The 113750-nt window shown below is 70.3% G+C and carries 101 protein-coding genes (2 of these 101 cut by a window edge); 55 read left to right on the top strand and 46 right to left on the bottom strand.

Features of this window, described 5'->3' with window-relative positions:
• The 3 genes in view from ACWDRB_RS13425 to cysS are tightly spaced (at most 50 nt apart) and all read left to right on the top strand, a layout consistent with a single transcriptional unit that may run on beyond the window.
• On the top strand, positions 1–1129 hold the 3' portion of the coding sequence (locus tag ACWDRB_RS13425) for a UvrD-helicase domain-containing protein (protein WP_449893552.1). The gene continues 689 nt to the left of window position 1, outside the view; only the last 1129 of its 1818 coding nucleotides appear in the window; the start codon falls outside the window, past its left edge; it ends in the stop codon at positions 1127–1129.
• A gap of 50 nt (positions 1130–1179) precedes the next feature.
• Positions 1180–3024 carry a sigma factor-like helix-turn-helix DNA-binding protein gene (locus ACWDRB_RS13420; RefSeq protein WP_355197212.1) on the top strand — a complete coding sequence of 615 codons (1845 nt, stop codon included), beginning with the start codon at positions 1180–1182 and terminating at the stop codon, positions 3022–3024.
• A 49-nt stretch (positions 3025–3073) separates the two neighbouring features.
• Positions 3074–4429, top strand: coding sequence for a cysteine--tRNA ligase (gene cysS / locus ACWDRB_RS13415; protein WP_449893549.1), 1356 nt, complete (start codon positions 3074–3076; stop codon positions 4427–4429).
• A 73-nt stretch (positions 4430–4502) separates the two neighbouring features.
• Here the strand turns inward: cysS and ACWDRB_RS13410 are convergent, their stop codons facing one another.
• Entirely contained in the window at positions 4503–5735 is a 1233-nt protein-coding gene (locus tag ACWDRB_RS13410) for a serine hydrolase domain-containing protein (protein WP_449893547.1), read from the bottom strand.
• Between the two features lie 313 nt (positions 5736–6048).
• Here ACWDRB_RS13410 and ACWDRB_RS13405 point away from each other — a divergent pair, with 313 nt between their 5' ends.
• Positions 6049–8535 (top strand): penicillin acylase family protein, encoded by a 2487-nt coding sequence (locus tag ACWDRB_RS13405; RefSeq protein ID WP_449893735.1) that lies wholly within the window; start codon positions 6049–6051, stop codon positions 8533–8535.
• An 87-nt stretch (positions 8536–8622) separates the two neighbouring features.
• Positions 8623–9474, top strand: coding sequence for a hypothetical protein (locus ACWDRB_RS13400; RefSeq protein WP_449893545.1), 852 nt, complete (start codon positions 8623–8625; stop codon positions 9472–9474).
• A gap of 71 nt (positions 9475–9545) precedes the next feature.
• Here ACWDRB_RS13400 and ACWDRB_RS13395 read toward each other — a convergent pair whose 3' ends face one another.
• A complete protein-coding gene (locus ACWDRB_RS13395) occupies positions 9546–9968 on the bottom strand; it encodes a hypothetical protein (RefSeq protein ID WP_364242060.1) in 423 nt (140 codons plus the stop codon).
• 75 nt (positions 9969–10043) lie between these two features.
• Here ACWDRB_RS13395 and ACWDRB_RS13390 point away from each other — a divergent pair, with 75 nt between their 5' ends.
• Positions 10044–10997: a hypothetical protein gene (locus tag ACWDRB_RS13390; protein WP_449893542.1), complete on the top strand. Its 954-nt coding sequence runs from the start codon at positions 10044–10046 to the stop codon at positions 10995–10997.
• Between the two features lie 51 nt (positions 10998–11048).
• On the opposite strand, the gene ACWDRB_RS13385 is transcribed toward ACWDRB_RS13390, so the two are convergent.
• The 3 genes from ACWDRB_RS13385 to mshB are packed head-to-tail and all read right to left on the bottom strand — an operon-like array spanning position 11049 to position 12904.
• Positions 11049–11552, bottom strand: coding sequence for a flavin reductase family protein (locus tag ACWDRB_RS13385; RefSeq protein WP_449893540.1), 504 nt, complete (start codon positions 11550–11552; stop codon positions 11049–11051).
• A gap of 18 nt (positions 11553–11570) precedes the next feature.
• On the bottom strand, positions 11571–11987 hold the full coding sequence (locus ACWDRB_RS13380; protein WP_449893538.1) for a DUF6113 family protein: 417 nt from the start codon (positions 11985–11987) through the stop codon (positions 11571–11573).
• An 11-nt stretch (positions 11988–11998) separates the two neighbouring features.
• Positions 11999–12904: an N-acetyl-1-D-myo-inositol-2-amino-2-deoxy-alpha-D-glucopyranoside deacetylase gene (gene mshB, locus ACWDRB_RS13375; RefSeq protein WP_449893536.1), complete on the bottom strand. Its 906-nt coding sequence runs from the start codon at positions 12902–12904 to the stop codon at positions 11999–12001.
• A gap of 72 nt (positions 12905–12976) precedes the next feature.
• On the opposite strand from mshB, the gene ACWDRB_RS13370 reads away from it, so the two are divergent.
• Positions 12977–15040 carry a prolyl oligopeptidase family serine peptidase gene (locus tag ACWDRB_RS13370; protein ID WP_449893534.1) on the top strand — a complete coding sequence of 688 codons (2064 nt, stop codon included), beginning with the start codon at positions 12977–12979 and terminating at the stop codon, positions 15038–15040.
• A gap of 157 nt (positions 15041–15197) precedes the next feature.
• Here ACWDRB_RS13370 and ACWDRB_RS13365 read toward each other — a convergent pair whose 3' ends face one another.
• Complete coding sequence (locus ACWDRB_RS13365) at positions 15198–16112, bottom strand: ABC transporter permease subunit (RefSeq protein ID WP_449893532.1); 915 nt, start codon at positions 16110–16112, stop codon at positions 15198–15200.
• A 345-nt stretch (positions 16113–16457) separates the two neighbouring features.
• On the opposite strand from ACWDRB_RS13365, the gene ACWDRB_RS13360 reads away from it, so the two are divergent.
• The gene (locus tag ACWDRB_RS13360; RefSeq protein WP_449893530.1) at positions 16458–17858 is read left to right on the top strand and encodes an alpha/beta fold hydrolase; all 1401 of its coding nucleotides are present in this window, start codon (positions 16458–16460) and stop codon (positions 17856–17858) included.
• A gap of 111 nt (positions 17859–17969) precedes the next feature.
• On the opposite strand, the gene ACWDRB_RS13355 is transcribed toward ACWDRB_RS13360, so the two are convergent.
• Entirely contained in the window at positions 17970–18623 is a 654-nt protein-coding gene (locus ACWDRB_RS13355) for a MarR family winged helix-turn-helix transcriptional regulator (RefSeq protein ID WP_449893528.1), read from the bottom strand.
• Positions 18624–18689: 66 nt separating this feature from the next.
• Here ACWDRB_RS13355 and ACWDRB_RS13350 point away from each other — a divergent pair, with 66 nt between their 5' ends.
• The 5 genes from ACWDRB_RS13350 to ACWDRB_RS13330 all read left to right on the top strand — a co-directional run bounded on the left by ACWDRB_RS13350 (position 18690) and on the right by ACWDRB_RS13330 (position 24206).
• Positions 18690–19574 (top strand): MBL fold metallo-hydrolase, encoded by an 885-nt coding sequence (locus ACWDRB_RS13350; protein ID WP_449893526.1) that lies wholly within the window; start codon positions 18690–18692, stop codon positions 19572–19574.
• 1282 nt (positions 19575–20856) lie between these two features.
• Complete coding sequence (locus ACWDRB_RS13345) at positions 20857–21483, top strand: ATP-binding protein (RefSeq protein ID WP_449893523.1); 627 nt, start codon at positions 20857–20859, stop codon at positions 21481–21483.
• Positions 21429–22193, top strand: a complete 765-nt coding sequence (locus tag ACWDRB_RS13340; RefSeq protein ID WP_449893521.1) for an alpha/beta fold hydrolase — start codon at positions 21429–21431, stop codon at positions 22191–22193. The genes ACWDRB_RS13345 and ACWDRB_RS13340 overlap by 55 nt, the downstream gene beginning before the upstream one ends.
• Before the next feature lie 31 nt (positions 22194–22224).
• Positions 22225–23490 carry a cytochrome P450 gene (locus tag ACWDRB_RS13335; protein ID WP_449893733.1) on the top strand — a complete coding sequence of 422 codons (1266 nt, stop codon included), beginning with the start codon at positions 22225–22227 and terminating at the stop codon, positions 23488–23490.
• On the top strand, positions 23487–24206 hold the full coding sequence (locus ACWDRB_RS13330) for an IclR family transcriptional regulator (protein ID WP_449893519.1): 720 nt from the start codon (positions 23487–23489) through the stop codon (positions 24204–24206). Before ACWDRB_RS13335 ends, ACWDRB_RS13330 begins: the two co-directional genes overlap by 4 nt.
• Before the next feature lie 50 nt (positions 24207–24256).
• On the opposite strand, the gene ACWDRB_RS13325 is transcribed toward ACWDRB_RS13330, so the two are convergent.
• The 3 genes from ACWDRB_RS13325 to ACWDRB_RS13315 all read right to left on the bottom strand — a co-directional run bounded on the left by ACWDRB_RS13325 (position 24257) and on the right by ACWDRB_RS13315 (position 29122).
• Entirely contained in the window at positions 24257–26014 is a 1758-nt protein-coding gene (locus ACWDRB_RS13325; protein ID WP_449893516.1) for an ABC transporter ATP-binding protein, read from the bottom strand.
• 139 nt (positions 26015–26153) lie between these two features.
• Positions 26154–27842: an ABC transporter transmembrane domain-containing protein gene (locus ACWDRB_RS13320; protein WP_449893514.1), complete on the bottom strand. Its 1689-nt coding sequence runs from the start codon at positions 27840–27842 to the stop codon at positions 26154–26156.
• Between the two features lie 77 nt (positions 27843–27919).
• The gene (locus ACWDRB_RS13315) at positions 27920–29122 is read right to left on the bottom strand and encodes an MFS transporter (protein ID WP_449893512.1); all 1203 of its coding nucleotides are present in this window, start codon (positions 29120–29122) and stop codon (positions 27920–27922) included.
• A 45-nt stretch (positions 29123–29167) separates the two neighbouring features.
• On the opposite strand from ACWDRB_RS13315, the gene ACWDRB_RS13310 reads away from it, so the two are divergent.
• From ACWDRB_RS13310 to ACWDRB_RS13290, 5 genes are read left to right on the top strand one after another with little or no spacing between them, the layout of a single operon-like run.
• Complete coding sequence (locus ACWDRB_RS13310; protein ID WP_449893510.1) at positions 29168–32662, top strand: nitrate reductase subunit alpha; 3495 nt, start codon at positions 29168–29170, stop codon at positions 32660–32662.
• Positions 32662–34269: a nitrate reductase subunit beta gene (narH, locus tag ACWDRB_RS13305; protein ID WP_449893508.1), complete on the top strand. Its 1608-nt coding sequence runs from the start codon at positions 32662–32664 to the stop codon at positions 34267–34269. Before ACWDRB_RS13310 ends, narH begins: the two co-directional genes overlap by 1 nt.
• Positions 34266–34832 carry a nitrate reductase molybdenum cofactor assembly chaperone gene (gene narJ, locus ACWDRB_RS13300; RefSeq protein ID WP_397373222.1) on the top strand — a complete coding sequence of 189 codons (567 nt, stop codon included), beginning with the start codon at positions 34266–34268 and terminating at the stop codon, positions 34830–34832. Before narH ends, narJ begins: the two co-directional genes overlap by 4 nt.
• Positions 34829–35509 carry a respiratory nitrate reductase subunit gamma gene (narI, locus tag ACWDRB_RS13295; protein ID WP_449893505.1) on the top strand — a complete coding sequence of 227 codons (681 nt, stop codon included), beginning with the start codon at positions 34829–34831 and terminating at the stop codon, positions 35507–35509. The genes narJ and narI overlap by 4 nt, the downstream gene beginning before the upstream one ends.
• Positions 35510–35557: 48 nt before the next feature.
• Positions 35558–36178 carry a phosphotransferase gene (locus ACWDRB_RS13290; protein WP_449893503.1) on the top strand — a complete coding sequence of 207 codons (621 nt, stop codon included), beginning with the start codon at positions 35558–35560 and terminating at the stop codon, positions 36176–36178.
• 7 nt (positions 36179–36185) lie between these two features.
• On the opposite strand, the gene ACWDRB_RS13285 is transcribed toward ACWDRB_RS13290, so the two are convergent.
• Both ACWDRB_RS13285 and ACWDRB_RS13280 read right to left on the bottom strand, forming a co-directional pair.
• A complete protein-coding gene (locus ACWDRB_RS13285; protein WP_449893501.1) occupies positions 36186–36851 on the bottom strand; it encodes a phosphotransferase in 666 nt (221 codons plus the stop codon).
• 10 nt (positions 36852–36861) lie between these two features.
• On the bottom strand, positions 36862–37362 hold the full coding sequence (locus tag ACWDRB_RS13280) for a GNAT family N-acetyltransferase (protein ID WP_350725569.1): 501 nt from the start codon (positions 37360–37362) through the stop codon (positions 36862–36864).
• 61 nt (positions 37363–37423) lie between these two features.
• Here ACWDRB_RS13280 and ACWDRB_RS13275 point away from each other — a divergent pair, with 61 nt between their 5' ends.
• Complete coding sequence (locus ACWDRB_RS13275; RefSeq protein WP_397373226.1) at positions 37424–38503, top strand: serine hydrolase domain-containing protein; 1080 nt, start codon at positions 37424–37426, stop codon at positions 38501–38503.
• 86 nt (positions 38504–38589) lie between these two features.
• Entirely contained in the window at positions 38590–38805 is a 216-nt protein-coding gene (locus tag ACWDRB_RS13270; protein WP_449893499.1) for a hypothetical protein, read from the top strand.
• Positions 38806–38868: 63 nt separating this feature from the next.
• Here ACWDRB_RS13270 and ACWDRB_RS13265 read toward each other — a convergent pair whose 3' ends face one another.
• From ACWDRB_RS13265 to ACWDRB_RS13255, 3 genes are read right to left on the bottom strand one after another with little or no spacing between them, the layout of a single operon-like run.
• Complete coding sequence (locus ACWDRB_RS13265; RefSeq protein ID WP_449893497.1) at positions 38869–39276, bottom strand: hypothetical protein; 408 nt, start codon at positions 39274–39276, stop codon at positions 38869–38871.
• A complete protein-coding gene (locus ACWDRB_RS13260; protein ID WP_185068507.1) occupies positions 39273–39521 on the bottom strand; it encodes a hypothetical protein in 249 nt (82 codons plus the stop codon). Before ACWDRB_RS13260 ends, ACWDRB_RS13265 begins: the two co-directional genes overlap by 4 nt.
• Positions 39522–39575: 54 nt before the next feature.
• Positions 39576–40199, bottom strand: coding sequence for a TetR/AcrR family transcriptional regulator (locus ACWDRB_RS13255; RefSeq protein WP_449893494.1), 624 nt, complete (start codon positions 40197–40199; stop codon positions 39576–39578).
• An 80-nt stretch (positions 40200–40279) separates the two neighbouring features.
• On the opposite strand from ACWDRB_RS13255, the gene ACWDRB_RS13250 reads away from it, so the two are divergent.
• Complete coding sequence (locus ACWDRB_RS13250; RefSeq protein ID WP_449893492.1) at positions 40280–41704, top strand: DHA2 family efflux MFS transporter permease subunit; 1425 nt, start codon at positions 40280–40282, stop codon at positions 41702–41704.
• Entirely contained in the window at positions 41701–42495 is a 795-nt protein-coding gene (locus tag ACWDRB_RS13245; protein WP_363970860.1) for an SDR family NAD(P)-dependent oxidoreductase, read from the top strand. Before ACWDRB_RS13250 ends, ACWDRB_RS13245 begins: the two co-directional genes overlap by 4 nt.
• On the opposite strand, the gene ACWDRB_RS13240 is transcribed toward ACWDRB_RS13245, so the two are convergent.
• Together ACWDRB_RS13240 and ACWDRB_RS13235 are read right to left on the bottom strand one after the other, a co-directional pair.
• Positions 42483–43637 (bottom strand): RtcB family protein, encoded by a 1155-nt coding sequence (locus tag ACWDRB_RS13240; RefSeq protein ID WP_449893490.1) that lies wholly within the window; start codon positions 43635–43637, stop codon positions 42483–42485. The genes ACWDRB_RS13245 and ACWDRB_RS13240 overlap by 13 nt on opposite strands.
• 96 nt (positions 43638–43733) lie before the next feature.
• Positions 43734–45203, bottom strand: coding sequence for an AAA family ATPase (locus ACWDRB_RS13235; RefSeq protein WP_449893488.1), 1470 nt, complete (start codon positions 45201–45203; stop codon positions 43734–43736).
• Positions 45204–45685: 482 nt separating this feature from the next.
• On the opposite strand from ACWDRB_RS13235, the gene ACWDRB_RS13230 reads away from it, so the two are divergent.
• From ACWDRB_RS13230 to ACWDRB_RS13220, 3 genes are read left to right on the top strand one after another with little or no spacing between them, the layout of a single operon-like run.
• Entirely contained in the window at positions 45686–46780 is a 1095-nt protein-coding gene (locus tag ACWDRB_RS13230) for a helix-turn-helix domain-containing protein (RefSeq protein WP_449893486.1), read from the top strand.
• Positions 46781–46826: 46 nt separating this feature from the next.
• The gene (locus ACWDRB_RS13225) at positions 46827–47324 is read left to right on the top strand and encodes a hypothetical protein (protein ID WP_449893484.1); all 498 of its coding nucleotides are present in this window, start codon (positions 46827–46829) and stop codon (positions 47322–47324) included.
• Between the two features lie 44 nt (positions 47325–47368).
• Complete coding sequence (locus ACWDRB_RS13220) at positions 47369–47632, top strand: hypothetical protein (protein ID WP_449893482.1); 264 nt, start codon at positions 47369–47371, stop codon at positions 47630–47632.
• Positions 47633–48000: 368 nt separating this feature from the next.
• On the opposite strand, the gene ACWDRB_RS13215 is transcribed toward ACWDRB_RS13220, so the two are convergent.
• Genes ACWDRB_RS13215 through ACWDRB_RS13205 form a run of 3 tightly spaced genes read right to left on the bottom strand, consistent with a single transcriptional unit; the run spans position 48001 to position 51409 of the window.
• A complete protein-coding gene (locus ACWDRB_RS13215; RefSeq protein ID WP_350725586.1) occupies positions 48001–48741 on the bottom strand; it encodes a succinate dehydrogenase/fumarate reductase iron-sulfur subunit in 741 nt (246 codons plus the stop codon).
• On the bottom strand, positions 48738–50660 hold the full coding sequence (locus tag ACWDRB_RS13210; RefSeq protein ID WP_350725588.1) for a fumarate reductase/succinate dehydrogenase flavoprotein subunit: 1923 nt from the start codon (positions 50658–50660) through the stop codon (positions 48738–48740). Before ACWDRB_RS13210 ends, ACWDRB_RS13215 begins: the two co-directional genes overlap by 4 nt.
• A complete protein-coding gene (locus tag ACWDRB_RS13205; protein ID WP_350725590.1) occupies positions 50660–51409 on the bottom strand; it encodes a succinate dehydrogenase cytochrome b subunit in 750 nt (249 codons plus the stop codon). The genes ACWDRB_RS13210 and ACWDRB_RS13205 overlap by 1 nt, the downstream gene beginning before the upstream one ends.
• A 134-nt stretch (positions 51410–51543) precedes the next feature.
• On the opposite strand from ACWDRB_RS13205, the gene ACWDRB_RS13200 reads away from it, so the two are divergent.
• The 7 genes from ACWDRB_RS13200 (at position 51544) to ACWDRB_RS13170 (ending at position 58864) form a co-directional block, all read left to right on the top strand.
• Positions 51544–52473 carry a LysR family transcriptional regulator gene (locus tag ACWDRB_RS13200; RefSeq protein WP_449893479.1) on the top strand — a complete coding sequence of 310 codons (930 nt, stop codon included), beginning with the start codon at positions 51544–51546 and terminating at the stop codon, positions 52471–52473.
• A 32-nt stretch (positions 52474–52505) separates the two neighbouring features.
• The gene (locus ACWDRB_RS13195; protein WP_449893476.1) at positions 52506–53639 is read left to right on the top strand and encodes a PP2C family protein-serine/threonine phosphatase; all 1134 of its coding nucleotides are present in this window, start codon (positions 52506–52508) and stop codon (positions 53637–53639) included.
• Positions 53636–54781 carry a sensor histidine kinase gene (locus tag ACWDRB_RS13190; protein WP_449893473.1) on the top strand — a complete coding sequence of 382 codons (1146 nt, stop codon included), beginning with the start codon at positions 53636–53638 and terminating at the stop codon, positions 54779–54781. Before ACWDRB_RS13195 ends, ACWDRB_RS13190 begins: the two co-directional genes overlap by 4 nt.
• A complete protein-coding gene (locus tag ACWDRB_RS13185) occupies positions 54774–55223 on the top strand; it encodes a response regulator (RefSeq protein WP_350725597.1) in 450 nt (149 codons plus the stop codon). The genes ACWDRB_RS13190 and ACWDRB_RS13185 overlap by 8 nt, the downstream gene beginning before the upstream one ends.
• Positions 55224–55418: 195 nt before the next feature.
• Complete coding sequence (locus ACWDRB_RS13180; protein ID WP_350725598.1) at positions 55419–56204, top strand: hypothetical protein; 786 nt, start codon at positions 55419–55421, stop codon at positions 56202–56204.
• A 12-nt stretch (positions 56205–56216) separates the two neighbouring features.
• Positions 56217–58115: a fumarate reductase/succinate dehydrogenase flavoprotein subunit gene (locus ACWDRB_RS13175; protein WP_449893469.1), complete on the top strand. Its 1899-nt coding sequence runs from the start codon at positions 56217–56219 to the stop codon at positions 58113–58115.
• Positions 58112–58864 (top strand): succinate dehydrogenase/fumarate reductase iron-sulfur subunit, encoded by a 753-nt coding sequence (locus ACWDRB_RS13170; RefSeq protein WP_449893467.1) that lies wholly within the window; start codon positions 58112–58114, stop codon positions 58862–58864. The genes ACWDRB_RS13175 and ACWDRB_RS13170 overlap by 4 nt, the downstream gene beginning before the upstream one ends.
• 54 nt (positions 58865–58918) lie before the next feature.
• Here the strand turns inward: ACWDRB_RS13170 and ACWDRB_RS13165 are convergent, their stop codons facing one another.
• The 12 genes from ACWDRB_RS13165 to ychF all read right to left on the bottom strand — a co-directional run bounded on the left by ACWDRB_RS13165 (position 58919) and on the right by ychF (position 75329).
• The gene (locus ACWDRB_RS13165; protein ID WP_449893465.1) at positions 58919–60220 is read right to left on the bottom strand and encodes a hypothetical protein; all 1302 of its coding nucleotides are present in this window, start codon (positions 60218–60220) and stop codon (positions 58919–58921) included.
• A 78-nt stretch (positions 60221–60298) separates the two neighbouring features.
• A complete protein-coding gene (locus ACWDRB_RS13160) occupies positions 60299–61759 on the bottom strand; it encodes a hypothetical protein (protein WP_449893463.1) in 1461 nt (486 codons plus the stop codon).
• 112 nt (positions 61760–61871) lie between these two features.
• Complete coding sequence (locus tag ACWDRB_RS13155) at positions 61872–62276, bottom strand: (deoxy)nucleoside triphosphate pyrophosphohydrolase (RefSeq protein WP_449893461.1); 405 nt, start codon at positions 62274–62276, stop codon at positions 61872–61874.
• Positions 62273–63367 (bottom strand): C40 family peptidase, encoded by a 1095-nt coding sequence (locus tag ACWDRB_RS13150; RefSeq protein ID WP_449893459.1) that lies wholly within the window; start codon positions 63365–63367, stop codon positions 62273–62275. The genes ACWDRB_RS13155 and ACWDRB_RS13150 overlap by 4 nt, the downstream gene beginning before the upstream one ends.
• A complete protein-coding gene (locus ACWDRB_RS13145; protein ID WP_363970838.1) occupies positions 63364–63990 on the bottom strand; it encodes a hypothetical protein in 627 nt (208 codons plus the stop codon). The genes ACWDRB_RS13150 and ACWDRB_RS13145 overlap by 4 nt, the downstream gene beginning before the upstream one ends.
• Positions 63991–63996: 6 nt before the next feature.
• Positions 63997–66312, bottom strand: a complete 2316-nt coding sequence (locus ACWDRB_RS13140) for a type IV secretion system protein (RefSeq protein ID WP_449893456.1) — start codon at positions 66310–66312, stop codon at positions 63997–63999.
• Positions 66309–68786 (bottom strand): ATP-binding protein, encoded by a 2478-nt coding sequence (locus ACWDRB_RS13135; RefSeq protein ID WP_449893453.1) that lies wholly within the window; start codon positions 68784–68786, stop codon positions 66309–66311. The genes ACWDRB_RS13140 and ACWDRB_RS13135 overlap by 4 nt, the downstream gene beginning before the upstream one ends.
• A 47-nt stretch (positions 68787–68833) precedes the next feature.
• Complete coding sequence (locus ACWDRB_RS13130) at positions 68834–71980, bottom strand: TcpE family conjugal transfer membrane protein (RefSeq protein WP_449893451.1); 3147 nt, start codon at positions 71978–71980, stop codon at positions 68834–68836.
• A gap of 56 nt (positions 71981–72036) precedes the next feature.
• Positions 72037–72318 carry a hypothetical protein gene (locus ACWDRB_RS13125; protein WP_185068535.1) on the bottom strand — a complete coding sequence of 94 codons (282 nt, stop codon included), beginning with the start codon at positions 72316–72318 and terminating at the stop codon, positions 72037–72039.
• Between the two features lie 46 nt (positions 72319–72364).
• Positions 72365–73084 carry a conjugal transfer protein gene (locus ACWDRB_RS13120; RefSeq protein ID WP_246554195.1) on the bottom strand — a complete coding sequence of 240 codons (720 nt, stop codon included), beginning with the start codon at positions 73082–73084 and terminating at the stop codon, positions 72365–72367.
• 623 nt (positions 73085–73707) lie between these two features.
• Positions 73708–74040, bottom strand: a complete 333-nt coding sequence (locus ACWDRB_RS13115) for a hypothetical protein (protein ID WP_350725620.1) — start codon at positions 74038–74040, stop codon at positions 73708–73710.
• 212 nt (positions 74041–74252) lie between these two features.
• Complete coding sequence (ychF, locus tag ACWDRB_RS13110) at positions 74253–75329, bottom strand: redox-regulated ATPase YchF (RefSeq protein WP_350725621.1); 1077 nt, start codon at positions 75327–75329, stop codon at positions 74253–74255.
• 149 nt (positions 75330–75478) lie between these two features.
• Here ychF and rmuC point away from each other — a divergent pair, with 149 nt between their 5' ends.
• Both rmuC and ACWDRB_RS13100 read left to right on the top strand, forming a co-directional pair.
• Entirely contained in the window at positions 75479–76735 is a 1257-nt protein-coding gene (gene rmuC / locus ACWDRB_RS13105; protein WP_397373922.1) for a DNA recombination protein RmuC, read from the top strand.
• A 15-nt stretch (positions 76736–76750) separates the two neighbouring features.
• On the top strand, positions 76751–77257 hold the full coding sequence (locus ACWDRB_RS13100) for a DUF6542 domain-containing protein (protein WP_449893446.1): 507 nt from the start codon (positions 76751–76753) through the stop codon (positions 77255–77257).
• On the opposite strand, the gene ACWDRB_RS13095 is transcribed toward ACWDRB_RS13100, so the two are convergent.
• Entirely contained in the window at positions 77254–78219 is a 966-nt protein-coding gene (locus ACWDRB_RS13095; protein ID WP_350725625.1) for a 4-hydroxy-3-methylbut-2-enyl diphosphate reductase, read from the bottom strand. The two genes, ACWDRB_RS13100 and ACWDRB_RS13095, sit on opposite strands and share 4 nt — an antisense overlap.
• A 100-nt stretch (positions 78220–78319) precedes the next feature.
• Between ACWDRB_RS13095 and ACWDRB_RS13090 the strand changes: the two genes are divergently transcribed.
• From ACWDRB_RS13090 to ACWDRB_RS13075, 4 genes are read left to right on the top strand one after another with little or no spacing between them, the layout of a single operon-like run.
• Complete coding sequence (locus ACWDRB_RS13090) at positions 78320–79405, top strand: hypothetical protein (protein WP_449893444.1); 1086 nt, start codon at positions 78320–78322, stop codon at positions 79403–79405.
• Between the two features lie 27 nt (positions 79406–79432).
• Entirely contained in the window at positions 79433–80656 is a 1224-nt protein-coding gene (xseA, locus tag ACWDRB_RS13085; protein ID WP_449893442.1) for an exodeoxyribonuclease VII large subunit, read from the top strand.
• A 25-nt stretch (positions 80657–80681) separates the two neighbouring features.
• Positions 80682–81038, top strand: a complete 357-nt coding sequence (locus tag ACWDRB_RS13080; RefSeq protein WP_350725630.1) for a VOC family protein — start codon at positions 80682–80684, stop codon at positions 81036–81038.
• A gap of 10 nt (positions 81039–81048) precedes the next feature.
• Complete coding sequence (locus ACWDRB_RS13075) at positions 81049–81645, top strand: MBL fold metallo-hydrolase (protein ID WP_397373917.1); 597 nt, start codon at positions 81049–81051, stop codon at positions 81643–81645.
• A gap of 14 nt (positions 81646–81659) precedes the next feature.
• Here the strand turns inward: ACWDRB_RS13075 and ACWDRB_RS13070 are convergent, their stop codons facing one another.
• The 3 genes from ACWDRB_RS13070 to ACWDRB_RS13060 are packed head-to-tail and all read right to left on the bottom strand — an operon-like array spanning position 81660 to position 83097.
• Positions 81660–81929 (bottom strand): exodeoxyribonuclease VII small subunit, encoded by a 270-nt coding sequence (locus ACWDRB_RS13070; protein ID WP_350725634.1) that lies wholly within the window; start codon positions 81927–81929, stop codon positions 81660–81662.
• Between the two features lie 20 nt (positions 81930–81949).
• Positions 81950–82477: a DUF4245 domain-containing protein gene (locus ACWDRB_RS13065; RefSeq protein WP_350725635.1), complete on the bottom strand. Its 528-nt coding sequence runs from the start codon at positions 82475–82477 to the stop codon at positions 81950–81952.
• A gap of 11 nt (positions 82478–82488) precedes the next feature.
• Positions 82489–83097 (bottom strand): TetR/AcrR family transcriptional regulator, encoded by a 609-nt coding sequence (locus tag ACWDRB_RS13060; RefSeq protein WP_350725637.1) that lies wholly within the window; start codon positions 83095–83097, stop codon positions 82489–82491.
• 240 nt (positions 83098–83337) lie between these two features.
• On the opposite strand from ACWDRB_RS13060, the gene glpX reads away from it, so the two are divergent.
• Positions 83338–84372 (top strand): class II fructose-bisphosphatase, encoded by a 1035-nt coding sequence (gene glpX, locus ACWDRB_RS13055; RefSeq protein WP_355197306.1) that lies wholly within the window; start codon positions 83338–83340, stop codon positions 84370–84372.
• Between the two features lie 4 nt (positions 84373–84376).
• On the opposite strand, the gene ACWDRB_RS13050 is transcribed toward glpX, so the two are convergent.
• Positions 84377–85027, bottom strand: a complete 651-nt coding sequence (locus ACWDRB_RS13050) for a DUF1707 SHOCT-like domain-containing protein (RefSeq protein WP_449893438.1) — start codon at positions 85025–85027, stop codon at positions 84377–84379.
• A 74-nt stretch (positions 85028–85101) separates the two neighbouring features.
• Positions 85102–85653: a TetR/AcrR family transcriptional regulator gene (locus tag ACWDRB_RS13045; protein ID WP_449893436.1), complete on the bottom strand. Its 552-nt coding sequence runs from the start codon at positions 85651–85653 to the stop codon at positions 85102–85104.
• A 74-nt stretch (positions 85654–85727) separates the two neighbouring features.
• Between ACWDRB_RS13045 and ACWDRB_RS13040 the strand changes: the two genes are divergently transcribed.
• From ACWDRB_RS13040 to ACWDRB_RS13030, 3 genes are read left to right on the top strand one after another with little or no spacing between them, the layout of a single operon-like run.
• The gene (locus ACWDRB_RS13040; RefSeq protein WP_397373914.1) at positions 85728–86447 is read left to right on the top strand and encodes an SDR family oxidoreductase; all 720 of its coding nucleotides are present in this window, start codon (positions 85728–85730) and stop codon (positions 86445–86447) included.
• Positions 86448–86499: 52 nt separating this feature from the next.
• Positions 86500–87207 (top strand): DUF998 domain-containing protein, encoded by a 708-nt coding sequence (locus ACWDRB_RS13035; protein WP_449893433.1) that lies wholly within the window; start codon positions 86500–86502, stop codon positions 87205–87207.
• Positions 87208–87246: 39 nt separating this feature from the next.
• On the top strand, positions 87247–88419 hold the full coding sequence (locus ACWDRB_RS13030) for an MFS transporter (RefSeq protein WP_350725648.1): 1173 nt from the start codon (positions 87247–87249) through the stop codon (positions 88417–88419).
• 6 nt (positions 88420–88425) lie between these two features.
• On the opposite strand, the gene ACWDRB_RS13025 is transcribed toward ACWDRB_RS13030, so the two are convergent.
• A complete protein-coding gene (locus ACWDRB_RS13025; protein ID WP_449893431.1) occupies positions 88426–89364 on the bottom strand; it encodes a Gfo/Idh/MocA family protein in 939 nt (312 codons plus the stop codon).
• 49 nt (positions 89365–89413) lie between these two features.
• On the bottom strand, positions 89414–90820 hold the full coding sequence (pdxR, locus tag ACWDRB_RS13020; protein WP_449893429.1) for a MocR-like pyridoxine biosynthesis transcription factor PdxR: 1407 nt from the start codon (positions 90818–90820) through the stop codon (positions 89414–89416).
• Between the two features lie 68 nt (positions 90821–90888).
• On the opposite strand from pdxR, the gene ACWDRB_RS13015 reads away from it, so the two are divergent.
• A complete protein-coding gene (locus tag ACWDRB_RS13015; protein WP_350725654.1) occupies positions 90889–91767 on the top strand; it encodes a DMT family transporter in 879 nt (292 codons plus the stop codon).
• Positions 91768–91793: 26 nt separating this feature from the next.
• Complete coding sequence (locus ACWDRB_RS13010) at positions 91794–93446, top strand: fumarate hydratase (RefSeq protein ID WP_350725656.1); 1653 nt, start codon at positions 91794–91796, stop codon at positions 93444–93446.
• Positions 93447–93647: 201 nt separating this feature from the next.
• On the opposite strand, the gene ACWDRB_RS13005 is transcribed toward ACWDRB_RS13010, so the two are convergent.
• On the bottom strand, positions 93648–93836 hold the full coding sequence (locus ACWDRB_RS13005; protein WP_350725658.1) for a DUF5999 family protein: 189 nt from the start codon (positions 93834–93836) through the stop codon (positions 93648–93650).
• 747 nt (positions 93837–94583) lie between these two features.
• On the opposite strand from ACWDRB_RS13005, the gene ACWDRB_RS13000 reads away from it, so the two are divergent.
• Genes ACWDRB_RS13000 through ACWDRB_RS12990 form a run of 3 tightly spaced genes read left to right on the top strand, consistent with a single transcriptional unit; the run spans position 94584 to position 98877 of the window.
• The gene (locus ACWDRB_RS13000) at positions 94584–95693 is read left to right on the top strand and encodes a serine/threonine-protein kinase (RefSeq protein WP_350725660.1); all 1110 of its coding nucleotides are present in this window, start codon (positions 94584–94586) and stop codon (positions 95691–95693) included.
• A gap of 35 nt (positions 95694–95728) precedes the next feature.
• On the top strand, positions 95729–97444 hold the full coding sequence (locus tag ACWDRB_RS12995; protein ID WP_449893425.1) for a protein kinase domain-containing protein: 1716 nt from the start codon (positions 95729–95731) through the stop codon (positions 97442–97444).
• Between the two features lie 44 nt (positions 97445–97488).
• The gene (locus ACWDRB_RS12990; protein ID WP_449893422.1) at positions 97489–98877 is read left to right on the top strand and encodes a class II fumarate hydratase; all 1389 of its coding nucleotides are present in this window, start codon (positions 97489–97491) and stop codon (positions 98875–98877) included.
• A 6-nt stretch (positions 98878–98883) separates the two neighbouring features.
• Here the strand turns inward: ACWDRB_RS12990 and trpD are convergent, their stop codons facing one another.
• A complete protein-coding gene (trpD, locus tag ACWDRB_RS12985; RefSeq protein ID WP_350725665.1) occupies positions 98884–99936 on the bottom strand; it encodes an anthranilate phosphoribosyltransferase in 1053 nt (350 codons plus the stop codon).
• 236 nt (positions 99937–100172) lie between these two features.
• Here trpD and ACWDRB_RS12980 point away from each other — a divergent pair, with 236 nt between their 5' ends.
• The 5 genes from ACWDRB_RS12980 to ACWDRB_RS12960 all read left to right on the top strand — a co-directional run bounded on the left by ACWDRB_RS12980 (position 100173) and on the right by ACWDRB_RS12960 (position 106420).
• Positions 100173–100925: a 3-hydroxybutyrate dehydrogenase gene (locus ACWDRB_RS12980; protein ID WP_350725667.1), complete on the top strand. Its 753-nt coding sequence runs from the start codon at positions 100173–100175 to the stop codon at positions 100923–100925.
• A gap of 111 nt (positions 100926–101036) precedes the next feature.
• Positions 101037–102947, top strand: coding sequence for a helix-turn-helix domain-containing protein (locus ACWDRB_RS12975; protein ID WP_449893419.1), 1911 nt, complete (start codon positions 101037–101039; stop codon positions 102945–102947).
• 55 nt (positions 102948–103002) lie between these two features.
• Positions 103003–104277 (top strand): MFS transporter, encoded by a 1275-nt coding sequence (locus tag ACWDRB_RS12970; protein ID WP_355197325.1) that lies wholly within the window; start codon positions 103003–103005, stop codon positions 104275–104277.
• On the top strand, positions 104274–105275 hold the full coding sequence (locus tag ACWDRB_RS12965; RefSeq protein WP_449893416.1) for an alpha/beta fold hydrolase: 1002 nt from the start codon (positions 104274–104276) through the stop codon (positions 105273–105275). The genes ACWDRB_RS12970 and ACWDRB_RS12965 overlap by 4 nt, the downstream gene beginning before the upstream one ends.
• Entirely contained in the window at positions 105275–106420 is a 1146-nt protein-coding gene (locus ACWDRB_RS12960) for an alpha/beta hydrolase family protein (protein WP_449893414.1), read from the top strand. Before ACWDRB_RS12965 ends, ACWDRB_RS12960 begins: the two co-directional genes overlap by 1 nt.
• On the opposite strand, the gene ACWDRB_RS12955 is transcribed toward ACWDRB_RS12960, so the two are convergent.
• Both ACWDRB_RS12955 and ACWDRB_RS12950 read right to left on the bottom strand, forming a co-directional pair.
• Entirely contained in the window at positions 106410–108407 is a 1998-nt protein-coding gene (locus ACWDRB_RS12955; RefSeq protein WP_449893412.1) for a glycosyltransferase family 2 protein, read from the bottom strand. The genes ACWDRB_RS12960 and ACWDRB_RS12955 overlap by 11 nt on opposite strands.
• Before the next feature lie 70 nt (positions 108408–108477).
• Positions 108478–109116 carry an aggregation-promoting factor C-terminal-like domain-containing protein gene (locus ACWDRB_RS12950; RefSeq protein ID WP_449893410.1) on the bottom strand — a complete coding sequence of 213 codons (639 nt, stop codon included), beginning with the start codon at positions 109114–109116 and terminating at the stop codon, positions 108478–108480.
• Between the two features lie 347 nt (positions 109117–109463).
• Here ACWDRB_RS12950 and ACWDRB_RS12945 point away from each other — a divergent pair, with 347 nt between their 5' ends.
• Genes ACWDRB_RS12945 through ACWDRB_RS12935 form a run of 3 tightly spaced genes read left to right on the top strand, consistent with a single transcriptional unit; the run spans position 109464 to position 112044 of the window.
• Entirely contained in the window at positions 109464–110138 is a 675-nt protein-coding gene (locus ACWDRB_RS12945) for a response regulator (RefSeq protein ID WP_449893408.1), read from the top strand.
• A complete protein-coding gene (locus tag ACWDRB_RS12940) occupies positions 110135–111547 on the top strand; it encodes a HAMP domain-containing sensor histidine kinase (RefSeq protein ID WP_363970779.1) in 1413 nt (470 codons plus the stop codon). The genes ACWDRB_RS12945 and ACWDRB_RS12940 overlap by 4 nt, the downstream gene beginning before the upstream one ends.
• Complete coding sequence (locus ACWDRB_RS12935; protein WP_350725685.1) at positions 111544–112044, top strand: hypothetical protein; 501 nt, start codon at positions 111544–111546, stop codon at positions 112042–112044. Before ACWDRB_RS12940 ends, ACWDRB_RS12935 begins: the two co-directional genes overlap by 4 nt.
• On the opposite strand, the gene ACWDRB_RS12930 is transcribed toward ACWDRB_RS12935, so the two are convergent.
• The gene (locus tag ACWDRB_RS12930) at positions 112045–113313 is read right to left on the bottom strand and encodes a PhoH family protein (protein ID WP_394496445.1); all 1269 of its coding nucleotides are present in this window, start codon (positions 113311–113313) and stop codon (positions 112045–112047) included. It lies immediately after the preceding gene.
• A 258-nt stretch (positions 113314–113571) separates the two neighbouring features.
• A protein-coding gene (locus ACWDRB_RS12925) for an isoprenyl transferase (RefSeq protein WP_350725689.1) crosses the window boundary here: on the bottom strand, positions 113572–113750 show its final stretch. The gene runs 583 nt beyond the window's last position; only the last 179 of its 762 coding nucleotides appear in the window; its start codon lies off the right edge, out of view; its stop codon occupies positions 113572–113574.

The raw sequence follows: 113750 nt of genomic DNA, 5'->3' as shown, positions 1-113750 counted from the left end.
CGGGCTGCCTGCCTGGTGCACATTTCTCGACCCGCCGCAGCACCGGCTGGCCAGGGCCGCCCGTTTCGAGCAGCCGGTGCTGGTCGTGGGCGGGGCGGGCACCGGCAAGACGGTCGTCGCCCTGCAGCGGGCCGCTCACCTGGCCGCGCACGGGTCGGGGCCCGTGCTGCTCGTGACGTTCTCCCAGGCGCTGGCCGAGGACCTGTCGGCGAAGCTGGACCTGCTGATAGAGGACGAGGTCGTCCGCAAGCGGGTCGAGGTCGGCAACACCGAACGCCTGGCCCTGCGCATCGTGGCCGACGCCGAGGGCCGCCGCCCCGCGCTGGTCGGCCCGGGGGCGCGGACGCTGGCCCAGCTCACGGACGAGGCGCTCCGGCTGCTCTCCCTGGCGACGGGCGACCTGCTCGACGACGTGGACCCGGGGCGCAAGCCGTACCGTCACATCGTCGTGGACGAGGCGCAGGACATCAGCCCGTCGCAGTGGCGGCTGCTGCGCGCGGCGGTGCCGCGGGCTCGCAACGACCTGTTCGTGGTCGGCGACCCGCACCAGCGGATCACCGACACGCGGGTGGCGCTCGGCGCGGTCGGCATCCCCGCCGTCCAGCACACGCTGCGGCTCTCCTACCGGATGTCCCAGGAGCTGCTGTCCTTCGTGGTACGGCTGCGCGGCGGCCCGGCCAGCGGCCTGGTCAAGGGCACGACCAACATGTACGGCTTCCACTCGACGCGTAACGGCGACCGGCCCATCGTGAGGGCGTACGAGACGCCGGAGTCGGAGCTGGCCGGACTGCGGAGCACGGTCGAGTCGTGGCTGGCGGACGGCGTGCCCGCGGACGAGATCGCCGTCGGCGCGCGCAATTCGCGACTCATGCGGGATGCCAGGCGGGCGCTGGACGGGCTGGACGTACGGGCCTCGACGTTCCAACATCTCAAGGGGCTGGAATTCGAGCGGGTGGCGCTCATCGGCGTGGCGGAGGGTGTGGTGCCCGAGCCGCCGCCCGAGGAACCCGACGCTCGGGCTCGTGCCCTGCAACGTGAACGGAGCATACTGTTCGTCGCCTGCACGCGGGCTCGTGCGATGCTCTATATCTCCCATTCCGGAAGAGGCAGCCCGTTTTTGTCACTCTAATCACATAGTCTGAACTGCGGATATATCTTCCCTTTGCCGGTTGGACGTCAATGAACCTCAGCCTGAGCGACCTCGCGCCACCCCTGCGATGGACCTCCCCTGGTCAGATCGCGCCGATCGTGGAGGAGCCACAGCTGCCGGAGGCCTGGTGGCAGGCGATCCCCCTCGATCGCGCGTGCGCCATGGTCGGGACGCAGGCCGTGGCCGGCCGCCTGGCCGACCTCGCCGTGGCCTGCTGGGGTCATCTGATGGTCGGCGACATCCTCCCGTTGCTGCGTTTCTCCGACCCCGCCGAGGCCGAGCGGACGCCGGAGACGCTGGGCAAGGACGTGGTGCAGAAGCTGTTCACCGGCGTGTTCGAGCGGCTGCTCGAACCGGCGCCCGAGGCCGCGCCCGCGCCGTCCAGGCCGGACAGGCCGCTGCCCGAGCTGATCGACGACCTGTTCGGGGCGCTGGACGACCGGCAGCGGGCCATCGCCCGCGACCGGCTCTACGCCGCGCAGCGGGCCACGCTGGACGAGCTGGCCCAGCGTTTCTCGGTCACGCGGGAGCGGATCCGGCAGATCGAACGTGACCTGCGCGACCACGTGGAGGCCTGGCTCGGCAAGCCGGACGCGTCGGCCCTCGTCGCGCACGTCTCCTGGCTGCGCGGCCGGCTCGGCTCCGCGGTCCCGGCCGACGACCTGCAGGCCGCCGTGCCGTGGCACCGGGCCGAGCTGCGCTCGCTGGGGATCCCGGCGTGGCGGTTCGTGCGTACGCTGCTGACCGGCTACGAGCAGTCCGACGGGTGGCTCGTGGCGGGCGGGGCCGACGAGCTCCGGGAGAAGACGCGGCAGCTGTTCGCCGACGGGCCGCGGCCGCTCGGCGAGGCGGTGGCCATGGTCACCCAGCTCGGCGTGCGCGAGGACGTGGCCGAGCGGTGGATCCTGGCGGTGCCGCAGCTGCGCGTGCTGGGCCAGCACGTCGTGCCGTGGCCGCGCAGCATCAACGAGAAGGCCGAGGCGGTGCTGGCGGTGGCGGGCGCGCCGCTGTCACCCGAGGAGATCCAGGAGCGCATCGGCGAGGACTACAGCCTGGTCGGCATCCGCAACCAGCTCACCGCCGACGAACGCTTCCGCCGGGTCGACCGCAACAAGTACGGCCTGACGCGATGGGGCGGCGACGAGTATCTGGGGATCAGGGAGATGATCGCCAGGGAGATCGAGCGGGCCGGGGGCGAGGCCTCGGTGAGCACGATCGTCACCAACCTGACCGCCAAGTACGAGGTCAGCGAGAGCTCGGTGCGGGCGTACTCGGGCGGGCCGGGCTTCGAGCGGACGCAGCGGGGCTGGATCCGGGTGGCCGGCACCTCGCCGACCGGGGAGGCGGAGCCGTACCAGCCGCGCAAGGACGTCTCGGAGACGCGGCGCAGCTTCCGCTCCCGCGACGGCCGCTGGTGGCACCGGGTGGACGTCAACGCCGAGCACCTGCGCGGGTCCGGTTCGCCGCTGCCCACAGGTTTCGCGGCGTACCTGGGGATGGCGCCGGGCGGGCAGCTCACCGCCTCGACCCCATCCGGGGACGTGGTGATCAGCTGGCACAACCAGCCGACCATGGGGTCGATCCGCAACGTGCTGGCCGACTTCAAGGCGAGCGAGGGCGACCACGTGTTCCTGACCGTGTCGGACGGGGGCGAGCTGCTGACCCGCTACCTGCCGGCCGCGCCCGTCGGGATGCCGCCCGTGAACCGCGCCCTCTACCTCATCGGCTACACCGCCCCCGTCAGCTCGGAGCTGGAGGGGCTGCGGCTGATCGGGGCCAGGATGGGGATGCCCGACACGGCCGCGCGCGAGGACGTGCTAGGCAGGCTGCGCGAGCGCGGCGACCGGGACATCCTCGGCTTCCTGGGGGGCTGACGCGGCTGGGCTCGGCTTGCGGGGATTCTGACGCGGCTAGGCTCGGAGAATGCTCCGGATCTACGACACGCGTGCCCGGCAGGTCGAGGAGATCGCCGCGGGGCGGGCGGTGCGCATGTACACGTGCGGGCCGACCGTCTACCGCCACGCGCATGTGGGCAACCTCCGTACGTACCTGCTGTCCGACCTGATCAGGCGGGTGCTCGAACGGCGGCGGGTACGCGTGCTGGCCTGCCAGAACATCACCGACGTGGGCCACCTGACCGACGCCGGCTCCGACAAGGTGCTGGAGCAGGCGCGGGCGGAGGGGCGCTCGGTGGGCGAGCTCGCCCGCTTCTACGAGGACGCCTTCAGGAACGACACCTCGACGCTCAACCTCCGCCCGCCGGAGCACACGCCCCGGGCGAGCGAGACCGTCGACCTGATGATCGAGCTGATCGCCAAGCTGATCGAGCGGGGGCACGCGTACGAGGTGCCGGACGGGTCGGTGTTCTTCGACGTCCAGACCTTCCCCACTTACGGCGAAATTTCGGGAAATCGCCTGGACTCGCTCAAGCCCGCCCACCGCATCGACGCCGTCGACCCGCGCAAGCGCTTCCACGCCGACTGGGCCCTGTGGAAGCCCTCTTCGGGAGACCTCACGTGGGACTCACCCTGGGGCCGCGGCTTCCCCGGGTGGCACGTGGAATGCTCGGCCATGTCGCTCCGCTTCCTCGGCTCCAGCTTCGAGATCCACGTCGGCGGGATCGACCTTCGTTTCCCGCACCACGAGGACGAGCGGGCCCAGTCCAACTCGGCGACCGGGCACGAGGTGGTGCGGCACTGGGTGCACGGGGAGCACCTGCTGTTCGACGGCCGCAAGATGGCCAAGTCCACGGGGAACGTGGTGCTGCTGTCGGACGTGGCCGCGGCCGGGCTCGACCCGCTCGCCGTACGCATGGCGTTCCTGGAGCACCGCTACCGGCAGCAGCTGAACCTGACCTGGGACACCCTGCGAGCCGCCGACCGCACGGTGCGGCGGTGGCGCGCCCGGGTGGCCGAATGGTCGGAGTCGCCCAGCGCGCCGATGGCCGCGGACTACGCGGAACGGGTGGAGGCCGCCTTCTCCGACGACCTGGACACGCCGTCCGCGCTGCGGATCCTCCGGGACCTGGAACGCGACGAGTCCGTCGCGCCCGGGGCCAAGTTCGAGACGTTCCTGCATCTGGACCAGGTGCTGGGGCTCGACCTCTCGACGGAGATCGGCAAGGCGCGGGTGCTGCCTCCCGGGGCCGGGGAGCTCCTGGAGGCGCGGGACCGGGCGCGGGAGGCCCGGGACTGGGAGGAGGCGGATCGGCTGCGGGAGGAGCTGGCGGAGATGGGGGTACGCGTCGCGGACACCCCGGACGGCCAAACCTGGACCTGACCCCCACCCAACGCCGCCCCGCCGGCCACCGCCGCGGATCCCGCTCGGGCGCGATGCGCCATGCACCGGCGGCTCATCGGGAGAAGGCGGCCAGGGCGATGCGCAGCGTTCTGTCGTTCTGGCCCGATGCCTTGGCGTCGGTGGAGTTGACCGAGTAGACGAGAACCCGGCTCAGGTCACGGGTCGCGCCGACGCCGGCGGCGTAGCCGTACCGCGCGCCGGTCTTGCCGTAGGCGACGATCCCGCCCGGCAGCACGAGCCGCGTCATGCCCGAGGTGTAGACGGCCGGCTGGTTGCCGCATTCGTCGTACATCGTCACGTCCGGGACCGTGAACATCGGCTCCAGTTGCGCGGCCGGCACGACCTTCCCCGAGAACAGCGCCTTGACGAACTTCTCCAGGTCCGCGGCGGTGGAGATGAGATCGCCCGAGGCCCAGGTCGAGGTGACGCTGGTCTCGGTCATGTCGACCACGTGGCCCGCTCCGTAGGCGATGGCGCCGTCGAAGCCCGCGGGCACGGACTGGTAGCCCTTGTGGTGCGGGCCGCGGATGCGGGGCGAGGCGCCGGGCAGGTAGCTGTCCCGCATGCCGAGCGGGCGCAGGATCCTGGACGTGACCTCGTGCTCGTACGAGCGTCCGCTGATCTTCTCGATCAGCATGCCCGCCACGAACGTGTTGGTGTTGAGGTAGTGCTGCCTGGTGCCGGGCGCGAACTCGATCGGGTTGCGCACGGCCAGCCCGACGTACTCCTCCGGCGTCCAGGTCTTGAACCGGGTCCGGTAGACCCAGTCGAACGTGCCGGGCAGCTCGGGCGCGGGCAGCCCGCTGGTGTGGTTGAGCAGCTGACCGACGCGGACCTCGGGATAGGAGTCGGGCAGCAGGCCGGGCAGGTAGTCCTGGACGGTTCCGTCGAGTGAGACCTTGCCCTCGGCCACGAGCTGCAGCACGACCGCGGTGGTGAACATCTTGGTCACGCTGCCCGCCCGGAAGCGTACGTGCGCGGAGGCCTTGCGCCGGGTGGTGATGTCGGCCACGCCGGTCACGCCCCGCCATGAGCCCTTCGTACCGCTCACCCGGACGATCGCGGCGGTGGCGTCGGCCGCGGGCAGGTCCTTGATGGACTGCTCCAGCGCGGTGGCGTTGACGGGAGGGACCGGCGCGGCCGGATCGGGCCGGACCACGGCCGGTGGCGGGCAGGCACTCGTCGAGGGGGCCGGGGTGGTGGGGGCCGGGGTGGTGGCGGCCGCTTGAGCGGGCGTCGCCATGAGGAGGGTGGCGAGGGCGAGACCGGCGGCTGACAGCTTCATCGGAGCATCTCCAAGTGAGAGGGGTGCAGGTGGAATGCGCCCATCCTGTCGATCAGCGCTGCCGCCGCGGATCGCCGGTGCGACCGATTTCTCACTCACTCTCACGAGGGAGCGCCGGGGTCGCCCACGCAACGCCCCCGCGCCGTCCTCCGCTCGGCGGACGCGGCGAGTGAGGGAGAGGTGATCGCCCGTAATCAGGCCCCTCAAGTCCTCCTCCCAGGGTTGTGGAAGGCGGCCGGAGTAGTGATCTCGGGCTGACAGACTTAGTGCCAGTTCGGCGGAGATGGAGGTGTCGGTGAGGCCCTACGCGTGGATGCCGCGGCCGTTGCGGTGGTTCGCTCGGGTGCTGTCCATAGTGCTCGCGCTGGTCCTGGTGCTGGCAGGGGTCCTCGTCTACACGGTGCGGAAGTCGTTCCCGCAGGTGGACGGATCGCTGCGGCTGCCGGGCCTAAACGGGAATGTGGAGATTTATCGGGATAAATATGGAATCCCGCACATCTACGCCGACACCGCAGCGGACCTGTTCACGGCTCAGGGGTTCGTCCACGCCCAGGACCGCTTCTACGAGATGGACTTCCGCCGCCACCTGACCTCCGGCCGCCTCTCGGAGCTCTACGGCAAGGCCACCGTCGAGAACGACAAGGCCATCAGGACCATGGGCTGGCGCAAGGTCGCCGAGGAGGAGCTCCCCGACCTGGCCCAGGAAACCCGGGACTACCTGGACGCGTACGCGAGAGGCGTGAACGCCTGGCTCAGCGCCAACCCGAACGCCTCCGACCGCAGCCTCGAATACTCCATCCTGAAGATCCAGAACGGCGGTTACCAGCCGGAGAAGTGGACCGCGGCCGACTCCGTGGCCTGGCTGAAGGCCATGGCCTGGGACCTGCGCTCCAACATGGAGGACGAGATCGACCGGGCGCTGGCGCTCACCAAGCTGCCCAAGGAGCGCGTCGAGCAGCTCTACCCCGGCTACCCGTACGACCGCCACAGCCCGATCGTCACCGAAGGCACCATCGACCAGGGGCGCTTCAACCAGCACGCCGAGCCCCAGCAGCGCGCCGACCGCGCGATCGCCCAGGCCGCCAAGACCCTGGACGCCGTACCGAGCACGATGGGCACGGAGGACCGCGAGGGCATCGGGTCCAACTCGTGGGTGGTCTCCGGCGAGTACACCAAGAGCGGCAAGCCGCTGCTGGCCAACGACCCGCACCTGTCGCCGCAGATGCCCTCCGTCTGGTACCAGGCGGGGCTGCACTGCAGGAAGATCACGGAGGCGTGCCCGTACGACGTGACCGGGTTCACGTTCTCGGGCGTGCCGGGTGTGGTCATCGGGCGCACCGACAAGATCGCGTGGGGCTTCACCAACCTGGGCCCCGACGTGGCCGACCTCTTCCTGGAGCAGGTGCAGGGCGACACGTACCTGTACAAGGGCCAGCAGGTGAAGCTGGAGACCAGGAAGGAACAGATCAAGGTCGCGGGCGGCGCCCCGGTCACGATCACGGTCAGGAGCACCCGGCACGGGCCGCTGATCAACGACGTCATCGGCAGCGCCAAACCCAGCGGCGAGGCCAACGCGGTGGCGCTGCAGTGGACGGCGCTGACGCCGGGCCGGACGGCCGACGCCGTCTTCGCGCTGAACAAGGCGGGCGACTGGCAGGAGTTCAGGGCGGCGGCGGCGCTGTTCGACGTGCCGTCCCAGAACCTGATCTACGCCGACACCACGGGCAAGATCGGCTATCAGGCGCCCGGGCGCATCCCCGTGCGGGCCAAGGGCGACGGCACGTGGCCCGTCCCGGGATGGACGGGCGAGTACGACTGGATGACGGCCCCCATCCCGTACGACCAGTTACCTTCGGTGGAGAACCCGGCCGACGGGTTCATCGTCACGGCCAACAACGCTGTCATCGACCCCAAGCGGTACAAACCCCTGCTGACCAAGGACTGGGCGCACGGCTACCGCTCCGAACGCATCCGCGACCGCATCAAGGAAGCGCTCAAGAAGGGCCCGATCGACGCGGCGACCATGTCGGCGATCCAGCAGGACACGTACAACGGCTTCGCCGAGACGCTGATCCCGGCCCTGATGCGGGTGGACCTGGCGGGGCCCAGCGGCGAGGCCAGGCAGTTGCTGAAGACGTGGGACCGCATGCAGGGCCTCGACTCCACCGCCGCCGCCTACTTCAACGCGGTGTGGCGGCAGGTGCTCACGCTGACGTTCGACGACGACCTGCCGGAGGCGGCGCGGCCGGCCGGAGGGGACCGCTGGTACGAGGTCGTCAGACGCCTGCTCGACGCTCCTGACGACCCCTTCTGGGACGACGTGACCACCAAGAACATCAAGGAGACCCGCGACGACATCCTCCGCCAGGCGCTCGCCTCGGCGTACCAGGAGCTGTCGGACCGGCTCGGGCCCGAGGTCAAGTCCTGGCGCTGGGGCGACCTGCACCAGTTGGAGCTGGTCAACGGCTCGCTGGGGACCTCGGGGATAGCTCCGGTGGAGGCCCTGTTCAACCGCGGGCCGCTGGCCGTGGCGGGGGGCAAGGACGCCGTGAACGCCACGGGGTGGAACGTCCAGAAGGGGTACGAGATCACCGCCGTCCCGTCGATGCGCATGATCGTCGACCTGTCGGACACCGACAAGTCCCGATGGATCAACCTGACGGGCGCCTCCGGACACGCCTTCCACGACAACTACTGGGATCAGGCGGAGGCCTGGGCCAAGGGCGACCTGCTGCCGATGTACGCGAAGCCCGAGTCGATCAAGAAGGCGGCCGTCCACACCCTCAAGCTCACCCCCTGACCGCCCGGGTCGTACGACCGGGGTTGTAGAGGCGATCCAAACCCTGGGCCGACGCGCCGGCCCCCGCCGCCTTGCCACCATGGCGGCATGAATCGCCTCTGGTACCTCATCGGAGTCCTGCTGGTGCTCGCGGGCCTCGTTCACCTGGGCGTGTTCGTCGTGGACGGCGGGCCGTGGGAGGGCGCGGTGTCGTGGCGCAAGCCGTTCACGTTCGGCGTGTCGTTCGGGCTGAGCGTGCTGACCCTCACCTGGGTCTCCCAGTTCGTCCGGCTCCGCGCCCGCCCACTCGTGGTCGGCGCCTTCGCGGTGGCGTCCACGCTGGAGGTGGCCCTGATCACCCTCCAGGCCTGGCGAGGCGTCCCGTCCCACTTCAACATGGAGACCGCCTTCGACACGGCCGTCGCGAGGACCCTGGCGGCAGGCGGCGGCGTCCTCGTCGCCATCGGGATCGTCATGACGATCGCCGCGTTCCGTCCCGATCCGGACCTCGCCCCGAGCATGCGCCTGGCCGTACGCGCGGGCTTCGCCACGCTCCTCGCCGCCATGGCGTTCGGCGCTGTCATGATCGCCCGTGGCGTCGTCGAGGTGGTGACGGGAAGCCAGCAGCTCGCGTACACGGTGGCCACGACCCTGAAGCCCGCGCACGCGATCTTCATGCACGGCGTCCTCCTCCTGCCCGCCCTGTCCTGGCTGCTGTCCCGCACGCTGCCTTCCGAGGGCTCCCGCGTCCGCTGGATCCGCCTGGCCACCTGGCTCTACGTGGCCACCGCCACCGCCGTCTCGGCCCTCGCCCTGGCAGGCGTCGAGCCCGTGTCCCCCTCCACCGCCTCCGTCCTCTGCGCCGGCGCCATCTCCGGCCTGGCCATCGCCTCGCTCATGCTGGGCCGCCTGAAGGGCTCGCCAAGACGCGCTCCCGCACGGCAGGGATCGCCCCATTGAGACCCCTCGGCCTCACTCGCCGCCGCACCGCAGGGACCGCTCCCCTGACACCGGGGGCACGCGCCCCGGCCTCACTCGCCGCCGCTGCGCCGCCGCCACCACAGCCGGGCGCGGGGGTAGCCGCCGTCCTCCAGGTCGGCCAGGCGCTCGAAGAGGTTGTACGTGGCCTGGTTGCCGCAGACCATCACCGACACGAGCATCGACAGCAGGTAGAGCGGCAGCATGGGGAGGCCGACGCACCAGGCCCACTGGGTGGCGTGCCGGCCCTCGTGGCGGACGAGTCGATCGGGGAGCGCGTCCCACCTGGTCAGGACGACGTTTCCCACGGTGAACGCCCCCGCGATGGGGAAGCGGTAGCGGTAGCCGAAGGCCAGGATGAGCCCGTCGGGGCCGGGGTTCCTGGTCGCGCCACCGATGATCGAGATCAGCAGACCGAGCGGCGTGGCGAGGTTCACGTAGTTCGCCACCCGCCGGAACCGGAAGCGCCTGTCCATGCGTCTCAGTCTTGACCAATCTTGACAAGTCGGAATAATGATCCCCGTCCTGAAATCTCCCACAAGAGCAGGATTATGAGATTCTCCATCCTGGGCGCGCTGCTCGGCACCGTCGCACTGGCAGGAGCCGGCGGAGTGGCGATCACCCAGACGTCAGCAACCGATCCCCTACGATCCACTGACAACCGACCAGGCGCTCTCGGCGCAAACGTGGCGTTAACCACCGTCCCGACCACGAGTCCGGCACCCACGGAGACTCCCACGATCGGGGAGTACACCGCCACGACGAAGGTAGTCAAGAGGCGAGGCGTCTCCTACCTGAATGTATCGATCACAGACGCGCAAGCTGCTCTCTTCTCGATCAAGCAGCGGGTTTGCAAGGGCAGATCCTGCAAGACGACCAGCGTCGACTTCCCGGTGACCGAGGGCTCGGGAGAGTCCACGGAGCGGCTCGGCCGGGGCACGTACAAGAAAAAGGGCAAACCGGCAGTCACCATGACGCCCCTTCCGACGGTGACGGTGAAGGAGCAGATCACGGTCACCGAGCCGGGGCCGACGGTCACGCAGACGGTGACGTTCACCTGTCAGCCGAGCGTCGAGCCGAGCGTCGAGCCGACGGAGACCCTGCCACCGCCGACGACCGGCCCGACGGAGACCCCTCCGCCGACGACCGGCCCGACGGACACGGTGACGCCCACCGCCACAGGCACGGAGTCCCCGCCGGTCACCGACCCGCCGACCCCGACCCTGACTGACAGCGCGACCGAAACTCCCACCGGAACTCCGACCGAAACCCCGACCACGACGCCCACCACGGGCCCGACCGAGACATCCACCACGAGCCCGACCGACTCCGTGACACCGACGGAGAGCGCACCGGGGATCCCCACCTGTCCGCCGGCGGAGGAGACGCCGACAGAGCTCCCCTCCGAGACCCCGCCGGACACATTGACGCCGACCGGCACCAGCGTCCCGACGGCGACTGCGACCACCACGCCGTCGGAATCGACCAGCGCTACCACGCAGTAGCCAGCCGGGAAGCGAGCAAGTGAGCGGGCCAGGCCACGTGCCTGGCCCGACTCATGCCCGCCAGAGGGTCTTGTACTGCCCTTCGTGGTACAGAAGCGGCGCCCCGTCCGAAGGCGTGTCCAGGGCCGTCACCTCGCCCACCACGATCGAGTGGTCCCCGCCGTCGTGCACCGCCGTCGTCACGCACTCCACCGTCGCGATGGCCCCGTCGAACAACGCCACCCCCGACTCCCCCAGGTGATGCGGCCACCGCGCGAGCTGCCCGTTCAACGGCCGGCCCCGGTGGGCGAAGAAGCGCGAGGCGTCCTCCATCGAGGCGGGCAGCACGGAGACCCCCCACACCCCCGCCTCCAGCACCGCGTCGTGGAACCGGGCCACCTTCTCCGCGCAGAACAGCACGAGGAGCGGATCAAGGGAGACAGAGGTGAACGAATTCACCGTCATCGCATGATCGACATCGTCCAGCCGGGTGGTGACGATCGCGACTCCAGTGGCGAAGCGACCGACGACCTTGCGGTAAGCCTCAGGGTCCACTGGCCGCTCGATGGAATGCACGAACGCTACTTTATGCCGCTACATAGAGTTCTTCTGAGGGTACCCATGCAAGAGCCACGATCCCCCCTCTGACGAGGGCGAAAGCAGATAGGCCGCCACAATGGCCGTCAACCCTCCGTACAGGTAGACGTACCCGGGCGGACCATCCGCGATCACCAGATCGCCGGCGCTCAGCTTCAGCGTGAACGGCATCGTGACCAGCAGCCATCCGACCGCCGCCATGAAAGCCCCGAGCTTGCCCCGCATCAGCTTGCCCGCCCCCAGGCACACCGCGAACAACGCCAGCACCCACACGACCGCCGCGATCGGCACGGGCCCCATCTGCCGCACCGCATGCGTGAAGCCGCCCACGACGCCCATGACGACGCCGAGCACGAACAGCATGCCGTACGCCGCTCCGCCCAGCGCCGACTCGGCCTGGCTGCGATGTTCCATGTCGCACGAGGTTAGTGGATGCCCGCGAAGAGATCGTTCTCGCGGGTGTGCGGTTCGCCGAGACCGCCCGCCTCGATGGGCGGGCCGGGCACGGCGGGTCCGGGCACGCCGATGGCCAGCCGGTAGTGCTCGACGCCCAGGACCTCCTGGCCGATGTTGTTGGACAGCGCGAACCACGGTTCGTCCACGACGATCTGCGTGGCGTGCGCCCGCATGGCCTCCATCTTGGCGCCGATCCACGGGCGGGCGTCGATCTCGGTGGTGACGTCCTCGTCCGCGTTGCCGAACGGCATGTCCTCCACGTCCTCCACCAGGAAGCCGACGTCCGACCCGCGCAGCGCCTCGGTCGTGCGCCGCATGACGGATCGGGCGAGGGCCGTGTGGTAGAACTTCGCGATCTGCCACGGTTCGCCCTCACCGAAGTCCGGTTTCGCGGCCAGCTCGAACGCTCTGCGCGAAACCCGGTGCGCCTGGATGTGGTCGGGGTGCCCGTAGAAGCCGTTGTCGTCGTACGTGACGAGGACCTGCGGGCGTACCTCCCGGATGACCTTGACGAGCTCCCCCGCCGCCTCGTCGAGGTCGGCGCGCCAGAACGCCTTCGGGTGGTCGTTGGACGCCACCCCCATCATCCCCGAGTCCCGCCAGCGGCCCGGCGCGCCCAGGAAGCGGTGGTCCTCGACGCCGAGCGCCCGGCAGGCGGCGGCGAGCTCGTCGATCCGGTACGGCCCGAGCGCGTCGTCCTGGTCGGCGGCCAGGTGGGCGAGATCGGCGGGAATGACCTCGCCTTCCTCGCCGAGAGTGCAGGTCACGAGCGTGACGTGGGCTCCCTCGGCGGCGTACTTGGCCATCGTCGCCCCGGTGCCGATCGACTCGTCGTCCGGATGGGCGTGTACGAGGAGGAGCCGTCGATCAGTCATAGGAATGAGCGTACCGACGGGCTCCGGACGCCATTGCGCAGGTTCCTCATCGGCGGTGGCAGGATTGGGCCCATGAGCGAGAGCTTCCCGCGACTGTCTGCCAGGACCCGCCGGTTCACCCTCGGAGTGCCCAGGAGCTTCACGATCACTCCGGACGGCGGCCGGGTGGTCTTCCTCCGCACGAAATCGGGCACCGATCCGGTGACGTGCCTGTGGGAACTCGACACCGACACCCACGTCGAGCGCCTGGTCGTCGACCCCCGCGCGCTCGACGCCGACGAGGAGAACCTGCCGCCGGAGGAGCGGGCCAGGCGCGAGCGCAGCCGGGAGGCGGCGGGCGGCGTGGTCGCGTACGCAACCGACACGGACGTCACGCGGGCCTCCTTCGCCCTGTCCGGCGCTCTCTACGTCGTGGACCTCGCGACCGGTCAGGCGCGCCGGCTGGACACGCCGGGCGCGGTCATCGATCCGCGTCTGTCCCCCGACGGGGGACATGTCGCGTACGTCACCGGCGGCGCGCTGCGCGTCCAGGACCTCGCGTCCGGCGAGGACCGCGCGCTGGCCACGCCGGAGTCGGAGACCGTGACGTACGGGCTGGCCGAGTTCATCGCCGCCGAGGAGATGAGCCGGATGCGCGGCTACTGGTGGGCGCCGTCCAGCGACGCGCTGCTGGTCGAACGCTCCGACGAGGCCCCGGTCCACGTCTGGCACATCGCCGACCCGGCCAACCCCGACCGTCCCGCGTCGGCCCAGCGCTATCCGGCCGCCGGCACGCCCAACGCGGTCACCGAGCTGTTCGTGCTGGGGCTCGACGGGTCGCGGGTCGCGGTGCCGTACGAGGAGGAATACCTCACGACGGCGGCCTGGGACTCCCACGCGCTGTCGATCGTGACCCTGACGCGCGACCAGCGCACGATGCGGCTGTTCACGGTCGACCCGGCGACGGGCGCGTCCGCTCTGGTGCGCGAGGACGCCGATCCGGCCTGGGTCGACATCGTGTCCGGCGTGCCCGCGCACCTCGACGACGGGTCGCTGGTGTGGGTGGCCGCTTCGGAGGGCGGCAACCGGCTGTTCGTGGGCGACCGCGCGGTCACCCCGCCCACGCTGCAGGTGCGGGCGGTGCTCGACGTCGATCACGACAGCGTGCTGTTCAGCGCGAGCGGCGATCCGACCGAGGTTCACCTGTGGACGTGGGACGGTCATTCGCTGCTGCCCGTCTCGACCCGTTCCGGGGTGTTCTCGGGGCGGATGTCCGGCGGCGTGGGCGTCCTGACCGAGCAGAGCCTCGACGCCGAGGGCGTCTCGACCACGGTCGTGCGGCGCGACGGCATGGCGGTGCCGATCCCGTCGTTCGCCGAGCGGCCCGGGCTCGACCTGCGCGTCTCGCTCGGCCGTTCCGGCCGTCGCGAGCTGGCCACCGCCGTGGTGCTGCCCTCGTGGCACGAGCAGGGCTCCGGGAAGCTGCCGGTCCTCATGGACCCGTACGGCGGGCCGCACGCGCAGCGCGTGCTCAACCGGCGCGGCGCGTTCCTGGAGAGCCAGTGGTTCGCCGAGCAGGGCTTCGCGGTCATCGTCGCGGACGGGCGCGGCACCCCTGGCCGGGGCCCCGAGTTCGAGCGGTCCGTCCTGAACGACCTGGCGACCCCCGCGCTCGACGACCAGATCGACGCCCTGCAGGGGGTGGCCGAGCAGTATCCCGACGATCTCGACCTGACGAGGGTGGCCATTCGCGGCTGGTCGTTCGGCGGCTTCCTGGCCGCGCTGGCGGTGCTGCGGCGACCGGACGTGTTCCACGCGGCGGTGGCGGGGGCGCCGGTGACCGACTGGCGGCTGTACGACACGTGCTACACCGAGCGATACCTGGGCCATCCGGCCGAGCAGCCCGAGGTGTACGAGAACTCTTCGCTGTTCGCGGACGCGCCCAAGCTCGAACGCCCGCTGCTGCTGATCCACGGCCTGGCCGACGACAACGTGGTGGCCGCTCACACGCTGCGCCTGTCATCCGCCCTGCTCGCGGCGGGCCGGCAGCACAGCGTGCTCCCGCTCTCCGGGGTGACGCACATGACGCCCCAGGAGGTCGTGGCGGAGAACCTGCTGCTGCTCCAGGTCGACTTCCTGAAGAAGTCGCTGGGCTGACCCACTGACGCGGGAGCTTCACCGGCTCGGGACTTCACTGTCGGGGCTACCGACACCGGGCTCTACCGGCGCGGGCTCTACCAGCACAGGGCTTCACCAACGCGAGGCTTCACCAGCACGAGGCGTTGCCGGGACGGCGCCTTACCGGCACGGGGCTTCACAGACGTAAGGCGTCGAGCGCTCGGGACACGGCCAGGCCGGCGATCACGACGCCACCCAGGACGATCATGATGACGTACGTGGGGACCGCCAGCAGGGTGAGCTCACCCTGCACGATCGCCAGGATGAGCACGGCGAGCAGGGTGCCGGCGACGCCCCCACGTCCCCCGTCGGCTACCGCGCTCACCGCGCCGGTGCCGTTCAAAGGGCTCGAAAGGCTCGGAAGGCCCGTGCCTCCCAGGAGAACGGCCGCCAGCGCGAACACCATGGTGAACAGCCCCTGAGAGCCCGGCTGCGCCGCTCCCAGCCGCAACAGCAGCACGAACCCACCCAAAGCGGCGAGCACGCAGGATCCGGCCAGCCCGACGAGAGGGCCGGCCCACCCCTTGGTCAGCCACTGCCGGAACTCCCGCCGGGCCCACAACAGCCCGCCCGCCACCGAGACGACGGCGAACACCGCGAACCCCACCACGGGCGAGAGCGACGGCACCGCCGGCAGGAGGATCGTCCTGGCCTGGGTGAACGCGAGCGACAACGCGTCGCAGACCACGGCGGCGGCGAGCGTGACCGCCCAGGCCGGCGCCTCCAGCAGCACCGTGAACGCCCCCATGACCAGCCCCGAGAGCGCGGCGAGCAGGATGACGAGGAGCACCCCGACGACCAGCGGCATGCCGAGAACGACCACGACGGAGGCGATGAGCACTCCGGACAGCGCGGCGACCGAGCCCACGGCCAGGTTGGGCGTGCCGGCGCGCATCGACAAGGAGAGCGCCACGGCGACCAGGCCGAGCGGCGCGGAGGACGCGAGGATGTTCAGCAGGTGCCCGCCGGGAGCGGTGAACAGGACCATCCCCAGCCCCAGCACCGTGACGACCCCGAGCGCGCCTTCCCAGACCCACTGCCATTTGCCCACGCCGTCGATCGTGACAACGCCACCCCACCACCGCAAGACCCATCCCACCACCGCAAGACCCACCCCACCCAAGAGAGCAGGGCCGGCCCTTTCGGGCGCTCGGGTGGCAACTCGGGGTTTCCACCCGAGCGCTTGCTTGGCCTTAAACCGCGGGCATCAAGGGCCCGTCTTGGCTGCCTTCGGCTCCAGGCCGAGCCCGGCGGGCGCTGGGCCGAGTGTCCCCACAGACCCCCCAACCGGCCGGGGCGTGCAGCGGTCTGACAACCCCTGGTAGGACCCGCACCCCCAAAAGACCAAACCCTGGTCCGACGCGCTTCCACCTCCCCCTCCGGCATCGTGAACGCCATGCTCAAGCCCCTCACCATCACCCTGGCCTTGCTGGGCATGGGGACCTTGCCGACCACCTCGGCGTCCGCGGCGGCCACCGCCGGCGGGCCGCAGCAGTGGCAGACCTGCCCCAATGACAAGATCGGCATGGAGTGCAGCGACCTCCAGGTCCCGGCCGACTGGCAGAAGCCGGACGGCCGCAAGATCACCCTCAAGCTGGGCCGGCTGAAGGCCACCGGCAAGTCCGAAGGCTCGGTCCTGATCGCCTACGGCGGCCCCGGCGGCCCCGGCATCGGCATCACGCAGTCCGCCTCCGACTGGTGGACCAAGCTCCGCGAACGCATGGACATCGTCACGTGGGACACCCGCGGCTACGGCGAGCAGTTCGGGGGCCTCAGCACGGGCCTGCAGTGCGCCTGGACCCGCGTCCCCATCCCCGACTCACCCCGCGACGACGCCGACTTCGGCCGCCTGTCCGACACCAACCGCGGCTACGCCGAGGCCTGCCGGCTCAAGGACCCCGAGCTGTTCGCCAACATGAGCTCGGCAGACCAGGCCAGAGACATGGAGGCCATCAGAAAGGCCCTCGGCGACGACAAGCTCAACTACTACGGCGCCTCCTATGCGGGCTTCTACGGCCAGGACTACGCCCGCCTCTTCCCGGACCGGATCCGCACGATGGTCCTCGACGGCACGTGGAGCCACAGCGCCGCCGACTGGGAGCGTGAGCTGGAGGAGATGGCCAAGTCCAACGAGCAGTTCCTGCGACGCTTCTTCACCTGGTGCGCCTCCAACGACTGCGCGGACGTCCCCGCCCTCTGGCGCACACTGATCGCCCGAGCCGACCGCACCCCCATCCCCACGAAGACCGCCAACGTCGCCTACAAGACCCGCGACCTCCAGAGCTTCGCCCTGGGCCTGGCCCGCCAGGGCACCGCCGCCTGGCCCAAGCTGGCCCAGGCGATCCGCAAGGCCGCCGACGGCGACGCCTCCGACTTCGTCCCGCAACGCGGCGCCCGCTACCCCGACCAGGCCACCGGCGTCACCGAATGCGCCGACTGGCCCCGCTTCGCCAACCGCAAGGAGATGACAGCCGCCATCAAGCGCCTGCAACGCGTGGCCCCCAACACCGGCACGGCCAACACCCTCGCTTCAGCGACCCTGGGCTGCATCGGCTGGCCCCAGCCGGTCACCAACCCGCCCACCCCTCTCCCCAAGGGCCTCCCACCCATGCTGGGAGCAGGAGCCTGGGGCGAGTCCGACGCGGTGACCCGCGTCCTCTCCCAGGTGCCCGGCAGCGCCACCATCCGCCACAACGGCCCCGGCCACACGCTCTACGGCGCCAACCCCTGCGCCCGCGACCACATCAACCGCTACTTCACCGACCGCACCATGCCCCCCACCAAAGCAGAATGCTGACCCCACAACCCTGACCCCCACAATCGGACGCCCTCCCCCACGACGTCCCACACCGCACGCATCGCGCAGCCCTCGCGCGATTCACCGGACTCCGGCTATCGCGCCACCCGCTTACCGCACCACCCGGGTGAGGAGGTCGTTGAGGGCGGCCTGCTCTTCCGAAGTGAGCCGGGCCAAGGGTGAGGCCTCGGTGAGCAGGTCGATCAGCCGCTCGCGGAGCGTGACACCTTCGGAGGTCAGGACGAGTTGCTTGGCCCGGCGGTCACCGGGATGAGGGCGCCGTTCGACGATCCCCTGCTCCTCCAGCCGATCGACGACGAAGGTGGCGTTCGACGGCTCGCAACTCATCCGATCGGCCAGGTCGCGCATGGTCATCGGGCCGGTGAGTTCGCGCAACGCCACCGCCTGGGCCGCCGTCAGGTCCAGCGCGGCCGCCCGCTCCCTGATATGGCCCTCGATCTGCTTGGCCAACGCGCCGACGAGGCCGCACAGGTTCCGCTCGGCAAGGGCACGCTCCGCGCTGCCGGCAGCGCTGCCACTGGTGGCATCCACACGCGTGACATCCGCACCGGTAGCGCCACCGCTCGTAGCGTCACCGCCGGCGGTGGCAAGCCTGGTGGCGTCATCGCTGCCGGCATCACCACTCGTGGCGGCAAGCCTGGTGGCGTCACCGCTGGCGGCGTCACCGCTCGTGGTGGCAGGGCCGGCGGCGTCACCGCTGGTGGTGGCAGGGCTGGCAGTCGTGGCGGGCTCGGGCGACTTCACAGGGACAGGATAGCTCAAGCATGTATATTTGCAGCTTTAATAGTTCTAGTTGTAAGTTTCTCTGCCATGAACAGCTACGAAGAGCGTCTGCGTCGGCCGTCCTCTGTCCGTTCCCTGCAGCTCGGTGAGCTCAAGATCAGCTATGTGCCTGACGGCGCGGTGCAGCTCAAGCCATACGGGTGGTTGCTGGAGACGACAGAGCAGGATTGGAAGGACAACGCCGCCTTCCTCGACCACACGGGGAACCTCGTGGGCAGCATCGGTGCGCTGTTGGTGGAGTACGGCGAGAGGGCCTTGTTGATCGACGCCGGCGTGGGGCCGGTGTCCGTACCCGACGATCCGGAGAACCCGAAGATCGGCTCCATCCGTGGTGGCGAGTTGCTCGGCAACCTCGCCAAGCTGGGTCGGCGGCCCAACGAGATCGAGGCGGTGGCCTTCACTCACCTGCACCTCGACCACCTCGGCTGGGCCTGGCACCCCGCACCCGGCAGCAGCCGTCCCGCGTTCACCGAGGCCGACTACCTGATCTCCGAGCCCGAATGGGAGCAGCGGCAGCTGAGCCTCGAGCAGGGGACGACCGACGAGATGCTCGCCGCGCTGGCGCCCCGGGTCCGTACCGTGCGGGACGACGAGGAGATCTTCCCGGGAGTGCGCGTGGCGCTGGCTCCCGGGCATACGTTCGGGCACGCCACGTACACGATCACGTCCGGCGGCCGGCGGTTGATCGCGTTCGGCGACGCTCTGCACTCCTCAGCCCAGATCCGGCATCCCGACTGGTTCGCCGGTTCGGACCTGGACTCGGTGGAGTCGACGGTGCACCGGCACCGGCTGGTCAACGAGCTGCAACGTCCTGACACGATCGGCTTCGGCGTGCACTTCGCCGACGTGGTGTTCGGCCGCGTCGACCACACCGCCGACGACGACGGCCCGACCTGGGTGCCCGTAGCATGACCCCCCATTTGCCCAGCACCCGTGCGTCGCCGTCTGACGCCTCCGGTGCAGCGCATAGACCACCTCACCGCGCGACGTCCCGGCGCGGCGCATAGCCCCCACTGCCCAACACCCGAGTGCAACGCGAACACCGCCCCACCACCCGACATCCAACGCAGCACCACCCAACGTCCCGGCGAGCGCATGGGCCTAACCACTAAAGTCCCGGCGTCGCGCTCAGACCTTCGCCACACGTGTACGTCGCCGGGAGGGTTATGGCTTCACGAGATGCTCCAGGCTGAGGGCCGGTTGGGCGCAGCAACCGTGCTCTCTGCTCCGTTGGTGTGGCGCGATGGCCCATGTACGCCCGCGTCCTTGAGGGGGCCATACTTGCGCCAAGCGAGGTCGTCGCCTTCGTTGGCCGAATACAGCAGCAGCGTCGGGGCCGCCAGGGATGAGTTTGTCGGCTACCGGGAAACCCACGGACGCTTAGCTCTGCGGTCATCGTGCCTTGAGGGGCTTGAGGGGCTTGAGGGGTGGCGCACACCGTCCGGCTCTCGGTGCGTTCGCTGAGCACCTCCACCGACACACCTTGCCGGCGGGCGACCAGCACCGTTGTCGCGGCGTCCGACGTCTCCCGAACCAGCGGCCCCCACCCGATCAGCCGTCGACGATGAGACAAACGGCGCCGACGCCGGCAGGAACGGAGCCACCAAAGAAAGAATGACCGCTGGGATGCCACGCCGGCGTACGGCATCCGGCGTACGGCATCCGGCATCCGGCATCCGGCATCCGGCATCCGGCAAGGACGCATAACGGCGGCGATGAGATCAGACGAAGTCCGTCATCCCTGATGACCGGCGCCGGCCCCGGACCCGAGGATCTGGGCGAGTACGCCGTCCCCGCACGTCGCGTCGTTCCCTTTGTCTACGAAGTAGCCCGCGCCACCACGCCCCGTTCGATCTCACGTCACCGGCATTGACCGGGGAGAACGAGCGCGCGGTCCTCGAAGGAGTCAGTGCGGGCTTTGCGCGGGCTTTCACCGCTGGACGTGGCGCCATCAACAGAAAGATCCACATCTTGCGGCATTCGCGTTGACAACGGCTTTGTTTCGACCGATGCTTTCTTCGCTGCACGCCCACTTTTTGACCATCACGCCCAATATTTGGGCATCCGGAGAAGCCGACGCCGTGTTCGCGATGCATCGCTTGAAACCCGAGTTCGGACGCGCCGCAGCCGCCTCAAGGCGGCCCATGCAGGGCGGCGTGGGATCGGAAGCGTCCGACGACAGGAACGTCACGCAATGCCCTGGTGGCGTATTGACCTGTCATTTACCGCCAATCACAGCGGGGGCGCCGTGAATGTCGCCACCGAACTTCAGAGCCGGCTGCTCTCCCGCTGGTGCGATCTGCCGCGCTCGCCGATCGCGTCATCCATCGCCCGCCGCTGGGTGTCGACGATGCTCGCCTCCTGGGATCTGCCTCTCTCTCCCGCGCATGAGGCGACGATCGCTGAACTGACCAGCGAGCTGGTCACAAATGCAGTCCAACACGCGGTCCCGCCCGCTTGCGGATCTCCCGACATAAGGATCAACGTTCGAGTGGGGGGCGCCACGATCTGGCTGGCGGTATGCGACCACGATCCGACCCTCCCGACGCGGCGTGCCCCTGACTTCCTCGCCGAAAGCGGGCGTGGGCTGTTCCTGGTTGAGGCGCAGGCCGACCAGTGGGGCACCGTCCAGCATGCAAACGGCAAGTACGTCTGGTTCAGCCTGGACTGCGTCGGCGGCACCGGACGTGCGGGTGAGATGCCGCCCGCCACGGCATCCGGTGACTGCTCCGCATCCGACGCCACGAACGCTAAGGAGAATCCGTCATGTCCCCCGTCGTCCTTCCCCATGACGTCCTCGGTTCCGGGCCCCACCGCGTGATCGCGTTGCATGGCTGGTTCGGAGATCGCGGCTCCTTCGGGAAGATTCAGCCCTACCTGAACGGCGAGGCCTTCACCTACGCCTTCCCCGACTACCGGGGGTACGGCGAGGCTCGCGATCTCACTGGTGAATACACTCTCGCTGAGATCGCCGCCGATGTGACGGCGCTCGCCGACAAGCTGGGGTGGGAGACCTTCTCCTTGATCGGTCACTCGATGGGCGGGACGGCGATGCAGCGGGTGATGCTGGACGCGCCCGGCCGGGTCCGCAAGCTCGTGGGCATCTCTCCGGTGCCGGCCTCGGGCGTGCCGTTCGACAGCGAGGGGTGGGCGCTGTTCTCCGGCTCCGCCGAGGAGCCCGCCAACCGTCGCGCGATCATCGATCTGACCACCGGCAACCGGCTTCCGGATGCCTGGCTCGATGAGATGGTCGACAACTCGCTGCGGAAGTCCACGGTGACCGCTTACCGGGCCTACCTGGACGCCTGGGCCCGCACCGACTTCCACTCCGAGGTGGTCGGAGCCACCACGCCAGTGTTCGTCGTCGCCGGCGAACACGACCCCGCGCTGTCCGCCGATGTCATGCGGGGCACCTGGCTGCAGTGGTACCCGAACGCCGAACTGCTGACATTCGCGGACGCCGGCCACTACGCGATGGACGAGACGCCGTTGGCTCTGGTTTCCGCCATCGAACGCTTCCTGGCCGCCTGACGATCTCTTGGAGGGGCTGCCCGTGACCGGCATGAGTACGACGGCCAACGTGTTCGACCCGCGTATCTACGCACAGGGCATCCCGCACGAGACGTATCGCTGGCTGCGTGACCACGACCCCGTGCGCCGGCAGGAGGAGCACCAGGTTGGGAACTGGCCGGCGGGGCCCGGTTTTTGGGCGGTGACCCGTCACGCGGATGTCGTGCGCGTACTTCGCACGCCGACCGAGTTCAGCTCCTGGCTCGGCGCCACCCAGATCCGCGACCCGGACCCCGCCGACCTGTCGTTCATCCGGCAGATGATGCTCAACCTTGATCCGCCGGACCACGGCTGGCTCCGGCGGATCGTCTCCGGCGTGTTCACCGCCAGGCGCATCGAACGCTTCACCACCGGTATCGCGGCACGAGCACGGCTGCTCATCGACGAGATCGCCGAGCGAGGCGAGTGCGACCTGCCGGCGGACGTGACCGATGACTACCCGATCCACAACCTCGCGGATCTCCTCGGCATCCCGCCCGAGGATCGCGGCCGGATCCTGGAGTGGACGAACCGCGTGATCGGCTACCAGGATCCCGATCACGCTAGCGCCGTCCACGGCCCGGATGGCAAACCGGTCAATCCACGATCCCCCGCCATGCTCACCGACATGTTCGAGTACGCTCACTCACTCGCCGCCTACAAACGCCGGAATCCGGCAAGCGACGTCATGACCGCGCTCGCCACGGCCGAGGTGGACGGGCGGCGTCTCACCGATCCCGAATTGTCGATGTTCTTCTTTCTCCTGGTGATCGCGGGCAACGACACCGTACGTTCGGCTCTGCCAGGCGGGATACTCGCCCTGCTCGACCACCCTGACCAGCATCGTCGCCTGCTGGACCACCCCGAACTCCTCGACTCGGCCATCGAGGAGACGCTGCGCTGGCATCCCCCCGTCCTCAGCTTCCGCCGCACCGCCGTACACGACACAGTCCTGGCCGAACGGCGCATCGCCGCAGGCGACAAGGTCGTCGTCTTCCATGCTGCCGCCAACTTCGACGAGCGCCGCTTCCCCGACCCGACGCGTTTCGACATCGCGCGCTCGCCCAATGACCACGTGTCGTTCGGCGCCGGACCGCACGTGTGCCTCGGCTCCCGTTTCGCCCGGCTGCAACTCCGCGTGTTCTACCGGGAGCTGCTCTGGCGGCTGCCGGACGTGCAACTCGCCGGGCCGCCCGTCCGGCTGGTGTCGAACTTCATCGGCGGCATCAAGCACCTGCCCCTGCGCTACACCCCCGCACCTTCCCTAGGCATCGAATGACCCCTGACCAGCAAGACCCGGCCCCTGACCAGCAAGGCCCGGCTGCCTCCACGACCGGCTCGAAAACGATCGACACCGGCCTGCGACTCCTGGAGATTCTCAAGGACCATCCGGACGGGTTGACGATCACCGAACTCGCCCAGCTCGCCCGGATCCATCGCAACGCCGTCTCCCGTCACTTGACAGCACTCGGCAACCACAGGCTGGCCGCCCGGGTCGGCACCCGCTTCACCCTCGGCCTCGGCATCGTCGAACTCAACGCCGCCGTCCAGCACAGGCTCCGCAGCGCGGCCTCCGCAGCACTCCAGGTGCTCGCCGACGCCTGCAACGCCACCGCTTTCATCACGGTGCTCGACATCGACGAGAGCCAGGCGGTCGTTCTGACCGTGACCGAGCCGCGCGTCTCGCAGATCCACGTCAGCTATCGCGCCGGCACTCGGCATCCGGCGAACCGCGGCGCCTCAGGGATCGCCATCCTGGCCGGCCGCCCGCCCCTCCCCGGGGAGCGCTCGGAGATAACGCAGGCCCGCGCCACCGGCTACTCGGTCACGGCAGGAGAGCTACAGCCTGGGGCATGGGGCATCGCTGCCCCTATCGTCGCAGCAGGGCGCCCGGCCGACGCAAGCGTGGGCGTGGTGACCATCGGGACGCGGGATGAGAACGAGATCGCCCCACGCGTACGGCTCGCCGCAGCCGAGATCGCGCGACTCCTCTGACTTCCTCGCCTGCGGACGCCAAGCCGGGGAGCCCACGTGACGATCCTCGTTCAGGAGCGGGTGGTGGTCGGAGTTCCGTGCCAGCTGGTCCAGAGGGCGGCGTAGGAGCCGCCCTCCGCCACCAGGTCATCGTGGGAGCCCAGCTCGCTGATCCGGCCGTCCTCCACGACCGCCACTCGGTCGGCGTCGTGGGCCGTGTAGAGGCGGTGAGCGATCGCGATCACGGTGCGGCCGTCGAGGACGGCGGCCAGCGAGCGTTCGAGGTGGCGGGCCGCTCGGGGGTCGATGAGGGAGGTGGCCTCGTCCAGGACGAGGGTGTGCGGGTCGGCGAGCACCAGGCGGGCCAGGGCGAGTTGCTGCGCCTGGGCGGGCGACACCGCCAGGCCTCCGGAGCCCACCTCCGTCTCCAGGCCCGCGGGCAGGGCGAGGACCCAGCCCAGGGCGTCCACTGCTTCGAGCGCCTGGCGTACGGCCGCGTCGGAGGCGTCCGGGCGGGCGATCAGCAGGTTGTCGCGCAGCGAGCCCTTGAACACGTGGTGCTCCTGCGTCACCAGCGCCACGTGCCCCCGCAGTTCGTCCAGCGGCAGGTCCACGAGTGGGACACCGCCCACGGACACCGAGCCGGTGCGCGGTCCGTGGATGCCCGCCAGCAGCCGGCCCAGCGTGGACTTTCCGGCCCCCGAAGGGCCCACCATGGCGAGTCGTTCGCCGGGCCGGACGGTCAGGGACACGCCGTGCAGCACGTCCCGGCCCTCCCGGTACGCGTACCGGACGTCGGACGCCTCCAGCAGCTCGCCCGAGGGGCGCGAGGAGCCGGCCGCACGGTCGTCGGGGACGTTGGCCACGCCCAGCAGCCGGGCCATGGAGGCCCCGCCCACCTGCAGCTCGTCGATCCACATCAGGAACCTGTCCAGCGGGTCGATCAGCTGCTGCGCGTAGAGCGTGGCGGTGGCCACCTGGGAGAGCGCCACCCAGCCATTGGTGTAGAACAGGCCCCCGACCAGCAGCGTGGTCACGACGGGGATCACGTAGCCGAGCTCGACGGCGGGGAACCACACCGTGCGGAGCCCGAGCGTGTAGCGCTCGGCGGCGAAGGAGCGGCTGATGTCGTCGTCGGTACGCGATCGGCGGCGCGCCTGCAGGCCGAGCGCCTCCACGGCACGGGCGCCCTCGACGGTTTCGGCCAGCCCTTCCGTCATGTCGGCATAGGCGGCGTTCTCGCGGAGATAGCCGTCTCGTGCCCGCTTCAGGTACCAGCGCGTGGAGACCCAGATCACCGGCCCGGCGATCAGCATCGGCAGCATCAGCAGGGGGCTGACCAGCAGCAGCGCGCCGATCGTGATCAGGAAGGTGACCAGGGCGATCAGCGTCTCCGGGACGGCGTTCCGTACGGTCCGGGACAGTGAGTCCACGTCGCGGGAGGTACGGGTGATCAGATCGCCTGACCCGGCCCGCTCGACGGTGGACAGCGGCAGCCCGAGCACCCGGTCCACGAACTCCTCGCGCAGCTCCGCCAGCACCTTCTCGCCGAGCTTGGCGGAGGCCAGCACCGCGAACCGCATGAGCGTACCCTGCAGCAGCAGGAAGCCTCCGATGGCGGCGGCCACGACGGCGACGTTGACCTCGACGCCGTACTGGACGTCCTCCACCAGCCCGCCGAGCTGCCACGGCACCGCCAGCCCCGCGACGGCCGCCAGGCCGTGCAGGGTCAGCGCGATCGTGAGCTGTCGCGGGTAGCGGAGGGTGAGCCGCCTGGCGTAGGCACGCACCTGTTTTCGATCGGCGACCGGCAAGATCTCGCGGGCCATCCTGCTTCACCTCTTCCGAACGAACGAGCGAGCGAGCGTTCCGAATGTGCACCGTGCCCGTCGGTGGTCCCATCCGTCCCGGAGTCGAGAGCCGAGGGTGGGCAGGGGGCAGCGCGTCCCGTGGGTCCGGGGCATGAGGTCAGTCCTCTCCGCGGGTCACGGTGGCGGCGTAATGTGGCGAGCTGTCCAGCAGCTGCCGGTGCGTGCCCTCGGCGAGCACCCGCCCGTCCTGCACATAGACGACGTGGTCGGTACGGTCGAGCACCAGCGGGCTGGTCGTGCAGATCAGCGTGGTCTTGCCGACCCGGGCCTTGGCGAGGCGTTCGGCGATGCGGGCCTCGCTGTGGGCGTCGACGGCGCTGGTGGGTTCGACCAGGATGAGCACCTCCGGGTCGGCCAGCAGCGCCCGGGCCAGGCGCAGCCGCTGCTGCTGCCCGCCCGAGAACTCCCGCCCCGCCTCGGCCACCGTGGCGGACAGCCCGTCGGGCAGCGCCTCCACGATGTCCTCGGCGCAGGCCGCGTGCAGGGCCTCGCGCAGTCGCGCGTCGGAGGCCTCGCCGCGCACGTCGAGCTCGTCGCGCAGGCGGCCGGTGAACAGCCGGGCGCCGTTGTCGGCGACCAGGATGCGGGCGCGGACCTCGTCGATGGGCAGCGTGGACAGGTCGACCGGGCCGAACGTGACGTCGCCGTCGGCGTAGCGGCCGAGCCGGTCGGCGATGGCGATGGCGTCATCGGGGGTGTCCGCCGCGACCGCCGTGAGGCAGCCGGGCTGGAGGGTCACGCCACTGTACGAGTCGCGCAGGACGCCGCCCGTGCTGGTGCCGGTGCCGCCGGTGACCTCGGGCTGGATGGCCAGGATCCGGATCACGCGTCCGGCCGCCACGTGGCCCTTGGTGAGCTTGTCGGCGGCCTCGGTGAGCGTCCGCATGGGGCCGATCAGGAAGACCGCGTAGAGGTAGAACGCGACGAGCTGCCCGGTGGGGATCTCCCCGGCGACCGCGAACGAGGCGCCGACGCCGGTGACGGCCGCGATGAGCACGCCGGGCAGCACGATCTGGGCGCCTTCGAGCACGGACTCGACCCCGGCCACGCTCACCCCGGCCCGCCGGACCCGCTGCGACTCGGCCCGGTAGCGGTCGGCGAACACCTGCTCCCCGCCGATCCCGCGCAGCACCCGCAGGCCCGCCACGATGTCGGCGGCCCTGGTGGACAGGTCGCCGGACAGCTCGCGCTGCCTGGCCTGGCGCCTGTGCAGAGGCCTGAGCAGCGGCCCCACGGCCGCGGTCATGAGCGGCACGCCGAACAGGACCAGCAGCCCGAGCGGCAGCGAGGTCGAGATGAGGATCACCGTGACGGTGACGATGGCCACGATGGAGCCGGTGCCGCGCAGCAGGATGTCGATGGAGTTGCCGATGTGGGCGATGTCGGAGTTGCCGACGCTGACGATCTCACCGGTCGAGAGCCGCTTCGGCAGCGTGGCGCCCAGCCGGGCGGACTGCCTGGCGGTCAGCTGCACGGTGCGGTACGCGGCGGCCAGCCAGTTGTAGACGGCCATCCGGTGCCGCATGATCCCGGTGAACGCCTGCATCAGCCCCAGGCCGAACAGGACCGACGCCCAGAGCAGCAGCCCCCCGGTGTCCTTGGCGGTGACGGCGTCGATGCCCTTCCCGAGCGCCGCCGGCATCAGCGCCTGCACCAGCCACCACAGGGTGGCGAAGCCGATGCCCACAAGAAGGTGTGCCGACTGCCGCCGCGCGTTCCACCACAGGTAGCGGAACGGGCTGCGAATGTCGGGCACGCCGGGATCGGCTTCAGGAAGGGATCGCATGGCCTGACAAGGTTGACAAGGCGCACCCCGGCTCGGCAAACGGTTTTCGAGCAGCTGGAACGTACGAAAACCCGCCACTAGAGCGTCCGGAATGCCCGGTACGTGTACGTGAGCGCCGCCAACGCAGTCACCGCCAGCAGCAAATACCCCACCGTGTACGCCCCCGTCGCGGTGAAGACGACCCCCATCACCAGCGGCGGGAAGTACCCGCCCAGCCCTCCGGCGGCCCCGACGAGCCCGGTCACCGTCCCCACCCTGGACGCCTCGACCAGCCTGGCCACCAGCGCGAACACGCCGCCGGTCCCGAGGCCCAGGAAGAACGCCATGAGCACGAAGCTCACCCCGGCGGGCACCTCGGGCGGCGGCCGCAGGGCCAGCACCAGCGCCATCACCACGGTCCCGCCGAGCGCGACGAACAGCACCCTGACCGGCCCGATCCGGTCGGAGAGCGCCCCGCCCAGCGGTCTCGACAGCACCGCCGCGATCGAGAACCCGGCTGTACGCAGCCCGGCGTCGGTCTGAGCGAAGCGGTACACGTTCTGCAGCAATGTCGGGAGATAGGTGGAAAAAGCTACGAAGCCGCCAAAAGTCACCGCATAGAGGAATGCGCACTGCCAAGTCGCCTTGATCCGCACCGCCTCCCGCATCCCAGGCAACACGACCGCCCCAGTGGGCGACCTCACGGACGCCCCAGCGGGCGACCCCGCAGGCGACCACGCGGGCGAGTCCCGGCTGCCGCCCAGCATGATCACCCCCATCAGCGCCAGCACCGCCGCCATCAGCACATGAGCCCCCGCCCGCCCGAACTCCTCCACCAGCCGCGGCGTGCAGAACGAGGACAGCGCCGTGCCACCCATGCCCGCCCCGAAGACCCCCGTCGCGAACCCCCGGCGCGCGGGCTCGTACCAGGCGTTCACGAACGGGATGCCGACCGCGAACGACGTCCCCGGAATCCCCAGCAGGAACCCCCAGAACAGCGCCCACCCATACGAACCAGACCACCCGACGAACAGCACCGGCACGATCGACACGAAACAGATGACCGCGAACATCCGCCGCCCGCCGAGCCGGTCGGTGAGCACCCCCACCGGGATCCGCCCCAGCGCCCCCACCACCACCGGGATCGCCACCAGCAGCGAGGTCTGGGTCGGCGACAGCCCCAACTGCCTGCTGTAGCTCCCGGACAGGGGCCCGATGAGGTTCCACGCCCAGAACGTCACCGCGAACGCCGCAGTGGCCAGAGCCAGGTTCGACACCTGACCTTTACGAAGCTCAGACATACACCCTGTGTAACAGAGAGTCACTATGTGTGATGAAGTGGGGGTATGAGTGTGGAGGAGCTCCTGCTGAAGACCGGTCGCTATCTGCGCAGGTCGGTCACCAGCGCCGATCTGCACACCCTCTACCTGAAAGGCGGCGTCGAGGGAGACATCTTCTACCGTGACCGGTGGAGTCACGACAAGGTGGTCCGCTCCACGCACGGCGTGAACTGCACGGGCTCGTGCTCGTGGAAGGTGTTCGTCAAGGACGGCATCATCACCTGGGAGGCGCAGGAGACCGACTACCCGAGCGTGGGCCCCGACCGCCCCGAGTACGAGCCGCGCGGCTGCCCGCGCGGCGCCGCCTTCTCCTGGTACACCTACTCGCCGACCCGGGTCCGCTACCCGTACGCCCGGCGCGTCCTCGTCGAGATGTACCTGGAAGCGAAGAAACGCCTGAACGGCGACCCCGTGGACGCATGGGCATATGTCGTGAAAAACCCGTTGAAAAGGCGTCGCTACCAGTCCGCCCGAGGCACCGGCGGCCTCGTCCGCGTCACCTGGGACCTCGCCACCGAGATGATCGCCGCCGCCCACGTCCACACCATCCAGCGGTACGGCCCCGACCGGATCGCCGGCTTCTCCCCCATCCCCGCCATGTCGATGGTCTCCCAGGCGGTCGGCTCGCGGTTCCTGTCGCTGATCGGCGGCGCCATGCTCTCCTTCTACGACTGGTACGCCGACCTGCCCGTGGCCTCCCCCCAGGTGTTCGGCGACCAGACCGACGTGCCGGAGTCGGCCGACTGGTGGGACGCCGCGTACCTGATCATGTGGGGCGCGAACGTCCCCGTCACCCGCACCCCCGACGCGCACTGGATGGCCGAGGCCCGCTACCGGGGCCAGAAGGTCGTCGTGGTCTCCCCCGACTACAGCGACGCCGCCAAGTTCGCCGACGAGTTCGTCAGCGTGCGGCCCGGCACGGACGGCGCGCTGGCCATGGCCATGGGGCACGTGCTGCTGAAGGAGTTCTTCGTCGAGCGCGGGACACCGTACTTCACCGACTACGTCAAGCGCTTCACCGACCTGCCGTTCCTCGTCCGGCTCGAGGAGCGCGCGGGCGCGTACGTGCCCGGCAGGTTCCTCACCGCCAAGGACCTGGGCTCCCAGGAGGAGGCGGCGGAGTGGAAGACCGTGCTCATGTCGGAGGCCGGCGAGCCCGTCGTGCCGAACGGCTCGGCCGGCTTCCGCTGGACCGAGTCCGGCAAGGGCCGCTGGAACCTCGACCTCGGCACCGACCCCAAGCTCACCCTGTACGGGGGCGAGCCGGCCGAGGTCCTGCTGCCGCGCTTCGACGGCGGCGGTTCGGTACGCAGAGGCGTCCCGGTGACCAGAGTCGGGGAGCACCTGGTGACCACGGTGTTCGACCTGCTGCTGGCCCAGTACGGGGTGGCGCGCGACGGGCTCCCGGGTGTCTGGCCGGCGGGCTACGAGGACGCCGGGGAGCCGTACACGCCGGCCTGGCAGGAGGAGATCACGGGCGTGCCCGCCGGGAGGGCGGTGAAGATCGCCAGAGAGTTCGCGAGGACGGCCGAGTCGACCCGGGGCAGATGCATGATCATCCTCGGGGCGGGCACCACGCAGTGGTTCCACGGCGACACGATCTACCGGGCGTTCCTGTCGCTCCTCCTGCTGACCGGCTGCCAGGGCCGCAACGGCGGCGGCTGGGCGCACTACGTGGGCCAGGAGAAGTGCCGGCCGCTGGGCGGCTGGGGGCTGCTGGCGGGCGCCCTCGACTGGGCGCGGCCGCCGCGGCAGGTCCCGGGCACGCCGTACTGGTACCTGCACACCGACCAGTGGCGCTACGACCACTTCGACGCGGGCGACCTGGCCTCGCCCCTCGGCCCCGGCACGTTCCGCGGCAAGCGCACCGCGGACCTGGTGGCGGAGGCCGTCAGGAACGGCTGGATGCCGATGGCCCCGACGTTCGATCGCAACCCCCTGGAGCTGGGCGACGCCGACGACCCCATCGCGTACACGCGTGAGGAGCTCCGCTCGGGCCGGCTCGGCTACGCCGCCGAACGCCCGGACGACCCGCGCAACTGGCCCCGCGTGCTCACGCTCTGGCGCTCGAACCTCCTCGGCTCCTCCGCCAAGGGCAGCGAGTACTTCCAGCACCACCTGCTCGGCGCCATCTCGAACCTGGAGGACCCCGACAACCGGGCCCCGAGCGGCAAGCTGGACCTCCTGGTCACGCTCGACTTCAGGATGACGTCCTCGACGATCTTCTCCGACATCGTGCTCCCGGCCGCCACCTGGTACGAGAAGCACGACCTGTCATCCACGGACATGCACCCGTTCGTGCACGCGTTCAACCCGGCGATCAGCCCACCCTGGGAGACAAAGACCGATTTTTCGGCCTTTCATGCCATCGCTCGCACCTTCAGCAAGCTCGGCGAGAAACACCTCGGCATCCGCAGGGACGTGGTCGCGACGGCGTACCAGCACGACACCCCGGGCGAGCTCGCGATGGGCGGCGGGCCCGAGCTCAAGGTGGTGGAGCGCGACTACGGCGCCATCGCCGAGAAGCTGGCGGCGCTCGGCCCCCTCACGGAGAAGCTGGGGATCCCGGTCAAGGGCGTGACGTTCATGCCCGACGAGGAGGTGGCCTGGCTGGGCCAGGCGTGCGGCCTGGTGCCGCGCGGCGCGGCCAAGGGCCGGCCCGAGCTCGACACCGACGCCAAGGCGTGCGAGGCGATCCTGGCGCTGTCGGGCGTCAGCAACGGCAGGCTGGCCGCGCAGGGATTCAGGCAGCTCGCCGAGCGTACGGGCACCGACTTCGAGGACCTGGTCAACGTGTGGCACCGGATCGTCTTCTCCGACACCCAGGCCAGACCGGTGCAGGTCGCCGCCAGCCCCGAGTGGTCGGGCAAGGAGTCGCACGAGCGCCGCTACTCCCCCTTCACGATCAACGTCGAGAACGGCAAGCCCTGGCACACGCTCACCGGCCGCATGCACTTCTTCCTCGACCACGACTGGATGCACGAGTACGGCGAGTCGCTGCCGATCTACCGCCCGCCGCTGGACCTGGCGGCGCTGTTCGGCGAGGCGGGCACGCTGCGCTATCTGACCCCGCACAGCAAGTGGTCGATCCACTCCGAGTTCCAGGACAACCTGCTCATGCTGTCGCTGTCGAGGGGCGGCCCGACGATCTGGATGTCGGTCGAGGACGCCGCCGGGCTCGGGATCGCCGACAACGACTGGATCGAGGCGGTCAACCGCAACGGCGTGGTCGTGGCCAGGGCGATCGTCTCGCACCGCATGCCGAAGGGCACGGTGTACATGTACCACGCGCAGGAGCGCCTGATCGACGTGCCCAAGTCGGAGGCGACCGGCCGCCGGGGCGGCATCCACAACGCGCTGACGAGGGTGCTCATCAAGCCCACCCACATGATCGGCGGCTACGCCCAGCTCTCGTACGGCTTCAACTACTTCGGCCCCACCGGCAACCAGCGCGACGAGATCACCACAATCCGCCGCAGATCACAGGAGGTGCGCTTCTGATGGCCACGATCATGGCCCAGATCGCCATGGTGATGAACCTGGACAAGTGCATCGGCTGCCATACCTGCTCGGTCACCTGCAAGCAGACCTGGACCAACCGGGCGGGCGTCGAGTACGTCTGGTTCAACAACGTCGAGACCCGCCCCGGCCAGGGCTACCCGAGGCGCTACGAGGACCAGGAACGCTGGCGCGGCGGCTGGACGCTGGACAGGAGGGGCAGGCTCAAGCTCAGGGCGGGCGGCCGCCTCCGCAAGCTGCTCACCATCTTCGCCAATCCCCTCATGCCCGCGCTCCGGGACTACTACGAGCCCTGGACGTACGACTACGAGAACCTCATCAGGGCGCCCCTCTCCGAGGACGTCCCCGTCGCGCCGCCCAGGTCGCTCATCAGCAACCAGCCCACCAAGATCGAGTGGAGCGCCAACTGGGACGACGACCTCGGCGGCGACCCCTCGCCCGACCCCCTGCTCGCCAAGGTGTCGGACCAGGTCAAGCTCTCCTTCGAGCAGGCGTTCATGTTCTACCTGCCGCGCATCTGCGAGCACTGCCTCAACCCCTCGTGCGTGGCCTCGTGCCCGTCGGGCGCCCTGTACAAGCGGGCCGAGGACGGCATCGTGCTGGTGGACCAGGACAAGTGCCGGGGCTGGCGCATGTGCGTGACGGGCTGCCCGTACAAGAAGATGTACTTCAACCACAAGACCGGCAAAGCGGAGAAGTGCACGTTCTGCTACCCGCGCGTGGAGGTCGGGCTGCCGACGGTCTGCTCGGAGACCTGCGTCGGGCGCCTGCGCTACCTCGGGGTCCTGCTGTACGACGCCGAACGCGTGGCGGCGGCCGCCTCGGTGGCCGACGAGCACGACCTGTACGAGGCCCAGCTGGACCTGTTCGTCGACCCGTACGACCCGGCGGTGGACGCCGCGGACCTGCCCGCCGACTGGGTGGAGGCCGCACGGAGATCCCCGGTATACGACCTGATCAAGAAATACCGGATAGCACTGCCGTTGCACCCGGAGTACCGCACCCTCCCGATGGTCTGGTACGTCCCGCCGCTCTCCCCCGTCGTGGACGCGCTCGCCGAAGGCGGCCACGACGGCGAGGACGCGGTCAACCTGTTCGCCGCCATCGAGTCGCTCCGCATCCCCGTCGGCTACCTGGCCGAACTGTTCTCCGCCGGCGACCCGGCGCCCGTGACCGCCGCGCTGCGCCGGCTGGCGGCGATGCGCTCGTACATGCGCTCGGTCAACCTGGGCGAGCCGCCCGTCCTGGCGGAGACGGGCCTGTCGGAGGAGCAGGTACGCGACATGTACCGGCTGCTGGCGCTGGCCAAGTACGACGAGCGGTACGTGATCCCGACCGCCTACGGGAACATCCCGCCCGGGATCGTGGAGGAGGGCGGCTGCAGCCTCGACTACGACGGCGGGCCCGGGATGCAGGGCCCGTTCGGCGAGGCGTCGGGCCAGCCCGTCCCGGTATCGGTGGAGACCTTCCACGGCCTGAAGCAGCGCCAGACCAGCGACGAGGTCACCCATGACCGGGTGAACCTGCTCAACTGGGACGGCCGCGGCACCCCCGCCGGCCTGTTCCCGACCAAGAGGAGAAGACCATGAGCAGCGCCGTCGTGGGGGCCGTCGTCTGGCAGGCCGCCGCCCACCTCCTCGCCTATCCCGACGAGCGGTTCTGGCACCGGCTCCCGCTCATCAAGGAGGCCGCCGAGCCGCACTTCGGGACGTTCCTGTCGCGCGTCTCCGACCTCGGGCCCGGCGAGCTGGCCGCGCACTACGTGGAGACGTTCGACCTGCACCGGCGCTGCTGCCTCTACCTCACCTACTACACCGACGGCGACACCCGCCGCCGCGGCCGGTCGCTGGCCGCGCTGAAACAGCGCTACCGGGCGGCCGGGTGGGAGCTGATGGACGACGAACTGCCCGACTTCCTGCCGGTGCTGCTGGAGTTCGCCGCGCTCGATCCTTCGGGAGCCGAACTGCTCAGGGAGCACAGGCTGGGGCTGGAGCTGCTGCTCACGGCCCTGACCGACCGTGACTCGCCGTACGCGTACGTGATCGGCGCGGTGTGCGCGGCCCTGCCGCCGATCACCGCCGCCGAGCGGCTCCAGGCCACGCGCCTGGCCCAGGCCGGGCCGCCGGCCGAGACCGTGGGAGGTTACCTGTGAGCTGGGCGGAGAGCACGCTCTGGGTGGTCCTGCCGTACCTGACCCTGCTGGTCTTCGTGGGCGGGCTGATCTGGCGCCACCGGTACGACAAGTTCGGCTGGACGACCCGCTCGTCCCAGCTCTACGAGAGCCCGCTGCTGCGCGTGGCCAGCCCGCTGTTCCACTACGGCCTGGTCTTCGTGATCGTCGGTCACGTGACCGGCCTGCTCATCCCGGCGAGCTGGACCGACGCCATCGGCGTGTCCAACGCCGCCTACCACCTGAACGCCCTCATCTGGGGCGGGCTCGCGGGCCTGGTCACGCTGGTGGGGCTGGCCCTGCTGATCTACCGCCGCCGCGCCACCGGCCCGGTGTTCATGGCGACCACGGCCAACGACAAGGTGATGTACGCGGTGCTGGCCGCCTCGATCGTGGCGGGCGTGGTGACGACGGTCACGGGTTACGTGCCGAGCGACGTCAGCTACCGGACCACGGTCGCGCCCTGGTTCCGCGGCATCTTCATCCTCCAGCCGGACGCCGCCGCGATGCGTCAGGCCGACGTCCTTTACAAGGTGCACACGCTCATCGGGATGGCACTGTTCGTACTTTTCCCGTTCAGCCGCCTGGTGCATGCTCTTTCCGCCCCGTTGGGCTATTTGTTCCGTCCTTACATCGTGTATCGGAGTCGCACGCGATAGCGTGCCGGGGCGTCTGGCAGGGGTCGGAGTAGGCCAGAATCGACCCTTGTGAAGCACGGGTACACCAACAGCACAGTCGGCGACGGCGCCCTGGTCGTGAAGTGTTACCAGGGCCCGGAGGCGGCGTTCCGGCTGGGCACGGAGAGCAGATACCTGCGCCGGTTGCGCGGCCGGCTCCCGGTCCCCCGCGTTCACCAGGTCACCTCGACCAGCCTGACCACCCGCTTCGTCTCCGGCGCCCACGGCCAGGACCTCATCGACGAGGGGCACGGCGCCGAGGTGCTCGCCGAGTGCGGCCGGGTCCTGTCCGGCATCCACCTGCTGGGCATCGTGCACGGCGACTTCGGCCCGCAGAACATGCTGTTCGACCCGGCCACGTTCCGGACGACCGCGATCCTCGACTGGGAGTGGGCCCACCCCGGGCGCCCGGTCGAGGACCTCGCGTGGTGCGAGTGGATCATCCGCAGCCACCACCCGGAGCACGTTCCGCTGCTCTCGCGCTTCTTCGCCGCCTACGACGGGCCCGTCCCCTCGTGGGAGGAGCGGCGGGAGGCCATGGTGGCGCGCTGCCGCGACCTGATCGACTTCTGCGCCCGCTGGGAGCCCGGCGGGGCGGGCGAGAAGCTCTGGTACGAACGCCTCGAAACCACGGCCGCCTGGACGGAGTAACGGCGCCTCACCGCAGGCCGCGGATCAGCTCCACCGCCGCGTCCACCAGCCCGGCCTCCCGCTCGGTGAGCGCCCTGTCGGCGGCCCGGCGCGCCCCGGCCAGGTCGAGCCCTTCACCGAAGTCCATGGCGGAGCCCAGCCCGGCGACCAGCGCGACGAGACCCCTCCGCGCCACCTCGGCGAACTCGACCTCGTCCACGGCCGCCTGCGCGAAGATCACCGCGGACATCGCGCAGTCGAACCCGGGCGGCCCGTCCTGGCTGTTGCACCAGTCGATCACGACCGGGCCCCTGGGCGTCAGCATGACGTTGTCGGGGTGCAGGTCCAGATGCAGCACCCGGTCACCGGGATCGGCGGACGCCAGCGCCGGGATCTCGTGCAGCCGCCGCAGCAGCCCCGCGATGATCCCGCCCGCCTCCTCGGCCGTGATCTCCCCGTCGAACAGCGCCCGCAGCATCGTCGGCCCCGACAGCCGCCCCATCACCAGCTCGGTGGCCGCCCCCGCGTCGGGGTAGAGCTCGGGCACCGGGTATCCGTGGCCGGCCACGTGCGCGATGACTGCCGCCTCCCGCCGCGCGTCGATCGGTATCCGGTAGCGGCGCAGGACCCGCTCGTCGTCGATCGCGTACACGTCCGCGGTGCGCCCGGACCCCAACAGCTCGCCGACCTCCATGCGGCGCAGCCTACCGACGCTGGCCGTAGACGTGGACCGGCTGGCCCCGGTACTCGGTATCGCGCAGGTGGGAGTGGCCGATGCGTTCGGCGACGGAGACGGACCGCGCGTTGCCGGGCAGGATGAGCGAGATCACTTCCGTCGCGCCGAGCGTGCCGAAGCAGTAGTCGAGGGCCGCCCGTGCCGCCTCGGTGGCATAGCCCTTGCCCCAGTGGTCGCGGGCCAGGCACCAGCCGACTCCCAGCCCCGGGAAGCCGTAGGGTCGCCAGGGCCCCGCCCGCCCGGCGAACCGGCCCGTGGCCTTCTCGACCAGCGCCCAATGCGAGTAGCCGCGGATCTCCCTGTGCCCGATGAACGTGGCGAGGCTCCGCCAGGCGTCGGCCCGGGAGGTCCCCACGCTCTCCGCCAGCCCGTCCGCGACCTCGGGATCGGCGAGCATCCTGGCGTAGTCGTCGAAGTCATCGCCCGTCAGCGGCCTCATGACAAGTCGTTCCGTCTCGAGCACGACCATGGCCAGGAGTATGCCAAAAAACCCGTGGCCCGCCCGCGGGGAGCCGGGCTACTTTCCGTCCATGGCCGAGATCCATGGTGTGTGCGAGGACCGCTTCGGCGAGGTGCGCGAGCTGCTGGCCGCCTCCCTGGACAAGGACGACGTCGGCGCCTCGGTGGCCGTCCACGTGGACGGCGAGCCGGTGGTGGACATCTGGGGCGGGTACGCCGACGCGGCCCGTACCGTCCCCTGGGAGCGCGACACCATCACCAACGTCTGGTCCACCACCAAGCCGATGACGGCGCTGTGCGCGCTGATCCTCGCCGACCGGGGCGAGCTCGACCTGGCCGCGCCGGTCGCCGCCTACTGGCCGGAGTTCGCCGCCGCGGGCAAGGAGCGGGTGCTCGTACGCCACCTGCTCTCCCACACCGCCGGCCTGCCCAGCTGGGACGAGCCGATGACGGTCGAGGACCTCTACGACTGGCGGCTGGCCACGACGCGGCTGGCCGGGCAGGCGCCGCGCTGGGAGCCGGGCGCCGAGGCCGGATACCACGCGATCACCCAGGGTTTCCTGGTCGGGGAGGTCGTCCGCCGCGTCACCGGGCGTAGCCTGGGCGCCTTCTTCGCCGAGGAGGTGGCCGGGCCGCTGGGGGCGGACTTCCACATCGGCCTCGCCGCCGGGCACGACCCCAGGGTCGCGCCCGTCATCCCGCCCCCGACGCCCATGGAAGCCCCGCCCGACCTGCCCGCCAATCCCGTGCTGCGGCCCGAGGAGGCCAACACCACCCCCTGGCGGCGCGCCGAAATCCCGGCCGGCAACGGGCACGGCAACGCCCGCTCGGTCGGCCTCGTACAGTCGGTCCTGGCCTGTGGCGGGACGCTGCGCGGCGTGCGGCTGCTGTCGGAGGAGGGCTGCGCGCGGGCCGTCGAGGAGCAGTTCCGGGGCTTCGACCGGGTCCTGGGCACGCGGATGTGGTACGGCATGGGCTACGGGCTGCTCGAGCCGCGTACGTGCTTCTGGGGCGGGATGGGCGGCTCGCTGGTCGTGATCGACCTCGACGCCCGCATGACGGTGGCGTACGTGATGAACCGGATGCTCAGCCAGGGCGACGACCGCGGCATGGGTTTCCTGCTGGCCGCCTACCAGGCGCTGTCCTCCTGACGCATTTGTGGCCGCTCTATAGCGGTCTTGTAGGGCTGTCCATGATCGTTGTATGCGGAACCCCCCGGAGGAAGGGAAGATCACGCATGCGCGTTCGTGCAGGTATCATCGCCGCTGGTATCGCGGCGCTGGCCGCCATCGGCATCGCCGCCCCCGCCCAGGCGGCCAGCTGGACATACATCGGCGAATACACCAGCTACAGCAAGTGTGTGGACATGGGCCAGTCGTACCAGCGTGAGGGCTGGAACGAGTACAAGTGCTCGCTCAACGGCACCGGCTGGTACTACCTCTGGGTCAGGTAGTCCCCGTTTCCCGGCGGCGCCTCCTCGCGAGAGGGGGCGCCGTTCGCGTGCCGGGACGACGCTCTAGGAGACCTGGCGGGACTCGTCGTTCGCGCTGCTGCGGATCTGCTGGATGCGCTGCTTGGTCAGACCGAGCAGCTCGCCGATGTCCCCGTCCGACAGGCCGAGCTCGTGCATGTGCTTGACGCGCTTCTTGAGCGTGCGCGTGTAGTCCTCGGCGATCGCGGCGGCCTGGCGCTGGAGGGCGGCGAAGTCGTCGAGGTCCTGCTCCGACAGGCCGGGCAGCGCGTAGTGGAAGACCGGCTTGGGCGCCTGCGGGCGGTCGGCGAAGAGGAACGGCAGCCCCTCGGCGACGTCCCCGTGCAGCTCCTTCAACGTGCGGGCGGACATGCCGCCGGCCACGCCGTCCACCTGGGCCAGCCACAGGCTGCCCGCCAGGGTGATGTGAACGTCAACGCGGTCCGCGGTCATGGATCCTCCAGCCAGTCGTCACCGAACAGGTGCGCGAGCCCCCGTTCGAGGGAGTCCACCAGGTGCGGGGTCTCCCCAGGGTAGAGCGGGACGATCGCGCGGGCCGCGACCCGGCCCTCGGCGTCCCACAGCAGGAGGAATCGCTGGCGTTTCGTCGTTTCCGCCCAGTCGCAGCGCAAGCCATGGGTGTGGGAGAGCCCGATGATCCGATCGCGGATGGCCGCATAGTCGTCTCGTTCCACCACACGCGGCAGACTATATAGCTTGCCCGCTACCGACAAGGGACCTTGTCGGCGAGATTAGTCAGCACCCCAGGCGTCGAGGAACGCCCGGACCGCGGCGCGGGCCAGCTCTCGCAGCTCGCCCTCCGGGATCGTACGGGTGCCCATCTGGGAACGGGCCTCCAGCGGCCCGACGAGCAGAGCCATGAACTGCTCGGCCGCGATGTCGGGATCGGCGGCGCGCAGGCGCCCCGCGAGCGCGAGCCGGGCCATCCGATCGGCGAGGGCCTGGTTGAGGCGGTCCGGGCCGCTCTCCTTGACGATGTCGAGGATGTCGGGAAAGCGAAGGATCTCCGAGTAGAGCAGCCGGCGCAGCGCGCACGAGCGGCCGTCGGTGTGCAGGCGCAGCAGCTCGTCGGCGACACCCTCCAACGTGGCACGCAGGTCCTCGCCCGGGTCGGCCAGCGGCTCCAGGGCTGCCAGGCGGGCGTTCAGCGTCATCTGCGCGGCAGCCTCGATGGCGCTCCTGAACAGGGTGGCCTTGTCCGTCATGTGGTTGTAGACCGTCGGCTTGGCCACGCCCGCCTCGTCCGCGATGTCCTGCACGCACGCCTGCGCATAGCCGAGCCGGGAGAACACGGCGAACGCGCCCTCCAGGATCGCCTGCCGCTTGTCGATGCGCCCGCGCGTGGTGGTGGCCATGCCTCCGAATTGTACCCGTCGGTTCAACTTCATGGACGTACGGGTTGCGAGCGAACGCATGAGGTAACTAGTTTGAACCCATGAGTTCAAATCCGCCGGACGACCGGCTGGACGCACGGCTGCTGGGCATGATCGGCGTGATCCTGCTCGGCGGCCTGCTGGGCATCCTCAACAGCACGATGGCCGCCGTAGCCATCGACACCCTGGCCGCGACCTTCGAGACCTCGCTGAGCACGATCGGCTGGACGTCCACCGGGTTCCTGCTGGCCGTGACGGCCACCATCCCGTTCACCACCTGGGCCGTCGACCGCTTCGGCGGCAAGCGGCTGTGGCTGGCCGGGCTGGCGCTGTTCCTCGCCGGATCGCTCGGGGCCGGGGTGGCCTGGGACGTGGGCGCCCTGATCGTGTTCCGCGTGGTGCAGGGGTTCGGGGCCGGGCTGCTCGACCCCCTCGTGCTGATCCTGCTGGCCCGCGCCGCCGGGCCGCGCCGGGCCGGGCGGGTGATGGGCCTGATGGGCGTGGTCCTGTCCCTGGGACCCGTGCTCGGGCCGATCGCGGGCGGCGCCGTGCTGGCCGGCCTGTCGTGGCGGTGGATGTTCCTGCTCAGCGTGCCCGTCGGCCTGGTGGCGCTACTGCTCGCGCTGCGCGTGATCCCCGCCGACGAGCCGTCCGAGGAGTCGTCGGCGCGGCTCGACGTCGTGGGGCTGGCGCTGCTCGGGCCCGGGTTCGCGGCCGTCGTCCTGGCCCTGTCGCAGACGGCCGAACAGGGGGCGTTCACCGCCTGGCAGGCGCTGCTCCCGCTGGGCGCGGGCCTGGCACTGCTGCTCGCCTACGCCGTACATGCGCTGTGGCGCCGCACCTCGCCCTTGATCGACCTGCGGCTGTTCACCAAGCGGGGCTTCACAGCCAGCGTCGCGATCATGGGCCTCGGCGGGCTGGCCCTCTTCGCCGCCCTGTTCGCCCTGCCCCTGTACTACCAGCAGGCCCACGGGCACGGCGTGCTCGCCGCCGGGCTGCTGATGGCGCCACTGGGGCTCGGCGGCGCGCTCGCCATGCCGCTGGCCGGACAGCTCTCGGACCGGCTCGGCGCCCGCGGCCTGGCCACCGGCGGCGCGCTCCTGGCCGGGCTCAGCGCGCTGGCCTTCACCCGGATCGGCGCGGACACGCCCGAGGTCTGGCCGGCGCTGGCGGCGTTCACGATCGGGCTGGGCAGCGGGTGCTTCAGCGCGCCCACGATGGGCTCCCTCTACCGGGCCCTGCCGCCGCCCATGGTGGCGCAGGGCAGCTCGGTGCTCTACATGCTCAACCAGCTCGGCGCGGCGCTCGGCGTCGCCGTGGTCACGCTCATCCTCCAGACCTCCGGAGACGTGATCACCGGCTTCCACGGCATCTTCTGGCTCGTCGTGGCGGTGATCGTGATCATCCTGGCCGCCGTCCCGCTGCTGCCGGGCCGGCCCCGTACGGAGGCCGTACCGGAAGCGGAGCCCGCGAGGAGCGCGTCATGAGGACACTGGTGATCAGCGGCGGAACGGACGGCATGGGACGGGCTCTCGCCCGCACCTACCTCGAACGGGGCGACACCGTGGCCGTCATCGGGCGCGACAGGTCCAAGGCGCTGCCCGGAGCGGTGTTCATCCCGGCGGACCTGAGCCTGATCAGCGAGAACCGGCGGGTGATCGCCGAAATCAACGCCGAATTCCCGGCCGTGGACGCGCTCGTGCTGTGCGCGCGCTACTTCCGCACGCACCGGTTCGTGACGGCGGAGGGCCTGGAGGGAACGTTCGCGCTGGACTACCTGAGCCGCTTCCTCCTCAGCCACGGCCTCACCGCGCCCCGCCTCGTCGTGAACGTCTCAGGCCCCGGCCAGCCGACCGGCCTCATCCGCTGGCACGACCTCATGCTCGAACGCGGGTACGACGGCATGGCCGCCCAGTTCCAGGCCGGCAAGGCGAACGACCTGCTGGGCGTGGCCTTCGCCGCCCGGCACGGCAGCCGTACCCGCTACGTCCTCATGCATCCCGGAGGCGTCTCGACGAGCGTCGCCGGCGAGTACGACGCGGCGACCGCCGCGCACGTGGAGGCGCTCAAGAAGCACGGGCTGCCGGTCGAGGAGGGCATCAAACCGATCGTCGCCCGCATCGACGACCCGCCCGCCGAGCCGCTCAGCGCCTTCATGCGAGAGCGCCGGATCGCCCTGGACCCCGGGTCCTTCGACCCGGCCGCCGCGGAACGACTCCACGAGCTCACGCTGAAGATGATCGGCTCGGCGGGGAACCGAGTGTCCTACCCCTTGTAGTTGAAGATCTGGCGGAGCGTGTGCTGGACCTCCACGAGATCCTGCTGGTCCGCCATCACCTGGTCGATCGACTTGTACGCCTCGGGGTGCTCGTCCACCAGCGCGGCGGCCCGATCCGCGTTCCAGGTGCGGCCGCCCATCGCCGCCTTGAGCGAAGCCGCGGACAGCTCCCGCTTCGCCTTGGTACGCGACATCCGGCGGCCCGCGCCGTGGGAGCACGAGTTGTACGACTCGGGGTTACCGCGACCGCGCACGATGTACGAGCGCGTGCCCATCGAGCCCGGGATCACGCCCTCGTCACCGGTGTCGGCCTTGATCGCGCCCTTGCGGGTGATCCACAACGTCTTGCCGTAGTGGGTCTCCTGCTGGGTGAAGTTGTGGTGACAATTGATAGTGCGGACCCGCTCGCCCTTGCCGACGACCCTGAACAGGGCGTTGATCAGGACCCGGTCCATCCGCGCCCGCGAGGCCATGGCGTAGTGCTGCGCCCACAGCATGTCCTCGATGTACGCGGTGAACTCCGGCGTGCTCTGCACGAGATACGCCAGGTCCGGGTCCTCCAGGCCGGCGGCCTGCTCCTTCATCAGCTTCTTCGCGCCAATGATGTGCATCTGGGCGAGCTGGTTGCCGATGCCGCGCGACCCCGAGTGCAGCACCGTCCAGACGTGGGCCCGCTCGTCCAGGCAGACCTCGACGAAGTGGTTGCCCGAGCCGAGCGTGCCGAACTGGTCGCTCACCTTCTTGGTCTGCTTGGGGGTGAGGTCGGTGTGCGGGAGCCCGAGGTCGCTGAGCGCACGGTCAACGGCCGGGTCTTCGTGCCCCTTGCCGACGCCGGCGGGGATGCGGTGCTCCACCATCGGCATCAGGGCGGCGAGGGTCTCGGGCAGGTCGGCGGCCGTGAGCGTCGTCTCGGTGGCCACCATGCCGCAGCCGATGTCCACGCCGACGGCGGCCGGGATGATCGCGTTTTCCGTGGGGATCACCGAGCCGACCGTCGCACCGATGCCGACGTGCGCGTCGGGCATGAGAGCGACGTGGCCGGAGACGAACGGCAGGCGGGCGGTGCGCGCGGCCTGCGTGATCGCGCCTTCGTCGATCTCGCTGGCCCACGACAGCAGGTTCGGTGCGGGCTGGTTAGGCATGGGTGAAATCTCCTCACTGGTTCTTGATCAGTGTGGCGTGACCAGCAAAGATTTCCCAGCCATTTTATCGAAGCCGGGTTTGACGGGCGGCGAATGTCAATCGCCTGAATACATGCGGTTCAGGTCCACGAGCTCAACGTCCGCGCGCCCGCGTGCCGCCTCCACCAGATCGCCGGTGAATCCGGAGCGTGCGAACAGCAGCAGTTTGGGCTGCGTGCCGATCCGGGCGTCGGGAAGCAGCGCGCGCAGGTGATCCAGCCGCTGAAGCTGGGAGACGTCCATGGGCGTGAGCGTGGCCTTGGCCTCGCCGATCGCGATGATCCGATCGGTGGCGAAGGAGTTTGTCTCGGTCACCACGATGTCGAGCCCATGTCCTTTGTGGTGCGCTCGGCAGGGGATTTCGCTCGGGCGTACGGCACTGGCCATTCCACCGAGCGTGTCGCTGGAGGCATGAAGGAAGCACCATTCCCGGGCGAGGTCTTCGAAATGGGGGCCGTAAATCTTCGAGGCCACCGTGTCGGCATTGGCACGCCAGACGCGGGCGGCCTGACCGCTGACGAGCTCGGGCTCGCGGCGCTGCGTGATCAACTGGTGCAGGCGGACGATCGGCTCGGCGATCCGGAAAACGCTTCGCTTGTCACGCAACGCGTCGTCGGCCTGCTCGACGAGGCCGATGCTCCGCAGACCGTTGAGCAAATGTGCCAGCGCGCTCACGGGACGGCCGAGGGCGGCGGCGATCTCCGAGCGGCGCCGGTTGCCCGCGCTGATGGCGCTCAGCGTGGCCGCGTACGAGGTGGGATCGGAGATCGAGGGCTCCTCCCGGAGCAGCAGCCCGCCTTCGCGAAACATCGCCGAGGCGGGATTCAGCAACCGCCGCTGCACCCATCGATCGAACCCGTCCAGGTCGGCCGGACCTGAGCCGCCACACATCTCCAGGTAGGCAGGGGTACCGCCGACGAGGGCATGCACCCGGAAAGCCAGCTCCGGGTCGCCGGTCAGGCCCCAGAAAGCAGCGGCATCGCGGAACCCGAAGGGCCGCACGATCAGCTCGAGCACCGCTCGGCCTCGTAGCGGCGCGCCTCCGCCCAGCAGCTGAGCCATCGTGGTCAACGCGCTGCCGCAGAGGATCAAACGGGTACGAGTGTGCTCCTTCGCGTGCCCCGTCGGGCTCAATGCCTGCTGCAGGTACGACGGCAGCGCCGGGGTCGCGGAGACCAGGTAGGGAAATTCGTCGACGATCACCGGCGTCGCCCGCTCCTCGCCGAGCCGGAGCAGTTCGTCGAGCCCTTCCCGCCAGTTGCCGAACGAGACCGGCTGCCGCAGCCCGCGATAGGCAGCGTAGGCGGCGCCGAGATCGGCCAGGTTCTGTGCCTCTGTCTGCTGGGTGGCGGCGAAAAGCAGGCCGCCGGTTTCCTGGGCGAGCAGTTCGAGCATGAGGGTCTTGCCCTGACGCCGACGCCCGTAGACCAGCCCCAAGGTGGCACCGTTCGCGGGGGCACTGGCGAAATCAGCCAGTTCCTCCCACTCCGTTTCACGCCCGAACAGGCGCTCCGGCTTACGAAGCATGGCCGTCACCTCCGGCAGATAATGATAGCCAGGATTATGATAGCCATACCTATCATTGTTCCCGTCACTGACTTGGCGGGCCGACCCGGCGCCGCCCTGGAAGAGCGGCTCGCCAAAGCACCCCCCGGGGACTCGCGATCGCCTCGCACGTCACCCTGGCGGCCACAGGCTGAGGCCGTCGCGAGCATCGCCCAGCACGAGGACAGCCGCCTGGAAACTGCCGATCCACAGGTCTTGATCATCGCTTCGTTCGGACAAGTACCGCCGGTTTGGCGGCGCTCAACGCCACGCCGTAGATCAGCGTTCCCCTTGTCCCGACGGCCTTCTGCAGAGCCCTCATCCGCCCAAGCGGGCGAAAAGCGGACAATTCATTGAGGGGTATGCGTGATCTCTCACTACTGCGCATGCCGCAGAAAGCAAAGTTATCCCCAGGATGCCGGCGGTCCATGTACGCGCATCATTCGATGTGCGATTATCGCACCATGAGCACGCTCGACTGGAACGAGATCGGAGAGCGAGTCCGCGAAGCGCGACTAGCCATGCAGCTGTCGCAGGACCAGCTGGCCCAGAAGACCGATCTCGACAGAACCATGATCAGCAAGATCGAGGCCGGTTCGAGGCGGCTCGACGCACTGGAGCTTGCCAGGGTGGCCCGCGCGCTGGACATGCCCATCGGCCACTTCCTCAACGCGCCGCCGGCGGTCATGTCGCACCGCACACCTTTGGCCGAGGACACAGCGAGCAATGCCGCCCAGGCCTCTTATCGCATCGACAGTGCGCTGGCGACGTGGATCCGCGAGATTCGCATGCTGATGTCGTTGGACGTACTTCAGCCAAAGCCGATCAAGCAGTATCCGGGTAAGGTCAACGGCGTTCCCGCAGCCATTGAGGCCGCCAAATGGTTGAGAGGCGAACTCCACCTGGGAATGGCTGCCATCGAATCGATGGCAGACTTTTGCGAGCAGTGCGGCCAGTACATTCTGGTGATCGACCTCCCAGGAGACGGCGCGTCTGCCGTGGACGGCGCTGTGGCGGCGGCGGTGGTGAGTCTCAACGGCGACCCCGGCCGGCGGCGAAGCACCGCGGCGCACGAACTCGGGCATCTCATACTCGGTGACGAGTACTCAACCGATGTGGGAGTCAGCGCTTCGCGTATGGAACGCGAAGAAGTGATCGACGCTTTCGCGGCAGAACTGCTCTTGCCGCTGGAGGCTATTCGGCGCGCCAAGAGAACAGCGCAGCCGATCCGATCCACACTTGTCGGGCTGGCGGCTCAATACCGCACATCCTGGAGCCTGGCACTACGGCAGGCCCGAGCGGCCGAGCTGATAAATCCGTCCGAAGAAAAGCGCCTGCGCGCATGCCCGCCGACCTATGCGGAATTCAGGGACTCAGTGGGATGGACACCACAACCAGATCTCAACTCCATCCGCGTGCCACCGAGTTTCGCGCACGCCGTCATGACGGCCTACCGGCGCGGCCGGATCACCAGCAGTCGCGCCCTGGAGTTGATGCATGGGCAGCTCGAAACGGAGTCAGACCTGCCGCCGAGGTCCGATGAGGACGAGGCCCCATGACGACCGCGACGCCGGGCGACCGATTGCCCCCGCTCGTGCCGACGCCATGGTGATCCACCATTTCGCCAAATCGGACCGCCTCGACGTTCTTGGGGCCAGCGTCTCCGAGCTGTCGACCACGCACATCGTCGCCGGGGAGGTGGACAAGTACTGCCATCTGTATCCAACCCTTAGATCGATCAGAGAGCTCGAGTGGTTGCGCGTTCTACCTCAGGACACCGATGCGGAACTGATCGCATTCGAACGCTGGGTCAATCTGCTGGGCGCCGGCGAGCACGACCTAGGTGAAGCCAGCGTTTTCACTGCTGCCGAGATCCACCGGCTGGTTGCCATCACGGATGACCGGGATGCCACCAAGGTCGGACGTGCATGGGGGCTTGACGTCCACGGAACAGTGTGGCTGCTGACGCGACTTCACGGAATGGGCAAGATGACGCTTGTAGAAATCTGCGGACATGTGGATGCGCTGAGGGATACCGGCATGCGTCTGCCTTGTACTGGACGCGAACTTCCGCGGTGGGCACGCGAACGCCGACTTCTCTGAACCGACGACCCGCCGCGCCGAGCTGCTCGACGCCACGATGCGCTATGCGGCCGAACACGGGGGCCAGGCGGTCGCAGCGGCGACCCGATATCCCCGCTCTGTTCGCCGAGCGGCAGCGAACCGGTCACTCGCCTGCGGAGACCGTCACCGCTCTGTGGCGCGATCTGACGACCGGTGGCGAGCAGAAGCCCCGTACCCGCCTGCTGCTCGAGGTGCTGGCGTTCGCCGTCGCCGGGCCCGGCTTCACGCACTGCTCCCAAGCCGAGCGATACAGCGGCGCAGCGGGCGTCTCCTTCGACAGGGGATGAGCCTGCGCCCGAAAGATGACCAGTTCGTGCCCCAACCAGGCAAGGTCCTCTGCGGAATTCCTGAAAATCGGCTACCGCTCGTACAGCCGAAGACCAGGCCAATGCGTTGTCGAATTGCTGCAAGGGTATGCCCCGGCCAGGCGAAGACTTCGGTCCGGGGTGGGCTCCAGCAGGCCCAGCCGGTAACCAGGCAACGGGCGGGCCCGGCCAGCCGCCGAAGGCGTGGGGTGCGCCGATAGGCGCCTTTATGGAAACAGCCTGAGCCCCGAGCGCGAAGCGCTCCCTTGGGGAAGCCCTTTTTGCTCGGGGCGGGCATCAGACGGCCCACTGTCCAGAGGGGTAACGGGTGGGTGGAGCCGCGCAACCTACTACTTGGCGTTGGCCTTCAGGTAGTCGGTGTTCATGCGGGCGATGGTGTCCAGAGGGATGCCCTTGGGGCACACCGCCGTGCACTCTCCCGTGTTCGTGCAGCCGCCGAACCCCTCCGCGTCCATCTGGTCCACCATGGCCTTGGCGCGGGACAGGCGCTCCGGCTGGCCCTGGGGCAGCAGGCTCAGGTGGGTGATCTTGGCGGCGGTGAACAGGGAGGCGGAGCCGTTCGGGCAGGCCGCCACGCACGCGCCGCACCCGATGCAGGTCGCCGCGTCGAAGGCCGAGTCCGCGTCCTCCTTGCGTACGGGGATGCTGTGGGCGTCCGGGGCCGAGCCGGCCGGGACCGAGACGAAGCCGCCCGCCTGGATGATCCGGTCGAAGGCGCTGCGGTCCACGACCAGGTCCTTGACGACGGGGAAGGGGGCGGCGCGCCACGGCTCGATGGTGATCGTGGCGTCGTCCTCGAAGTGGCGCATGTGCAGCTGGCACGTCGTCGTCGCGCGCTGTTCGCCGTGCGCGACGCCGTTGATGACCATGCCGCACATGCCGCAGATGCCCTCGCGGCAGTCGTGGTCGAAGGCGATCGGGTCGTCGCCCTCCAGGATGAGACGCTCGTTGAGGACGTCCAGCATCTCCAGGAAGGACATGTCCGGGGAGACGTCCTCGACTCGGTAGGTCACCATCCGGCCGGCATCGGTAGGGCCGCTCTGGCGCCAGACCTTGAGGGTCAGGTTCACTTGTAGCTCCGCTGGCTCATCTTGACGTACTCGTACTCGAGCGCTTCCTTGTGCAGCACCGGCCCGTCGGGCGTGGACTCCCAGGCCGACACGTGCGCGAAGTGCTCGTCGTCGCGCAGCGCCTCGCCGTCGGCGTCCTGGGACTCGGCGCGGAAGTGGCCGCCGCAGGACTCCGTGCGGACCAGGGCGTCCAGGCACATGAGCTCGGCCAGGTCGAAGAAGTCGGCGACGCGGCCGGCCTTCTCCAGGACCTGGTTCAGCTCCTCCGCCGTGCCGCTCACCTTGACGTTCTGCCAGAACTCCGCGCGGAGCTCGGGGATGCGCTCCAGCGCCTTGCGCAGCGACTCCTCGGTGCGCTCCATGCCGCAGTAGTCCCACATGAGCTTGCCCAGCTCGCGGTGGAAGGAGTCGGGGGTACGGGTGCCGTTCACGGCCAGGAGCCGGTCGATCTTGTTCCGAACCTTGATCTCGGCCTCCGCCACGGCCTCCTCGTCCACGTCGCCGAACGGACCGGCGGCCAGGTAGTCGCCGAGGGTGGTCGGCAGGACGAAGTAGCCGTCGGCCAGGCCCTGCATCAGCGCCGAGGCGCCGAGGCGGTTCGCGCCGTGGTCGGAGAAGTTGGCCTCGCCGACGACGAACAGGCCCGGGATCGTGGACTGCAGGTCGTAGTCCACCCACAGCCCGCCCATCGTGTAGTGGACGGCCGGGTAGATGCGCATCGGCACGTCGTACGGGTTCTCGCCGGTGATGCGCTCGTACATCTCGAAGAGGTTGCCGTACTTCTTCTCCACGGCGTCGCGCCCGAGACGCCCGATGGCGTCGCGGAAGTCCAGGTAGACGCCCAGGCCGCCGGGGCCGACGCCGCGGCCCTCGTCGCAGACGTTCTTGGCGGCGCGGGAGGCGATGTCACGCGGGACCAGGTTGCCGAAGGCGGGGTAGATCCGCTCCAGGTAGTAGTCGCGCTCCTCGTCCGGGATGTCCCCGGGGGCGCGGGTGTCGTTCTTGCGCAGCGGCACCCAGACGCGGCCGTCGTTGCGCAGCGACTCCGACATCAGCGTCAGCTTCGACTGGTACTCGCCGGAGACGGGGATGCAGGTCGGGTGGATCTGCGTGTAGCAGGGGTTGGCGAAGTACGCGCCGCGCTCGTGCGCCCGCCAGATCGCCGTCGTGTTGCAGCCCTTGGCGTTCGTGGACAGGAAGAACACGTTCCCGTAGCCGCCCGTGGCCAGCACCACGGCGTCGGCGAGGTGGCGCTCGATCTCGCCGGTCACCATGTCGCGCACGATGACGCCGCGCGCCCGGCCGTCGGAGACGATCACGTCGAGCATCTCGTGCCGGGTGTGCATGGTCACGGTCCCGGCCGCGATCTGCCGCTCCAGCGCCTGGTACGCGCCCAGCAGGAGCTGCTGGCCCGTCTGGCCGCGGGCGTAGAACGTACGGGAGACCTGGGCGCCGCCGAAGGAGCGGGTGTCGAGGAGGCCGCCGTACTCGCGGGCGAAGGGGACGCCCTGGGCCACGGCCTGGTCGATGATGTTCACCGAGACCTGGGCCAGGCGGTAGACGTTCGACTCGCGGGCGCGGAAGTCGCCGCCCTTGACCGTGTCGTAGAAGAGCCGGTAGATGCTGTCGCCGTCGCCGCGGTAGTTCTTGGCGGCGTTGATCCCGCCCTGCGCCGCGATGGAGTGCGCGCGGCGCGGCGTGTCCTGGTAGCAGAACGACGTGACGTTGTAGCCCAGCTCACCCAGCGTCGCCGCGGCCGAGCCGCCCGCCAGGCCGGTGCCGACCACGATCACGTTGAGCTTGCGCTTGTTGGCGGGGTTGACCAGCTTCGCGCCGAACTTCCGCTTCTCCCACCGCTCCTCGATGGGCCCGGCCGGAGCCTTGGTGTCCCGGATCTCCGGGCCTTCCGTGAACTTCATTACTTCACAACTCCGAAGGTGATCGCGAGCGGCGGCGCCAGGAACCCGATGACCAGTACGGCGGACACCAGCCCGGCGACCGGCCGGAGGGCCTTGTTCCGCGTGCGGTTGGCCCAGCCGAGGGTCTGGAAGGCGCTCCAGATGCCGTGCCGCAGGTGCAGGCCGACCATGACGACGGCGACCACGTAGATCAGGGTCACCCACCACCGGGACGCGTCGAAGCCGGCGATCATCCGGTCGGCGGGCGCGGAGTCGAAGCCCTTGGGGTTCACGACGCCGAAGGTCAGGTCCAGCAGGTGCCAGACGAGGAAGAGCAGGATCGTGAGGCCGCCGAACCGCATGATGTGCGTCGCGTAGCCGTTCGCCTGCGACTTCTTGGCGACGTACTTGACCGGCCTGGCCTGGCGGGCGCGGCGGGCCAGCGAGATCGCGGCCCACATGTGCAGGACGACCGACACGACGAGGCCGACCTCGAGGATGGTCAGCACCGTCCGATAGGGCGCGATCGGCTCCAGGAGCGTACGCAGCGCGTGGGCGTACTCGTTGAACGAGTCCTTGCCCAGGAAGATCTTGAGGTTGCCGAGCATGTGGAGGACGAGGAAGAGCACCATCACGGCCCCGGTGACGGCCATGACGGCTTTCTTGCCGTTCGACGAGCGCAGGAACCCGCCGGGCCTCCTGCTCGTTGGAGCGTTCTTGGGAGCGGTAACAGGCGCGGTGGCTGCGCCGCGCTCTATCGTGGCAGTCACGCCTTCAGACGCTAGGTATCCAGCAATCATCCGTCCAAGTCATCACGGGCCTGGTTTCGATAGCCACCGGCTATGATGTCTGGTTTGTACGGTCGCCCCACGGAAACGACGCCGCTCGGTGCGAGGAAAATCACATGCAGTTGCAGCAGCTCGCGTACTTCGTGGCGGTCGCGGAGGCCAGGCACTTCACCCAGGCGGCCGAGCGCATGAGGGTCGCGCAGCCGTCGCTCAGCAAGCAGATCAAGGCCCTGGAGGCCGATCTGGGCGCCCCGCTGTTCTCCCGGGCCCGCGGCAACGTCACGCTGACGCCGGCCGGTGAGGCGCTGCTGCCGCTCGCCCGCAGGATCCTCGCCGACGCCGACACCGCCAGGCAGGAGGTGGCCCAGCTCGCCGGGCTCCGCCGGGGCCGGGTGCGGCTCGGCGCCACGCCGTCGCTCTGCGCGGGGCTGATGGCCGACGCGCTGGCGCGCTTCCACCGCGCGTACCCGGGGATCGAGCTCCTGGTGGAGGAGGGCGGCTCGCGTGACCTCGTCAGGGCGCTCGCGCGGGGGCAGCTCGACCTGTCGCTGATCATCATGCCGCTGCAGAGTGACGACCCCTCGCTGGTGACCGAGGAGATCCTGCGGGAGAACCTGGTGGTGGCCGCGCCCTCCCACGAGCGGCCGAAGGGCTCGTACATGGAGATCGAGGCCCTGCGCGGGCGCCAGATGGTGATGTTCAGGCGCGGCTACGACCTGCGGGAGGCCACGCTGGCGGCCTGCCGGCAGGCCGGGTTCGAGCCCAGGTTCGCGGTGCAGGGCGGCGAGATGGACGCCGTGCTGCGGTTCGTGGAGGCGGGGCTGGGCGTGGCCGTGGTGCCCTCGATGGTGCTCGACGGGCGCCCCGGGCTGTCCGGCACGCCGCTCGCGCCGCCGGGGCTCAGCCGTACGATCGCGCTGGCCCAGCGTAAGGACGTCGAGCCGACCAGGGCCGCCCAGGCGTTCAGGGAGACCCTGCTTTCGTTCGTCGTGGAGGCCGGTCACGAGGGTACGCTTCCGCAAGGGGTAGATCTCATCGCAGAATGACCTGGACGGACCGACCCCCCTGGCGAGGCGTTTTGACGGCACATCTTTCGGAGACGCTGACGTTGCTCCTGATCGAGGACGACGACGGTGACGCCTTCCTCGTGGAGGAGCTGCTCAAGCAGGCCCCCGCGCCGCCGAAGATCTTCTGGGCGCGCAGCCTGCAGGAGGCCAGGGCCAAGCTGACGCCCCGGATCCAGTGCGTGCTGGTCGATCTCTCGCTGCCCGACGCGAGCGGCCTGGAAGCCCTGGAGGAGGTGCTCGCGCTGGCGCCGCACACCGCCGTGCTGGTGCTTACCGGGCTCAGGGACTCGCACGTGGGCGTGGCCGCCGTCCAGGCCGGCGCGCAGGACTACCTGGTCAAGGGCGACGTCGACGCGCGGCTGCTGGCCAGGGCGATCCACTACTCGATGGAGCGCAAGCGGGCCGACCTGGCCCAGATCAGGCTCGTGCAGGCGGAGCTCACGGCCAAGGAGAACGCCAGGCTGCAGGGCGCGCTGCTCCCCGGCCCCCTGCTGCGTACCGAGGCGATCGAGCACGTCACCCGCTACCTGCCGGGCAGCGGCGGCACGCTGGCCGGCGACTTCTTCGACACCGTGCAGGCGCCGGACGGCTCGGTGCACATCGTGGTCGGCGACGTGTGCGGGCACGGCCCCGACGAGGCGGCGCTCGGCGTGGCGCTGCGCATCGCCTGGCGCACGCTGGTCCTCGCCGGTCAGACGGAAGACACGCTGCTGCGCACGATGGACGCCGTGCTGCGGGCCGAGCGCAAAACCCCCGAGATCTTCACCACGCTGTGCATGGCCACGATCAGCCCCGACCTGCGGCACGCCAGGATGCGCGTGGTCGGGCACCCGCCGCCGGTGCTGGTGCGCGACGGCGCCGTCCAGGTGGTCGACGGCACGCCCTCCGGGCCGCCGCTCGGGATCTTCTCGGACGCGGAGTGGTCGGTGATCGACGTGCCGCTGGGCGACGAGTGGTCCATGATGCTCTACACCGACGGCCTGATCGAGGCCGCGGTGGGCGAGGGCCAAGAGCTGCTCGGCGTGGAGGGCCTGCTCGATCTCGTACGCGAGCACGGCGCCATCGACCTCGACCGGCTCATCAAGCACGTGGGCACGCTGAGCGACGACCTCGCCGTGGTCCTGGTCCGGAGGAGGAGACCATGAGCATCAACCCGCTGCCTCCCCCCAAGGAGCCGACCGGGCTGGGCAGGCTGCCCGTGGCCCGCTGGTTCCTGGTCATGGGGCTGGTGGCCGGCGTCGTGCTCCTGGCCGGGATCGTGGTCGCGATGATGTTCAGCGCGCGGGCCCGCGCGCTGGCCCAGGCGCCCGCCGTCGAGCAGCAGCTCGACCAGCTCAATCTGGCGCTGATCGTGCTCTTCGCGGCGATGCTCGCCTTCGGCCTGGCGCTGGCCTTCATCATCCGGTATGTCGTGCTGAAGCCCATCGACCAGCTCACCCAGCAGGTCCGCACCGTGGCGGCCGGCGACTTCGACCACGCCCTGCACGTCGACAGGCCGGCGGAGCTGGCCGAGCTGTCCAGCCACGTCGACTCCATGCGCGGCCGCATCGTGTCGGCCTGGCGGACGGCCGACGACCAGGCCGAGGAGTTGCGCAGGTCCAACGGGGAGCTGGAGCAGTTCGCGTACGTGGCCAGCCACGACCTGCAGGAGCCGCTGCGCAAGGTCGCCAGCTTCACGCAGATGCTGGAGCAGCGCTACGGCTCCCAGCTCGACGATCGGGCCAAGCAGTACATCCACTACGCCGTCGACGGCGCCAAGCGCATGCAGCTGCTGATCAACGACCTGCTCGACTTCTCCAGGGTGGGCCGGGTGACCGGCGGGCGGACCACGGTCGACGCGGGGAAGGCGCTCGACACGGCGCTGGAGAACCTGTCGGCCACGATCGAGGACACCGAGGCCACGGTCACCAGGGACGAGCTGCCCGCGGTCAGGGGCAACCGGGTGCAGCTCACGCAGCTGTTCCAGAACCTGATCGAGAACGCGATCAAGTTCCGCTCCGAGGCGTCCCCGCGCATCCACATCGGGGCCACCAGGTCCGGCGACCTGTGGGAGTTCAGCTGTTCCGACAACGGCATCGGGGTCGAGCCCAAGTACGCCGACCGCATCTTCCTGATCTTCCAGCGACTCCACCCCCGCGACGTGTATCCGGGTACTGGCATCGGGCTGGCACTTTGCCGCAAGATCGTTGAGTACCACGGCGGACAGCTCTGGCTCGACGGCGATGCCGAGGGCCAGGGCACGACGTTCCGCTGGACACTGCCGGCCGCGGGAGACGACGATGAATGAGGGGCGCCCCATCGAGGTGCTTCTGGTGGAGGACGACCAGGGTGACATCCTGCTCACCAAGGAGGCCTTCGACTTCAACAAGGTGCGAAACCGGCTCAACGTGGTCAACGACGGTGAGCAGGCGATGGCGTACCTGCGTAACGAGGACGGATACACCGACGCGCCGCGGCCCGACCTCATCCTGCTCGACCTCAATCTGCCGAGGATGAGCGGCATGGAGGTGCTGGCAGAGGTCAAGGCCGACGCCGGGTTGCGGACGATCCCGGTGGTGATCCTGACGACCTCTGAGGCGGAGGAGGACATCCTGCACAGTTACCGGTTGCATGCCAACGCGTATGTGTCCAAACCGGTGGACTTTGAGCAATTTATCCGGGTTGTCCGGCAGATAGACGATTTTTTCGTGACTGTGGTTAAGTTGCCCGCCCAAGGGCAGCGCCCCTGACGGGCGTACGTGACAGGAATCACAGCTAAGCATCGAAATTGTGAGTGACCCCGCTCACAAATTCGCATGCTGTCGTCGTAACGTATCCCCCACCAACGCGCGCCTGAGCCGTCGCTCGCCGCCGCGCGCCCAGCGAATACGAAAACCACGGACCCCCTGCGCGACACGGGTCCGCGGGAGGTGGAGAGGTCCGCGATGACCCAGACTACGCCCGACGCTCCGGTCAGAAGGCAGCGAGCGCAAGTCAAGGTGCGCACCCTGCGTACCGACAGATGGTGGCTTGTTCCGCTGCTGACGTTCCTCGGGCTCAGCTCATTCCTTGTCTACGGCGTGTGGGCGATCATCGACAACAGCTACTTCGTCGATCCCTACATAGCGCCGTTCTCGTCGCCCTGTCTGGCGACGTCGTGTCCCGAGGGGGCCCGGCTGTTCGGCCTGGCGCCGTTCGGCGACTGGTACGCACTGCCGCCGGGGCTGCTCATTCTCGGCCTGCCGGGCGGTTTCCGGCTTACCTGCTACTACTACCGCAAGTCCTACTATCGCTCCTTCTGGCTCTCGCCTCCGGCGTGCGCCGTCCAGGAGCCGCACGGCAAGTACACCGGTGAGCGGCGCTTCCCGCTGATCCTGCAGAACGTGCACCGCTACTTCTTCTACGCGGCCATCGTGATCGGCCTCATCCTGGCCTACGACGCCGTCCTGGCGCTCGTCCACAAGCCGATCGGCCTGGGCACCTGGATCCTGGTCGTCAACGCCGTCCTGATCAACGCCTACACGCTGTCGTGCCACTCCTGCAGGCACATCACCGCGGGCAGGCTCAACCACTTCTCTCGCCACCCGCTGCGCTACCGGGCCTGGACGTTCGTGTCCAAGCTCAACGCCAAGCACCAACCCCTCGCGTGGGCCTCGATGTTCTCCGTCATGGGCGCCGACCTGTACGTCCGCCTGGTGGCCAAGGGCATCATCGCCTTCCCGTACGCGTAAGGACCAGCTTCAGTGGATAACTCGCTTAACACAGAGCGTCACGAATACGACGTCGTCGTCATCGGCGCGGGCGGCGCCGGCCTGCGAGCCGCGATCGAGGCCCGCCAGCAGGGCAAGAAGACGGCGATCGTGTGCAAGTCGCTGTTCGGCAAGGCGCACACCGTCATGGCCGAGGGCGGCGCGGCCGCCGCGATGGGCAACGTCAACCCGGCCGACAACTGGCAGGTGCACTTCCGCGACACCATGCGCGGCGGCAAGTTCCTCAACAACTGGCGGATGGCCGAGCTGCACGCCAAGGAGGCGCCCGACCGCGTCTGGGAGCTGGAGGCCTGGGGCGCGCTGTTCGACCGCACCAAGGACGGCAAGATCAGCCAGCGGAACTTCGGCGGGCACGAGTACCCGCGGCTCGCACACGTGGGCGACCGTACCGGCCTGGAGCTGATCCGCACGCTGCAGCAGCGCGTCGTCGCCCTCCAACAGGAGGACTACGAGAAGCACGGCGACTACGAGGCCTACATCAAGGTCTTCGCCGAGTGCACGATCACGCGGCTGCTCAAGGACGAGGAGCGGATCTCGGGCGCGTTCGGCTACTGGCGCGAGACCGGGAACTTCGTGCTTTTCGATGCGCCCACCGTGATCCTGGCCACCGGCGGCATCGGCAAGTCGTACGTCGTCACGTCCAACTCCTGGGAGTACACCGGCGACGGCCACGCCCTGGCCCTGCTCGCCGGCGCGAACCTGATCAACATGGAGTTCATCCAGTTCCACCCCACCGGGATGGTCTGGCCGCCCTCCGTGCGCGGCATCCTCGTCACCGAGTCCGTCCGCGGTGACGGCGGCGTGCTGCGCAACTCCGAGGGCAAGCGCTTCATGTTCGACTACATCCCGGACGTCTTCAAGGACAAGTACGCGACCACGGAGGAGGAGGGCGACCGCTGGTACACCGACCAGGCCAACAACCGGCGCCCGCCGGAGCTCCTGCCGCGTGACGAGGTGGCCCGCGCGATCAACGCCGAGGTGAAGGCCGGCCGCGGCTCACCCCAGGGCGGCGTCTTCCTCGACGTCTCGACCCGGCTGCCCGCCGAGGAGATCAAGAAGCGGCTGCCGTCGATGCACCACCAGTTCAAGGAGCTGGCCGACGTCGACATCACCGCCGAGCCCATGCAGGTGGGCCCGACCTGCCACTACATCATGGGCGGCGTCGAGGTGGACGCCGACACCGGCGCGGCGGCCGTGCCGGGGCTCTTCGCCGCGGGCGAGGTGTCCGGCGGCATGCACGGCTCCAACCGGCTGGGCGGCAACTCGCTGTCCGACCTGCTGGTGTTCGGGCGCCGGGCGGGCGCGGGCGCGGCGGCGTACGTGGACTCGCTGGAGGCCAGGCCCCGGGTCCTGCCCGAGCTCGTGGAGGAGGCCCGGCAGGAGGCGCTGGAGCCGCTGGGGCGCGACGGCGAGAACCCGTACGAGGTCCACCACGAGCTCCAGAGGACGATGAACGACCTGGTCGGCATCATCCGCAAGGCCGAGGAGGTCGCCGAGGCGCTCCAGGTCGTGGAGAAGCTCAAGGAGCGCGCCCAGGTGGTCGGCGCGGCCGGGTCCCGCATCTACAACCCCGGCTGGCACCTCGCGATCGACCTTCGCAACATGGTGCTGGTCTCGCAGTGCGTGGCGCGCGCCGCGCTGCTGCGCGAGGAGAGCCGCGGCGGGCACACCCGCGACGACTTCCCCGGGATGAGCCCGGATTGGCGCCGCAAGCTGCTCGTCTGCTCCACCGAGGACGGCTCCACGGTCAAGGTCGAGGAGAAGCTCCAGTCGAGCATGCGCGACGACCTGATCACCCTGTTCGACCGGGACGAGCTGAAGAAGTACCTCACCGACGAAGAGATGACCGAGTTCGACGGGATTTCGAAATGAGCTACAAGGCGAAGTTCAAGGTCTGGCGCGGTGAGGGCGGTGAGGGCAAGCTCGAGGACTTCACCGTCGAGGTGAACGAGGGCGAGGTCGTCCTCGACATCATCCACCGGCTGCAGGCCACGCAGGCGCCCGACCTGGCGGTGCGCTGGAACTGCAAGGCCGGCAAGTGCGGCTCCTGCAGCATGGAGATCAACGGCAAGCCGCGGCTGGGCTGCATGACCCGGATGTCCACCTTCGAGGAGGACGAGACCATCACGGTCACGCCGATGCGGACGTTCCCGGTCATCAAGGACCTGGTGACGGACGTGTCGTTCAACTACCAGAAGGCGCGGGAGATCCCGTCCTTCACGCCGCCGGCCGGCGTCCGGCCCGGCGAGTACCGGATGCAGCAGGTCGATGTCGAGCGGTCCCAGGAGTTCCGCAAGTGCATCGAGTGCTTCATGTGCAACAACGTCTGCCACGTCATCCGCGACCACGAGGAGAACAAGGCCGACTTCTCCGGCCCCCGGTTCCTCATGCGGATCGCCGAGCTGGACATGCACCCGTACGACGTGGCCGACCGCCAGGAGGCGGCGCAGGACCAGCACGGGCTCGGCTACTGCAACATCACCAAGTGCTGCACCGAGGTCTGCCCCGAACACATCAAGATCACCGACAACGCGCTGATCCCGATGAAGGAGCGCGTGGCGGACCGCAAGTACGACCCGCTGGTGTGGCTCGGCAACAAGATCTTCAGGCGCGCCAAGTAGGCACGTACGAATGAGGGGGGCTGGATCTCCAGCCCCCCTCATTTCGTTTCCCGGCTACTTCTTGCGGCCCCAGCGCCTGCGCTTGGGGTCCGGCATCTCCTTGGTCTGCTCCGGCTGCCCGGGCTCCGGCGGCAGCGGCTGGATGACGGTCGCCTCCGCGTCGGGCGCCAGGTAGGGCGGCGGGTCGTACGCCTGCTGCTCCTGGTTCCGGTCCGGCGGGTCGAACAGGGACTGGCCGCCCTGCCACGGCTCCGCGTCGCCGGACTCCGACGCCGAGACCGGCCCGAGCGGGCGCTCCTGGCCGGGGACCTCGTACGGGTCGCCGCCGCCCGGCGGGATGTCCGCCGGCGGCGGGTCCGCCGGGACCAGCGGCTCGAACGGGTCGCGGAACTCCTTGGGCTTGGGCGGTTCGTGGTTGAAGGAGTCGAACTCGTCCGGGTGCAGCACCATGGGCTCCGCCACCGGCGGCGGCGGGGGCTCCTGCGCGTAGTCCTGGGGCGGGTATTGGTGCTCCTCGTAGCCGGGGACCGGGCCGCTCGGATACGTCTGCACAGGGACGAAGCTGATGATCGGCGCGTACGCCGTGCCGCCCGGGTAGCCGGGCGCGGGGAAGCCCGCCGTGGCGTAGTAACCGGGCCCCGCGGGATACCCGCCGCCCGGAGGAGGCGGAGGCATGTCCGGCCGGCCCATCGGCGGCCCGGCCTTGCGCACGGCCGCCGCGTGGGCCATCCGGCGGAGGCGTCCCTCGAAGATCAGGACCGCGAAGAGCGCGAGCAGGACCAGCACCAGCGCGGGGATGCTGAGCTTCTGCGTCAGCGACTTCTGGTCGAACTCCGGCGCCGCGTTCCGCAGCTCCAGCGGCACCTCCTCGGAGGAGGCGGGCTGCGTGTCGCTCGGCTGCACCGACGGCGCCGTGACCGGCTCGGAGGACGCGACCTCCGGAATGTCGATGGACTGTTCGGGGGTGCTCTGCGCGGAGGTCGGGGGCGTCTCGACCGTCTGGGTGGGCAGCGGCTGGGGGTTCTGGTTCTGCGGCGGCGGTGCGCTGGTGGTCGCCGGAGGCGTCGTGCTCTTGGTCGGCTTGGGGGTCTTGCTCGCCTTCGTCGGAGTCGAGGTGACGGTCTTGGTGATCGTCGTCTCCGGCTCCTCGGGCTCCGGCGTGCCCGCCGTCTCGGTGACCGTGACGGTGGTCTCCGGGGTCGTGTCGCACACCTCGCCGATGTCACAGGGCTCGACCGGCTGGTACGCCGACACGGACGCACTCGCGCTCTGTACGATGAACGGTGTCGCTCCGACGCCGGCCAGGCCCAGCGCCAGGACGACAGCGGACGCGGCCGTCGCTCGCGTGCGTGCCACCGGTGCCCTCCGCGTATCCCGGAACCTTGGTCAAGGGAATACTAGTCGGGTCAAAGTAACAGTAAAGCCCGAATTAACCTACGTTTTGCTTTTTCGGCGTCTTTGCACCGTGCCAATCAACCACAGGGCTCCCAGCAACGCTCCGATGCCTCCGGCGACCACCGGCAGCCCCTTCGGACCGTCCAGCGGGCTCGCCCACGCGACAGGGCGGGCGTGCTTCCGCGCCGCGGCCACGTTCCACGGCAGCGGCACCACGCCTTCGGCGCCGCGCGCGGGCTGCCCGGCCGCTCCTGGAGCGGCTTGCGGCGCCGCCATGCCGGGCAGGAGAGGCGCGCCCCCGAGCGGGGGCGCCGCGCCGGGCAGGACCAGCGCGGGCGGAGCGCCGGGCACCGGCTGCGGCACGGCCTCCGGCAGCCGCTGCAGGCCCTGAGGAGCCTGCGGCAGACCTTGGGGCAACTGCGGCACCTGCGGCAGCCCCTGAGGCAGCTGCGGGAGGCCTTGAGGTAGCTGCGGCGCGGCCTGAGGCCGCTGCAGGCCCTGGGGCAACTGCGGCGCGGCCTGAGGCAGCCGCTGCAGGCCCTGGGGCAGTTGCGGCACGGCCTGAGCCAGCCCGGGCGCCTGCGGCGCGGCTTGGGGCAGCTCAAGGCCCGGCACGCCCTGGGGCCACTGCGGCATCATCTGGGGCTGCCGGGGCGCCTGCGGCACGCCGCCCCTCAGCCGGCGCGCGGTCCCTCCGGCCGCCTCACGCCGCGGCGCGGCCGCTTCGGCGGGCCACTGCCCCTCGAGCAGCACGCCGGCCCCGGCCAGCAACCGGCGTCTGGCCTGCGCCCCGGCGACCTCTGGCGCCTCCGCGTCGGCTTGCACCTTCGCCCAGGCCCGTGCGGGCGGGGCGGGCTGTTGCAGTTGAGCGAGGAGTCGTTCCTTCGCCTCGGCGTACTCGCGGTTCTTCCCCGGAGCCGCGCCGGGCACGCCGGGCAGAGGCTCTTCGGGGCTCACGCGGACCGCCGGGCCGCTGAAGCCCGCCTCCTCGTCCATGACGCGTGTGGCGGCCGTCTTGGTCTTGGTCGTCAGCGGGCCGCCCGCGTCGGCCCGCATCCCGGCCACCGCCGCGAGCACCACCTGCTTCGCCCCCGACGGCGTGGTGAGCGTCACGTCCACTTCCCGCTCACCGGCGAGGTCGCCCAGCTCGCACACCCGCGTCCCGGGCGGGACCGCGCTCGGCAGCACCGAGCCGCCCGTGACGCTCAGCGCCTGGGCCGCCAGCGCCCGCGCGGCCCGCACGCCGCCCCGGGCCGCCCCCAGGCTCGCCTCCGCGGCGGGCGCGGACGCGAACGGCGTGCCCGGCGCCGCCGAGGCGCAGGACACCTGCGTCAGCGCCGCCGCCGGGCTGGCCGCGATCGCCACCTTGACCCCGTCGGCCATCCCGTTCAGCCGCACCCGGAACCGCTGGACGTCGCCCGTCCTGATCCACACCCCAGGCGTGCTCACGCGCTCCAGCACCAGCGACACCCGCGAGGCCGCCAAAGGCACGGAGGGCACAGCCGCAAGGATCAGTGCACCCGCAATGATCCAGCCACGCCGCATCACTCCCAACTCCCCCGTTGCGACAGATGTCACTCTTGGTAGTCATTCTGTCACACAGGGGAAGCACCTAATCCCGCGAAAGGAGCAGATTCTCCACAGTCTTCATAACGGGCAGATCCGCCCCGAGCCACTCGACCGAGTAGTACTCGCCGGGCCCCAGCCACCGCAGCGCCAGGTGCTCCCGAGCCTCCGGGACCCCCGAGGCCAGCGAGCACAGCCACACGCGCAGCACGTACCCCTCGGAAAGCTCCCAGTCCCCGCCCACCTGCTCACCCACCGTGACCTCCACGCCGAGCTCCTCGCGGCACTCGCGGACGAGCGCCGCCGTCTCGCTCTCGCCGGGATCCACCTTCCCGCCAGGGAACTCCCAGCCACCCGCGAGCGCCGGAGGCTCGGCGCGCTGGGCGGCCAGCACCCGAGCGCCCGGAGCGACGATCACCGCGGCCACCACGACCGTGTCGAAATCATTCACAGGGTAGGATTCTGCAGCTTCTTCAACTGCTCGAGCACGTCGGCGTTCTGCAGGGGGCGGGTGAAACCGAGGCGGTTGTCCCGGGCCTTGTAGCTGGTGACCTTGATCGGCCCGCACAGCCGGCACCGGGCCTCCAGCATCTTGCCCTTCGACACGACGAGCCCGACGTGGCCGGGGTTGTCGGCGGACGTGCCCGGACCGGCGTTGAAGAACACCAGGTCACCGGGCTGTTCCTGACCGTCTAAAACCTTCACGCCGAACGGCCACTGCCCGAACGTCGTACGCGGGATCATCAGCCCCGCCTCCCGATACGCCGCGAAGATGACGCCCGAGCAGTCGAACGCGTCGGGCCCCGTCCCGCCCCACAGATACGGCTTGCCGCGCTGCGCCAGCGCGTATTCCAAAATCTTGGCCACGATGTCGCTCGGCGCGGCCTCCACCAGCGAGTCGTCGCATTCCTCCGAAGCCTGCGGCGGCACCTTGACGTCGCCCGACTTGGCGTACTTCCTGGCGATCGCCTCGACCTGGTCCACGTACCACCAGGCCCGGTTGTAGACGAACAGCGCCTGCCGTACATTCTCCGGGGCTCCGTTGCGCTTGAGCATCCGCGCGGCGCCGAGGATCGCGTCGGCCGGGTTGTAGATGTCGCCCACCCCGTCGCCGTCACCGTCGGAGGCGTACCCGGTGAACTTCGACGACATCGCGACCCTGGCCTTGCCGCCCCACGTGGAGATCAGGAACTGCATCGGCCCGGCCGCGCCCGCGTAGTTGGTGCCGCTCTTGACGCCCGGCAGGTTGGAGCGGCCGTGGTCGGTCTCGCGCTTGCCCACGGCGGCCAGGATGTTCCACTGGACGCCGATCTTCTTGCCGTACTGCTTGTAGAACTCCAGGTATTCGGAAGGGATGTCCGACGTCGCCGAGTCGGACACCTCCTCCACCTGCGTGTTGTCGTTGCAGTCGGGCGAGGTGCCGCCGTCGCTGAGGAACGACGGCATCGAGATCAGCAGCATCGGCGACACGACGACCGCCACCAGGAGCAGCACGCCGGCGGCGCCGATGATCAGCGCCAGCCGGGTACGTGAGAGCTTCACCCCGAGGTGTCCCCCTCCTGGCCCTCCGTGGCAGGCCGGATGTCGAAGATCCGCCAGTCGGCTCCCGACTGGGTCACCGTGACCGCGTACTCCTCCTGAGCCGTCTGGTTACCGCTCTTGGCGGTGACCTGCCTCGCCGAGGCGACCACGAAGATGATGGAGTTCTTCTCGATCTGCCTGATCTCCTTCAGCCTGGCCGTGGCCTTGGAGACGATCTGATCGTTGCGGTTCTGCTCGACGGTGCCCGCCGACGTCATGGTCCTGGTCAGCTCGTTGCCGAGCTCGGCCGTCGTGTACGCCTTCACGCGGGTCGCGTACGCCGCCGGGTCCTCGTCGTACCTGAAGGTGCCGTAGTCGGCGGTGAACCGCTCGGCCAGGTCCGCCGTCGCGGCCAGCTGCTCCTTCTTCATCGGCAGGAACGAGTAGATGTCGAACGGGGCGGCGCTCGCGGTCGCCAGCGGCGTGCTCGACGGAGCCGGCGCGCTGACGACCCTCGCCGGCTCCTGACCGGGCCCGGCCTGCTCCTCCGGGTCGGGCCACATGGTCAGGTAGATGCCGACCGCGGCGATGACCACGACGACGACGGCGAAGGCCACCCCCCGCCTGTCACCTCCCTGCACCATGTTCGTTCAGTCCTTGTCGGGGTTGTTCGGCTTGAGCCAGAACGGCACATCCGGGCTGTCGCCTCCGGAACCGCCGTTGCGGCTGCCGCGCAGCCAGAGGGGAGGAGCCTCGGAGGTGCGGGACGAGGGCTCGTCCGAGCCGAAGATCCGGGAGCCGGACGAGCCTCCGGACGGCCTGGAGCCGCCGCCCGACCGGGTGGCGCCGTTGGACCTCGAACCGCCGCCGCCGAACAGCCCGCCGCCCGAACCGCCACGCGAACCACCGCCCGAACCGCCACGCGATCCGCCGCCGGAACCACCGGAGCCACCTGAGCCGCCGCCGAACAGCCCGCCGCCGCTCCCGCGCGAACGCGTGCCGCCCGAGCCGCCGAACCGGGAGCCGCGCGACCCGCCGGACGAACTACGCGACCCCGACGCCGAACCGCCGCGGGACGCCCAGCCGCCGCCGGACCGGCCGCCGAACCAGCCGCCGCCCGAGCCACCTGAGCCGCTGGAGCCGCTGGAGGCCGTGCCACCGGCCGCGCCGGCCACCCGGGGGCCGCCCGCCGCGGGACCGCGCGTGCGTGTGGGCGTCGTGCCCAGGTTGAGCGGCGGCGCCGTACCTCTGCGCGGCTCCATCGGAGCCCTGGCGCCCGCCTTGCCGCCCTGCTGGTCGGTGTCCAGCGGCGCGGCCGTGGCCGGTACGCGGGTGCCCAAGGGAACGCCCTCGCCCTCCTCGGCGCGTACCCGGGCCTGCCCCGCGGTGGCCGCCGCCGTGGCCGCGGCGCCCGCCGCGTTGGCGGCGCCGGCCGCCCTGATGAGCGGCTCGGCCTTGCGCAGCCCCCAGCGGCCGATCCTGGCCGAGGCGACCGGCGGCAGCGCGCCCGCGGACCGCTCGAGGACCGACGAGCTCGCCGCCTCGCCCAGCATGCGGGTGGTGACCGTGTGGCCGTTCATCGAGGCGAACAGGTGCTGGAACGGCCTGCGGTAGAAGAACACCGCGATCGTCAGCAGGGCCATGAACAGCACCTGCAGACCCCATGGCATGGCCGTGGAGATGATCAGCGCGTACCCGTAGACGAGGACGCTGAGCACGAGCGTGAGCACGGCCTGCCTGAGCAGCGTGCCGACGAGCATCTCCACCCAGCGCATGGCGACGATCCGGCCGCTGCCCGGATGGACGCCGATCAGCAGGAACACGGGCCCGAGGATCAGCAGCAGGAGGAAGCCCACCTTCAGCACCAGCAGCGAGACCGCCACCAGGAAGATGAGCAGGCCGGCCACGATCGCCGCGATGAACGCGCCGACCGCCACGCCGAGCCGGTTGGACCAGTCACGGCCGGAGAAGACGGTGTAGACGGGGTCGTTCTTGAGCTTGTCGGCCAGCGAGGCGTACTCCGACTGGCGGGCGCCCACGTCGGGCGCCGGCTGGCCGGCCACGGCCCGGGGGACCGACTGCATCTCCAGCACCTTGCGGCCCCAGTCGCGCACGATCGGCTGCTGCGGGTCGGCGGTGCCGAACAGGCCCACCAGCCACGGCTTGCAGACCAGCGTGGACCACAGCGCGTCGGCGTTCTGGTCGACGCCCGGCGTGCCGGTCTGGGCGTAGCCGCCGGCCTGGACCTTCGCGTCGGCGCCGCCGGGCGGCGGCAGGCAGGAGGCGCCGCCCGCGCCCGGCAGGCCGGAGAAGGCCGAGTTGACGACCTCGCCGGTCTTGTCGGTCACGACCTTGCCCAGGCCCGTGAAGTCGCCGGGACGGCTGAGGAACCAGACCGCCACGGTGACCGCGAGCACCATCCAGATCACGCCCTCGGCGGTCGTGGTGGCGCGCTTGCGGATCAGCCCGTACCAGGCCAGCCAGATGGCGCCGAGGATGACGATCGGCTGGAGGAAGGGCCAGTACATGGCCTTGGAGAGGTTCGTGATGATGTCGTCGACCACGTCCTTGATCGCCTGGAGCGGTCCCTCCGTCGCCGCCGCCTGGTACGTGGTGATTGTCAGCCGGTCGATGGCCTTGGCCGCGGTGAAGATGCCGTTGGCCCACATGTTGCCGAGCACGGCCACGTAGTCGGAGCAGCCCAGGTCGTGGGTGTGCCAGAACTGGCCGCTCATGCCGAACTGGGAGTAGTTGGTGGTCGGCGTCTGCGGCGCGCCTTCGACGGCCGGCGCCTGGATCAGGCCGTCGGTGCCGCCGCCGACCATCTCCGGGTTGAGCGGGCCCGACAGGTCACAGGGCGCCGCCGCGGCCGGGGCCGACAGCCCGCCCACCACGATCGGCATCACGAGAATGCTCGTGACGAGCGCCAGTGCCAGTGCGAGCCGTCGAGACAGCCGGATCTTCATGACCGTACCTCCTGCGCCCTGCCCACGCCCCCCTGAAGATCATCATGCCCGCTGCCGTCGGGTTTGTCGTGCGTCGGGTTCGTGTCGAGCCAACGGAGAAGATCCTCGGAGATCAGGTCTACTCCGATCCGCCCCGCCCTGCCATCCAGATCGCGGAATACGCATTCGCCGTTGCCGAGCGAGCGCAGCACGGCCTTGTGCTCCTCCGACGGCTCCACCCCGAGCAGGGACATGACGTGGTCCACCTCCACCCGTTCGGTGGACCTGAACGCGAAGACGGACGACAGGCAGTTGGTCACCTGCTCGTTGAGCAGGTCGCCCGCGTTCTGGGAGACCAGCACGAGGGCGGTGTTGCGGGAGCGGCCCATCCGGCTGACCTCGGGCACCAGCTTGGCGCCCTCGGGCGTGGAGGTGATCGCCCACGCCTCGTCCAGGAAGATCGCCTTGGGGGCGCGCCGGTCGAGGCCGTTCATCAGCCTGCGCGCGAACTGGGAGACCAGGTAGAGCAGCGCCACCGACAGCCGCTGCTCGTAGGAGTAGTCGTCCCTGGTCGTGGCCACGTCGGGCAGGGTCAGCCCACCCAGCGTGAACACCGTCGTCCAGCCCTCGCTGTCGATCTGGTCGCCGCCCGAAGGGTCGAAGCAGAGCCTGGCCAGGTGCATCTCCGACATGGAGCGCAGCACCGCGCCCAGGTTCTTCGAGGCGGGGTCGTCGGCCTGCTCCAGGAAGTCGACGACCTTGCCCAGCGACGGGTCGGGCGCGTTGGAGACCGCGGCCACCGCCTGGATCATGGCCGACTCGCGCTCCTCCGACATGCGGGGCAGCAGCAGCCTCAGCGTCTCGGTGGCCATGGTCTTCTTCGCCGCGATGTCGTCGCCGAACGAGAACGGGTCGAGCAGCCCCGGCGCCGCCGACCCCAGCGGGATGATGCGGGCCTTGCGACCCCGCTTCTCCAGCAGCCGCACCAGCGACTCGGCGTCGCCCTTCGGGTCGATCACCGCGACCGTCACGCCCCTGAGCGCCATCTGGTAGATCATCAGCAGCGCGAGCGTGGTCTTGCCGCCGCCGGGCTCGCCGGTGATCGCGATGGCGGTCGGCCGGTTGCGGGAGGCCGCCAGCAACGGGTCGAAGTGCACGATGCTGCGGGCCCTGCCGACGGTCTCGCCGATGTACGGGCCGAGCCAGCCCTCGGTGCCGTCGCCCAGCCGGTCGCCGAGGTCGACGGTGGCGGTGGCCATGCCGCCCGCGATGGTGCGCAACGGCTGCCGCTGCGCGTAGGCGTTGACGCGTACCTTCTCGCCCGGCAGCGTCTCGCTGAACAGCGAGAACTGGTCACCCGTCGAGTTGACCACGTCGATGCCCATGTCGCGGTAGTGCTCGACGACCGCCTCGACGCGCTGCACGCAGATGTCCTCGGTGGGGGCCGACACGATCAGGCGGTGCCAGCCGTACACGAAGGGCAGGCGTTCCTTCGTGATGCCGTGCTCCAGCATGCGGGCCGCGTCGATCTGCTCGGCCAGCGCCAGCGGCGCCTCCGCGCCGGCCTCGCGGATGTGGTGGTCCATGTCGCGGGCGTGCGCGAGCTTGCGCGCGACGTCCTTGGACGCCTTGACCGGCGGGATCAGCCGCATCCGCGACGAGATCTCCACGGGGAAGGCGAGCTGGTCCGCGAAGTGCATCCACGGCTCACCGTCCGGGAACGGCATGAGGTCGGGGAACCTCGCGAACGACAGGTAGGCCACGTACGAGTCGCCCTGCGGCTGCACGATGCGCAGCAGCGACCTGCCGTTGTGGATCTCCCCCTCGACCAGCGACTCGATCTCGCCCTTGCCCCAGCGCCGCTTCGGGCTGGCCGACGGCGGCGGATCGCCGAGCGCGCCGGAGGCCGCGTGCTGGAACAGCCACGCCACCTCGACGGAGGTGGCGTGCCTGGCGTAGAGGGCACTCGACGTGAGCGCCCTGCCGAGGCGTTCGGCCTGCTCGGTCCAGCGCCCGATCTCGCTGTCGGGGACGTGGTCGTCCTCCATGCCGAGCGCCTTCTCGGTCTTCTGGTAGAAGCCGAAGAGCTGGGACAGCACGCCGGCGCCGAGCTGCTTGCCGCGCGGGCCGAGCCGCACGCCGAGGAAGACCTCCTTGGACCAGAAGTCCTTCGCCCAGACGTGCCGGTACATCTCCTCCAGGTAGTCGCGCCAGCCGGGCCCCTCGTCGGAGGTGGCGTTGAGCGCCATGGCCCACTCGGCGGCGGGGTACGTGCGGTGCGCGACCCTCAGGTGGACCTCGGCGTCGGGCATCCTGATCGCGGCCAGCGCGATCGTGATGTTGGTGGCCAGGGCCTCGCGTTCGTCGGGTGTGACGAACTCGTAGCTGACCGTCGGAAGGCGGAAGTACGCCCATGCGGAGGTGTCCGTGAGCAGGATGCGGTCGTCGAAATACCGGACCGCCAGGCGCTGGTGCGCTCGTGCCGCCCTGCTCATGCCGCCCCCTCGGCGCATGAACGGGCCAGACCTGCTCGCTTGTTCACTTATCGCTCACCGATTCTCGTGCCCGGGGGGTCACTCGCCAACTCCTCTTCGCTCGGTCGGACGGTCTGTGCCTGTGCCGCGAAGCCCGCGATCACGACGCCGGCAAGAGCGAGATAGGCCCGTTTGCCGGCCGTGCGCAACTGCCCCGGGTCGACGACCTCCGCGCCCTCGGGCGCCAGACCGTCCTCCCAGGGGACCCTGACGATGGCCCGGCACCTGCCCCTGGCCACCGACTCCGCCTGCTCGACGTCGGTCATCGAACGCCTGCTCACGCCGTTGACCACCATGACCGCACGCCTGCGCAGCTCCGCGCAGCCGTGCCCGTCGAGCCACTCGTACGTCATCGCCACCGCCTCCGACGCCTCCTCGCTCGCGGGGACCACCAGGACGAGCTGGTCCGCGTACGGCAGGAGCCTGGCCGCCAGCGCGGCGGCCGGGTCGATGACGGCGAGCTTGTAGTGGCGGTCCAGAAGGCGCATGGACTCGCCCAACCGATGGTCGGAGAAGAACGACCGGTCCGCCAGCCGCTGTTCGGCGCCCGCGTCGCTGTCCGCGCTGATCACCTCGAGCCCCGAGGCGGTCCTCGTGGTGTACCCACGCATGGTGAGATACCCGCTGACGCGGTCGAGCCCGGACAGCAGCGAGGTGAGAGTTTCGGGCGTCTCCGGCTGGATCTTGCTCGTCAGGGTGCCGCCGCCGGTGTTGGCGTCGACGGCCACGACCCTGTCATCGCGGTATCTGGCGAAGGTGTGGCCCAGCATGAGCGCCGTCGTGCTCTGACCGGCGCCGCCGGTGCAGCCCAGGACCACGATCCTGCGGCTGCCGCCGAACACGCCCCTGGCCCTGGCCTCGTCGATCTCGGACCCGTCGGTCCGGACCCCGCCTCCGCCGACGACCACCTGCGCGATCCTCCGCCACCCGCCGGAGTCCCGCCCCACCACGGACTCGACCCGCCGCACCCGGCCTTCACCTGGGCGGGGGACGGGCACGGGAGCGACGAACTCGCCCCCACGCTCCTGCGCCGCCCCGACACCCCGACCGTCACCGGCACTCGCCGCACCCCGGCCATCTCCGGCCTTCGCCGCCGCGCTCCGGGAGTCACCGGCATTCGCCGCCGCAACCCGACCGTCCTCGGCGCTCGCCGCCACCCGCCGATCACCGGCCGCCGGACCGCGCGCGTCGGGCACACCCGCACCCCGGTCACCACGCGTGCCGGGGAAGGACCCGCTCCGGTCACCACGTGTGCCAGGGACCGCCGCACCTCGGTCACCACGCGTGCCGGGCACGCCCGCGCCGGGCGTATCGCCCTTCGGCGCCGCGACCCGCGCACTCGGCGCACTTACGCCGTCGCGCATCTCGGCAGCATCGCCAGCCGTAACGTCGTCGGCCTTCTCCCGTGCGTCGGCCTTCTTCGGTGCGTCGGCCTTCTTCGGCGCGTCGCCCTTCAGCCCGTCATCCGCCGTAGCCGGCGCGTCCACGCCACCGCGCTCATCCGTGACCTCGGCCACCGGCTGCGGCACGCCCGCGTCCGGCGTGTCACCGACCGCGCCCGGCATGTCGCCCGATGCGTCGGGCACGTCAGCCGTCGTGCTCGGCGCACCCGGAGCGTCGGCCGTCGTGCTCGGACCCGAAGTTCTGGCCGTCGCGCTCGGCGCACTCTGCGCGTCGGCCGTCGTGCTGGGCTCATCGCTCGGTGCACCCGGCGTGTCGGCCATTGTGATCGGTGCCGTGTCCTGCTGGGGCGGGGCGGTGGATGTGGTGTCGGGGGACTCTGTGCCGGGCCTGGTGGCGGCGGGGCGGGGCAACGGCTTGGCGTCGGGGTTGAGCGGCGGCCAGACGCGCTGCGGGCCGGACAGCACCAGCGACGGGCCCAGCCGCGGCGGCTGCCCCTTCCGGTGCTGGTCCCGCGCGACCTCGTCCTCGCGCCGTTCCCCGCGGCCTTCTCCACGTCCTTCCTCGCGCCGTTCCCCGCGACCCTCCCCGCGTCGTTCCTCGTCCCGCTCCCGGTCCCGCCGCTCGCCCTCCGCAGGACCCGAAGGTTCGGCGGGGGCGTCGGCGCTCGCCGCGAGCCGGCGCAGCCGCCGCAGCGCCTCGGTGTCGATGGGCTTCCCCGCGCCGGGCTTGTGGGTCTCCGTCTCGCTGACCGCCCCGGCCGCCTCACGGTCGGCACGCGACTCGTCGGGCGATCCGGAGCCGAGCCCCTGAACGTCCCCGTTCCGGCCCGCGACCTCCTGGCCCCGGACCCCGGCCGCGGCTTCGCGGCCCCGCGTCTCGACAGCGGGCTCCTGGGTCCCGACGTCGGCCAGAGCGGCGGCGGCCTCTCCCCGCCCCGTGCGTTCACGGCCGGCGGCATCCCGCGCGTCCCCACGATCCCAAGCCGCAGCGTCCCGGGCGTCCCCGCGATCCCGAGTCGCAACATCCCGCGCGTCCACGAATTCCCGGGTGGGAGGCTCGGAGCTCTCGTGGCCGCCGGGCGGCAGGGCGTCCTGGCGGCGTCCAGGGCCGCCTGGAAGGGCCTCCTCGCGCCGCAACGCACCGACCCCGGACCTCGGTGCCGAAGGCGGGGCCGTCTCGCGTACCCGGGCCTTGAGGGCGGGCGCGGTGCCGCGGCGGGTGCCCCAGCGGCCGGTGGTCGGCTCCGCCACGGGAGCCTGGGAAGCGGCGGCGGCAGCGGCCGCGACGGCCGGGCGGACCTGGCGCGGACCGGCGATCCGCTGGCCCTCGCGCCGCCGCTGCGGCTGGCGGGCCTTGCGGGGCGCCTTCGACTTGGCCCGCGCGGGGGTGGTGCGCCAGACGCGGCCGGAGAACGTGATCGTCTCGGGCTCCGACATGGGCGCGAGGCGGTACCACGCCTTCGGCTGGCCCAGGTAGCGGAGCTGGGACTCGAGGAGCTCGGTGAGCCGCTTACCCTCGATGACGGGACGGGTGGACAACCACGTCACGATCCCGGGCGGCACGAGGTACAGCACGTGCCACGGCATCTCCACCGGCACGCCCACCAGGACCAGCAGGAGCGACCACGGAACGAACACCCCGACGAAAACGCCGATCCAGACGATCGGCAGCGGCATCGGCAGCCGTAGGTCGTACAGCTTGTAGAGCCGCTTCTCGATCCGCCAGATGTTCGTATATGTGGGCAGGTCCACGCCGGTCCTCCTCTCCACCCGCTCGTACATGACCGCCGCGGAGCGGTCTCAACCCTCTACTTGATGCCCAGAGCGCCCGCGATCGCCTTCGCCGTCACCTCGATGATGTTGGGAACGTAGAAGATCACGCCGATGGCCACAGCCAGTATCAGGAACTGCACGAAACGTGTGATCTCGCGGGTGAAGAGGAAGAAGAGCGCGACCACCGAGACGACGACGAGGAACAGCGGGGCGAAGAACCCGCGCAGGAAGTTGGCGAGACCTCCGGTGTCCGGGCCGGTCGCCGGGGGTGTCGGCGTCAGTTCGATCAGGTGGAGCAGAACGGTCTTCAGGGTCACTTCTTGTCCTCCCGGGGGGGTACCGATGAGCGGCGTGGCCGTGCCTCTATCCAACGACCCGGCCGGCGCCGCGAATGTCGGCGACGAACCACTTGTCGCCCTGCTTCTCGACGGTCAGCCGGTAGGCCATCTCCAGCGTGCCGCCCACAGCCGCGGGATCGGTGGCGTCGGGGGTGGCGGGTGTCTCGCTGTTCGGCACGACCCACACCACGACCGCCTGGATCTCTCGGGTGGCACCCCCCACAGGCACCACGACCTTCTTCAGCTCCCTGAACGTGAACGTGCCGCCGAAGCTCGGCAGCGTCCGGCCCGCGGCGACGTAACGCTGCAGCCCGGCCGCGTCGCCGGAGGCGTAGTCGGTGAAGAAACCCTTCAGTTGCTCTTTGAGCTCGCTCGCGGTGGCCTCGTCGGTCTCCGGCGCGGCGACCTGCGGCACGTCGGCCGGGCCCGGGGCGGGCAGCACCGCGGGACGGCCGACCACGGCGAACCTGCCGCCGGCCTCGTCGCCCGAGTAGTAGAGCGGGACCGACAGCATCAACCTGCGCGGGCCTGACTGGAAGGCCACGCTGACCAGGGCGTTGTGGGCGTCGCTCGCCTCGATGTCGTACGGCTGGATGGCGACGGCCGCGAACTTGCCGTAGCCGTCCCAGCCCATTTGCGGATCCATGCCCTCGGCCAGGAAAGCGCCCAGCTTGCGCGACCTGCTCGCGGCGTCGTCCGGGCTGAAATTGAGATAGACCCCGGCGAACTGGGCGGCGAAAGCCATGCCCCGGTCGGCCGGAAAACCATGGTGAGCAGGCGCGACGCTATTGGGCGTCGCGCTCGTTTGTTGGGTAAATCGCTCAAATGGGGCACGAACCCCATTCACGACGACAACCACGATAACTGCCCAGAGAATGACACGGCCGGTCCATACGAGCCACCGCCCGCCTCCGCCCGACCAGCCGCCGCGCCGCGGCCTGCGAGGCGGCGGCGCGTCGAAGTCAGCCGTGTCAAGGCGCGCGGAAAGCTCGGGGTCGCCAGCGATCCGAGGATCGTGCTGGACGGTAGACCTACGAGCCATCACGCCTCCGCTCGCGCCGATCCCCCCGGCTGGCGCGGTGTCGTCCGTTGCCGATCCCCATCATCCGCGGTGAAGTAGTCACCCTATCCGGTCTCCGCCATTGTTCCAGGAAAGCCACGCCCATGCTGCGGCATGACCGTCCTGACGGCAAACCGGGTCGGCGGGCAGGCCTCATTGCCGATTCCTGAGACTTCCCGGTGGAAACAGCTTTTGACCAGCCCAGATACCTAAATTGGCATAGCGCGACAGCCACGGATTCCTGTCCTACCGGGCATGGACTCTCGCCAGGCGGATTCGGTATGGATCGCGGAGCGGAGTCAGGGCCGTCAGGCGGGCTCCGGATCCTGGGTGGGGCGCGGCTGACGCCTGCTGTGCAGGTCCACGACCGTCTGCTGGGCCGACCGGTCCAGGGACACGACGGTCGGCTGCACCGCCCGCTCCAGGGAGCCGCGCAGGTCCGCCAGCATCTCGGCGGCGTCCCGCTCGCGCATCCGCGTCGCCATCTCGTTGCGCTCGTCGACCTTCCTGCGGAGGTACGCCTCGCGGTTGACGCGCAGGCCGTACATGAGCTCGACCCTGATCAGGGCGAGCTCCTCCTCAAGGCTGATGCCGGCCAGAGTGGGCGTGGGACGTCGTTTCCGGATGATGCGGCGGATCATTGAGGGCCTCCCGAGTCAGCGTGAACGCCGTGACGATTCGACGCGCGGGGGCCCAAAGTGGTTGACGCATCAGTTGTCCCGGCATCAGACGTCCTACCGATTCCCGGGATGAGACGTCTGAGGGGGCATCGCCGCCGTCACCATCGGTAACGTACCGTAACGAACGGCGGCTTTCCGTGATTTCCCACGGGACACCCCGGCCCGGGCCGTGCTCAGACGTTGAAGCGGAACTCCACCACGTCGCCGTCGCGCATGATGTATTCCTTGCCCTCGACGCGGGCCTTGCCCGCCGCGCGGGCGTTGGCGATGGAGCCGACCTCGACCAGGTCGTCGAAGGAGACGACCTCGGCCTTGATGAAGCCGCGCTGGAAGTCGGTGTGGATCACGCCGGCCGCCTCGGGCGCGGTGGCGCCCTTGGGGATCGTCCAGGCCCTGGTCTCCTTCGGCCCGGCCGTGAGGTACGTCTGCAGGCCGAGCGTGTCGAAGCCGACCCTGGCGAGCTGCCGCAGCCCCGACTCCTCCTGGCCGACCGACTGGAGGAGCTCCAGCGCCTCCTCCTCGTCGAGCTCGACCAGCTCCGACTCGATCTTGGCGTCCATGAAGACCGCCTCGGCGGGCGCGACCAGCGTCGCCAGCTGCTCCCGGAGCGCGGAGTCGCCCAGCTCGTCGGCGTCGAGGTTGAACACGTACAGGAACGGCTTGGCCGTCAGCAGGTGGAGCTCGCGCAGCTCCTCGCGGTCGAGACCGCTCTCGAAGATGGTCTTGCCGGTCTCCAGCACGCTCAGCGCGGCCTCGGCGGCCTCCAGCGCGGACTTCTTGTCCTTGTTGTTGCGCGCCTCCTTCTGCAGGCGCGGGATGGCCTTCTCGACCGTCTGCAGGTCGGCCATGATCAGCTCGGTGTTGATGGTCTCGATGTCGCGCTTGGGCGAGATGTCGCCGTCCACGTGCGTGACGTCGGGGTCGCTGAAGACGCGGACCACCTGGCAGATCGCGTCGGTGTCGCGGATGTTGGCGAGGAACTGGTTGCCCCTGCCCTGCCCCTCCGAGGCCCCCTTGACCAGGCCCGCGACGTCGACGAACTCGACCTTGGCGGGCAGGATGCGGGCCGAGCTGAAGATCTCGGCCAGCTTGGGCAGCCGGTCGTCGGGCACGCCCACGATGCCCACGTTGGGCTCGATGGTGGCGAACGGGTAGTTCGCGGCGAGCGCGTTGCCGGACTTCGTCAGCGCGTTGAAGAGCGTGGACTTGCCGACGTTGGGCAGACCGACGATACCGATAGAGAGACTCATGCTGCCGACTCCGTCGTCACCATGAGTCTTTGACTGCTGTGTTTGATGGTTCTCTCGCTGCGCTCGCTCACGAACGCCAAGTTTACGTGCTGAGCGTAACGAGCGTGTCGGGCCGGATCGGCGCGCCGGAGTCCTGCATCATCGATCAAGTGGATGTCGTCTCGCTTCTCGTAGGTCTGGCCGCCGGGCTCGTCATCGGTTTCCTGGTGGCCAGGACGCGGGCCGCGGTGCGGGTGGCCGAGGCGGACGCGCGGGCCAAGTCGGCCGCCGACAAGCTGGTCTACGTCGAGGAGCAGCTCGCCGAGCGCTTCCAGGCCCTGTCCACGCGCGCCCTCGACGTCAACAACATCCGCTTCCTCGAGCTGGCCGAGACCAGGCTGGCCGCCAGCCGCGCCGAGGCCACGGGCGATCTGGACCAGCGCAAGCAGGCCGTCGAGCACCTGGTGGAGCCGCTGAAGGACGCGCTCGCCCGGGTCGAGTCGCAGCTGCGCGACACCGAGTCCGGCCAGCGCGCGGCCCGCGCCGAGCTGGCCAAGCAGATGGAGTTCGTACGGCAGAGCAACGAGCAGTTGCGCTCCCAGACCACGGCCCTGGTCAGGGCCCTGCAGCGGCCCGAGGCGCGGGGCAGGTGGGGCGAGCTCCAGCTGCGCAGGGTCGCCGAGATCGCCGGCATGCAGCACCACTGCGACTTCGACGAGCAGGTCACCGAGGGCCCCATGCGCCCCGACATGGTCGTCAGGCTCGCCGGCGGCAAGAACATCGTGGTCGACTCCAAAGTCTCGCTGGCGGCCTATCTGGAGGCCGCCGAGGCGTCCGACGAGAGCCTCGCCACGGTCCGGCTCGACGCTCACGCCCGGCATGTCCGCGAGCACATCGACCGGCTGGCGGCCAAGTCCTACTGGCAGGGGTTCAACCCGTCGCCGGAGTTCGTGGTGCTGTTCATCCCGGGCGAGGCGTTCCTGGCCCCGGCGCTGGAGCGCGATCCCGGGCTGCTGGAATACGCGATGACGCGGCGGGTCCACATCGCCACGCCGACGACGCTGATCACGATGCTGCGCACCGCGCATTACGCCTGGCAGCAGGCCGCGCTGAGCGAGAACGCGCGGGCGGTGTTCGAGCTGGGCAAGGAGCTGTACGAACGGCTCTCGTCCCTCGGCAGGAACGTCGACTCGCTCGGCAGGGCGCTGACGCGGGCCGTGGAGGCGTACAACAAGTCGGTCGGATCGCTCGAAAGCCGCGTCCTGGTCACCGCGCGCAAGCTGCACGATCTGGGCGTCGTGGACGGCGATCTCGACTCTCCTGAGATGCTCGAAGGCCTGCCCAGACCCCTGGCATCCCCCGAACTGCTGGAAACCTCGCCTCTGCTTTCCCACTCGAACGGTAAGTTGGCCAACGGGTCGCAATAAATCGGGGGTGGGGCATTGGGTGAGAAGAGGCGTCCCGCGGTCAGGCTGACCGCTCGCGGCGCCATCGCGCTCGCCCTGGTCGCCACCTTGGCGGGCTACGTGCTGGCGACCCTGCTCGACATCCAGTACGTCGTGGGCGCGACCTTCGTGCTGTCGAGCTTGCTGGGCGTGCTCCTGGTCAACCGGCGCGAGCTGCTGTCGCTGGTGGTGACGCCGCCGCTGGTGTTCTTCTGCGCCACGCTCTTCGTCGAGCTGGGGCGCGCGTTCGGCTCGGTGTCCATCGTGCAGTCGCTGGCGCTGGGGCTCTACACGTCGCTGACGCAGGGCGCGCCGTGGCTGTTCGCGGGCTCGGCCGTCGTGCTGGGCGTCGCGTGGCGGCGCGGGCTCCGCGACAACGTACGCGAGCTGCGGGAGGAGCTGAAGGCGGGCGCGGAGATGCCGCGCCCGCGCCAGCCGTTCGTGCCCGAGCCGGAGGGCTACTTCGAGCCCAAGGTCTACGGGACGCCGCGCGGGGACGACTAGGAGACCCGCAGGTCCTTGCGCAGCTCGTGGGGCAGGGCGAAGCGCATGCTCTCCTGCACCGACTCGACCTGGGTCACGTCGTCGAACCCATGCTTGGCCAGCCGCGCCAGCACCTCGTCGACCAGCTCCTCCGGAACGGACGCGCCGCTGGTCACGCCGACCGTGGTGACGCCCTCGAGCCACTCGTCGCGGATGAAGGTGGCGTTGTCGACGAGGTAAGAAGCCTCGGCCCCGTAGTCCTTGGCCACCTCGACCAGGCGCTTGGAGTTGGAGGAGTTTTCCGAGCCGACCACGATGACCAGCTGCGCCTCGGCGGCGATCTCCTTGACCGCGACCTGCCGGTTTTGCGTGGCGTAGCAGATGTCGTCGCTCGGCGGGTCGATCAGCGTGGGGAAGCGCTCCTTGAGCCGGGTGACCGTCTCGGTGGTCTCGTCGACCGACAGCGTGGTCTGCGACAGCCAGACCAGCTTGCTCGGATCCTTGACCTGCACTTTGTCGACCGCGTCGAGCCCGTCCACGAGCTGGATGTGGTCGGGGGCCTCACCGGAGGTGCCCTCGACCTCCTCGTGACCCTCGTGCCCGATCAGGAGGATGTCGTAGTCCTGGCTCGCGAACCGCCTCGCCTCGTTGTGCACCTTGGTGACCAGCGGGCAGGTGGCGTCGATGGTGCGCAGGCTGCGCCGGCGCGCCTCGTCGTGCACCGCCGGGGACACCCCGTGGGCCGAGAACACCACGATCTCGCCCTCGGGCACCTCCTCGGTCTCGTCGACGAAGATGGCGCCCCTGGCCTCCAAAGTCTTGACGACGTGGGTGTTGTGAACGATCTGCTTGCGTACGTAGATCGGCGCACCGTACTGCTCCAGGGCCTTCTCGACCGCTACCACGGCTCGATCGACTCCGGCACAGTAGCCGCGTGGCTTGGCTACGAGTACTCGGCGGGAAGTGGGGGTCTGCGGCTCCATACTTTCTATGCTACGTGGAGCGGCCATCAGGCCTGCGCGTGCGTGGTTGCCCGCGGTTTGCCAAACTGGCCGTCCATTACTGACCTCCCAGGGAGACGTCATGTCCCTCAGCGACGTGATACGCAACATCGCCAAGACCGTCACCAACAAGGACGAGCTGAAGGAGAAGGCCAAGGACCTTCCGCTCCTGTTCATCCAGACCACACTCAGCGCGGCCGGGCAGGCCCTGCTGGTCGTCGACCGGGTGAAGAACTCCATCAAGGGCCTTGGCAACAAGGAGGAAGAGGAGTCGAAGGACTCGCGCCCCTCCGCCGCCGAGCAGGTGGCCGCGGCTCCGGCCGCGGAGGAGGAGAAGCCGGCCCGCAAGGAGCCGGTGATCTTCGCGCCGCGGCCCAGCGCCGCCGAACCCAACGGTGTCGCCAAGACCAAGCCCGACCCCGTCATCTTCGCTCCGGCGGGCAAGTCCGAGTCGGCGGCCACCGCCAACCCCGAGACCGCCGCCCCGGCCGCCGAGCCCAAGCCCGCCGCGGCGGAGGCGCCCAAGCCCATGGTCGCGGAGGAGCCCGCCGCGACCTCGAAGGCCGCCGAGCCCGCCGTCGCGGAGCCCGCGGTCGCGGAGAAGCCCGCCGAGCCCGAGCCCAAGGCCACCGTCACGGACGAGCCCGCCGAGGTCGCCGAGCCGAAGGCCGCCGCTGTGGAGGCCGAGCCGAAGGCGGCAGTCGCGGAGGAGATCGAGCCCAAGGCCGCCGTCGCGGAGGCCGAGCCCAAGGCCGCCGTCGCGGAGGAAGCCGTCAAGGAAGAGGTCGTCAAGGACGAGGCCGCCAAGGTGGAGGCTGCCGCGGAGGAGGCCGTCGAGGCCAAGCCGAAGCGCACCCGCAGGACCACCAAGAAGCCCGCCGCGGCCCCCGAGGCGACCGTGGCCCCGGAGCCCACGGCCGCGCCGGAGCCCGCCCGCGCCCCCGAGCCCGCCGCCGCGCCCGAGCCGGTCGCCGCCGCCCCCGTGGACCTGGCCGAGCCGCTGCCCGGCTACTCCGAGCTCACCGTCGCGTCCCTGCGTGCCAGGATGCGCGGCAAGACCGCCGAGCAGATCAGCGACTTCCTCACCTTCGAGAAGGCCACGAAGTCCCGGCCCGAGGTGATCAAGATGTTCGAGAACCGCCTGGCGAAGCTGCAGGCCGGAGAGTAGGTCGTACCGACCCCGTAGTCTTCCGGCATGAGCGAGAAGACCTCACCCGAGTCTCCCCTGCCGATCCGTACGGTCCTGCAGATGGTGGGCGGTTGGATCGGCAGACTCGGCACGGTCTGGGTCGAGGGCCAGATCACCGACCTGAGCGCTCGTGGCGGCACGGTGTTCATGACCCTGCGCGACCCGGTCGCCAACGTGTCGGCCAAGGTCACCACCCCGCGCGGGGTCTACGAGGCCGCCGTGCCGAGGCCGGCCGACGGCGCCAGGGTCGTGATGCAGGTCAAGCCCGACTTCTGGGTCAACAGGGGCTCGTTCGCCTTCACCGCGCTGGAGATCCGCCCGGTCGGCGTGGGCGAGCTGCTGGCCCGGCTGGAGCGGCTCAGGCAGCTGCTGGCCACCGAGGGGCTGTTCAACGCCGACAGGAAGCGGCGGCTGCCGTTCCTGCCCGGCACGATCGGGCTCATCTGCGGCCGCGACTCCGCGGCCGAGCGCGACGTGCTGGAAAACTCCCGCAGGCGCTGGCCGGCCGTGCGGTTCAAGGTCGAGGAGGTGGCCGTCCAGGGGCCCTACGCGGTGGGCGAGGTGACCGAGGCGCTGCGCAAGCTCGACGCCGACTCCTCGGTCGACGTGATCGTCATCGCCCGCGGCGGCGGCTCCCTGGAGGACCTCCTGCCGTTCTCCGACGAGACGCTCGTACGCTCGGTGGCCGCCTGCCGCACCCCCGTGGTGAGCGCGATCGGCCACGAGCAGGACAGCCCGCTGCTCGACCTGGTGGCCGACGTGCGCGCGTCCACCCCGACCGACGCGGCCAAGAAGGTCGTGCCCGACGTCGGCGAGCAGCTCTCGATGGTGCGCCAGCTCCGCGACCGGGGCCGCAGGGTGGTGAGCGGCTGGCTCGACCGCGAGATGTCCTGGCTGACGTCGGTGCGCTCGCGCCCCTCGCTGGCCGACCCGGTGCGCGAGCTGGAGCGCCGGGCCGAGCAGGTCGAGTCGCTGCGCGACCGGACCAGGCGCTCGCTGTCCGGCTCGCTCGACCGGGCCTCCGACGACCTGACCCACCTGCGGGCCCGCCTGATCACGCTGTCCCCCGCGGCCACGCTGGAGCGCGGATACGCCATCGTCCAGCACCCGTCGGGCGAGGTCGTACGCCTGGCCAAGGACGTCTCCCCCGGCTCGCTGCTGACGATCCGCCTGAGCGACGACCGCCTGACCGTACGTGCGGAGGAGCCGGACGAAACCGCGGACGCGTGAGCGATCCGGGGTCTACGTTCGGCACATGAGAGGACTCGTGCAGGTCGCCCAGCACGCCGATGACCTCGACAGGGCCACCGCCTTCTACCGCGACGTGCTGGGCCTGCGGCACATCGCCACCTACCGGCCGCCCGGCCTGGCCTTCTTCGACCTCGACGGCGTCCGCCTGCTGATCGAGCAAGGCGCGCCCTCCACGGTGCTCTACCTGGCCTCCGAAGACCTGGAGGCGGACGTGGCCCGGCTGCGTTCGCACGGCGTCGCGATGGTCGAGGAGCCGCATCTGATCTTCACCGACGACGGCACGTTCGGCGCACGGGGCCGGGAGATCCGGATGGCCGCGTTCAGGGACTCCGAGGGGAACCTGCTCTGCCTGATGACCTAGCGTGGGGGGTGTGAAGCTAACAAAGTTCACGCATGCCTGCGTCAGGGTGGAACTCGACGGCCGCGTGCTGGTCATCGACCCGGGGATCTGGAGCGAGCCGTCCGCGCTGGACGGGGCCGACGCGGTGCTCGTCACCCACGAACACAGCGATCACGTGGACGTGTTGCGGCTGCTCGGGGCCGGGGTCCCGGTGTTCGCGCCGGCGGGGGCGGGGCTGGACGGGCTGCCGTACACGCCGGTGGGCGCGGGCGAGGAGTTCTCGGCGGCGGGCTTCCGGGTGCGGGCGCACGGCGGGCGGCACGCGCTGATCTACGGCGGCCTGCCGGACTGCCCGAACCTCGGCTATCTGGTCGACGGCGCCCTCTATCACCCGGGCGACTCGGTGCACGTGCCGGACGAGCCGGTGGAGACGCTGCTGGTGCCGCTGCAGGGGTCGTGGCTGAAGACCGTCGAGGCGATCGACTTCGTACGGGCGGTGGGGCCACGGCGGGCGTACGGGATCCACGACGCGCAGCTCAACGATCGCGGGCTGAGCACCACGAATGCCTGGCTGGCGCGGACGACCGACCACGGCTACCGCTGGCTGGCCCCCCGCGAGACCGCCTGACCCCTCCAGGGGCGTCAGAAGGGGGCGTCGTCGGAGTTGCCCCCCGAGGGCTCTGAGCGGCGCGCCATGGCGGCGGCGAGCTTGACCCTGGCCCCCTGGAGCCACTCCTCGCAGACCGCAGCCAGCTTCTCGCCGCGCTCCCACAGCTCGATGGACTGCTCCAGGGTGAGCCCGCCGGTCTCCAGTCGGCGCACCACCTCGGTCAGCTCCTCGCGGGCCTGCTCGTATGAGGGTGCCTTCTCGTCTCCTGCCACGACCACCACCCTAGACGGGGCGACCGACATCCGCAGACCAGGCGGCTCCGTCAGCCCTTGGGGCGCTGCTGCAGGACGGAGGCGAGTTCGGCGAGCTCCGGCCAGTCGGCGGTGCCGGAGATCACGAGCGTCACCTCCGGCAGCACGCGGACGAGCGAGCGCTGCTTCTTGTCCTCGCGGAAGCGCTGCTCCCACTGCACCCCGTCCACCTGCTGCGTGCCGACGGCCTTGTCGGAGTTGGCCATGCGGCTGGCGAACCCGGCCGCCGGCTGCTCGTTGCTCTGCGTGAACATCGCGTGCTCGCGCTTGGCGGTGGCGTAGCCGAGGAAGAGGACCTGGGCGCCGTTCTCACCCTTGGCGATCTTGTTGCTGTTGGGGATCCAGCCCGCCGGGTCCTTCTGCGGCGCCCACACGCCGTACGGCACCGAGTGGCCGAAGTTGGCGACGGTGATCGAGTATTCGAGCCGCGGTATGTGCTGCTCCCGGCTCTGCGGGGCGACCAGCAGGAACAGCCCGACCGCCGCGAGGCAGACGAACAGCGCTACCGCGTAACCGTAGAAACCCTGGGTGAACCGCACACTTGGCGAGGTTACCCGTTGGAGGAGGCGGTCGCCGACGTGGCCGGGTGGATCTGGCCGATGATCGCCAGCACCTCCTCGGCCAGGCCGCGATCACCCGTGCGGACGACCTCGGACACGGCCGCGGCCAGAGCGCCCGTGACGACGACGACCAGCGCGCTCTCGTCCTCGAACAGCGCCGCGTTGAGCTGCGCCCACTTGCGCAGCCGGTCGCGCATGACCACGTCGAAGCCGGGCGGCCCGTCGCCGCGCAGGAACAGGTCGGCCAGCTCCCGCTCCTCCAGGCACCCGTCGAGGTAGGCGCGGGCGGCGCTGATGAACACGCGCATCGGGTCGCTCTCGCCGGCGGCGCGGGCCGAGCGGGCGGCCTGCTTCGTCCGCTGGGTCTGCCTGGCCTGGAACTCCTCGAACAGCGTCAGGTAGAGGTCGGCCTTGCCGGAGAAGTGGTGGTAGAGGCTGCCCACGCTGGCGTCGGCCCTGGCCACCACGTCGGTCACGCCCGCCTCGGCGAACCCGTTGGAGACGAAGACCTCCCTCGCGGCGGCGAGCAGCGAGCTGCGGGTGGCGGCGCCGCGCTCGGACGTCCGCGGCTGGGCGGCCACGTTTTCCACTTCGCTCATGCGATCTCCTCCAGGCTCCATGGTGGAGGCAAGATCTTTGGCGCGCACAGCGTATGGCGCAAAAATCGTTCTCCGTGATGGCAGGGCAACCCTGTCGAAGCTTACCGATGTCACCCCCGACCCGTCCCTGCTGCGAGGAAGCGGTCATCTCGGGCAGGAGATGGGCAGATTATCCGCCTCTGGGCGGGAAGAGGGGGACAACTACGATCGACGTAGATTCCCCTTAGGAGGCTGCCCATCATGTCCGATCAGACATCCGTACCGCCCGCGCTCGCCACGGGCGAGCACGCCCCCGACCGCAACCTGGCGTTGGAACTGGTGCGCGTCACGGAGGCGGCCGCGATGGCGGCGGCCCGGTGGGTCGGCCGGGGCGACAAGAACGGCGCCGACGGCGCGGCGGTGAACGCCATGCGCCAGCTGATCAACACGGTTTCTATGAACGGCGTGGTGGTCATCGGCGAGGGCGAGAAGGACCACGCCCCGATGCTGTTCAACGGCGAGCAGGTGGGCGACGGCAGCGGCCCCGACTGCGACGTGGCCGTGGACCCCATCGACGGCACCCGGCTGACGGCTTTGGGCATGCCGGACGCGGTGTCGGTGATCGCGGTGAGCGAGCGCGGCTCTATGTACGACCCGTCGGCCGTGTTCTACATGGAGAAGCTGGTCACGGGCCCCGAGGCGGCCGACGTGGTCGACATCGAGGCCCCCGTGTCCGCGAACATCAACGCGGTCGCCAGGGCCAAGCACTGCTCGCCCTCCGACGTGACCGTGGTCGTGCTGGACCGGCCCAGGCACGAGGGGCTGGTCAAGGAGATCCGCGAGGCGGGCGCGCGGATCAAGTTCATCACGGACGGCGACGTGGCCGGCGCGATCATGGCGGCCCGCGGGGGCACCGGCATCGACCTGCTGCTGGGCATCGGCGGCACGCCCGAGGGCATCGTGGCCGCGTGCGCGCTCAAGTGCCTGGGCGGCGTGATCCAGGGCAAGCTCTGGCCGCGCGACGACGCCGAGCGCTCCAAGGCCGTGAACGCCGGGCACGACCTCGACCAGGTGCTCACGACGAACGACCTGGTCAAGTCCGACGACGTGTTCTTCGCGGCGACCGGCATCACGCACGGTGAGCTCATGCAGGGCGTACGGTTCCGCGCCGGCGCGGCGGTGACGGAGTCGCTGGTGATGCGCGGCCGGTCGGGCACCATCCGCAAGATCGAGAGCGAGCACCAGCTCTGGAAGCTGCGCGCGTACAGCGCGATCAACTTCTATACGGCCGGCTGAGGACTCAGCGGCGGCGCTTGCGGCGGGGTGGCTCCTTGATCTTCACGTCTCCCGCGAAGTTCGTGGTGCGCACCTCGACGACGGGCGCGCCGGGCTCGGTCGGCTGCTTGGTCAGCCGTACGGACTTGCCCTTGGCGACCCTGATGACCTCGAGCCCCTCCGGCACGTGGATCTCCAGCCCGCCGAAGACGAGGGTGGCGTTGATGATGATCTGCCGGTTCTGCAGGATCGCGTCGCGGAAGTCCAGCTTGGTGGTGCCGAACATGGCCGTCACGTCCAGCTCGGCGGGCACGACCCAGCGCCCGCCGCGCTGCTCCTGCTTGAAGATGGCCGACACGGGGCGGCCGTCCAGGTTGAGCGGCTGCTGGTCGGCGGGCAGCAGATCCTCGGTGAGCGCGGCCAGCTCGCCCAGCGTGCGCGCGGAGTAGAGCACGCCGAGCCGTTCCTCGAGCTCGTCGAGGGTGATCCGGCCGTCGGCGTGCGCGTCCTGCAGCACCTGGGCGATGCGTTCGCGATCGGCGTCGGACGCGCGGAGCTCGTGGGGCTGCGGCGCGTCGCTCGCCGCGTGCGGCCGCCGGGCCGACACCCACTCCTCGGCCAGCCGCTCTCCGACTTCCTGCAGCTTCGGCAGCCACGATTGCGCGCGTTCGTTCACACATCCGACGATAACCGGCGCCCGCGATAATCGCTCGTGCCAAATCAGCAGATGCGCTCCGTAAGTCGCAAGAATCAGTTGATGCGCGCCAGAAGTCCGGCGATTTCCTCGGCCAGTTCCTGATTCACTTCGGCGTGGCGGTTGAGCAGCCGGTACCACATCGCGCCGAAGACGAGATCGACGGCCAGTTCCAGGTCCACGTCATCCGGCACGGCGCCGCGCGCCAGGACCGCGCGCAGGGCGGCGCGGCGGGGATCGATGAGCTTCGCCCGCAGCTCGGCGGCCAGCTCCGCGTCGGACTGGGCGTCGGCCATCAGCCCCACGACGACCTGCCCCGCGACCCCCCGCGCCAGCGCGAACGTCTGCTCCAGGAACGTCACCAGATCGGCCCGCGCTTCCCCGGTGTCCGGCAGCCCCTGCACCTCCTCGGCCAGGACGTCGGTCAGGGCCTCCAGCAGGACCTGCGCCCTGGTCTGCCACCAGCGGTAGACGGTCTGCCTGCCGCTGCCCGCGATCTGGGCGATGCCCTTCATGGTCACGTTCTGGTATCCGTCGCGGGCGCACAGGTCGAGGGCCGCCCGGAGGATCGCCTTCCTGGCCGCTTCGCTGCGTGGTCTGCCAACCATGCGCCCACTTTACAAGACACGGTGCCTCGTTTTATATTCGAGGCAAGATGTCTCGTAATGAGAGGACGACGAAGATGCGAGTAGTGATCGTCGGCGGCACGTCCGGCATCGGCCTTGCGGCGGCGGCCCGGCTGGCCGCGGGCGGCGCCGAGGTGGTCGTCACGGGCCGCTCGGAGGAGCGTCTGCGTTCGGCGTTGAAGCAGCTCGGAGACCAGGCGCGGGGCCCAGTGAGTGGGCAGGTCGTGGACGCGCGCGACACCGGGGCGATGCGGGCGCTGTTCGAGGGCCTGGGCACCGTCGACCACCTGATCGTCACCGTGACGGGCCGCGGCGGCGCGGGCCCGCTGAGCTCACTGACCGGCGAGGGGCTGACCGAGGCGGTGCGGAACAAGCTGGTCCCCCATCTGCTGACCGCGCAGGCCGCGCTGGGCGTGCTGAACCCGGAGGGCTCGATCACCTTCGTGACCGCGGCCTCGGCCGGCGCGGCCCTGCCCGGCATCGCCACGCTGGCGGCGGTGAACGGCGCGATCGAGGCCGCGGTGCCCGGCCTGGCCGTCGAACTGGCGCCCATCAGGGTGAACGCGGTCTCCCCCGGCGTGATCGACACCGACTGGTGGTCGGAGATCGGCGACGAGGCGCGGGCCGCGTTCATGGAAGGCGCCGCCGAGAGCCTGCCGGTCCGGCGCGTGGGCCGGCCCGAGGACGTGGCGGCCACGATCGAGTACGTGGTGCGCAACGCGTACACGACCGGCATCGTCCTGACCGTCGACGGAGGGGCGCGGCTCAAGGCCTGAGGAATCCCAGGCCCTTCCACGCCGTTGATCCCGGCAAAAGGGAGGTGTGTGCGTGCATCAACCGGCGCGATGGGGTCTAGGTGTGGCGGGCGCGGGCATAGTGGTCATCCTGGGCCTGGAGCTGACCAGCCTCGACGAGATGAACCCGATCAGGCGGACCATCAGCGAGCACGGCCTCGGCCCTGACGGCTGGATCTTCGGGCTGGCGGTGGGGCTGCTCGCGGTCGGATCGGCGGCCATCGGGGTGTCGCTGGCACGCCAGCGGCTGGCGGGGGTCTTCGGCACCGTCGCGCTCATGGGGTGGAGCGTGGGGCTGTTCATGACGGCGTGGTTCGAGAAGCACGACTGGTCGGTCGGCCCGAGCCTGAGCGGGAGCATCCACCGGGTGGGCAGCTTCGTCGCCTTCCTCAGCCTGCCGCTGGCCGCGGTGATCATCGCCAGGCCCTGGCGGCACCGCGAGCGGTCGCGGGCCACGCTGGTGGCCTTCGGGCTCGGGATCTGCTCGGTGCTGTGGGTGGCGGGCATCGCGGCGGCCATGTTCATCGGGGCGCGCAACGGGCTGGCGTGGTGGCGCGTCATGCCGCTCGGCCTGGTGGAGCGCGGGATGGCCGTCACGGAGGTGGGCGCCCTGCTCGCGCTCGGCGTCTGGGCCGCCGCCAAGCGGCTGGACACGACAGAGCAAACCGGACGCCTGCCCGAAAAGCAGGTCGATGCCAGGGTTTGTGGGCTGGCGGAACGGAGTGGCGGGCCGCTAACCTGACCCAGCCTCACGTTTGATTCCCCCCATCAGGAGGCCGTCGTGCCGTCCTCGCGTGATCGTCAGGCCCGCATCGCCACGTACGTCGTCTATGCCGTACAGGGCCTGTCCTTCGCCTCGCTGCTCGTCCAGGTCGCGAACCTGCAGGCCAAGCACGGCCTCGACGAGGGCGCGCTGACACTCCTGCTGCTGATCGTGCCCGTGTTCGCGGGCGTCGGCAGCGTGGCGGCGGGCACGTTCGCCGCCCGGTTCGGCAGCAGGCTGCTCCTGCGCGTCGCCCAGCCCGTGGTCGCGCTCGCCGTGGTGCTCGTCGGGCTCGCGCCCAGCGTGCCGCTGCTGGTGCCGGTGCTCCTGGTGTTCGGCGTGGCGTTGGGCGCGGTGGACGCGGGCATGAACATGCAGGGCGTGGCGGTCGAGCGCAGGTACGGCGTGCAGGTCCTGAACGGCTTCCACTGCCTGTGGAGCGTGTTCAGCATGCTCGCGGCGGGATGGGCGTCGGTGGCCGCCACCCTGCCGCTCCCGGTGATCATGTCGGTCCCGATGGTGTTCGCGCTGGCGGGCTCGCTCGTGTTCGGACGCGGCCTGTGCTCGCCGGAGGAGGAGAAGGTCGAGGACGCCCCCGCCGACGCCGCCGCGGGCGGATTCCCCTGGCGGCCGATCATCCCGCTCTGCCTGGCCATGGGGTTCCTGTACATCGGCGACTCCGCCGTGTCGAGCTTCAACACCCTGTTCATGAAGAACGTGCTCTCGGCGGGTCCGCAGGTGGTCCCGCTGGCCTACGCCGCGTACCAGGCGACCACGCTGGCCGTCCGGCTCGGCGGCGACCTCGCGGTCCGGCGGTACGGGCCCGCGGCCATCGTCAGGATCGGCGGCCTGATCGCCACCCTGGGGTTCCTCGGCGTCGTCGCGGCCCCGACCCAGCCGCTGGCCATCGTCGCGTTCGGCCTGACCGGGGTGGGGCTGTCGGTGGTGGCGCCGCAGTCGTTCTCGGCGGCGGGCAAGCTCGACCCGGCCGGGACCGGGGTGGCCATCGCCCGGGTGAACCTCTTCAACTACATCGGCTTCGTCGTGGGCACGGCCCTGGTGGGCGGGATCGCGGACGCGGCGGGCCTGCGGTGGGCGTTCGCCGCGCCGCTCGTGCTGGCCGCCGTCATCATCGCCCTCGCCCCGGGCTTCGAGCCCAGGCGCCAGACCCCCAACCCCTCCGCCGCCTGAGCGGCTTCACCGCCGCACTTCGGCGACCTCGACGGTACGGCGCTCGCGGAGCGACAGGTCGGCGGCCTCGGCCACGTACAGCGCCTCCAGGGCGTCCTCGATCGTGCAGAGGCTCTGCTCGCTGGTCAGGAAGCCGTCGATCTCGTTGCGGTAGGCCGTCTCGAAACGGGTGACGAAATCGGGCCAGGGATCTTGCGGACTCGGCGTGCCCTCTGCCGAGTGCAGCGGGGCGCGTGGGCTCAGGCCGACGGCCTGGGTGCGCCTGGTGCCGGCCAGCTCCATGCGCACGTCGTACCCGCCGCCGTTGTAGCGGGAGCCCTGCAGGGTGGCCAGCGTGCCGTCGTCCAGGGCGAGCAGCGCGGCGCTGTTGTCGACGTCGCCCGCCTCCGCGAAGAACGCGGCGCCGCGGTTGGCCCCGGTCGCGTACACGGAGGTGACCTCGCGGCCGGTCACCCAGCGCAGGATGTCGAAGTCGTGGATGTGGCAGTCGCGGAAGATGCCGCCGGAGGTCGCGATGTACGCGGCGGGCGGCGGCGCGGGATCGGCGGTGATCAGGTGAACGCGGTGCAGCTCCCCCAGCTCACCGGCGCGCAGCGCGACCGCCGCCGCCGCGTAACCGGGGTCGAACCTGCGCTGGAACCCGATCTGCACCCGGTTGCCCGCGCTCGCCTCCAGCACCTTGACGGTCTCGTCCACGGTGCCCGCGACCGGCTTCTCGCAGAAGACCGGGATGCCCTTCTCGCACGCCTTGATGATGAGCTCGGCGTGGGTGCCGGTCGGGGTCGCGATGACCACGGCGTCCGACTCGAACGGGTCCCCCGGCCTGCCGTACGGCGACGTGCGCACGGGATCGGCCACGATCAGCTCGTCCACCAGCGGATGCGCGGCCAGGGTCGCGGCGTGAAAGGCTCCGATTCTGCCCAGACCCAGCAGTCCCACACGCATGACGCCTCCAATCAGGACCAGGCTTTCTTTCTAAGCGAGCCCTTCTGCCTCAGTCAACATTTTGTCCTGACATTCTGACCTTCAAGCCTCGTACGGCGTCCAGCGCCTTGTGCGCCGGCAGCCGCGCGAACCCCACCACCATGGCCGCGGGCCCCGCCGACTCGCGCATCGGCCCCACGGGCTCGGCGGACAGGCCGAGCTCCTGCCCGACGCGCGCGGCCCTCAGCTCGTCCCAGCCGGCCGGCAGCTCCAGGTAGACGTGCAGGCCCGCGTCGATGCCCTTGACCCGCACCTCCGGCAGCTCCTCGGCCAGCGCCCTGACCAGGGCGTCCCTGCGGCGGCGGTATTCGCGGCGCATCCTGCGCAGGTGCTTGTCGTAGCCGCCGGTACGCAGGAAGTGCGCCAGCGCGTACTGCTCGACGACCGGCGAGCCCAGGTCCAGCTCGCCCCGCGCCCGGCGGACGGCCTCCGCCAGGTCGGGAGGCGCGGCCACCCAGCCGAGCCGCAGCCCCGGCGCCAGGGCCTTGCTGACGCTGCCCGAGAGGACCACCCGGTCGGGGGCCAGGCCCTGGAGGCAGCCGACGGGGTCGCGGTCGAAGCGGAACTCGGCGTCGTAGTCGTCCTCCAGGATCACCCGGTTGCCCGCGTACGCCCACTCCATGAGGGCGGCCCGGCGCGGCGGCGAGAGCACCACGCCGGTCGGATATTGGTGCGCCGGGGTGACCAGGACGGCGTCGCCGCTCAGTTTCCGCACGTCCAGGCCCTCCTCGTCCACGGGCACCGGCACCAGGTGCGCGCCCGCGCGCCGCAGCAGCGGGGCCTGGCGGTGACTCGTCGGGTCCTCGACGGCGAGCCGGATCGGCCGCTGCCGGCTCAGCACGTGCAGCACCAGGCTCAGGCCCTGCGCCACGCCGCCGACGATGACGAGATTCTGGGGGCGCACGTCCGCCGCCCTGACCCGCCGGAGATAGCCGGCCAGCTCTTCTCGCAGCTCAGGCACCCCGCCAGGGTCCCCGTAATCGAAGGCTTCCGAGGGTACGGTGGTCAGGACGTGCCTGACGGCAGCAAGCCAGCGCTCGCGGGGGAAGTGGCTGAGGTCGGGAGAGGTGGGGCGATGACCGTAGTACGGCCCGCACACGGGGGCGCTCGACGCGCGGCGCACCGGCTTGGGCCGGGGAGGCGTCTTCTGCCGCGGGGCGGCCCGGGGTGCGGTCTTGGGGGTGACCTGGGTGCCGACGCCCACCCGGGAGACCAGGAAGCCCTCGGCGACGAGCTGCTCGTACGCCTCCACCACCACGCCTCTGGAGACCTGGAGGTCGGTGGCGAGGTCGCGGGTCGCGGGCAGGCGGGTGCCCGGCGTCAGCCGGCCGCCCCTGATGGAGTCGCGCAGCTCGGAGGCGATCTGCCCGGCGATTCCCCCCTTATCGCGATTTATCTGGATATGGAGGTCAGCCATATTGGTCCTGTCTTCTGGCGGGACATTGGACTGTTTACGCGAACCATTGTCTCCCTAGCATCCTTCGCATGAGAAACGGCATCGTGGGTGCGGCCTCGGCCATGTTCCTCGTCGGGACGCTGGCCGGGGTGTCGGGACTGGTGGACGGCTATCCCATATACGGCGGACAGGCCGTTCGGTATCTCGTGGCGTCGGTCATCCTGCTTGTCATAACGCGAGCGCTCGGCCTGCGGTTCGTCCGCCTCACGCCGCGCGAGCTGCTCTGCCTCGCCGGGCTCACCCTGTTCGGCCTGGTCATCTTCAACGTCTGCGTGATCGAGTCGACCAGCGCCGCCGGGCCGGCCCTGGTCGGGACCGTGCTCGGCACCGTGCCGCTGGCCCTCGCGCTGGCCGGCGGGCGGCCCGCGCCGCGGCTGCTGGCCGGGGCCTGCGTGGTGGTGGCCGGGGCGACGCTGGCCACGGGGCTCGGCAGCGGCAACCTGACCGGCCTGCTGTGGGCGCTGGGGGCGCTCGTGGGCGAGGTGTGCTTCTCCATGCTGGCCATTCCGCTGCTGCCGCGGCTGGGGGCGATCAGGGTGTCGGCCTACTCGACGGCGCTGGCCGTGCCGCTGCTGGCCGTGATCGGGCTGGCGCACGAGGGCGCCGGGATGTTCCGGCCGCCGACGTGGGCGGAGGCGCTCGGGTTCGCGTACCTGGCGACCGTGGTCACCGTGGTGGCGTTCTTCCTCTGGTACAGCTCGCTGCCCAAGCTGGGCCCCGGCCGGGCCGGGCTCTTCGCGGGGATCATCCCGGTCGGCGCGATCGTGACGGGGGCGGTGCTCGGCGTGGCGATGCCGACCGCGTACGACCTGCTGGGCGCGGGCCTGGTGATCGCCGGCATCCTGGTCGGCCTGACCGCCGGACGGTCGCAGGCGGTCAGCGAAGTGGGATCTCCCGGAGGCGCGTAATCTCTTGGGGGACCGAAAGGATGGACATGGGCGAGTTCGACTACACCGACCTGCTGCCGCTGGGAGCCGATGAGACCGAGTATCGGCTGATCACGTCGGAGGGGGTGCGGAAGGTCGAGGCGGCCGGGCGTACGTTCCTCGAGGTCGAGCCGGAGGCGCTGCGGCTGCTGACCGAGACGGCCATCCACGACATCTCCCACTTCCTGCGGGCCTCGCACCTCGCCCAGCTCCGGAAGATCGTCGACGACCCCGAGTCGAGCGGCAACGACCGCTTCGTGGCGCTCGACCTGCTCAAGAACGCCTCCATCTCCGCCGGTGGCGTCCTGCCCATGTGCCAGGACACCGGCACCGCGATCGTCATGGGCAAGCGCGGGCGTCACGTGCTGACCGACGGGCTCGACTCCGAGCACATCTCCCGGGGCGTCTACGACGCGTACACCAAGCTCAACCTGCGTTACTCGCAGATGGCGCCCCTGAACATGTGGGACGAGAAGAACACCGGCAACAACCTCCCCGCCCAGATCGAGCTGTACGCCGAGGACCCGCACGGCCACCCGGACGAGTACAAGCTGCTGTTCATGGCCAAGGGCGGCGGCTCGGCCAACAAGTCGTTCCTGTACCAGGAGACCAAGGCCGTGCTCAACGAGAAGCGCATGATGGCCTTCCTGGAGGAGAAGATCCGCTCGCTCGGCACCGCGGCCTGCCCGCCGTATCACCTGGCCGTCGTGGTGGGCGGCACCTCCGCCGAGTACGCGCTGAAGACCGCCAAGTACGCCAGCGCCCGCTACCTCGACTCGATCCCCACGGAGGGGTCGGCGTCCGGGCACGGGTTCCGCGACCTGGAGATGGAGGCCAAGGTCTTCGAGCTGACGCAGAAGCTGGGGATCGGGGCGCAGTTCGGCGGCAAGTACTTCTGCCACGACGTACGCGTCATCCGCCTGCCCCGGCACGGGGCCTCCTGCCCGGTGGCCATCGCGGTCTCCTGCTCGGCCGACCGCCAGGCGCTGGCCAAGATCACCCCTGAGGGCGTCTTCCTCGAGAAGCTGGAGACGGACCCGGCGCGGTTCCTTCCGGAGACGACGGACGAGCACCTCTCGGACGACGTCGTCCAGATCAACCTCAACCGCCCCATGCCCGAGATCCTCGCCGAGCTCACGAAATATCCCGTCAAGACCCGCCTCTCCCTCACCGGCCCCCTCGTGGTCGCCCGCGACATCGCCCACGCCAAGATCGCCGAGCTGCTCGACAACGGCGGCGAGATGCCTCAATACCTGAAGGACCACGCCGTCTACTACGCCGGGCCGGCCAAGACCCCTTCGGGGTACGCGTCGGGCTCGTTCGGGCCGACGACCGCCGGGCGGATGGACTCGTACGTGGGGCGCTTTCAGGCGGCCGGCGGCTCCATGGTCATGCTGGCCAAGGGCAACCGGTCGAAGCAGGTCACGGAGGCCTGCCAGCAGCACGGCGGGTTCTACCTCGGCTCCATCGGCGGGCCCGCGGCCCGGCTGGCGCAGGACTGCATCAAGAAGGTCGAGGTGCTGGAGTATCCCGAGCTGGGGATGGAGGCGGTGTGGAAGATCGAGGTCGTGGACTTCCCGGCGTTCATCGTGGTGGACGACAAGGGCGACGACTTCTTCACCGACCGCACCGGCCCCGTGCTGACGATCGGCCGCCGCTGACCGCCTGATCCCTTGAGGCTCCACCCACCGGCGCGGCCGACCGCCGGTGGGGCGGGGCTTGGGGGCGGGCGGGCGAGCCAGGCGCGAGAGTCGCCGGCCCCGGGGGCGGTGTCACCCCGGAAGGCCGGGTCGCCGCGGAGGCGGGAGCTGAGGGTGGCGGCGAGTGAGCCGGATACGCCCCTGGCGCGGGCGAGGTGCGGCTCAGGCGGCCACCGGGGCCCGGTGCGGCGCCACGACGGTGCCGTCGGGCAGCAGCAGACCGGTGTCGTCGAACAGCACGACGCCGTTGCAGAGCAGGCTCCAGCCCTGGTCGGGGTGGGCCGCGATCACGTGCGAGGCCTCACGGTCGGGTGAGTCGGCACTCGGGCAAGCGGGGTAGTGACAGCACATCGCGCACCTCTCAGATTGCGCTCCTGATTCATGGCTTTCAAAAGGGCAGCTTGCGCCCCGACGGCGTGCGAAGGTCCAGAGCGATCCCGCTCGGTTTCTTCGGCCGGGTGCGAACCTGGGTCTGGCGCATCTTCATCACGTCCTTCAACGACCTGTCGTTAGTGGTGGAGCCTTGGTGTTCGCCCTCATTCTGACGCCGGGCACCGACACTTTGCGGGCCTGTGGGAGAACTCCCTCTCTCATGGCTGTACCATGCCCCCGCCCCCTTACGGGACCCTTACAACTCGCTGACGGGGCCCCTCAGTTCCTGTCCGTCAGCCTGCCGTACACCTGAAAGTCCCCTGCCTTGCATCATGCACATTTAACGGGCCCGCGAGTGTGCCGCACGACACACATCGCCGCCGAGCTGCGCAAACGCGTTCAGGAAAGCCGGTGCGGCAGGCCCGTGCGGGCCGTGGGTAAGGCCGTCCGCGAGGCTGGACCAATCTGACTCCCTCGACATTGCCAAGAGACGGCAGGACCCCGCGGCCACGCCTCGCCGGCGCCGGCCCGGGAGCCTCCCCGGCTACCCTCTGTATCGGAACGCGCGCCCGGACTGCGCCGAGAATCCGCGGGGCCTCATCAACTGGGCCGATCTGGCCAGGAGGTTTGCTGACGTCACGAGTCAGGCGGGTTGACTTAAGTTCGCAACAATTTATCGGCCGCGCCTCTACTGGTCGGTTTACACAAATAGGTAAGCTGCCAGGCATGCGTGCGCCCTCCGGTTACCTACTCGCCGCGCGCTACCGGCTTATGGAGCCGGTCGGACGCGGCGGCATGGGCACCGTTTGGCGGGCACATGACGAGTTGCTCGACCGCGACGTGGCGGTCAAGGAAGTGCGCCTGCCCAACGTGCTCGACGAGGAGCTGCGTGCCGAGCTGTGCGCGCGCACCGAGCGCGAGGGCCGGGCGACCGCGATGGTCGCGCACCCTTCGGTCATCACCGTCTTCGACGTGGTCACCGAGGACGACCGGCCGTGGATCGTGATGGAGCTGCTGCGGGCCAAGTCCCTGGAGCAGCTCATCCAGGAGCAGGGACCGCTCCACCCGCGCAGGGCCGCCGAGATCGGCCGGCAGATCCTCGGGGCGCTGCGCGCCGTGCACGCCAAGGGGATCCTCCACCGCGACGTCAAGCCGAGCAACGTGCTGGTGACCGAGGACCGCGCGGTGCTCACCGACTTCGGTCTGGCCGCACTGGAAGGTGACGTTTCCATCACCCAGGCGGGCATCGTCCTGGGGTCCGCGGGATACATCGCTCCAGAGCGGGTGCTGGGCTCGAAGGCCAGCCCGGCGGGCGATCTGTGGTCGCTCGGCGCGACCCTCTACACCGCCGTCGAGGGCAGGGGCCTGCACGGGCGCCGTACGGCCGCCGCCGCGCTCGCGGCGCTGACCAGTGGCGAGCCGATCCCGATGACCAAGGCCGGGCCGCTGGCCCCCGTGCTTGACGCGCTGCTCAGGATCGACCCCGCGACCAGGCTCGACTCCGTACGGGCCTCGCTCATGCTGGCCAGGGTGGCCGCCGGAGGCTCGGCCGAGGAGCCGCTGGCCCCGCGCAAGCCCGTACGTTCCGGGCCGACCATCAACCCGCCGTCTTTCACACGCAGGCCCACGCATCGTGGGCTTCACAGGGCCGACGTCTCCACGACAGCGCTGTCTGTCCCGGTGCCCAGGCAGGAGCGCAAGCCCGGTGAGGGCGTGCACAGGAAGCGCGTCGAAGCGCGGCCGACGCCGTCCGCTTATGCCCGTTTCAAAGCGACGGTGATAAAGTTGTGCCTTCCTCGGCGGTTCTGGCCAAGAGAACTTCGCAAGCGAGGGTAAAGCACTTCCCAAGCGAGAATCGATATCTTCTTCTCATGCCGGAACAGCAGACACGCCTGCTCGCGGAGCGCTACGAGCTCATAGCCCCGCTCGGCCGGGGCACGATGGGCACCGTGTGGCGCGCCCGCGACCGCGCGCTCGGGCGCGAGGTGGCGGTCAAGGAAATCCGCCAGGACCCGGGACTCACTGACGACCAGCGGGCCGAGCTGCGCGAACGCATGGTCCGCGAGGGCCGCATCGCCGCGCGGATCAACCATCCCTCGGTGGCGTCCATCCACGACGTCCTGATCCAGGACGACAGCCCGTGGATCATCATGGAGCTCATCGAGGCCCGATCGCTGGAGCAGGTGATCGACGAGGAGGGGCCGCTGCCGCCACGGCTCGTGGCGGAGATCGGCGTGGACCTGCTCGGGGCGCTGCGCGCCGCGCACGCCCAGGGGATCACCCACCGCGACGTCAAGCCGGGCAACGTGCTCATCACCGAGAGCGGGCGCGTGGTGCTCACCGACTTCGGCATCGCCAAGGCCGAGGGCGACTCGCGGCTGACGAAAACGGGCATGGTGATCGGTTCGCCCGGCTACACGGCCCCGGAACGTGCCAGGGGCGAGTACACCGGCCCCGAGTCGGACATCTGGTCGCTCGGGGCGACGCTCTACTTCGCCGTCGAGGGGCGCCCGGCCTACGAGCGGGCCACGATCGCGGAGACGCTGGCGGCGCTGCTCACCGAGAGCGCCGACCCGCCCACGCAGGCAGGTCAGCTGCGGCCCGTGCTGAACGGGCTGCTGAACAAGGACTACCGGCAGCGCCTCAACGCTGCCAAGGCGGAGACCCTGCTGCGCATGGTCGCCGACACCCCCACGAGCGACATGCCGGCGATCACGGCTGAGGCTCTCATGGCGCAGGAGGCCGCTTTGCCCGACCCGTTCGCCGGCAAGAACCCAGCCCAAAAGAATCCGGCCCAGCAGAATCCGGGCCAGCAGAATCCGGGCCAGGCCCAGACGAACCCTGTGCAGAAACCCCCGGTCCCCCAGGCCGGGCCCGCCGGCCCCGCGCCGTACGGGCCCGGAGGCGCGGGCGCTCCCGGCGGCCAGCCGCCCTGGGGCCCGGGTCCCGCCGGCCGGGGTCAGGGTCCAGGCCAGGGCCCAGGTCAGGGTCCTGGCTCGCAGGCGCCCAGAGGGCCCGTCGGCGCGCCAGGCGGCCCGGTGCCCGGTGGCCCGGGCCGGGGGCCGGCGTCAGGGCCGCATGGGCCGATGACGAGCCCCGGCACGCCCACCGTGCCGCGCAACGCCGCGCCTCAGCGCCAGCCGCAATCCGGCCCTCAAGGAGCCGCAGCCTCTCCTGAAGCGGGGTTCGACCCCGAGCGGACGGTCAGCGTCCAGCGCCCCAAGGGCCCGTTCCCGCCGGCTCCGGAGCAGAGCAGGCCGCCGCAGGGGCCCGGCGACGAGGGCGCGGTCGTCACCACGCGCATCCAGCTCCCGCCCGCGCCCGGCCAGCAGGTCTATCCGCCCACCACGCCGCCCGCGGGCCGGCAGCCCGCCCCCCGGCAGCCGGGCCCCCAGCAGCAGCCGCCCCCGCCTGGGGGCCAGCAGGTCCCGCAGCAGGGCAAGGGCCTGGGGACCGACCTGTTCGCCATCGCCGGGCAGCCGGAGCAGCCCTCGGGCAACCGCAACGGGATGCTGGTGCTCATGGCGGTGGCCGCCGCGGCCGCCGTGGTGATCGCCGTACTCATCGTCGCGCTCTTCTCCAGCTGACCCGCGCCGCGGCCGTAAGGCGGTCGTGGGTCAGACTGGAAGTCATGAGCGAGTTCAGAATCGAGCATGACTCGATGGGCGAGGTGCGCGTGCCCTCAGGCGCCAGGTGGCGCGCGCAGACCCAGCGGGCAGTGGAGAATTTCCCGGTTTCCGGACGCCCTCTCGAGCCGTCCCACATAGCCGCGCTCGGCCTGATCAAGGCGGTGGCCGCCGAGGTGAACGGCGAGCTGGGCGTGATCGACAAGGACCTGGCCGAGGCCGTCGCCCAGGCGGCGGCCGACGTCGCCGAGAATGAGCACGACGCCCACTTCCCGATCGACGTCTTCCAGACCGGCTCCGGCACCTCGTCCAACATGAACGCCAACGAGGTGATCGCGACGCTGGCCGAGGAGCGCCTCGGCCGTCCCGTGCACCCGAACGACCACGTGAACGCCTCCCAGTCGTCCAACGACGTCTTCCCCACCTCGATCCATGTGGCGGCGGCGACGGAGGTGACCTTCCACCTGCTGCCCTCGCTCAGGCATCTGGCGGCGGTGCTGCGGGAGAAGGCGATCGAGTTCGACGGGGTGGTGAAGTCGGGGCGCACCCATCTGATGGACGCGACCCCGGTGAGGCTCGGCCAGGAGTTCGGCGGGTACGCCACCCAGGTCGAGAACGGCGTCCTGCGCGTCGCGACAGCCCTTGAGCGCGTGCTCGAGCTGCCCCTGGGCGGGACGGCCGTGGGCACCGGCATCAACACCCCGCCGGGCTTCGCTCAGGCGACCATCGCCAAGCTGGCCGAGGCCACCGGCATCCCGTTCGTCGAGGCCGGTGACCATTTCGAGGCCCAGAGCGCGCAGGACTCGATCGTCGAGCTGTCGGGCCAGCTCAAGGTGGTGGCCGTCTCTCTCACCAAGATCGCCAACGACCTCCGCTGGATGGGCTCGGGCCCGCGCGCCGGGCTGGCCGAGATCAACCTGCCCGACCTGCAGCCCGGCTCGTCCATCATGCCCGGCAAGGTCAACCCGGTGCTCCCCGAGGCCACGGCCATGGTCGCGGCCCAGGTCATCGGCAACGACACGGCGATCACGTTCGCCGGCGCGTCCGGCAACTTCGAGCTGAACGTGCAGCTGCCGATCATCGCGCGCAACATCCTGGAGTCGATCAGGCTGCTGGCGAACGTGTCGCGGCTGCTCGCCGACCGCTGCGTCGCCGGCATCACGGCGAACGTCGAGCGCCTGCGCGAGTACGCCGAGTCGTCCCCGTCGATCGTCACCCCGCTGAACAGGTACGTCGGCTACGAGGAGGCCGCGAAGATCGCCAAGCAGGCCCTGGCCGAGCGCAAGACCATCCGCGAGGTGGTCATCGAGCGCGGCCACGTGGCCGACGGCACCCTCACTGAGGAGCAGCTCGACGCCGCGCTCGATGTGTTGTCGATGACCCGGCCTCAGTGACCGGCCTCAGTGACCCGCTGACGCCTGGGCCTGCGTGGCGTGCGCCCACAGGGTGAGCAGGGACAGCGCGGCGCCGGAGTCGACCGCCTCCGCGGCCCGCTTGTAGGCCATGCCCAGGGCGGGCGTGAGGTCGGGTGCGGGCGGCGTGCCCTCGGCGGCCACCACGGCGGCGGCCGCGTTGAGCAGGACGACGTCCCGCACCGGGCCCCGCTCGCCCGCGAGCACGGCCCGTGCCACGGCCGCGTTGTGCCGGGCGTCGCCGCCGCGCAGGTCGTCCTGGCGCGACCGCGGGATCGACAGGTCGGCCGGGTCGAAGGCGGTGGGCGTGACCGTGCCCCGGCGTACGACCCAGATCGTGGAGGGGCCCGTGGTGGTGAGCTCGTCGAGCCCGTCGTCGCCCCTGAAGACCAGCGAGGAGCAGCCGCGCTGGGCCAGCACGCCCGCGATGACCGGCGCCATCCCCTGGTGGAAGACGCCGACCGCCTGGGCGGCCGGCAGGGCCGGGTTGGTGAGCGGGCCCAGGAAGTTGAAGACCGTGGGCACGCCCAGCTCGCGGCGCGGCCCGGCGGTGCGTCTCAGCCCGGAGTTGAACGCGGGCGCGAAGCAGAACGTGATGCCGACCTCGTCCGCGACCCTGACCACCGCGGCCGGCGGCAGGTCGATGACCACGCCCAGCTCCTCCAGCACGTCCGCCGCGCCCGCCAGCGAGGAAGCGGCCCGGCCGCCGTGCTTGACGACCTTGACGCCCGCGGCGGCGGCGACGATGGCGGCCATGGTGGAGATGTTCACGGTGTGGGCGCGGTCGCCGCCGGTGCCGACCAGGTCCACGGGGTCGCCGGAGACCCTGATCGCGGCCGATTTCAGGAGCATGCCGTCGGCCAGCCCGGACACCTCGGCCACGCTCTCGCCCTTGGCCCGGAGCGCGATCGCGAACGCGGCGATCTGGGCGTCCGTGGCCGTCTCGCCGATGATCTGCTCCATGGCCCACTTGGCCTGGAGCGAGGTGAGTGACCTGCCGTCGAGCAGCGTGGAGAGCAGTGCTGGCCAGGTGGTGGTCATGGTGAGCGCCCTTTCGTCAGTGCTCGACGGGGGCGCGTATGACATGCGATCGGCCGCCTCGTCGAGGCGGCCGGTGCGTATGCGCTGGGAGGTCCGCCTAGGAGGCGGGCCACCACTGGGACGAATACGCGGTCATGCGTTCAAGATAGCAGACGCCGTGATCCACATAGGGCGGAGCGGATCTATGTCGCCGGCACCCATGCGTCGGGGCGCGGCCACCGCCTAGGGTTCGGGGTATGGCGAAGGAGCTGACGGGGCGGACCGCGCTTGTGACGGGGGCGGGGGGCGGCATCGGGGCGGCCTGCGCCCGGCGCCTGGCCGCCGACGGGGCGAAAGTACTGGTCGTCGACCTGCGGGCCGAGCCCGCCGAGAAGGTCGCCGCCGAGATCGGCGGGGTGGCGGTGGTGGCCGATCTGAGCGATCCCGGGTTCGTGGCGGCGCTGCCTGACGAGCCGGTCGACATCGTGGTGAACAACGCCGGGTTCCAGCACGTCTCGCCGATCGAGGACTTCCCGCCCGAGGTGTTCTCGGCGATCCTGCGGGTGATGGTCGAGGCGCCGTTCCTGATCGCCCGGCAGGTGCTGCCCGGCATGTACGCCAGGGGCTGGGGGCGGTTCGTGAACATCTCGTCCGTGCACGGGCTGCGTGCCTCGCCGTTCAAGTCGGCGTACACGACGGCCAAGCACGGGCTGGAGGGCTTCTCCAAGGTCGTCGCGCTCGAAGGGGCGCCGCACGGGGTCACCTCCACCTGCGTCTGCCCCGCCTACGTACGGACGGGGCTGGTCGAGGCGCAGATCGCCGACCAGGCTAAAGTGCACGGCATCGAGCCGGACGAGGTCGTCGAGAACATCATGCTGCAGCCCGCCGCGATCAAGCGGCTGATCGAGCCCGAGGAGGTGGCCGAGCTGGTCGCCTACCTCTGCGGCCCCGCCGGGTCGTTCATCACCGGCGTCTCCCTTCCCATGGACGGCGGCTGGACGGCGCACTAGTGCGAGGGAGCGCCGTCGCCTGGACTGAGGAGCGGCGGGAGCGAAGCGACCAGAGCGACGAGGGAAGGCGACGGCTCCAAGGCGACCGAGCCCGCCGAACGGAGTGAGGCCATGAGCACGCAGTTCCTGGAGTTGCTCGCGCGGGAGGCGTCGGCGGTCGAGTTCGAGGGGCCGATCATCGAGGCCAGGGCGCGGGGCGCGGACCCGGCCACGATCGAGGAGCTGGAGCAGGCCAAGGTCGAGGCGCTCAAGGTGCGTGACCTGCTCAAGCGGCGCGCCAGGCGCGAGGCCGAGCTGTCGGCCCTCTACGACACGGCCGGCGACCTGGCCGCGCTGCGCGACCTCGACGCCGTGCTGGAGGCCATCGTGCACCGGGCCAGGCAGCTGCTGGCCACCGACGTCGCGTACATGACGCTGCACGACCCCGAGCAGGGCGACACGTACATGCGGGTCACCGACGGGTCGATCTCGGCCAAGTTCAGGGCGTTGCGGCTGGCCATGGGGGCGGGGCTGGGCGGCCTGGTCGCGCAGACGGCCACCCCGTACTCGACGGCCGACTACTTCGCCGACGCCAGGTTCCGTCACAAGCACCACATCGACGAGGCCGTCACGGAGGAGGGCCTGGTCGCGATCCTGGGCGTGCCGCTGCGGCTGGGGCAGCGGGTGATCGGCGTGCTGATGGCGGCCAACCGCAGCGCGCGGCCGTTCCACCAGGAGGAGGTGTCGCTGCTGGCCAGCCTGGCCGCGCACGCCGCCGTCGCGATCGACAACGCCAGACTGCTGCAGGAGACCAGGAACGCGCTGGAGGAGCTCTCCCAGGCCCACAGGACCGCCAGGGCGCACGGGGAGGCCGTGGAGCGGGCCGCGCTGGCCCACGACCGGATGACCTCGCTGGTGCTGCGCGGTGGCGGGATCGAGGACGTGGCGGCCGTGGTGACCGACGTGCTCGGCGGCTCACTGGCCGTGCTGGACGATCTGGGGCGGCCGCTCACGGGTGACGTGGGCGAGCTGGACGCCGGGGTGTTCGAGTCGGCGCAGGCGTCCAGGGCGCTGGGGCGTACCGTGCGGCGGGGCGACCTGCTGATCGCGTCGGTGGACGTCGGCGGGGAGCCGCTGTGCACGCTGATCCTGCGCAGCGACGACGCCGACGGGCGCATCCTGGAGCGGGCGGCGCTGGTGTGCGCGCTGCTGCTGCTGTTCCGCCGGAGCGTGGCGGAGGCCGAGGGCCGGGTCAGGGGCGAGCTGCTCGACGACCTGATCTCGCGGCCCGGCTCCCCCGGCCTGGCCGACCGGGCCCGGCGGCTGGGTGTCGATCTCTCGGCGCCGCACGTCGTGGTCGTGGTGCGGCATGAGGGCCAGCGGGAACGGGCCGCGTTCTGGGCCTCGTCGCAGGCCACGCTGCGGCGCGGGCTCGCGGCCGGCCGGGCGGGCGAGGTGGTGCTGCTGCTGCCGGGGGCCAACGCGGGCGGCATCGCGCAGCGCGTCGCCGCCGAGCTGAGCGCGTCGCTGCAGGTGCCCGCCACGGCGGGCGCGTCGAAAGTCTGCCTCCCCGGTGCGCCGGCCCGGCCGCCGGGCGGCGGCGAGCCCGGAGCGGGTGCCGTGGTGGGCGACGTGGCGGGCGACGTAGCGGTGGCCTACCAGGAGGCACGCAGGTGCGCCGAGGCGCTGATCGCGCTCGGACGGGCGGGTGACGGCGCGAGCGCGGCCGAGCTGGGGTTCGTCGGGCTGCTCGTGGGCGACGGCCGTGACGTGCGCGGCTTCGTCGGGCGGGTGCTCGGCGCCGTGATCGACTACGACGCCCGCAGGGGCACCGCGCTGGCCGACACGCTGGCCGCCTACTTCGGCTCGGGCGGCTCGCCCTCCCGTACGGCCGAGGCCATGCACATCCACGTCAACACCGTCACGCAGCGGCTCGACCGGATCGGCAAGCTGCTCGGCGACGGCTGGCTGGAGCCGGAACGCGCGCTCGAGATCCAGCTCGCGCTCCGCCTGCACCGGCTCGGCCACACATCCACCCCATAGACTGTGGGCCCTGGCCCCATATAAGTGACGCCGGTCACTCCTTACCGTGACCGGCATGGCCACTTCCATCAAGAAGATCGTCGCCGCGAGCCTGATCGGCACCACCATCGAGTGGTACGACTTCTTCCTGTACGGCTCGGCAGCCGCCCTCGTCTTCAACAAGCTCTTCTTCCCCGAGTCCGACCCGCTCACCGGCACGCTGCTGGCGTTCCTCACCTACGCCGTCGGATTCGTCGCCCGTCCGCTCGGCGGCCTGGTCTTCGGCCACTTCGGCGACCGGATCGGCCGCAAGACGCTGCTGGTCGTCAGCCTGCTGACGATGGGCGCGGCCACGTTCCTGATCGGCTGCCTGCCGACGTACGAGACCCTGGGCCCGTCCGCGGCGCTGCTGCTGACCTCGCTCCGGCTCGTGCAGGGCTTCGCGCTCGGCGGCGAGTGGGGCGGCGCGGTGCTGATCGTCTCCGAGCACGGCGACACGGCCCGCCGCGGCTTCTGGGCCTCCTGGCCGCAGGCCGGCGCTCCCGGCGGCAACCTGCTGGCCACCGGCGTGCTGGCGGCCCTGGCCGCCTGGCAGTCGGACGAGGCGTTCCTGGCGTGGGGCTGGCGGGTGCCGTTCCTGCTGTCGGGCGTGCTGGTGCTGATCGGCCTCTGGATCCGCCTGACGATCACCGAGTCGCCGGTGTTCCAGGAGGCGCCGCCGGAGAAGGCGCCGCCCATCGTGGGCGTGCTGCGGCACCACTGGAAGGACGTGCTCACCGCGATCGGCGCGCGCCTCGCGGAGAACATCTCCTTCTACCTGCTCACCGTCTTCGTCATCACGTACGCCAAGTCAGTCAAGATCGAGAACTCCACCGTGCTGAGCGCGGTGCTGATCGCCTCGGCCATCCACTTCGTCACGATCCCCATGTGGGGCGCGCTGTCGGACCGGATCGGCCGCCGCCCGATCTACCTGGCGGGCGCCGCCGGCATCGGGGTGTGGATCTTCGCGTTCTTCCCGCTCGTGGACACCGGCAACTTCCTGGTGATCACCCTCGCCATCACCGTCGGCCTGCTCTTCCACGGCATGATGTACGGCCCGCAGGCGGCCTTCTTCTCCGAGCTCTTCGGCACGAGGATGCGCTACACCGGCGTCTCCATCGGCGCGCAGCTGTCGGCGATCGTGGCCGGCGCGCTGGCCCCGATCATCGCGGTCGCGCTGCTGAAGTCGTACTCGAGCAGCCTGCCCATCTCGGTCTACCTTGGTCTGGCGGCGCTGCTCACGCTGGGCGCGGTCTACGCCGCCCGCGAGACCCAGGGCAGCGACCTGGCCGAAAGGATCCACGCGCGATGAAGGTCACCACGCCCAGACTCACCCAGAACGTCCTGACCGTCGAGGGCAGGGACACCGGCGAGCCGGTGCTGTTCGTGCACGGGAACGTCTCCTCGGCCGCCTTCTGGCGCGACAGCATGGCGGCGCTGCCCGGCGGCTACCGCCCGCTCGCGGTCGACCTGCGCGGGTTCGGTGACAGCGACCCCGCGCCCGTGGACGCCACGAGGGGCCTGCGCGACTGGTCCGACGACCTGATCGAGCTGGTCGAGGCGCTAGGCCTGGACGGGGTGCACCTGGTCGGCTGGAGCCTGGGCGGCGGCATCGTGCTGCAGCTCCTGCGCGACCGGCCGGCCGTCGTCAGGAGCGTCACCCTGGTCAACCCGATCTCCCCGTACGGCTTCGGCGGCACGGAGGGCCCGGACGGCCGACTCACGCACCCCGACGGCACGGGAGCGGGTGCCGGCGCCGCCAACCCCGACTTCGTGGCCCGGCTCAAGGCAGGCGACATGTCGGACGAATCCCCCACGTCGCCGCGCAGCGTCTTCCGCTCCTCGTACGTCAAGCATCCCGAGATCGCCGACGAGGACTTCTACGTACGCTCGATGCTCACCACCCGCGTGGGCGAGGCCAACTACCCGGGCGACGCCGCCGCCTCGGAGCAGTGGCCCGGCGTGGCCCCCGGCAAGCTCGGCATCCTCAACGCCATCGCCCCCACCCACTTCCGCCTGGACGACCTCCACGAGATCGACCCCAAGCCGCCCGTCCTGTGGATCAGGGGCGCCGACGACGTGATCGTCTCCGACACGTCGTTCTTCGACCTGGCCCACCTGGGCGCGCTCGGCGTCGTGCCCGGCTCCCCCGGCACCCCGGCCCAGCCCATGGTGGCCCAGACCAGGGCCGTGCTGGAGCGCTACGGCCCGTACCGCGAGGCCGTCGTCGACGACTGCGGCCACAGCCCGCACCTGGAGCACCCCGAGGAGTTCCAGCGCCTGCTGACCGCCCATCTCGGGGGGTCGTGATGTTAGTCGCGCTCACCCTGGTCGCGAGCCTGCTCACCCCTGCCCCGCAGCTCACGGTGCCGGGTGCGGAGCAGGCCGTGGTGGCCACGCTGGACGACCTGACCACGGCGGGCACCGCGAAGACCGGCCACACCGACCCGGCCGACTGGGCCGGGCTGCACTCGGCCGCCACGGTCAACCCGACGGGCGTGCCCGGCATCCAGATCGACGGCTACTTCCCCGATACCTCCACCACCAATGCCACCCACGGCTGGAACCACGACTCCCAGTTCGTGATCAGGCTCCCCGAGCGCTGGAACGGCGGCCTGGTCGTCGGCGGCACCCCCGGCAACAGGGAGCAGTACGCCAACGACTACACGATCTCCGACTGGGTGCTGGCCAAGGGCTACGCCTTCGCCGCCACCGACAAGGGCAACGTCGGCGTGAACTTCCACGAGGACGGCCGCGATCCCGGCGACGCCATCGCCGAGTGGAACCACCGGGTCACCCAGCTCACGGTGGCCGCCAAGGCCGTCGTCAGGCAGCGGTACGGCAAGAAGCCCCAGCGCACGTTCGTGGCGGGCATCTCCAACGGCGGCTACCTGGTCAGATGGCAGCTGGAGAACCGCGGCTGGCTCTACGACGGCGGCGTGGACTGGGAGGGCACGCTCTGGCGGGTCAAGGGCGACAACCTGCTGAACTTCCTGCCGCCCGCGCTGAAGGCGTACCCGGACGAGGCCGGGGTGCGGGCGGCCGGGTTCGCGGCGGGCTCGGAGTTCCTGTGGCCGTTCCACCGGCAGTACTACTGGGAGCTCACCCAGCAGCTCTACCAGAAGGAGCTGGACCCGTCCTACCAGGGCGCGGCGGCGGACTACGACTACGACCGGCGCAAGCCGTACGCGGCCGTGGCGAAGATCGCGCTGACCGGCCGGATCACCAAGCCGCTGATCACGATCCACGGGACGCTCGACACGCTGCTGCCGATCTCCCGCGACTCCGACGTCTACGCGAAGATGGTAGGCCCGCACCGGCCGTTCCGCTACTACCGCGTCGAAGGCGGCAACCACCTGGACAGCCTGGTGGACGTCTACCCCGACCGCCTCAAGCCCATGCTGCCGGCCTTCAGGAGCGCCTTCGAGGAGCTGGAGGGCTGGGTCAGTCCTTGAGGTAGCGGTGCCTGCCCGCGCGCGCCAGGCGCACCATGTGACGCGCGCCGGGCAGCCGCCTGCCGATGCGGTGCAGGACGGTGTCCCTGCCCATGGGCGAGCGCCGCCCCGGATCGACCGCGGCGGCGGGCCGTACCAGGATCTTGCCCCTGCGCACCTCCAGCGCGAACCTGAGCCCGATCTCCTCCTCCGCCGTGCGCAGCGACGTCAGCCAGGCGCCGGGGCCGAGCTGGTCGGGTGGCGGCATCATCCGCTTGACCGGCACCTTGGCCACGAGCTGTCCCGCGAGCCGGCCCGGCACCCCGGCCTCGACCAGGGCGGGCGCGCACACCTCGCGGCCGCGCCGCCCGGTGCTGCGCAGCACCAGCTCCAGCGGGGGTCCCCCGCTCGGCGGCACGTACGGCACCGGCAGCACGACGTACGCGTGCCCGTCGAGCCGCTTGACCTCCACCCCGCGCGACACCAGGGCGATCGACTCGGAGAACGAGCGCGGCTCGACCGCCAGGCCCAGATCGCCGTGGTCGGTCCAGCACGGCACCACCAGGCGCGTCCTGGGCCGCTGGGCCAGCACGCCCAGGCAGTTGAGCGGGCCCGCCGAGCTGCCGACCCGGCTCCTGGCCTGGTTGGCGCCGCCGAACATGCGGACGTGCACCTCCCACTGGCCCGGCCTGAGCGGCTCGCCGACCGCGGCGGCGGTCACGTCCAGCTGGGCCTCGCCCCTGATCTGCACGCGCATCCGGCGGCGGCCGTCCTGGACGCGCTCCACATGCTGGGTCAGGGGCAGGAAGTGGATCACTCCCGTCTCGGCGTGGCGCACGTACAGCTCGACGCGGGCCCGCTCGACCGCCTCGGTGACGTCGGTGACGCTCTCGTCCAGGGCCTTGGTCTCCAGCGAGCGCGGCGGGATCCAGTGCAGGCGCTCGCCGTCCTCCCGGTACCTGTCGGGCGTGCCGTCGCCCGCCAGGACCTCCACGGTCAGCGCGAGCACCAGTACGTGGGCGTCCCAGCGCATCTCGGTCAGGTCGGCGCGGAGCCCGGCGCGCTTGGAGGAGTTCGACAGGAGCACGATCTGGTCCAGGCGCCCCATGCGCACGTACGCGGCCACCACGCGCAGCTGCACGGGCAGGTAGCGGTCGAGCCGCTCCGGGAACCGCTCCTCGACCAGCTCCTGCACCACCCGGAAGTGCAGGCCCCGGTCCACCGACGAGTCGGCGAACCTGGCGGTCAGCAGCGGGCGCAGGACGGCGTATCGGAACCAGTGGGCCTGCATGCGGTCGCGCTGGCGGCCCTCGCCCACGCAGGTCTCGATGTCGGTGAGCAGCGCGTCGAGCTCCTTGACCATGGCCCGCGGCTCGTCCTCGGCCCCGAGCCGGTCGCCGAGGTGGCAGCAGACGTGCTCGGCCAGCACGGCGATGACCTTGGCGTGCAGGTAGGCCCGCATCACGAACGCCTGCTCGGCCATCCTGCCGCCGGGCACGGTGAACCCCAGCTCGTGCTCCTCCAGGAAGGCGCGGCGGTAGAGCTGCTGCGGCACGAGCAGCTGGAGGAGGCGGTCGCGCAGGATGTCGGCGCGGGCCGTGCCGCGCTCGAAGGCGGCCATCGGCGGCCCGAAGTCGCGGATCAGGCGGCCGACCAGCACGTCGGCGTCGGTCTCCACGGCGCGCTCGTGCATGCGGGCGACCGCGTCCTTCTCCAGGCGGTCGCCCTGGTCGAGGAAGTAGACGTAGTCGCCGGCGGCGGCCGCCAGGCCCACGTTGCGGCCGCGCATGGGCGTCCCGGTGTGCGGCAGGTGCAGGACGCTCACGTTGTCACGGGTCGTGGCGATGGTGTCGAGGCGTTCGCCGATCCCGTCCGTGGAGCCGTCGTCCACGAAGATCACTTCGTACGCGTCCGGGGGCATCGTCTGCTCCAGGGCGGAGCGGATGCACGCGTCGGCGGTGGCCCCCGGATTGTGGACATTGACGATCACGCTGACCTTGACACCCATGCGGCCAGAGTGGGCCCGCATGCACGTTCGGGCGCGGCGGCTTGCCGATTAAAGAGGGAAAGTTGACCCTCTAATACCAACCCACCGACTGCGAGTGTCCCCAGGCGCCACAGGGCGTGCCGTAGCGGCCCTTGATGTAGCCGAGGCCCCACTTGATCTGGGTCGCGGGGTTGGTCTGCCAGTCGGCGCCCGCGCTGGCCATCTTGCTGCCGGGAAGGGACTGCGGGATGCCGTACGCGCCTGAGTAGCGGTTCATCGCCCGCGAGTTCCAGCCGCTCTCCTTCTGCCAGAGCCGCTCCAGGCAACCCCACTGGTCGTCGCCCCAGCCCATGGAGGCGAGCATGGTCTTGGCGGTGGCCTTGCTGCTGCCCGGCGAGGGGATGCTGCCCGGCGGGAAGTTCATGGAGGGGAACCCGTCACCGCCCGGCGCCTTCTTCGGCACCACCCAGTCGATCTCGGGGTTCTTGCCCGCGGAGGCCCGGCCGTCCTTGAGCTTGTCCGCCTTGTACGCCTGCTCGGCGGCGTTCTTGAGCGCGTCGTTCTGGGGGTCGGGCGTGTAGAAGCTGCCGCTCGCGATGGCGCCCAGCTGCTCGGGCGTGAAGGGCGTGACGGCCGGCCTCTTGGCGTTCTCCATGGCGCGGTAGGCGACGAAACCGCCACCGCCGACCACGACCACCAGCGAGACGGTGGTGATCACCACCGCTTTCACGCTCAGGCGCTTCTTGGGCCGGCGCGCCGGGGGAAGGTCTTCCTTCGGCGGGCGCTCACTCAACTGCGGACCAGGGCTCACGAACCATGAGCTTGCCCTGTACTGGGGGGTGGTTCGCAACCGAAACGCGGGAATCGCTTGGGACCCCGTTGGCTAACTTGCTGGTAACCGTGGCGTTTCCGAAATAGTGTGATATTGCTCACACAAAGGACGGCTCGCCCTCGGACGCCCGCAAACCGAAGGGGGCCGCTTCCAGGCTGCCTCGACCACTTCCGTGTCCCATCTGTGACACGTCACAGTTTGGTGACTTAGTTCGGGCATTCGGGACATGGAATAATAATTTGTGCGTGGCAGGCATCCTCCTGGTTGAAGACGACCCCTCGGTGCGTACGGCTCTCGAGCTGGCGCTGACCCGTCAGGGGCATTCCGTCACCTCGTACGCGACGGGCGAGGAGGCACTCGAGCACATCAGGGCCCGCCGCCCGGAGATCGCGATCCTCGACGTGATGCTCCCCGGGATCGACGGGATCGAGGTCTGCCGCCGCGTACGCAAGCTCGACCAGCTCCCCGTCATCCTGCTCACGGCCCGCGGCGACGACCTGGACGTGGTGGTCGGGCTGGAGGCCGGCGCGGACGACTACGTGGTCAAGCCGGTCGAGCCCCGGGTCCTGGACGCGCGCATCCGCGCCATCCTGCGCAGGGCCGAGTCCGCCGCCTCCGATCGCATCACCTTCGGCGACCTCGTGATCGACCGGGGCGCGCTCAAGGTCATGCTGGCCAACAAGGAGATCCACCTGACGCCGACCGAGCTGCGGCTGCTGCTGGAGCTCGTACGGCACCCGGGCCAGGTGCTCAACCGCCGCTACCTGCTGCGCGAGGTCTGGGACCACACGCACATCGCCGACTCGCGGCTGGTGGACGCCTGCGTGCAGCGGATCCGGGCCAAGATCGAGCCGAGGCCGGCCGAGCCCGTGTTCATCCACACGGTGCGCGGGTTCGGCTACCGCTTCAGCCCTCCGTGATCCCCCTGCCCACGGGACTGCGCGCCCGCCTCGTCATCACGTTCACCCTCGTCGCCGTCACCGCCTCGCTGCTGGTCGCCACCATCGGCTTCGAGCTGGCCAAGACGGCCCTGGTGACCCGCGAGGAGAACACCTCTCTCGACCTCGTGATCAGAGAGCTGGGCAGCATCACGTTCCCCATCGGCAAGCTCGCGCCCGGCGAGGCCGCGCCGACCATCAAGGAGCTGGACCGGGTCGCCGCCGCGCTGAGCGGGCCGGGCCGCAGCGTGATCGTCGAGTACGGCACGTTGGTCTCCACCGAGGGGCCCATGACCCTGAGCGACGTGCCCAACGAGCTCTACGGCCGGGCCAAGCAGAGCGTGGTCACCCAGCGCAAGGTCATCCGCAACCAGCTCTGGCTCATCGTCGGCGCCGAGGTCTACCGCGACGTCGACGGCGCTCCCCAGGCCACCGGGCTGCGCGCGTTCGCGTTCTTCCCGATGCGGGGCGACGAGAACCAGCTCAACACGCTCAGGGCCACGCTCGCCCAGGCCGGCGCCGCCATCGTGCTGATCGCGCTGGTCGTGGCGCTGCTGTCGGCCAGGCAGGTGCTGCTGCCGGTCAGGCGGCTGAGCGCGGCCGCGCAGGCGCTCGGCCAGGGCAGGCTGGACACGCGCCTGCCCGTCCACGGGCAGGACGAGCTGGCCGAGCTGACCTCCAGGTTCAACGACGCGGCCGCGGCACTGGAGCTGAGCGTGTCCGAGCTGCGCTCGCTGGAGGCCATGTCACGCAGGTTCGTGGCGGACGTCTCGCACGAGCTGCGCACGCCCCTGACCGCCATGACCGCCGTGGCCGACATGCTCTCCGAGGAGGCGGGCCGGCTGCCGGATGCGCCGGCGGAGGCCGTCCGGCTGGTCCTCAGGGAGATCGAGCGCCTGCGCGAGCTGGTCGAGCACCTCATCGAGATCAGCCGCTTCGACGCGGGCACGGCCACGCTCAACGTCGAGCCGGTGAACGTGGCCGACGCCATCGCCGACTGCCTGGAGGTGCGCGGCTGGACCGATCAGGTGGAGGTGAAGGCGTCCCAGGGCTTGACGGTGAACCTCGACCCGAGGAGGTTCGACGTCATCGTGGCCAACCTGGTCGGCAACGCGCTCAAGCACGGGCAGCGACCCGTCATGGTGAGCGCCAGAGGCACGGAGAACGGCCTGGAGGTGAAGGTGCGCGACCACGGCAAGGGCATCCCGCGCGAGGCGCTGGCGCACGTCTTCGACCGCTTCTTCAAGGCCGGCGCGGGCCGGGCCCGCAGCCAGGGCAGCGGACTCGGCCTCGCGATCGCCAGGGCCAACGTCCACCTCCACGGCGGCACGATCTCCGTACGCCTGCAGAATCCCGGCACGCTCTTCACGGTCTGGCTACCGCACTCATGACCCGCGCTCTGGTCCTCGCTCTCCTGCTCGCCCTGACGGCCTGCGGCATCTCGCCCACGGACGTCCAGGACCGGGGAAACGCGCCCACCATCAAGATCCCGCCGCCGTCCAAGACGATCTTCCTGATCAGGAACGGCAAGCTCGCCCTGGAGGCGGCCGACGTCGAGAACGACACCGTCGCCAGCCTGCTCGGCGCGCTCTTCGCGGCCTCCTCGCAACCTCTGGACGGCGGCCGGGACACCGCGCTGCGCGGGTTCACGTACCTGGGGATCAAGGACTCGCTGAACCCCGTGCAGCGCGACGAGGTCCAGCTGCCCCGCACCTCGACGCTGACCGTCTACGTCAGGGGCGACGGCACGCTCACCAGGCTCGGCATGGCGCAGATCGTCTGCACGGCCCAGCAGGACGCGGCGTACGAGATGGTGAAGATCGTCCGGGAGAACGTGAACCGCCCCTCCAAGTCGGAGGGGCAGCACACCTGCGGCGAGCTCAAGTGATCACATCGTGATGTCCTCGAGCATCTCCGTCACCAGCGCCGCGATCGGAGAGCGCTCCGACCTGGTCAGCGTGACGTGCGCGAAGAGCGGGTGGCCCTTCAGCTTCTCCACCACCGCGACCACGCCGTCGTGCCGGCCGACGCGGAGGTTGTCGCGCTGGGCCACGTCGTGGGTGAGCACGACCCGCGAGTTGGCGCCGATCCGGCTCAGCACGGTCAGCAGCACCCCGCGCTCCAGCGACTGGGCCTCGTCCACGATCACGAACGCGTCGTGCAGCGACCGGCCTCGGATGTGCGTCAGCGGGAGCACCTCCAGCATGCCCCTGTCGAGCACCTCCTCGATCACCTCGGGCGAGGTGATCGCGCCGAGCGTGTCGTAGACCGCCTGCGCCCACGGGCCCATCTTCTCGCCCTCGGTGCCCGGCAGGTAGCCGAGCTCCTGGCCGCCCACGGCGTACAGGGGGCGGAAGACGACCACCTTGCGGTGCTGGCGGCGCTCCAGGACCGCCTCCAGGCCCGCGCAGAGCGCGAGCGCCGACTTGCCGGTGCCGGCCCGGCCGCCCAGCGAGACGATGCCGATCTCCGGGTCCATCAGCAGGTCGAGCGCGATGCGCTGCTCGGCGGAGCGGCCGTGCAGGCCGAACACCTCGCGGTCGCCGCGTACGAGCTTCACCGACTTGTCCGGCTGCACCCTGCCGAGCGCCGAGCCCTTGGCCGACAGCAGCCGCAGGCCGGTGTGCGCCGGTAGGTCCCTGGCCTCCTCGAGGTCGGCGCTGCCCTGGTCGAAGAGCACCTCGACGTCCTCCGCGGTCACCTGGACCTCGGCCATCCCCGTCCAGCCCGACTCGTGTACGAGCTCGGCGCGGTATTCCTCGGCCGCCAGGCCGATCGAGGCCGCCTTGACCCGCAGCGGCAGGTCCTTGGACACCAGGACCACGTCGCAGCCCTCGGCGGCCAGCGAGCGGGCCACGGTCAGGATGCGGGTGTCGTTGTCGCCCAGGCGGAACCCGACGGGCAGAATCGACGGATCGCTGTGATTGAGCTCAACCCTGATCGTGCCGTCCCCCGTGGGCATCGCCTCATCGAGCCTGCCGTACTGGATGCGCAGGTCGTCGAGGTAGCGCAGGGCCTTCCTGGCGAAGTAGCCGAGCTCGGGATGATGGCGCTTCCCCTCCAGCTCGGTGATGACCACGATCGGAAGAACCACGTCGTGCTCGGCGAAGCGTGTCATTGCCGCCGGGTCGGCCAGCAGGACCGACGTGTCCAGCACATACGTGCGCTTGGCCGACAGGTGAGTAGGGTTGCTCGAGGACACTGCCACACGTTCTCCCCCGGGCGCCCATAAGCGCGAGCGCCCTGCAGACGAGGCGGGATTCGGACCGGTCCCACATCCCCGACCGCGAGCTGCCGTCGGCGCCGGGTACCGGCCCCCCTCGGCAGATCTTGGTGCAAAGGCGGGCCCTCTCCGAAATGTCCGGCCTGCGGTCGGACATTTACTACGTTACGTTCTGAATGCCCCGTTGTCGCGTCATGAACCGTAACGTCGGTGTCTCGCAGCGTAGTCGCGCAGCGCCCGCAGGAAATCCACCCTGCGGAAGTCAGGCCAGTAGGCCTCGTGGAAGTAGAACTCAGAGTGAGCGCTCTGCCAGAGCATGAAGCCGGACAGGCGCTGCTCGCCCGAGGTCCGGATGAGAAGATCCGGGTCGG

This window comes from Nonomuraea sp. NPDC003707, assembly GCF_053587055.1.
The sequence above is the reverse complement of the archived record's forward strand: the minus strand, read 5'-3'. Positions and strand labels throughout refer to the sequence as shown.

Coding starts and splice junctions, on each gene's coding strand:
- ACWDRB_RS13220 (WP_449893482.1), top strand. CDS start 47,369: ATGCGGCCGAACACGGGGGCCAGGCGGTCGCAGCGGCGACCCGATATC.
- ACWDRB_RS13285 (WP_449893501.1), bottom strand. CDS start 36,851: ATGGAGGTCGGCGAGCTGTTGGGGTCCGGGCGCACCGCGGACGTGTAC.
- ACWDRB_RS13400 (WP_449893545.1), top strand. CDS start 8,623: ATGAATCGCCTCTGGTACCTCATCGGAGTCCTGCTGGTGCTCGCGGGC.
- ACWDRB_RS12995 (WP_449893425.1), top strand. CDS start 95,729: ATGCCGGAACAGCAGACACGCCTGCTCGCGGAGCGCTACGAGCTCATA.
- ACWDRB_RS13345 (WP_449893523.1), top strand. CDS start 20,857: ATGCCCTGGTGGCGTATTGACCTGTCATTTACCGCCAATCACAGCGGG.
- ACWDRB_RS13315 (WP_449893512.1), bottom strand. CDS start 29,122: ATGTCTGAGCTTCGTAAAGGTCAGGTGTCGAACCTGGCTCTGGCCACT.
- ACWDRB_RS13010 (WP_350725656.1), top strand. CDS start 91,794: ATGGGCGAGTTCGACTACACCGACCTGCTGCCGCTGGGAGCCGATGAG.
- ACWDRB_RS13060 (WP_350725637.1), bottom strand. CDS start 83,097: ATGAGCGAAGTGGAAAACGTGGCCGCCCAGCCGCGGACGTCCGAGCGC.
- ACWDRB_RS13275 (WP_397373226.1), top strand. CDS start 37,424: ATGGCCGAGATCCATGGTGTGTGCGAGGACCGCTTCGGCGAGGTGCGC.
- ACWDRB_RS13350 (WP_449893526.1), top strand. CDS start 18,690: ATGAACAGCTACGAAGAGCGTCTGCGTCGGCCGTCCTCTGTCCGTTCC.
- narH (WP_449893508.1), top strand. CDS start 32,662: ATGGCCACGATCATGGCCCAGATCGCCATGGTGATGAACCTGGACAAG.
- ACWDRB_RS12965 (WP_449893416.1), top strand. CDS start 104,274: ATGAAGGTCACCACGCCCAGACTCACCCAGAACGTCCTGACCGTCGAG.
- ACWDRB_RS13340 (WP_449893521.1), top strand. CDS start 21,429: ATGTCCCCCGTCGTCCTTCCCCATGACGTCCTCGGTTCCGGGCCCCAC.
- ACWDRB_RS12960 (WP_449893414.1), top strand. CDS start 105,275: ATGTTAGTCGCGCTCACCCTGGTCGCGAGCCTGCTCACCCCTGCCCCG.
- ACWDRB_RS13225 (WP_449893484.1), top strand. CDS start 46,827: ATGGTGATCCACCATTTCGCCAAATCGGACCGCCTCGACGTTCTTGGG.
- ACWDRB_RS13045 (WP_449893436.1), bottom strand. CDS start 85,653: ATGGTTGGCAGACCACGCAGCGAAGCGGCCAGGAAGGCGATCCTCCGG.
- ACWDRB_RS13200 (WP_449893479.1), top strand. CDS start 51,544: ATGCAGTTGCAGCAGCTCGCGTACTTCGTGGCGGTCGCGGAGGCCAGG.
- trpD (WP_350725665.1), bottom strand. CDS start 99,936: ATGACCACCACCTGGCCAGCACTGCTCTCCACGCTGCTCGACGGCAGG.
- ACWDRB_RS13330 (WP_449893519.1), top strand. CDS start 23,487: ATGACCCCTGACCAGCAAGACCCGGCCCCTGACCAGCAAGGCCCGGCT.
- ACWDRB_RS13000 (WP_350725660.1), top strand. CDS start 94,584: ATGCGTGCGCCCTCCGGTTACCTACTCGCCGCGCGCTACCGGCTTATG.
- ychF (WP_350725621.1), bottom strand. CDS start 75,329: ATGAGTCTCTCTATCGGTATCGTCGGTCTGCCCAACGTCGGCAAGTCC.
- ACWDRB_RS13025 (WP_449893431.1), bottom strand. CDS start 89,364: ATGCGTGTGGGACTGCTGGGTCTGGGCAGAATCGGAGCCTTTCACGCC.
- ACWDRB_RS13120 (WP_246554195.1), bottom strand. CDS start 73,084: ATGGCTTTCGCCGCCCAGTTCGCCGGGGTCTATCTCAATTTCAGCCCG.
- ACWDRB_RS13015 (WP_350725654.1), top strand. CDS start 90,889: ATGAGAAACGGCATCGTGGGTGCGGCCTCGGCCATGTTCCTCGTCGGG.
- ACWDRB_RS13410 (WP_449893547.1), bottom strand. CDS start 5,735: ATGAAGCTGTCAGCCGCCGGTCTCGCCCTCGCCACCCTCCTCATGGCG.
- ACWDRB_RS12970 (WP_355197325.1), top strand. CDS start 103,003: ATGGCCACTTCCATCAAGAAGATCGTCGCCGCGAGCCTGATCGGCACC.
- ACWDRB_RS12955 (WP_449893412.1), bottom strand. CDS start 108,407: ATGGGTGTCAAGGTCAGCGTGATCGTCAATGTCCACAATCCGGGGGCC.
- ACWDRB_RS13180 (WP_350725598.1), top strand. CDS start 55,419: ATGACCCAGACTACGCCCGACGCTCCGGTCAGAAGGCAGCGAGCGCAA.
- ACWDRB_RS13190 (WP_449893473.1), top strand. CDS start 53,636: ATGAGCATCAACCCGCTGCCTCCCCCCAAGGAGCCGACCGGGCTGGGC.
- cysS (WP_449893549.1), top strand. CDS start 3,074: ATGCTCCGGATCTACGACACGCGTGCCCGGCAGGTCGAGGAGATCGCC.
- ACWDRB_RS13170 (WP_449893467.1), top strand. CDS start 58,112: ATGAGCTACAAGGCGAAGTTCAAGGTCTGGCGCGGTGAGGGCGGTGAG.
- ACWDRB_RS13140 (WP_449893456.1), bottom strand. CDS start 66,312: ATGAAGATCCGGCTGTCTCGACGGCTCGCACTGGCACTGGCGCTCGTC.
- ACWDRB_RS13080 (WP_350725630.1), top strand. CDS start 80,682: ATGAGAGGACTCGTGCAGGTCGCCCAGCACGCCGATGACCTCGACAGG.
- mshB (WP_449893536.1), bottom strand. CDS start 12,904: ATGACTGATCGACGGCTCCTCCTCGTACACGCCCATCCGGACGACGAG.
- ACWDRB_RS13265 (WP_449893497.1), bottom strand. CDS start 39,276: ATGACCGCGGACCGCGTTGACGTTCACATCACCCTGGCGGGCAGCCTG.
- ACWDRB_RS13135 (WP_449893453.1), bottom strand. CDS start 68,786: ATGAGCAGGGCGGCACGAGCGCACCAGCGCCTGGCGGTCCGGTATTTC.
- ACWDRB_RS12935 (WP_350725685.1), top strand. CDS start 111,544: ATGACCCGCGCTCTGGTCCTCGCTCTCCTGCTCGCCCTGACGGCCTGC.
- ACWDRB_RS13360 (WP_449893530.1), top strand. CDS start 16,458: ATGCTCAAGCCCCTCACCATCACCCTGGCCTTGCTGGGCATGGGGACC.
- ACWDRB_RS12990 (WP_449893422.1), top strand. CDS start 97,489: ATGAGCGAGTTCAGAATCGAGCATGACTCGATGGGCGAGGTGCGCGTG.
- ACWDRB_RS13255 (WP_449893494.1), bottom strand. CDS start 40,199: ATGGCCACCACCACGCGCGGGCGCATCGACAAGCGGCAGGCGATCCTG.
- ACWDRB_RS13005 (WP_350725658.1), bottom strand. CDS start 93,836: ATGTGCTGTCACTACCCCGCTTGCCCGAGTGCCGACTCACCCGACCGT.
- ACWDRB_RS13395 (WP_364242060.1), bottom strand. CDS start 9,968: ATGGACAGGCGCTTCCGGTTCCGGCGGGTGGCGAACTACGTGAACCTC.
- ACWDRB_RS12975 (WP_449893419.1), top strand. CDS start 101,037: ATGAGCACGCAGTTCCTGGAGTTGCTCGCGCGGGAGGCGTCGGCGGTC.
- ACWDRB_RS13405 (WP_449893735.1), top strand. CDS start 6,049: ATGCCGCGGCCGTTGCGGTGGTTCGCTCGGGTGCTGTCCATAGTGCTC.
- ACWDRB_RS13370 (WP_449893534.1), top strand. CDS start 12,977: ATGAGCGAGAGCTTCCCGCGACTGTCTGCCAGGACCCGCCGGTTCACC.
- ACWDRB_RS13335 (WP_449893733.1), top strand. CDS start 22,225: ATGAGTACGACGGCCAACGTGTTCGACCCGCGTATCTACGCACAGGGC.
- ACWDRB_RS13270 (WP_449893499.1), top strand. CDS start 38,590: ATGCGCGTTCGTGCAGGTATCATCGCCGCTGGTATCGCGGCGCTGGCC.
- ACWDRB_RS13210 (WP_350725588.1), bottom strand. CDS start 50,660: ATGAAGTTCACGGAAGGCCCGGAGATCCGGGACACCAAGGCTCCGGCC.
- xseA (WP_449893442.1), top strand. CDS start 79,433: ATGAGCGAGAAGACCTCACCCGAGTCTCCCCTGCCGATCCGTACGGTC.
- ACWDRB_RS13245 (WP_363970860.1), top strand. CDS start 41,701: ATGAGGACACTGGTGATCAGCGGCGGAACGGACGGCATGGGACGGGCT.
- ACWDRB_RS13090 (WP_449893444.1), top strand. CDS start 78,320: ATGTCCCTCAGCGACGTGATACGCAACATCGCCAAGACCGTCACCAAC.
- narJ (WP_397373222.1), top strand. CDS start 34,266: ATGAGCAGCGCCGTCGTGGGGGCCGTCGTCTGGCAGGCCGCCGCCCAC.
- ACWDRB_RS13250 (WP_449893492.1), top strand. CDS start 40,280: ATGAGTTCAAATCCGCCGGACGACCGGCTGGACGCACGGCTGCTGGGC.
- ACWDRB_RS13070 (WP_350725634.1), bottom strand. CDS start 81,929: ATGTCGGTCGCCCCGTCTAGGGTGGTGGTCGTGGCAGGAGACGAGAAG.
- ACWDRB_RS13115 (WP_350725620.1), bottom strand. CDS start 74,040: ATGATCCGCCGCATCATCCGGAAACGACGTCCCACGCCCACTCTGGCC.
- ACWDRB_RS13420 (WP_355197212.1), top strand. CDS start 1,180: ATGAACCTCAGCCTGAGCGACCTCGCGCCACCCCTGCGATGGACCTCC.
- ACWDRB_RS13235 (WP_449893488.1), bottom strand. CDS start 45,203: ATGCTTCGTAAGCCGGAGCGCCTGTTCGGGCGTGAAACGGAGTGGGAG.
- ACWDRB_RS13320 (WP_449893514.1), bottom strand. CDS start 27,842: ATGCGATCCCTTCCTGAAGCCGATCCCGGCGTGCCCGACATTCGCAGC.
- pdxR (WP_449893429.1), bottom strand. CDS start 90,820: ATGGCTGACCTCCATATCCAGATAAATCGCGATAAGGGGGGAATCGCC.
- glpX (WP_355197306.1), top strand. CDS start 83,338: ATGTCCGATCAGACATCCGTACCGCCCGCGCTCGCCACGGGCGAGCAC.
- ACWDRB_RS13390 (WP_449893542.1), top strand. CDS start 10,044: ATGAGATTCTCCATCCTGGGCGCGCTGCTCGGCACCGTCGCACTGGCA.
- ACWDRB_RS13095 (WP_350725625.1), bottom strand. CDS start 78,219: ATGGAGCCGCAGACCCCCACTTCCCGCCGAGTACTCGTAGCCAAGCCA.
- ACWDRB_RS13185 (WP_350725597.1), top strand. CDS start 54,774: ATGAATGAGGGGCGCCCCATCGAGGTGCTTCTGGTGGAGGACGACCAG.
- ACWDRB_RS13380 (WP_449893538.1), bottom strand. CDS start 11,987: ATGGAACATCGCAGCCAGGCCGAGTCGGCGCTGGGCGGAGCGGCGTAC.
- ACWDRB_RS13145 (WP_363970838.1), bottom strand. CDS start 63,990: ATGGTGCAGGGAGGTGACAGGCGGGGGGTGGCCTTCGCCGTCGTCGTC.
- ACWDRB_RS13230 (WP_449893486.1), top strand. CDS start 45,686: ATGAGCACGCTCGACTGGAACGAGATCGGAGAGCGAGTCCGCGAAGCG.
- ACWDRB_RS13280 (WP_350725569.1), bottom strand. CDS start 37,362: ATGGTCGTGCTCGAGACGGAACGACTTGTCATGAGGCCGCTGACGGGC.
- ACWDRB_RS13040 (WP_397373914.1), top strand. CDS start 85,728: ATGCGAGTAGTGATCGTCGGCGGCACGTCCGGCATCGGCCTTGCGGCG.
- ACWDRB_RS13325 (WP_449893516.1), bottom strand. CDS start 26,014: ATGGCCCGCGAGATCTTGCCGGTCGCCGATCGAAAACAGGTGCGTGCC.
- ACWDRB_RS13240 (WP_449893490.1), bottom strand. CDS start 43,637: ATGCCTAACCAGCCCGCACCGAACCTGCTGTCGTGGGCCAGCGAGATC.
- ACWDRB_RS12980 (WP_350725667.1), top strand. CDS start 100,173: ATGGCGAAGGAGCTGACGGGGCGGACCGCGCTTGTGACGGGGGCGGGG.
- ACWDRB_RS13310 (WP_449893510.1), top strand. CDS start 29,168: ATGAGTGTGGAGGAGCTCCTGCTGAAGACCGGTCGCTATCTGCGCAGG.